This is a genomic window from Serratia sp. NA_13, assembly GCF_052691735.1.
The window spans coordinates 1-113,187 of the sequence record NZ_JBQZFV010000016.1; the positions used below are offsets into that span (position 1 = coordinate 1).

Annotated in this window: 107 protein-coding genes, 2 tRNA genes, 3 pseudogenes and 2 CRISPR repeat arrays; of the genes and pseudogenes, 49 read left to right on the top strand and 63 right to left on the bottom strand. The window is 54.5% G+C overall.

Annotated elements, in window-relative coordinates:
- Positions 1–74: 74 nt before the first annotated feature.
- From ACUTSU_RS18675 to ACUTSU_RS18685, 3 genes are read right to left on the bottom strand one after another with little or no spacing between them, the layout of a single operon-like run.
- On the bottom strand, positions 75–473 hold the full coding sequence (locus tag ACUTSU_RS18675; protein ID WP_445654561.1) for a RidA family protein: 399 nt from the start codon (positions 471–473) through the stop codon (positions 75–77).
- A gap of 17 nt (positions 474–490) precedes the next feature.
- On the bottom strand, positions 491–1,930 hold the full coding sequence (locus ACUTSU_RS18680) for an N-acyl-D-amino-acid deacylase family protein (RefSeq protein ID WP_445654562.1): 1,440 nt from the start codon (positions 1,928–1,930) through the stop codon (positions 491–493).
- A 38-nt stretch (positions 1,931–1,968) separates the two neighbouring features.
- A complete protein-coding gene (locus ACUTSU_RS18685) occupies positions 1,969–2,832 on the bottom strand; it encodes a MurR/RpiR family transcriptional regulator (protein WP_445654563.1) in 864 nt (287 codons plus the stop codon).
- Between the two features lie 192 nt (positions 2,833–3,024).
- Here ACUTSU_RS18685 and ACUTSU_RS18690 point away from each other — a divergent pair, with 192 nt between their 5' ends.
- From ACUTSU_RS18690 to ridA, 5 genes and pseudogenes are all read left to right on the top strand, one after another.
- Entirely contained in the window at positions 3,025–4,266 is a 1,242-nt protein-coding gene (locus ACUTSU_RS18690) for an amino acid deaminase (RefSeq protein WP_445654564.1), read from the top strand.
- Between the two features lie 158 nt (positions 4,267–4,424).
- Positions 4,425–4,574 (top strand): annotated as a pseudogene (locus ACUTSU_RS18695) (iron chelate uptake ABC transporter family permease subunit); the annotation flags it as partial.
- 303 nt (positions 4,575–4,877) lie between these two features.
- Complete coding sequence (gene pyrB / locus ACUTSU_RS18700) at positions 4,878–5,813, top strand: aspartate carbamoyltransferase (RefSeq protein WP_445651212.1); 936 nt, start codon at positions 4,878–4,880, stop codon at positions 5,811–5,813.
- Between the two features lie 12 nt (positions 5,814–5,825).
- Positions 5,826–6,290, top strand: coding sequence for an aspartate carbamoyltransferase regulatory subunit (gene pyrI / locus ACUTSU_RS18705; protein ID WP_445651211.1), 465 nt, complete (start codon positions 5,826–5,828; stop codon positions 6,288–6,290).
- A 276-nt stretch (positions 6,291–6,566) separates the two neighbouring features.
- Complete coding sequence (gene ridA / locus ACUTSU_RS18710; RefSeq protein ID WP_012004999.1) at positions 6,567–6,953, top strand: 2-iminobutanoate/2-iminopropanoate deaminase; 387 nt, start codon at positions 6,567–6,569, stop codon at positions 6,951–6,953.
- A gap of 48 nt (positions 6,954–7,001) precedes the next feature.
- Here ridA and ACUTSU_RS18715 read toward each other — a convergent pair whose 3' ends face one another.
- Positions 7,002–7,181 carry a hypothetical protein gene (locus ACUTSU_RS18715; protein ID WP_445654565.1) on the bottom strand — a complete coding sequence of 60 codons (180 nt, stop codon included), beginning with the start codon at positions 7,179–7,181 and terminating at the stop codon, positions 7,002–7,004.
- 213 nt (positions 7,182–7,394) lie between these two features.
- On the opposite strand from ACUTSU_RS18715, the pseudogene ACUTSU_RS18720 reads away from it, so the two are divergent.
- The 3 genes and pseudogenes from ACUTSU_RS18720 to ACUTSU_RS18730 all read left to right on the top strand — a co-directional run.
- Positions 7,395–7,562, top strand: a pseudogene (locus ACUTSU_RS18720) (peptidase); the annotation flags it as partial.
- Between the two features lie 334 nt (positions 7,563–7,896).
- Positions 7,897–8,427, top strand: a pseudogene (locus ACUTSU_RS18725) (hypothetical protein); the annotation flags it as partial.
- Positions 8,420–8,896, top strand: a complete 477-nt coding sequence (locus ACUTSU_RS18730) for a hypothetical protein (protein WP_445654566.1) — start codon at positions 8,420–8,422, stop codon at positions 8,894–8,896. The pseudogene ACUTSU_RS18725 and the gene ACUTSU_RS18730, both read left to right, overlap by 8 nt.
- A gap of 62 nt (positions 8,897–8,958) precedes the next feature.
- Here ACUTSU_RS18730 and mgtA read toward each other — a convergent pair whose 3' ends face one another.
- Positions 8,959–11,667 carry a magnesium-translocating P-type ATPase gene (gene mgtA, locus ACUTSU_RS18735; RefSeq protein ID WP_445654567.1) on the bottom strand — a complete coding sequence of 903 codons (2,709 nt, stop codon included), beginning with the start codon at positions 11,665–11,667 and terminating at the stop codon, positions 8,959–8,961.
- 421 nt (positions 11,668–12,088) lie between these two features.
- On the opposite strand from mgtA, the gene treR reads away from it, so the two are divergent.
- From treR to ACUTSU_RS18755, 4 genes are all read left to right on the top strand, one after another.
- Positions 12,089–13,036 (top strand): trehalose operon repressor TreR, encoded by a 948-nt coding sequence (gene treR / locus ACUTSU_RS18740; RefSeq protein WP_445651209.1) that lies wholly within the window; start codon positions 12,089–12,091, stop codon positions 13,034–13,036.
- Between the two features lie 297 nt (positions 13,037–13,333).
- Positions 13,334–14,473, top strand: coding sequence for a tail fiber domain-containing protein (locus ACUTSU_RS18745; protein ID WP_445654568.1), 1,140 nt, complete (start codon positions 13,334–13,336; stop codon positions 14,471–14,473).
- Positions 14,474–14,599: 126 nt separating this feature from the next.
- Positions 14,600–16,456, top strand: coding sequence for an S-type pyocin domain-containing protein (locus ACUTSU_RS18750; protein ID WP_445654569.1), 1,857 nt, complete (start codon positions 14,600–14,602; stop codon positions 16,454–16,456).
- Positions 16,456–16,728 (top strand): colicin immunity domain-containing protein, encoded by a 273-nt coding sequence (locus ACUTSU_RS18755; protein ID WP_445651207.1) that lies wholly within the window; start codon positions 16,456–16,458, stop codon positions 16,726–16,728. The genes ACUTSU_RS18750 and ACUTSU_RS18755 overlap by 1 nt, the downstream gene beginning before the upstream one ends.
- 154 nt (positions 16,729–16,882) lie before the next feature.
- Here the strand turns inward: ACUTSU_RS18755 and ACUTSU_RS18760 are convergent, their stop codons facing one another.
- Positions 16,883–17,269, bottom strand: coding sequence for an Exc2 family lipoprotein (locus ACUTSU_RS18760; RefSeq protein ID WP_445651206.1), 387 nt, complete (start codon positions 17,267–17,269; stop codon positions 16,883–16,885).
- Positions 17,270–17,616: 347 nt separating this feature from the next.
- Between ACUTSU_RS18760 and treB the strand changes: the two genes are divergently transcribed.
- Both treB and treC read left to right on the top strand, forming a co-directional pair.
- Positions 17,617–19,032 (top strand): PTS trehalose transporter subunit IIBC, encoded by a 1,416-nt coding sequence (gene treB, locus ACUTSU_RS18765; RefSeq protein ID WP_445651205.1) that lies wholly within the window; start codon positions 17,617–17,619, stop codon positions 19,030–19,032.
- Positions 19,033–19,077: 45 nt separating this feature from the next.
- Positions 19,078–20,742 (top strand): alpha,alpha-phosphotrehalase, encoded by a 1,665-nt coding sequence (treC, locus tag ACUTSU_RS18770; protein WP_445651204.1) that lies wholly within the window; start codon positions 19,078–19,080, stop codon positions 20,740–20,742.
- Positions 20,743–20,769: 27 nt separating this feature from the next.
- Here the strand turns inward: treC and ACUTSU_RS18775 are convergent, their stop codons facing one another.
- Positions 20,770–21,294, bottom strand: a complete 525-nt coding sequence (locus ACUTSU_RS18775; protein ID WP_445651203.1) for an NAD(P)H-dependent oxidoreductase — start codon at positions 21,292–21,294, stop codon at positions 20,770–20,772.
- Positions 21,295–21,398: 104 nt separating this feature from the next.
- Between ACUTSU_RS18775 and ACUTSU_RS18780 the strand changes: the two genes are divergently transcribed.
- The 3 genes from ACUTSU_RS18780 to nrdG all read left to right on the top strand — a co-directional run bounded on the left by ACUTSU_RS18780 (position 21,399) and on the right by nrdG (position 25,413).
- Positions 21,399–22,307, top strand: a complete 909-nt coding sequence (locus ACUTSU_RS18780; protein ID WP_445651202.1) for a LysR family transcriptional regulator — start codon at positions 21,399–21,401, stop codon at positions 22,305–22,307.
- A 272-nt stretch (positions 22,308–22,579) separates the two neighbouring features.
- Complete coding sequence (gene nrdD / locus ACUTSU_RS18785; protein WP_445651201.1) at positions 22,580–24,718, top strand: anaerobic ribonucleoside-triphosphate reductase; 2,139 nt, start codon at positions 22,580–22,582, stop codon at positions 24,716–24,718.
- Between the two features lie 230 nt (positions 24,719–24,948).
- Positions 24,949–25,413 (top strand): anaerobic ribonucleoside-triphosphate reductase-activating protein, encoded by a 465-nt coding sequence (nrdG, locus tag ACUTSU_RS18790; RefSeq protein WP_445651200.1) that lies wholly within the window; start codon positions 24,949–24,951, stop codon positions 25,411–25,413.
- 50 nt (positions 25,414–25,463) lie between these two features.
- Here the strand turns inward: nrdG and ACUTSU_RS18795 are convergent, their stop codons facing one another.
- The gene (locus tag ACUTSU_RS18795) at positions 25,464–26,522 is read right to left on the bottom strand and encodes a permease (protein WP_445654570.1); all 1,059 of its coding nucleotides are present in this window, start codon (positions 26,520–26,522) and stop codon (positions 25,464–25,466) included.
- Positions 26,523–26,748: 226 nt separating this feature from the next.
- Between ACUTSU_RS18795 and phnF the strand changes: the two genes are divergently transcribed.
- The 11 genes from phnF (at position 26,749) to phnP (ending at position 35,187) form a co-directional block, all read left to right on the top strand.
- Positions 26,749–27,474 (top strand): phosphonate metabolism transcriptional regulator PhnF, encoded by a 726-nt coding sequence (gene phnF / locus ACUTSU_RS18800; protein ID WP_445651466.1) that lies wholly within the window; start codon positions 26,749–26,751, stop codon positions 27,472–27,474.
- Positions 27,475–27,918 carry a phosphonate C-P lyase system protein PhnG gene (phnG, locus tag ACUTSU_RS18805; RefSeq protein WP_012004979.1) on the top strand — a complete coding sequence of 148 codons (444 nt, stop codon included), beginning with the start codon at positions 27,475–27,477 and terminating at the stop codon, positions 27,916–27,918.
- Between the two features lie 3 nt (positions 27,919–27,921).
- Positions 27,922–28,503, top strand: coding sequence for a phosphonate C-P lyase system protein PhnH (gene phnH / locus ACUTSU_RS18810; RefSeq protein ID WP_445651198.1), 582 nt, complete (start codon positions 27,922–27,924; stop codon positions 28,501–28,503).
- The gene (locus ACUTSU_RS18815) at positions 28,503–29,588 is read left to right on the top strand and encodes a carbon-phosphorus lyase complex subunit PhnI (RefSeq protein ID WP_445654571.1); all 1,086 of its coding nucleotides are present in this window, start codon (positions 28,503–28,505) and stop codon (positions 29,586–29,588) included. Before phnH ends, ACUTSU_RS18815 begins: the two co-directional genes overlap by 1 nt.
- Positions 29,581–30,441 carry an alpha-D-ribose 1-methylphosphonate 5-phosphate C-P-lyase PhnJ gene (locus ACUTSU_RS18820; RefSeq protein ID WP_174354078.1) on the top strand — a complete coding sequence of 287 codons (861 nt, stop codon included), beginning with the start codon at positions 29,581–29,583 and terminating at the stop codon, positions 30,439–30,441. Before ACUTSU_RS18815 ends, ACUTSU_RS18820 begins: the two co-directional genes overlap by 8 nt.
- On the top strand, positions 30,441–31,229 hold the full coding sequence (phnK, locus tag ACUTSU_RS18825) for a phosphonate C-P lyase system protein PhnK (protein WP_445651197.1): 789 nt from the start codon (positions 30,441–30,443) through the stop codon (positions 31,227–31,229). The genes ACUTSU_RS18820 and phnK overlap by 1 nt, the downstream gene beginning before the upstream one ends.
- A gap of 16 nt (positions 31,230–31,245) precedes the next feature.
- The gene (gene phnL / locus ACUTSU_RS18830) at positions 31,246–31,950 is read left to right on the top strand and encodes a phosphonate C-P lyase system protein PhnL (protein ID WP_445651196.1); all 705 of its coding nucleotides are present in this window, start codon (positions 31,246–31,248) and stop codon (positions 31,948–31,950) included.
- Positions 31,950–33,086 carry an alpha-D-ribose 1-methylphosphonate 5-triphosphate diphosphatase gene (gene phnM, locus ACUTSU_RS18835; protein ID WP_445651195.1) on the top strand — a complete coding sequence of 379 codons (1,137 nt, stop codon included), beginning with the start codon at positions 31,950–31,952 and terminating at the stop codon, positions 33,084–33,086. The genes phnL and phnM overlap by 1 nt, the downstream gene beginning before the upstream one ends.
- Positions 33,086–33,655 carry a ribose 1,5-bisphosphokinase gene (gene phnN / locus ACUTSU_RS18840; protein WP_445651194.1) on the top strand — a complete coding sequence of 190 codons (570 nt, stop codon included), beginning with the start codon at positions 33,086–33,088 and terminating at the stop codon, positions 33,653–33,655. The genes phnM and phnN overlap by 1 nt, the downstream gene beginning before the upstream one ends.
- Positions 33,652–34,254, top strand: coding sequence for a DapH/DapD/GlmU-related protein (locus ACUTSU_RS18845; RefSeq protein ID WP_445651193.1), 603 nt, complete (start codon positions 33,652–33,654; stop codon positions 34,252–34,254). Before phnN ends, ACUTSU_RS18845 begins: the two co-directional genes overlap by 4 nt.
- 150 nt (positions 34,255–34,404) lie before the next feature.
- On the top strand, positions 34,405–35,187 hold the full coding sequence (phnP, locus tag ACUTSU_RS18850; RefSeq protein ID WP_445654572.1) for a phosphonate metabolism protein PhnP: 783 nt from the start codon (positions 34,405–34,407) through the stop codon (positions 35,185–35,187).
- Here the strand turns inward: phnP and ACUTSU_RS18855 are convergent.
- The 10 genes from ACUTSU_RS18855 to ACUTSU_RS18900 all read right to left on the bottom strand — a co-directional run bounded on the left by ACUTSU_RS18855 (position 35,138) and on the right by ACUTSU_RS18900 (position 47,550).
- Positions 35,138–35,776: an NAD(P)H-binding protein gene (locus ACUTSU_RS18855; RefSeq protein WP_445651191.1), complete on the bottom strand. Its 639-nt coding sequence runs from the start codon at positions 35,774–35,776 to the stop codon at positions 35,138–35,140. The two genes, phnP and ACUTSU_RS18855, sit on opposite strands and share 50 nt — an antisense overlap.
- 248 nt (positions 35,777–36,024) lie before the next feature.
- Positions 36,025–36,459, bottom strand: coding sequence for a YhbP family protein (locus ACUTSU_RS18860; protein ID WP_445654573.1), 435 nt, complete (start codon positions 36,457–36,459; stop codon positions 36,025–36,027).
- 161 nt (positions 36,460–36,620) lie between these two features.
- Positions 36,621–38,207: direct repeats of the CRISPR family, unit length 28 nt; unit sequence TTTCTAAGCTGCCTGTACGGCAGTGAAC.
- A 129-nt stretch (positions 38,208–38,336) separates the two neighbouring features.
- The gene (cas6f, locus tag ACUTSU_RS18865) at positions 38,337–38,891 is read right to left on the bottom strand and encodes a type I-F CRISPR-associated endoribonuclease Cas6/Csy4 (protein ID WP_445651189.1); all 555 of its coding nucleotides are present in this window, start codon (positions 38,889–38,891) and stop codon (positions 38,337–38,339) included.
- Between the two features lie 10 nt (positions 38,892–38,901).
- Positions 38,902–39,903, bottom strand: coding sequence for a type I-F CRISPR-associated protein Csy3 (gene csy3, locus ACUTSU_RS18870; protein WP_445654574.1), 1,002 nt, complete (start codon positions 39,901–39,903; stop codon positions 38,902–38,904).
- A gap of 12 nt (positions 39,904–39,915) precedes the next feature.
- Positions 39,916–40,839 (bottom strand): type I-F CRISPR-associated protein Csy2, encoded by a 924-nt coding sequence (gene csy2 / locus ACUTSU_RS18875; protein ID WP_445654575.1) that lies wholly within the window; start codon positions 40,837–40,839, stop codon positions 39,916–39,918.
- The gene (gene csy1, locus ACUTSU_RS18880; RefSeq protein WP_445654576.1) at positions 40,827–42,191 is read right to left on the bottom strand and encodes a type I-F CRISPR-associated protein Csy1; all 1,365 of its coding nucleotides are present in this window, start codon (positions 42,189–42,191) and stop codon (positions 40,827–40,829) included. Before csy1 ends, csy2 begins: the two co-directional genes overlap by 13 nt.
- 29 nt (positions 42,192–42,220) lie before the next feature.
- Entirely contained in the window at positions 42,221–45,478 is a 3,258-nt protein-coding gene (cas3f, locus tag ACUTSU_RS18885; protein WP_445654577.1) for a type I-F CRISPR-associated helicase Cas3f, read from the bottom strand.
- Complete coding sequence (gene cas1f, locus ACUTSU_RS18890) at positions 45,475–46,455, bottom strand: type I-F CRISPR-associated endonuclease Cas1f (RefSeq protein ID WP_445654578.1); 981 nt, start codon at positions 46,453–46,455, stop codon at positions 45,475–45,477. Before cas1f ends, cas3f begins: the two co-directional genes overlap by 4 nt.
- 343 nt (positions 46,456–46,798) lie before the next feature.
- Positions 46,799–47,242 carry a helix-turn-helix domain-containing protein gene (locus ACUTSU_RS18895; RefSeq protein WP_445651183.1) on the bottom strand — a complete coding sequence of 148 codons (444 nt, stop codon included), beginning with the start codon at positions 47,240–47,242 and terminating at the stop codon, positions 46,799–46,801.
- Positions 47,239–47,550, bottom strand: coding sequence for a type II toxin-antitoxin system HigB family toxin (locus ACUTSU_RS18900; RefSeq protein WP_445654579.1), 312 nt, complete (start codon positions 47,548–47,550; stop codon positions 47,239–47,241). Before ACUTSU_RS18900 ends, ACUTSU_RS18895 begins: the two co-directional genes overlap by 4 nt.
- A 182-nt stretch (positions 47,551–47,732) precedes the next feature.
- A CRISPR array of direct repeats spans positions 47,733–48,780; the repeat unit is 28 nt; unit sequence TTTCTAAGCTGCCTGTACGGCAGTGAAC.
- Positions 48,781–49,167: 387 nt separating this feature from the next.
- On the opposite strand from ACUTSU_RS18900, the gene ACUTSU_RS18905 reads away from it, so the two are divergent.
- Positions 49,168–49,473, top strand: a complete 306-nt coding sequence (locus ACUTSU_RS18905; protein WP_445654580.1) for a GIY-YIG nuclease family protein — start codon at positions 49,168–49,170, stop codon at positions 49,471–49,473.
- Here ACUTSU_RS18905 and ACUTSU_RS18910 read toward each other — a convergent pair.
- Both ACUTSU_RS18910 and ubiT read right to left on the bottom strand, forming a co-directional pair.
- On the bottom strand, positions 49,460–49,963 hold the full coding sequence (locus ACUTSU_RS18910; RefSeq protein ID WP_445654581.1) for a GNAT family N-acetyltransferase: 504 nt from the start codon (positions 49,961–49,963) through the stop codon (positions 49,460–49,462). The genes ACUTSU_RS18905 and ACUTSU_RS18910 overlap by 14 nt on opposite strands.
- A complete protein-coding gene (ubiT, locus tag ACUTSU_RS18915) occupies positions 49,957–50,478 on the bottom strand; it encodes a ubiquinone anaerobic biosynthesis accessory factor UbiT (protein WP_135314875.1) in 522 nt (173 codons plus the stop codon). Before ubiT ends, ACUTSU_RS18910 begins: the two co-directional genes overlap by 7 nt.
- Before the next feature lie 222 nt (positions 50,479–50,700).
- Between ubiT and ubiU the strand changes: the two genes are divergently transcribed.
- On the top strand, positions 50,701–51,696 hold the full coding sequence (gene ubiU / locus ACUTSU_RS18920; RefSeq protein WP_445654582.1) for a ubiquinone anaerobic biosynthesis protein UbiU: 996 nt from the start codon (positions 50,701–50,703) through the stop codon (positions 51,694–51,696).
- 11 nt (positions 51,697–51,707) lie between these two features.
- Positions 51,708–52,586: a U32 family peptidase gene (locus ACUTSU_RS18925; RefSeq protein ID WP_426507397.1), complete on the top strand. Its 879-nt coding sequence runs from the start codon at positions 51,708–51,710 to the stop codon at positions 52,584–52,586.
- 68 nt (positions 52,587–52,654) lie between these two features.
- On the opposite strand, the gene ACUTSU_RS18930 is transcribed toward ACUTSU_RS18925, so the two are convergent.
- The 4 genes from ACUTSU_RS18930 to ACUTSU_RS18945 all read right to left on the bottom strand — a co-directional run bounded on the left by ACUTSU_RS18930 (position 52,655) and on the right by ACUTSU_RS18945 (position 57,139).
- Positions 52,655–53,794 carry a ribosomal protein uL16 3-hydroxylase gene (locus ACUTSU_RS18930; RefSeq protein WP_445654583.1) on the bottom strand — a complete coding sequence of 380 codons (1,140 nt, stop codon included), beginning with the start codon at positions 53,792–53,794 and terminating at the stop codon, positions 52,655–52,657.
- Positions 53,795–53,895: 101 nt separating this feature from the next.
- Positions 53,896–55,035, bottom strand: coding sequence for an ABC transporter permease (locus tag ACUTSU_RS18935; protein WP_445654584.1), 1,140 nt, complete (start codon positions 55,033–55,035; stop codon positions 53,896–53,898).
- The gene (locus ACUTSU_RS18940; RefSeq protein ID WP_445654585.1) at positions 55,032–56,186 is read right to left on the bottom strand and encodes an ABC transporter permease; all 1,155 of its coding nucleotides are present in this window, start codon (positions 56,184–56,186) and stop codon (positions 55,032–55,034) included. Before ACUTSU_RS18940 ends, ACUTSU_RS18935 begins: the two co-directional genes overlap by 4 nt.
- Positions 56,168–57,139 carry an HlyD family secretion protein gene (locus tag ACUTSU_RS18945; protein ID WP_445654586.1) on the bottom strand — a complete coding sequence of 324 codons (972 nt, stop codon included), beginning with the start codon at positions 57,137–57,139 and terminating at the stop codon, positions 56,168–56,170. The genes ACUTSU_RS18940 and ACUTSU_RS18945 overlap by 19 nt, the downstream gene beginning before the upstream one ends.
- A gap of 225 nt (positions 57,140–57,364) precedes the next feature.
- On the opposite strand from ACUTSU_RS18945, the gene ACUTSU_RS18950 reads away from it, so the two are divergent.
- Positions 57,365–58,378 (top strand): luciferase-like monooxygenase, encoded by a 1,014-nt coding sequence (locus tag ACUTSU_RS18950; RefSeq protein WP_445654587.1) that lies wholly within the window; start codon positions 57,365–57,367, stop codon positions 58,376–58,378.
- Between the two features lie 81 nt (positions 58,379–58,459).
- Here ACUTSU_RS18950 and yedF read toward each other — a convergent pair whose 3' ends face one another.
- The 19 genes from yedF to rlmE all read right to left on the bottom strand — a co-directional run bounded on the left by yedF (position 58,460) and on the right by rlmE (position 78,363).
- Positions 58,460–58,699 carry a sulfurtransferase-like selenium metabolism protein YedF gene (yedF, locus tag ACUTSU_RS18955; protein WP_012004955.1) on the bottom strand — a complete coding sequence of 80 codons (240 nt, stop codon included), beginning with the start codon at positions 58,697–58,699 and terminating at the stop codon, positions 58,460–58,462.
- Complete coding sequence (yedE, locus tag ACUTSU_RS18960) at positions 58,696–59,910, bottom strand: selenium metabolism membrane protein YedE/FdhT (RefSeq protein ID WP_445654588.1); 1,215 nt, start codon at positions 59,908–59,910, stop codon at positions 58,696–58,698. Before yedE ends, yedF begins: the two co-directional genes overlap by 4 nt.
- Positions 59,911–60,203: 293 nt before the next feature.
- Positions 60,204–62,159, bottom strand: coding sequence for a DEAD/DEAH family ATP-dependent RNA helicase (locus ACUTSU_RS18965; RefSeq protein ID WP_445654589.1), 1,956 nt, complete (start codon positions 62,157–62,159; stop codon positions 60,204–60,206).
- Positions 62,149–62,229 carry a protein YrbN gene (yrbN, locus tag ACUTSU_RS18970; protein WP_096335046.1) on the bottom strand — a complete coding sequence of 27 codons (81 nt, stop codon included), beginning with the start codon at positions 62,227–62,229 and terminating at the stop codon, positions 62,149–62,151. Before yrbN ends, ACUTSU_RS18965 begins: the two co-directional genes overlap by 11 nt.
- Before the next feature lie 240 nt (positions 62,230–62,469).
- On the bottom strand, positions 62,470–63,354 hold the full coding sequence (nlpI, locus tag ACUTSU_RS18975; RefSeq protein ID WP_445651172.1) for a lipoprotein NlpI: 885 nt from the start codon (positions 63,352–63,354) through the stop codon (positions 62,470–62,472).
- A 128-nt stretch (positions 63,355–63,482) separates the two neighbouring features.
- Complete coding sequence (pnp, locus tag ACUTSU_RS18980; RefSeq protein WP_445654590.1) at positions 63,483–65,600, bottom strand: polyribonucleotide nucleotidyltransferase; 2,118 nt, start codon at positions 65,598–65,600, stop codon at positions 63,483–63,485.
- Positions 65,601–65,855: 255 nt separating this feature from the next.
- Positions 65,856–66,125, bottom strand: coding sequence for a 30S ribosomal protein S15 (gene rpsO / locus ACUTSU_RS18985; protein ID WP_012004950.1), 270 nt, complete (start codon positions 66,123–66,125; stop codon positions 65,856–65,858).
- Positions 66,126–66,248: 123 nt separating this feature from the next.
- A complete protein-coding gene (gene truB / locus ACUTSU_RS18990) occupies positions 66,249–67,193 on the bottom strand; it encodes a tRNA pseudouridine(55) synthase TruB (RefSeq protein WP_445651171.1) in 945 nt (314 codons plus the stop codon).
- Positions 67,193–67,603, bottom strand: a complete 411-nt coding sequence (gene rbfA, locus ACUTSU_RS18995) for a 30S ribosome-binding factor RbfA (protein WP_085119479.1) — start codon at positions 67,601–67,603, stop codon at positions 67,193–67,195. Before rbfA ends, truB begins: the two co-directional genes overlap by 1 nt.
- A 70-nt stretch (positions 67,604–67,673) precedes the next feature.
- Positions 67,674–70,361: a translation initiation factor IF-2 gene (gene infB, locus ACUTSU_RS19000; RefSeq protein WP_261110114.1), complete on the bottom strand. Its 2,688-nt coding sequence runs from the start codon at positions 70,359–70,361 to the stop codon at positions 67,674–67,676.
- Positions 70,362–70,385: 24 nt separating this feature from the next.
- Entirely contained in the window at positions 70,386–71,894 is a 1,509-nt protein-coding gene (gene nusA, locus ACUTSU_RS19005) for a transcription termination factor NusA (RefSeq protein WP_112347918.1), read from the bottom strand.
- Positions 71,895–71,915: 21 nt separating this feature from the next.
- Positions 71,916–72,368: a ribosome maturation factor RimP gene (rimP, locus tag ACUTSU_RS19010; protein WP_012004945.1), complete on the bottom strand. Its 453-nt coding sequence runs from the start codon at positions 72,366–72,368 to the stop codon at positions 71,916–71,918.
- Between the two features lie 217 nt (positions 72,369–72,585).
- Positions 72,586–72,662, bottom strand: a tRNA-Met gene (locus ACUTSU_RS19015).
- A gap of 60 nt (positions 72,663–72,722) precedes the next feature.
- Positions 72,723–72,809 (bottom strand) — tRNA-Leu (locus ACUTSU_RS19020).
- 78 nt (positions 72,810–72,887) lie between these two features.
- Positions 72,888–73,223 carry a preprotein translocase subunit SecG gene (secG, locus tag ACUTSU_RS19025; RefSeq protein WP_012004944.1) on the bottom strand — a complete coding sequence of 112 codons (336 nt, stop codon included), beginning with the start codon at positions 73,221–73,223 and terminating at the stop codon, positions 72,888–72,890.
- Between the two features lie 251 nt (positions 73,224–73,474).
- A complete protein-coding gene (gene glmM, locus ACUTSU_RS19030; RefSeq protein WP_445651170.1) occupies positions 73,475–74,812 on the bottom strand; it encodes a phosphoglucosamine mutase in 1,338 nt (445 codons plus the stop codon).
- A gap of 7 nt (positions 74,813–74,819) precedes the next feature.
- Positions 74,820–75,653 carry a dihydropteroate synthase gene (gene folP / locus ACUTSU_RS19035; RefSeq protein WP_261092208.1) on the bottom strand — a complete coding sequence of 278 codons (834 nt, stop codon included), beginning with the start codon at positions 75,651–75,653 and terminating at the stop codon, positions 74,820–74,822.
- Positions 75,654–75,745: 92 nt separating this feature from the next.
- Positions 75,746–77,677 (bottom strand): ATP-dependent zinc metalloprotease FtsH, encoded by a 1,932-nt coding sequence (gene ftsH, locus ACUTSU_RS19040; protein ID WP_041415851.1) that lies wholly within the window; start codon positions 77,675–77,677, stop codon positions 75,746–75,748.
- A 56-nt stretch (positions 77,678–77,733) separates the two neighbouring features.
- The gene (rlmE, locus tag ACUTSU_RS19045) at positions 77,734–78,363 is read right to left on the bottom strand and encodes a 23S rRNA (uridine(2552)-2'-O)-methyltransferase RlmE (protein WP_012004940.1); all 630 of its coding nucleotides are present in this window, start codon (positions 78,361–78,363) and stop codon (positions 77,734–77,736) included.
- 144 nt (positions 78,364–78,507) lie between these two features.
- Between rlmE and yhbY the strand changes: the two genes are divergently transcribed.
- A complete protein-coding gene (gene yhbY / locus ACUTSU_RS19050; protein WP_004933536.1) occupies positions 78,508–78,801 on the top strand; it encodes a ribosome assembly RNA-binding protein YhbY in 294 nt (97 codons plus the stop codon).
- Positions 78,802–78,915: 114 nt separating this feature from the next.
- Here the strand turns inward: yhbY and greA are convergent, their stop codons facing one another.
- The gene (greA, locus tag ACUTSU_RS19055) at positions 78,916–79,392 is read right to left on the bottom strand and encodes a transcription elongation factor GreA (protein WP_012004939.1); all 477 of its coding nucleotides are present in this window, start codon (positions 79,390–79,392) and stop codon (positions 78,916–78,918) included.
- 256 nt (positions 79,393–79,648) lie between these two features.
- On the opposite strand from greA, the gene dacB reads away from it, so the two are divergent.
- The 3 genes from dacB to pmrB are packed head-to-tail and all read left to right on the top strand — an operon-like array spanning position 79,649 to position 82,811.
- Entirely contained in the window at positions 79,649–81,082 is a 1,434-nt protein-coding gene (gene dacB / locus ACUTSU_RS19060) for a serine-type D-Ala-D-Ala carboxypeptidase (RefSeq protein WP_445654591.1), read from the top strand.
- 8 nt (positions 81,083–81,090) lie between these two features.
- Positions 81,091–81,753, top strand: coding sequence for a two-component system response regulator PmrA (pmrA, locus tag ACUTSU_RS19065; protein WP_012004937.1), 663 nt, complete (start codon positions 81,091–81,093; stop codon positions 81,751–81,753).
- Positions 81,750–82,811: a two-component system sensor histidine kinase PmrB gene (gene pmrB / locus ACUTSU_RS19070; RefSeq protein ID WP_445651168.1), complete on the top strand. Its 1,062-nt coding sequence runs from the start codon at positions 81,750–81,752 to the stop codon at positions 82,809–82,811. The genes pmrA and pmrB overlap by 4 nt, the downstream gene beginning before the upstream one ends.
- A 41-nt stretch (positions 82,812–82,852) precedes the next feature.
- On the opposite strand, the gene cgtA is transcribed toward pmrB, so the two are convergent.
- The 4 genes from cgtA to rplU form a co-directional block, all read right to left on the bottom strand.
- Entirely contained in the window at positions 82,853–84,025 is a 1,173-nt protein-coding gene (gene cgtA, locus ACUTSU_RS19075; RefSeq protein WP_012004935.1) for an Obg family GTPase CgtA, read from the bottom strand.
- Positions 84,026–84,041: 16 nt separating this feature from the next.
- Positions 84,042–85,013 carry a DMT family transporter gene (locus ACUTSU_RS19080; protein WP_445651167.1) on the bottom strand — a complete coding sequence of 324 codons (972 nt, stop codon included), beginning with the start codon at positions 85,011–85,013 and terminating at the stop codon, positions 84,042–84,044.
- Positions 85,014–85,118: 105 nt separating this feature from the next.
- On the bottom strand, positions 85,119–85,376 hold the full coding sequence (gene rpmA, locus ACUTSU_RS19085) for a 50S ribosomal protein L27 (RefSeq protein ID WP_004933559.1): 258 nt from the start codon (positions 85,374–85,376) through the stop codon (positions 85,119–85,121).
- Between the two features lie 17 nt (positions 85,377–85,393).
- Positions 85,394–85,705: a 50S ribosomal protein L21 gene (rplU, locus tag ACUTSU_RS19090; protein WP_012004933.1), complete on the bottom strand. Its 312-nt coding sequence runs from the start codon at positions 85,703–85,705 to the stop codon at positions 85,394–85,396.
- 269 nt (positions 85,706–85,974) lie between these two features.
- Between rplU and ispB the strand changes: the two genes are divergently transcribed.
- A complete protein-coding gene (gene ispB, locus ACUTSU_RS19095; RefSeq protein ID WP_012004932.1) occupies positions 85,975–86,946 on the top strand; it encodes an octaprenyl diphosphate synthase in 972 nt (323 codons plus the stop codon).
- Positions 86,947–86,995: 49 nt separating this feature from the next.
- On the opposite strand, the gene ACUTSU_RS19100 is transcribed toward ispB, so the two are convergent.
- A complete protein-coding gene (locus ACUTSU_RS19100) occupies positions 86,996–87,346 on the bottom strand; it encodes a DNA-binding protein (protein ID WP_445654592.1) in 351 nt (116 codons plus the stop codon).
- Positions 87,347–87,527: 181 nt separating this feature from the next.
- Between ACUTSU_RS19100 and ACUTSU_RS19105 the strand changes: the two genes are divergently transcribed.
- On the top strand, positions 87,528–87,788 hold the full coding sequence (locus ACUTSU_RS19105; RefSeq protein WP_153858274.1) for a helix-turn-helix domain-containing protein: 261 nt from the start codon (positions 87,528–87,530) through the stop codon (positions 87,786–87,788).
- Between the two features lie 68 nt (positions 87,789–87,856).
- Here ACUTSU_RS19105 and mdh read toward each other — a convergent pair whose 3' ends face one another.
- Entirely contained in the window at positions 87,857–88,795 is a 939-nt protein-coding gene (gene mdh / locus ACUTSU_RS19110; RefSeq protein WP_174354051.1) for a malate dehydrogenase, read from the bottom strand.
- Positions 88,796–89,262: 467 nt separating this feature from the next.
- Here mdh and argR point away from each other — a divergent pair, with 467 nt between their 5' ends.
- The 3 genes from argR to yhcN (ACUTSU_RS19125) all read left to right on the top strand — a co-directional run bounded on the left by argR (position 89,263) and on the right by yhcN (ACUTSU_RS19125) (position 90,789).
- Positions 89,263–89,733 (top strand): transcriptional regulator ArgR, encoded by a 471-nt coding sequence (gene argR / locus ACUTSU_RS19115; protein ID WP_174354050.1) that lies wholly within the window; start codon positions 89,263–89,265, stop codon positions 89,731–89,733.
- A gap of 405 nt (positions 89,734–90,138) precedes the next feature.
- Complete coding sequence (gene yhcN / locus ACUTSU_RS19120) at positions 90,139–90,402, top strand: peroxide/acid stress response protein YhcN (RefSeq protein ID WP_012004928.1); 264 nt, start codon at positions 90,139–90,141, stop codon at positions 90,400–90,402.
- A 123-nt stretch (positions 90,403–90,525) separates the two neighbouring features.
- Complete coding sequence (gene yhcN / locus ACUTSU_RS19125) at positions 90,526–90,789, top strand: peroxide/acid stress response protein YhcN (RefSeq protein ID WP_174354049.1); 264 nt, start codon at positions 90,526–90,528, stop codon at positions 90,787–90,789.
- 191 nt (positions 90,790–90,980) lie between these two features.
- Here the strand turns inward: yhcN (ACUTSU_RS19125) and mpl are convergent, their stop codons facing one another.
- The gene (mpl, locus tag ACUTSU_RS19130; protein ID WP_445654593.1) at positions 90,981–92,360 is read right to left on the bottom strand and encodes a UDP-N-acetylmuramate:L-alanyl-gamma-D-glutamyl-meso-diaminopimelate ligase; all 1,380 of its coding nucleotides are present in this window, start codon (positions 92,358–92,360) and stop codon (positions 90,981–90,983) included.
- 168 nt (positions 92,361–92,528) lie between these two features.
- Here mpl and fbp point away from each other — a divergent pair, with 168 nt between their 5' ends.
- Positions 92,529–93,533, top strand: coding sequence for a class 1 fructose-bisphosphatase (fbp, locus tag ACUTSU_RS19135; RefSeq protein WP_445651163.1), 1,005 nt, complete (start codon positions 92,529–92,531; stop codon positions 93,531–93,533).
- A gap of 36 nt (positions 93,534–93,569) precedes the next feature.
- Here the strand turns inward: fbp and ACUTSU_RS19140 are convergent, their stop codons facing one another.
- The gene (locus ACUTSU_RS19140) at positions 93,570–95,123 is read right to left on the bottom strand and encodes a methyl-accepting chemotaxis protein (RefSeq protein WP_445651162.1); all 1,554 of its coding nucleotides are present in this window, start codon (positions 95,121–95,123) and stop codon (positions 93,570–93,572) included.
- A 256-nt stretch (positions 95,124–95,379) separates the two neighbouring features.
- Between ACUTSU_RS19140 and ppa the strand changes: the two genes are divergently transcribed.
- Positions 95,380–95,910: an inorganic diphosphatase gene (gene ppa, locus ACUTSU_RS19145; protein ID WP_153858279.1), complete on the top strand. Its 531-nt coding sequence runs from the start codon at positions 95,380–95,382 to the stop codon at positions 95,908–95,910.
- Positions 95,911–95,961: 51 nt separating this feature from the next.
- Here ppa and ACUTSU_RS19150 read toward each other — a convergent pair whose 3' ends face one another.
- The 3 genes from ACUTSU_RS19150 to tamA are packed head-to-tail and all read right to left on the bottom strand — an operon-like array spanning position 95,962 to position 101,863.
- A complete protein-coding gene (locus ACUTSU_RS19150) occupies positions 95,962–96,309 on the bottom strand; it encodes a gamma-glutamylcyclotransferase family protein (protein WP_061807503.1) in 348 nt (115 codons plus the stop codon).
- A 2-nt stretch (positions 96,310–96,311) separates the two neighbouring features.
- Positions 96,312–100,130 carry an autotransporter assembly complex protein TamB gene (gene tamB, locus ACUTSU_RS19155; RefSeq protein ID WP_445654594.1) on the bottom strand — a complete coding sequence of 1,273 codons (3,819 nt, stop codon included), beginning with the start codon at positions 100,128–100,130 and terminating at the stop codon, positions 96,312–96,314.
- Positions 100,127–101,863, bottom strand: coding sequence for an autotransporter assembly complex protein TamA (gene tamA, locus ACUTSU_RS19160; RefSeq protein WP_445651160.1), 1,737 nt, complete (start codon positions 101,861–101,863; stop codon positions 100,127–100,129). The genes tamB and tamA overlap by 4 nt, the downstream gene beginning before the upstream one ends.
- Positions 101,864–102,150: 287 nt before the next feature.
- Between tamA and msrA the strand changes: the two genes are divergently transcribed.
- Together msrA and ACUTSU_RS19170 are read left to right on the top strand one after the other, a co-directional pair.
- Positions 102,151–102,792 (top strand): peptide-methionine (S)-S-oxide reductase MsrA, encoded by a 642-nt coding sequence (gene msrA / locus ACUTSU_RS19165; protein WP_445654595.1) that lies wholly within the window; start codon positions 102,151–102,153, stop codon positions 102,790–102,792.
- Between the two features lie 176 nt (positions 102,793–102,968).
- Positions 102,969–104,300 carry a hemolysin family protein gene (locus tag ACUTSU_RS19170; protein ID WP_445651158.1) on the top strand — a complete coding sequence of 444 codons (1,332 nt, stop codon included), beginning with the start codon at positions 102,969–102,971 and terminating at the stop codon, positions 104,298–104,300.
- A gap of 270 nt (positions 104,301–104,570) precedes the next feature.
- On the opposite strand, the gene ACUTSU_RS19175 is transcribed toward ACUTSU_RS19170, so the two are convergent.
- Positions 104,571–104,777, bottom strand: coding sequence for a DUF1107 domain-containing protein (locus tag ACUTSU_RS19175; RefSeq protein WP_012004917.1), 207 nt, complete (start codon positions 104,775–104,777; stop codon positions 104,571–104,573).
- 326 nt (positions 104,778–105,103) lie between these two features.
- Between ACUTSU_RS19175 and ACUTSU_RS19180 the strand changes: the two genes are divergently transcribed.
- The gene (locus ACUTSU_RS19180) at positions 105,104–105,661 is read left to right on the top strand and encodes a YtfJ family protein (protein WP_261421457.1); all 558 of its coding nucleotides are present in this window, start codon (positions 105,104–105,106) and stop codon (positions 105,659–105,661) included.
- A gap of 1 nt (position 105,662) precedes the next feature.
- On the opposite strand, the gene cysQ is transcribed toward ACUTSU_RS19180, so the two are convergent.
- Positions 105,663–106,403 carry a 3'(2'),5'-bisphosphate nucleotidase CysQ gene (gene cysQ / locus ACUTSU_RS19185; protein WP_445652964.1) on the bottom strand — a complete coding sequence of 247 codons (741 nt, stop codon included), beginning with the start codon at positions 106,401–106,403 and terminating at the stop codon, positions 105,663–105,665.
- Between the two features lie 256 nt (positions 106,404–106,659).
- On the opposite strand from cysQ, the gene ACUTSU_RS19190 reads away from it, so the two are divergent.
- On the top strand, positions 106,660–108,612 hold the full coding sequence (locus ACUTSU_RS19190; protein WP_445654596.1) for a bifunctional 2',3'-cyclic-nucleotide 2'-phosphodiesterase/3'-nucleotidase: 1,953 nt from the start codon (positions 106,660–106,662) through the stop codon (positions 108,610–108,612).
- 209 nt (positions 108,613–108,821) lie between these two features.
- Here ACUTSU_RS19190 and fklB read toward each other — a convergent pair whose 3' ends face one another.
- The gene (gene fklB / locus ACUTSU_RS19195) at positions 108,822–109,442 is read right to left on the bottom strand and encodes an FKBP-type peptidyl-prolyl cis-trans isomerase (protein WP_012004913.1); all 621 of its coding nucleotides are present in this window, start codon (positions 109,440–109,442) and stop codon (positions 108,822–108,824) included.
- Between the two features lie 286 nt (positions 109,443–109,728).
- Here fklB and ACUTSU_RS19200 point away from each other — a divergent pair, with 286 nt between their 5' ends.
- On the top strand, positions 109,729–110,403 hold the full coding sequence (locus ACUTSU_RS19200) for an OapA family protein (protein ID WP_445654597.1): 675 nt from the start codon (positions 109,729–109,731) through the stop codon (positions 110,401–110,403).
- On the opposite strand, the gene ACUTSU_RS19205 is transcribed toward ACUTSU_RS19200, so the two are convergent.
- The 5 genes from ACUTSU_RS19205 to rpsF all read right to left on the bottom strand — a co-directional run bounded on the left by ACUTSU_RS19205 (position 110,400) and on the right by rpsF (position 112,315).
- Complete coding sequence (locus ACUTSU_RS19205) at positions 110,400–110,759, bottom strand: DUF488 domain-containing protein (protein ID WP_445654598.1); 360 nt, start codon at positions 110,757–110,759, stop codon at positions 110,400–110,402. The two genes, ACUTSU_RS19200 and ACUTSU_RS19205, sit on opposite strands and share 4 nt — an antisense overlap.
- Before the next feature lie 109 nt (positions 110,760–110,868).
- The gene (rplI, locus tag ACUTSU_RS19210; RefSeq protein WP_012004910.1) at positions 110,869–111,321 is read right to left on the bottom strand and encodes a 50S ribosomal protein L9; all 453 of its coding nucleotides are present in this window, start codon (positions 111,319–111,321) and stop codon (positions 110,869–110,871) included.
- A 39-nt stretch (positions 111,322–111,360) separates the two neighbouring features.
- Positions 111,361–111,588, bottom strand: coding sequence for a 30S ribosomal protein S18 (gene rpsR, locus ACUTSU_RS19215; RefSeq protein ID WP_002210155.1), 228 nt, complete (start codon positions 111,586–111,588; stop codon positions 111,361–111,363).
- Positions 111,589–111,592: 4 nt separating this feature from the next.
- Complete coding sequence (gene priB / locus ACUTSU_RS19220) at positions 111,593–111,910, bottom strand: primosomal replication protein N (protein ID WP_445654599.1); 318 nt, start codon at positions 111,908–111,910, stop codon at positions 111,593–111,595.
- 6 nt (positions 111,911–111,916) lie between these two features.
- Positions 111,917–112,315, bottom strand: coding sequence for a 30S ribosomal protein S6 (gene rpsF, locus ACUTSU_RS19225; protein WP_006317459.1), 399 nt, complete (start codon positions 112,313–112,315; stop codon positions 111,917–111,919).
- Positions 112,316–112,772: 457 nt separating this feature from the next.
- On the opposite strand from rpsF, the gene ACUTSU_RS19230 reads away from it, so the two are divergent.
- Positions 112,773–113,039 carry a DUF1471 domain-containing protein gene (locus tag ACUTSU_RS19230; protein ID WP_445654600.1) on the top strand — a complete coding sequence of 89 codons (267 nt, stop codon included), beginning with the start codon at positions 112,773–112,775 and terminating at the stop codon, positions 113,037–113,039.
- Positions 113,040–113,187 lie beyond the last annotated feature (148 nt).

A 113,187-nucleotide genomic window follows, 5' to 3' on the forward strand; every position in this document is an offset into this window, starting at 1 on the left:
GCGGCCAATGCCGCCTCTTCTTGCAATGCAACAAGCAATGAAACCATCACAAGTCATGACAGTTTCATTACCCACTAGCGGGCAATGCGTGCAGCGTTATAGCAGGTGAGATCCACTTCAACTTTGCAATCCACCACTAAATCGGCCACCGCGCAGATACGCGCCGGGGGATGCGCGGCAAAAAACTCACGGAACACTTTATTGAATGACTGGAAGTAACGGGCATCGGTCAGAATGACCTTAACGTGCACCACGTCCTCCAGGCCATATCCCGCTTCCTGCATAATATCCAGGCAGTTTTGGATCGCCAGGCGCGATTGCTCGATAATGCCGCCCTCCACCACTTCACCGTCTTTCATCGGTGTCTGGCCGGAGATATACAGCCAACCACCAGCTTCTACCGCTCTGGAAAAGGGCAGGTGTTGCCCCCCCGTGCCGGTGCCACCATCAATACCGTATCTTTTGATTGTCATACCTTGCTCCTGTCGATTTATTTGCCCTGGCGGCACAAAAACCGCCCGGCGCGCAGGCCGGTCACGGCCTGATGTTGATAACTTAGTACGCCGTTCACCCACACCGCGTCAATCCCGGCGGCCGGTTGTTGGGGCTGGCTGAACGTCGCGCTGTCTTTCACTTTCAACGCATCGAACAATACCAGATCGGCGTAGTACCCCATTTTGATCAGCCCACGCTGCGGCAGTTGATAGCGCGCTGCGGACATGCCACTCATTTTGTGTACCGCCACGGTCAGGGGGAACAGTCCTTCGTCACGGCTGTAATGACCCAGCACGCGCGGGAAGGCTCCCCACAGGCGCGGATGCGGCATCGGATCGTTCGGCAGGCCATCCGACCCCACCATAGTCAACGGATAACTCAACACCCGGCGTACATCCTGCTCGTCCATATTGTAATAAATCGCCCCCGCCGGCATCAGCCGCCTGCCGGCCTCATGCAGGCTCATTGACCAAGCCCCGGCGATGTCCCGCAAGGATTGCCCCGCCATCTCCGGGTACGTTTCAGACCAGGTGATGACGATATCGAACTCATCGGTGATCTGTTTTAAATCCAGTGTCGATGAACTGGCGGAATAAGGGTAACAGTCGCAGGACACGTCCTGCGTCTGGCGCACCTTGTCGAACAGCTTGAGCGTTTCCTGCGTGCGGCCCCAGTTTTTGGCCCCGGCGCATTTATGATGCGAAATCACTACCGGCACCCGGCCGTGGCGGCCAATGCGGAAGGCCTCATCCATCGCCTCGAGGATAGGTTCAAACTCCGAGCGCAAATGGGTGGTGTAAATTCCCTGCTCACCCGCCAGCTCTTCCGCCAGTGCCATCACCTCTTGCGTGGGGGCAGAGAACGCCGAGGCATAGGCCAGGCCGGTGCTCAACCCCAACGCACCCTGTTGCAATGCCATGCGTAACTGCTCACGCATGGCGCCGATTTCCTCGGCATTAGCCGGGCGAAACAGGTCGTCCATCTGGTTACTGCGCAGCGTTGTGTGCCCGATCAGCGTCGCCACATTCACCGCCGGTGTGACGGCCTCGACCTGCTGACGATAATCGGCAATCGTTGGGTAAACGAAATGCTCTTTTTCTCCCAGCAGGTTCATCGGGTCGGGCACGCTGGTTTTGATCACCGCCCCGGCGGCGCTGATGCCGCAGTTGCCGACAATCACCGTTGTCACCCCCTGGGATATCTTCGGCAGCATCTCGGGCATGCGGATCACGTTGGTGTCGTCGTGAGTATGTACGTCGATAAATCCTGGCGACAATACCCGTTCGCGCCCCTCTATCACCACCTCGGCGTCGGCCTCGATGACAGGCGCAATCGCCGCGATGCGGTCGTCTTTGACCGCAACATCCGCCCGATACTGTGGCCCGCCGCTGCCGTCGATCACCGTGACATTTTTAAACAGATACTGATACCGCATGAATCATCATCCTTCCGTTAGGGTCTGTGGGATCCGGCTCAGTCACCCAGCGGCTGCCGATCGGCCCCCCCGCGATGGCTGTCCAGCGCCAACTTGATGCGGCGTAGCCGATCCCTGGACTGGCGTTTATTCGCCATGGCCAGCGCCGTCGCCAGCACGTCCACCATCGCCAGCATGGCGTAGCGCGAGCTGCTGGGTTTGTAGATGTAATCATTTTCCTGCACCACCAACGCCAGCAGCACGTCAGCCTGCGCCGCCAGTGGCGTTCCGGCAGGGGCAATCGCCACCACTTTAGCCCCGTACTGGCGGGCGATGGCGGCACTTTCCACCACTTCCTGCGTGTAGCCGCCCAGTGACAGCGCCACGATCACATCCTGCCTGCTCACCGCCGCCGCCATCATGCGCACCAGCAAGCCATCACTCTGTGCCGTCACCGGTAACCCCAGACGAAACAGCCGGTGCTGTACTTCAGCGGCACAAATGGTCGAGCCGCCGCCCATGCCAATGGCCAGAATTTGCCGCGCGTCGCTGAGCCACTCCACCGCCTTGGCCAGCGCGGCGTCATCGAGGGTCCGCCGATTAATATTCAGGACATTGATAATGCTTTCATAAATCCCCTGAATTCCTTCAAGGTCCGGCTCTTCGTGAATGAAACGTTGCCCCACCGCCAACGACTGCGCCAGCTTGACCTTAAGGTCCCGCACGTCCCGGCAACCCAGCGTTTTGGCGAAGCGCGTGATCGAGGCTTGGCTAACGTTGGCCTGCCGGGCCAATTCGGCAATCGGCAGGGCGGTCACCGTCTCCGCATCATCCAGAATGAATTGTGCGATACGTTTTTCGGTGCTGCTCAGCTCAATAAAACGCTCCGTAATGCGCGAGATAATGTCGATTTCAACACCCATCGCCTGACCTCATAGTGGTTAAATTTTGTCATTTACAATGCAAGAAAACAGTGGAAGACTACACAAAAAACAGTTCTAAAAATGATACTTTGTACCCAACTCACAATAATTAATATTTAAAAATCATTTAAATCAATAATTTTAGTAACGATACTCATTTCAAAAAAGATAGAGCACCTAAAGGATAATGTTATGAAATACCAAACAGATTTCACCGTTACCCACAAGGCCGCCGTGATGCACAGCGCCCCGAGCGGTCCGGCTAACCTGCTCAATGAAGATGTCTGCCTGCCGGCCGCCGCCATCAAGCGCAGCAGCCTGGAAAACAATATTACCTGGATGCAAAACTATGCCGATGCGCGCGGCGTCTCTTTAGCCCCACACGGTAAAACCACCATGACGCCGTGGATCTTCCAGCGTCAGGTAGCGCAAGGGGCCTGGGCCATTGGCGTCGGCTCCGCCTGGCAGGCAAAAGTGGCCATGGAAGCCGGCGTACCCCGGGTATTGATGGCGAACCAACTGGTCGGTAAGGCCAATATGCAACTGATCGCCGAACTCAAGGCACAGCACCCCGCTAGCGGTTTCTTTTGCTGTATCGACAGCCTGAACAATGCGCAAACTCTCGCGGCCTTTTTCAGCCAGCGCGGGCAAACGCTGGATGTGTTGGTGGAGTTAGGGGTCCCCGGCGGGCGCTGCGGTTGCCGCAGCGTGGCGCAGGCGCAGCAGCTGGCACAGGAGATAGCCGCGCTGCCGGGTTTGCGTCTGCACGGTATCGAGCTGTATGAAGGCGTGATGCACGGCGACGACGCCCAGAGCAAAATCGAACAATTCCTGCGTGAAGCCGCTGGGCTGCTGCGCAGGCTACACCAGCAAGGTTTGTTGAACGTTGAGCAACCGATCCTGACCGGTGCCGGTTCCTCCTGGTATGACGTGGTTTGTAACGTCTGGAGTGAAGAGGCGCTGCCGGCAAACTGTCGCGTGGTGATCCGCCCCGGCTGCTACATCACCCACGATCAGGGAATTTACCAGGACGCGCAAAATGCGGTGTTGGCCCGTGACAGCTACGCCTGTGATTTGGCGGGGGAATTAACCTCGGCACTGGAACTGGTGGCGCTGGTGCAATCAGTGCCTGAGCCGGGCCGGGTTATCGTCAACTTCGGCAAACGAGATGCCGCCTTCGACGCCGGTCTGCCGCAACCGATAGCCCATTACCGCAACGGGGTTCGCCAGCAAAGCGACACGCAGCACCTGATAACCCATGGCATCATGGATCAGCACGCCATGTTAAGCTGCCCGGCGGAGTTCCCGGTGCAGGTCGGTGATATTCTGGTGTTCGCCACGTCTCACCCGTGTTTGACCTTTGATAAATGGAAAACACTGTTTTTGATTGACGATAATTACAACGTTATAGAAACCATTGAGACATTTTTCTGATAACGGAAAAGGAAGCCTGATGAATAACCTGCCCACCGACAGTCTTTTATCGGTGCAGAATCTTTCCCTGGCCGGCCCAGGGAAAGCCCTTATCGGCCATCAAACCCCGGCAGCGCTCCCGCTCTATTGCCTTGCGCTGGCGATCGCTGGATGGCCTGCTGGCGGGCGTATTGGGCGCCATACTGCTCTCTGCCAGCGATCTGCTCAGCCGAGTCATTACCGCGCCACAGGAACTGCCTATCGGCATTATTACTGCCGGTCTCGGTGGTATTTTCGTGCTGGCTATTTTGCTACGACGAACCCAGTGATCGTCAATTGATACGGTCTTTCTCTAAAGGCCACCAGCCAATCGATTGCGAAAGGGCACAAATCGGCGCTTTAGCGCTTGCAGTGATCAAACGCGCGAGTATAATGCGCGACAATTTGCCAGGAGAAAGCATGAAAAACGACGCTTGTTTTGTTAGCCATAACCGACAAAACCGACTGCCAAGCGGCAGCCAACTGCCGTTGTTTCTCCTGTTGCTAAACCGATCGTTTCAAGCCCCTCGTTGAGGGGCTTTTTTTTGCCTGAAAAGTCCCGCGCCGCGGGCACGAGTCGAGGAGAGTGAAAAATGGCCAACCCGCTGTATCACAAACATATCATCTCTATTAACGATCTCAGCCGCGAGGATCTGGAGCTGGTGCTGCGCACCGCCGCCAGCCTGAAAGCCAATCCACAACCCGAGCTGTTAAAGCACAAGGTGATCGCCAGCTGCTTCTTTGAAGCCTCCACCCGTACCCGCCTGTCGTTTGAAACCTCGATGCACCGTCTGGGCGCTTCGGTGGTGGGCTTCGCCGACGGCAGCAATACCTCGCTCGGCAAGAAAGGTGAAACCCTGGCCGACACCATCTCGGTGATTGGTACCTACGTCGATGCCATCGTGATGCGTCACCCGCAGGAAGGCGCGGCGCGGCTGGCGACCGAGTTCTCCGGCGGTATTCCGGTGCTCAACGCCGGCGACGGTGCCAACCAGCACCCGACCCAGACGCTGCTCGACCTGTTCACCATTCAGGAAACCCAGGGCCGCCTGAACAACATCAATATCGCCATGGTCGGCGACCTGAAATACGGTCGCACCGTACACTCGCTGGCGCAGGCGCTGGCCAAGTTTGAAGGTAACCGCTTCTTCTTCATCGCCCCGGACGCGCTGGCGATGCCAGCCTACATCCTGCAGATGCTGGAAGAGAAAGGCATTCAATACAGCCTGCACAGCAGCATTGAAGAAGTGGTGCCTATGCTTGATATTCTCTACATGACCCGGGTGCAGAAAGAGCGCCTGGATCCTTCCGAATACGCCAACGTGAAAGCGCAGTTCGTACTGCGCGCGGCAGATCTGGCCGGGGCACGTGACAACCTCAAGGTGCTGCACCCGCTGCCGCGCATTGATGAGATCACCACCGACGTGGATAAAACGCCGTACGCCTACTACTTCCAGCAGGCGGGCAACGGCATTTTCGCCCGTCAGGCGCTGTTGGCGCTGGTATTAAACGCAGATTTGGCTCTTTAAGGGGGAACCGTCATGACTCACGATAACAAACTGCAGGTTGAAGCGATCAGGTGCGGTACGGTGATTGACCATATTCCGGCGCAGATAGGTTTTAAGCTGCTGACGCTGTTCAAGCTGACCGCCACCGACCAGCGCATTACCATCGGCCTGAACCTGCCTTCAGGCGAGCTGGGCCGCAAAGACCTGATCAAAATCGAGAACACCTTCCTGACCGAACAACAGGCCAACCAGCTGGCGATGTACGCCCCCAAAGCCACGGTCAACCGAATCGACAATTACGAAGTGGTGCGCAAACTGCCCCTCAGCCTGCCGGGCCATATCGACGGCGTGCTGACCTGCCCGAACAGCAACTGCATCAGCCGTAGTGAGCCAGTGTCCTCCAGCTTTAGCGTGAAATCCCACAACGGCAACGTATATCTGAAGTGCCGCTACTGCGAGAAAGAGTTCGAACATCAGGTGGTGTTGCAGGCAGACTGAAATATGCCTATTGACCGGGAACGGCGCTGTTAATCTGCTCGACACTCCCTATAATGGAATGCCGTAGGGCCGAATTTGTTCGCCCCTACGGCGAGCACACGCAGCCGACCACGCTGCGTTTTGAAAGACAAATGGTATACCCTAAATAATTGGAGTTGCGTCAAGGCGGCAAGGGAACTCATCCCGATGAGCTTACTGTAGTAAGTGATTCGGGTGGGTGAGCGCTGCCAACACAGAGGCAGCTTCAAGTATGACGGGTATATATCAGGAGAAAAAATGTCACGTAACATTAGCACTGAACTCGCCCCGGCAGCCATTGGTCCTTACGTGCAGGGCGTTGATCTGGGCAGCATGATCATCACTTCCGGTCAGATCCCGGTCGATCCTAAAACCGGTGCCGTTGCCGACGACGTGGCCGCTCAGGCACGCCAGTCACTGGAAAACGTTAAAGCAATCGTTGAAGCTGCCGGCCTGAAAGTCGCCGACATCGTGAAAACCACGGTCTTCGTCAAAGACCTGAACGATTTCGCCACCGTTAACGCCGCTTACGAAAGCTTCTTCACTGAGCACAACGCGCCGTTCCCGGCCCGTTCTTGCGTCGAAGTGGCCCGTCTGCCAAAAGACGTGAAAATCGAAATCGAAGCCATCGCCGTTCGTCGTTAATTCCACGACCACACACGCGCCCAACGGTCAGCCATCGGCTGGCCGTTTTTATTTTTCCATGAACCGCACAAGCCGTTCAACGCTGATAGCCGGTATTGGTTTTGACGTGGCGCAGTGGGAAATTTGGGCGGCATTGACCGTAGCGCTACGTTGTCTTTGCCGGAGGAAGAGACCCGCTTGCAGCCTTTTGCCCTGCTCGACTTCTTCGCCCACCGCCAGATCACCCATGCTTTGTACCCACGGTGTTGGTGGCTGAAATTGTCAGTGCGCCACAGCCGGAAAACCTGGCGTTGCGTTACCTGTTTACCACAGGGGAAAAGCTCAACCCGGTCAGCCTCAGCGGGGTGAGCTACCCGTAGGTGGATTACTACAGCCCGACGGAAGCTACCATCTTCGCCACCTGGAATTTGGTCAGTTGTGCCACTCAACACGCCCCTGCCACTATCGGTCGGCCTGCCGCTCGACGTGATGATCTACCCGCGCGACAGTTTCAGCAGCGCACAACAATACCGCATCACCGAAGATCATCCGCATTTCAACGCCATCCGCAAAGGCTGGGGTGAAGGACTGGTCTGCATTTTTAAACAGTTACCGCCGCTGCAGCTGTAAGTTGTTTTCGGGCTCAGTATACTGAGCCCTAAATCCTCCCTTATTCGATCGCGCAGGCACGCAACAACGCCTCCAGCGGGTAGCCCGCCGCAATCACCACTTCGTCTCTCTCTGCCAGAGGAGCGAAATCCAGCATCAAACCTGTTTTTTGCACAGACTGGCATCCATAACGCGTAATGGATGCTACTTCGGCTACTTTTCTTAAAAGGATATCCCCGCCATGTAATGATCGGCTGACATGTTAAAATTCATCAGTTAATCAAACAGGAAAAAGGGTCAAGGATGAGTAAGCGTAACGACATCATTGATGGCCGGGAATATGGCAGTCCCTATGATTACCTATTCGCAGTCTATGGTTGATCCGTTTTACACCATAAAAATGGGTAAATTTATTACCTGGCGTATTAAAAGAGGCCGTTCGTATTTCGAACGCCAGAGCATTGCACTTGCGATGATGATGTCGTTGGCCCGAAAATTTGAAGGACTCCAAGCCTCATTCCCAATCAATATCGTTACAGACAGTGGATTCAGCGGAGAGGATTTGGTTTCGGATCTGCTGGGCTTTTATCGCGTTGTGTCCATTCAAAATCCCTTTGAAATGTTGCGGCCAGTCAGTAAGGCCCAAGCGCTAAAAAGATGGGATCACTACGGGAAGATCGGCTCCTGGAAAAACGATTCCTTTTCACCACTATTATTCCCCGCCCCTGAGAAGTTCCCCAACGCCAAGCCACGTAGAGGCATTCTGCCGAATTTTATGAAGACAGTCAGACCCTGGAGTGACTTCCATTCCGGAATCGTTGGTATCGCCAGCGCTGATGGCTCATACATTGATAAAGCGAAAGGGGGAACATTACCCTATGCGTAGATCACTTAAGCTACTCAGCGTCGTTGCTATCGTGAGTGCTGCTGCGCTCGCGTATATCTGGCCCTATATGCAGATGGAGTTTGCCGGCAGCGCGCACTATACCGAACAGAATAAACGGGAATATGATTTTTATACGCCCGAGATTCTGAGAAAAATTCCCCGTCTGACCCCCCGTTATGACTTCGATTTCGCCAACATCACGGGCCCTGCAACGCATGTGTATGCAGTGAAATTTTACGGTGCCGAGGATACCCATAAAATTGACGATTACCTGACATCAATCGGCTACGAACGCCAGGGCAACTGCAATATTGACAATGTATGCTGGCGCGGCACAGATCTCACGGAAACCGTGATGGTAAGAACCTTAAAGAGCGAAAAAGGTGTCATTGTGCAGGTTGTCTACAACTTCACATCGCAATTGGACGCTAACAAAATGACGGTGAATGGCAGCCGAAAAAGCGAATGAATGTGAGCCGACGGGGTGGATCACAGATGCCCTCTCCCATAGCGCAGAGAGGGCTTGAGAGATTACTGCCAGCCGTAACGGCGCACAAACCAGCCTTTCACACACTGGGTCAGCACCATATAACCGCACAGGATCAGCACCAACCATGGGAAGTAGCCGAGGGGTAACGCCTGCAACTGCAGGAAACTGGCCAGCGGCGAGAAGGTCAGGCCGATACCGGTGGCGATCACCAGCAGGGTCATGATGCACAGCGGCCACGAAGGGCGGCTCTGGATAAACGGAATTTTGCGCGTGCGGATCATATGCACAATCAGCGTTTGCGACAGTAGCCCTTCAACGAACCAGCCGGACTGGAACAGCGTCTGCATTTCCGGCGTATTGGCTTTAAACACCCACCACATCAGGCTAAAGGTCAGCACGTCGAAAATAGAACTGATCGGTCCAAAGAACACCATAAAACGCCCAATATCGCCGGAGTTCCAGCGCTGCGGCTGAGTTATCTGATCGTCATCGACGTTGTCGAACGGAATGGCGATCTGCGAAATGTCATACATCAGGTTCTGGATCAGCAGATGCAACGGCAACATCGGCAGGAACGGCAAAAAGGCGCTGGCGATCAGCACGCTGAAAACGTTACCGAAGTTGGAACTGGCAGTCATCTTGATGTACTTGAGCATGTTGGCGAAGGTGCGACGCCCCTCAATCACCCCTTGCTCCAGCACCATCAAGCTTTTTTCCAGCAGGATAATATCCGCGGCTTCCTTGGCTATATCCACCGCAGAATCCACTGAAATCCCGATATCCGCCGCACGCAGCGCCGGAGCATCGTTAATTCCGTCGCCCATAAAGCCGACCACATGGCCCTGCTGACGCAGCAGCTTGACGATACGTTCCTTATGCAGCGGCGTCAGCTTGGCGAACACCGTGGTACGCACCGCCGCCTGCGCCAGTTGCCGGTCGTCCATCTGTTCGATCTCACTGCCGCGCAGCACATTATCCGCTGCCAGCCCGACGTCTTTACATACCTTGGCCGCCACCAACTCGTTGTCGCCGGTGAGGATCTTCACCGTCACGCCGCTGTTTTTCAGCGCCGCCAGCGCCGGTTCTGTACTCTCTTTTGGCGGATCGAGGAAGGCCACATAACCTTCGAGGATCAGATCCGATTCGTCGGCCACACCGTATTCATAGACCCGCGCCGGCAGGATCTTGTTGGCCACCGCCACCACCCGCAGCCCCTGCTGGTTGAGATCGTCGGTAACGCGACAAATGCGTGCCAGCAACGTTTCGGTCAGCGGGATCACTTGATCTTCCTGCCGCACATGGCTGCAAATCGCCAGCATCTCTTCCAGCGCGCCCTTGCAGATCAACTCGTGATACTGCGCGTCTTTGGCCACCACCACCGACATCCGGCGGCGTTCAAAATCAAACGGGATCTCATCCACTTTTTGGTAATGCTGCAAGGCGTCCGGCTGTTGGCTCTGCTCCGCGCAGCTCAGCACCGCCACGTCGAGCAGGTTTTTCAACCCGGTCTGGTAGAAGCTGTTCAGCCAGGCGTAATGCAGCACCCGATCGCTGGCGACGCCGAACACGTCGGTATGACGCTCCAGCACGATTTTATCCTGGGTCAGGGTGCCGGTTTTGTCGGTACACAGAATGTCCATGGCGCCAAAGTTCTGGATCGCGTCCAGGCGTTTGACGATCACTTTCTGTTTCGACAGCTTCACCGCCCCTCTGGCCAGGGTAGAAGTGACAATCATCGGCAGCATTTCCGGGGTCAACCCTACCGCCACCGACAGCGCGAACAGCGCCGCTTCCCACCAGTCGCCCTTGGTGTAGCCGTTGATCAGCAGCACAATGGGCGTCATCACCATCATAAAACGGATCAACAACCAACTGACTTTACTGATCCCGCTTTGGAAGGCATTGGGTTGCTGATCCTGACCGATCACGCGCTGCGCCAGTTGGCCGAAATAAGTGTCGCCGCCGGTGCCAATCACCATCGCCAGCGCGGTGCCACTCACCACGTTGGTGCCCATAAAGCACAGGTTTTGGCATTCCAGCGGATCTTCCACCTGTTCGCGCAGCTCGGCGATTTTCTCCACCGGCAGGGACTCACCGGTCAGCGCCGCCTGGCTGATAAACAGATCTTTTGCCGACAGCACGCGCAGATCCGCCGGGATCATGTCGCCCGCCGCCAGCTTGATGATGTCGCCCGGCACCAGTTGTGAGATCGGCAGCTCCAGATGCCCGCTTTTACCGGTCAATGCGTCACTCCGGATCACCGTGGCGGTATTGCTGACCATCGCCTTCAGCGCATCCGCCGCCTTGTTGGATCGCGCTTCCTGAATGAAATTCAGCAGCGTGGAGATCACCACCATCAGCGCGATCACCAGTGCGCCGGTCAGATCCTCGGTGGCATAAGAAATCATGCCCAGAGCAGTCAACAGCAGGTTGAACGGATTGCGGTAGCAGTGCCACAGGTGCTGCCACCAGGCCTCTTGCTGCTGATCGTCAATTACGTTCTCACCGCAGCGTTCGCGTACCCGTTCCGCCTCATGGGCGGTTATGCCTTCCGGATGGCTTTGGAAACGCAGATAAAGCTCGGTGGTGTTCGCGGCTGCGCATTCCAGCCTTTGCTCTGCCAAACCGGCGGGCAACCCCTGCGCTTTGCCGCCAAGGCCGTCCAATAGGCTGTCACGGTGCACCAAACGGCGCGGTAAATTGCGGCTGAGCAGGCCCAGCAGCTGACGGGGGATGTTTTTCAGTTTCATTTTTTTGCACCTCGTCCCCCATTGCCTCACGGCAATGGGGGAACACGAGATCCTCCCCGGCCAGGCTTTCGGACACGCCAAAAAGCCTCTGCCGGGGCAGATCCTTACATTTTTAATAGCAGCAGGAGCGAACGACGGGCGCGCGCTACCGGTTACCGTTTATGACTTCACCGGTAAAACAGCAGCGCAAAGCGGGCAGGTTTTACCGGGAAGCCGAGTGGGTGTCTAACGGGGTCGGATCGGGATCCATATAGGTGATAACCTCCGGTAAATGAAAAGAACAAACGACAAGAGCGGCCGTTCCGCGCGATACGCAAATCCCTGCATAGCATCAAGATCCGTTGCGGAAAATAGGCTATGCTGACGGGCATTCAGCGTAGGCCGCCAGTTTACGCCTTTTAACCTCAATGAAAATTAAACCATGCAAAACCGGCTGACCATCAAGGACATCGCACGCCTGAGCGGCGTAGGTAAATCCACCGTATCACGCGTGTTGAACAACGAAGGCAGCGTGAGCCCACAGACCCGCGAACGGGTGGAAGCGGTGATCCGTCAGCAGGGGTTTACCCCATCCAAGTCGGCACGTGCCATGCGCGGCCAGAGCGACAAAGTGGTCGGCATTATCGTTTCCCGTCTCGACTCGCCGTCTGAAAACCAGGCAGTACGCACCATGTTGCCGCTGCTCTATCAGCACGGCTTCGATCCTATCGTGATGGAAAGCCAGTTTGAAACCCGCCTGGTGAAAGAGCATCTGCACGTTCTGCAACAGCGCAACGTTGACGGGGTGATCCTGTTCGGTTTCACCGATCTTACGGCAGCGATGCTCAGCCCATGGCAGGATAAAATGGTGGTGCTGGCGCGTGAATACGACGGTTTTTCCTCGGTTTGCTACGATGACGACGGCGCCGTGCGGCTGCTGATGGAACGCCTGCAACAACAGGGCCATCGGCATATCGGCTACCTGGGGGTGCAGTTGTCGGATGCCACCACCGGTATGCGCCGCCACCAGGCTTACCTCGACGCCTGTCAGCAACAGCAACTCATCCCAAGCGTGGCATTGGGCGAACTGAGCTATCAGAGTGGTTTCCAACTGGCCGCCTCGGTCATCGACCCGCAAACCACCGCGTTGGTGTGTGCCTCCGACACCATCGCCCTGGGTGCCATCAAATACCTGCAACAGCAACATATTGCCCCGCTACAGGTGTGCGGTATCGGTAATACCCCGCTGCTTAACTTCTTGTTCCCCGAAACTTTTTCGGTTGATCTGGGCTACGGCACGGCCGGGCTGCAGGCCGCCCAACAGCTGCTGGGGCAGCTCAGCGGCGAACAAGGCATCCGCCAGATTATCGTGCCAAGCCAACTCGCCTGAAGGCGGGTTGGTTGTTTAGCTCCCCATATCCTTCAGCCTGAAATCCCCTGTTGATGCTCACACCCAGTGAGCGTCACTTCATCGCTATTTTGTATCCGCCACCACACAACAACCGGTAATCGACCTTCCTCGCCCAGCCAAGTAAATTACTGTTTATGCATACAGTTGTTACTGTGTGTTTTAGCGGTTTTTCAGCACACGGAATGTGTACCTCCCCAGACCTGCCATTTAGGAGCAACGGAGGGCACCGGACGCTGTTAACCATCAGGAAACAGAATGTCGAAAAGGAAGATAATCATGACTGAAGAAAAGAAAAATGCTCAGGTGACTAACGGTGTTAATGACGATGTGACTGAGCTGAAATCACTGACCACCCTGCGTAAACGAGTCGTCAGTGACGGTGAAATTGTGACTAAAGCAGCAAACGGTTTCCGCCTGGCAAACGGCAATACCGGCGTGATGCTGCGTAACGACGGTAAGGATTTTTACGCCCTGACCACACCCAACGGCCAGGCACAGGACGGGCAGTGGAACACCCTGCGCCCCTTCTCTTTTAACCTGTCTACCGGCCGGGTATCCCTGCGTAACGGCGTGGATATCTCCGGCGGTGCCATGATCTCGCACAATGCCGGTGTTTCCACTGCGACCACCGGCCCTGCACCTCTGATCGCAGGGCAAGTCTACTATGCTGCCGACGTCAGTACCGGTTTCACTAGTGGCAATGTGACCACCACCATGTTGATGGGATCACGCGTTATCGCCGGTAAGGAGGATTATGGCTTGCTCTCTTACCGTGACTGGCAGGGGAACTGGAACGAATTACAGGTCAGAGCCAACAGCGAGCTTTCAGTCGGGCAATTAATCAAACGCAATGCCGATGGTTGGATTGTAGCTGCCGGAAACTTTGACACCAATAACAATGCTGACCGTATTACCAACGCAATGCGTATACAGGGGAAAGGTAGCCTGTTTGCCGATTTCTACCATTATGAGCGTATTGGCCAACATCACTTTGTAGGATTACATGTTGCCAATGGCGGTGCACAGGGTTGGTACGAGTTCCGCAATGATGGCCACGCCTACGCTAACGGTGCCTGGCACAGCAGCTCAGATGCCCGCATGAAAACGGACATCGAGAAAATAGAAGGTGCGCTGGATAAATTAGGAAAAATTGGCGGTTATACCTACCTGAAACAGGGCGTGCCGGAAGCCGGGGTAATAGCCCAGGAAGTGGAGGCAGTCTTACCTCAAACAGTGACCAAAACTGAATTAAAACTGAATGACGGCAGCGTTCTGAAAGACGCCCGCGGAATTAATATCAATGGCGTGGTCGCCCTTCTGGTCGAAGCGTTAAAGGAAGAACGTGAGGCCCGGCTTGCGCTGGAGTCTCGGTTGTCGGTGCTGGAAGAGGCTATTTCAACAATTCGTAATTCATGAGCAACAGTTGATGGGGCCCTAATCTGGCAAGCATTTATCTCCAGGTTTCAGTAACGCGAACGCCCTGTCATAGGCCTGTGCTCTATCCATAGATATGAACTGTATGTAAACACATGGAGGTTATTTATGCCTGAAGAAATACTTACTGTGACTGCCAATCCCCCGCCAGTTATCGACAGTGGAACTAACCCCGGAGCACCCTTACCCGTTTACGTTCCTTGGCCAGGAATGGGTGGAGTGCGGCCTGGCGGCGGGCGTCCAGCATATGATCCGAACAAGTTGGCTTTTTCCGGGTTATCCAGACTCAGGGAAAGTCAGATGAAAATAAATCAATTTCTGGAAAATGCCATAAATGCCTATCCACAGAATGCAGAGAAAATCAGGGATGAGGCTAATGCGTTATTGACGGATTTAAGAAATACCGGACTCGGTAATAATCCTGAAGTTAATGCAGCAGCTTATGCATTGCAGGAAGCAGTTAACACGTTGCAAATGAATATCGATTTGAAAAATAATCAAGAGCATACCGTCAACAGCAAAGTTCAGGAGACAGAGAACACCTTTCGAGACTTTATGAATAACAATAAGCTCTCGAATTTTATCGACAAGACTGTTGGCATGATTGATGTGGCTATATCAACAACGGGACCATGGCTAATCAAATTATGGAATGAAGCCGTCCCACCTAAAATTAACGCGGAGATTGAGGAAAAAAATAAACTCATCGCATACCTTAACCGGGTAAAAATCCTTACGGGAGATATGACGGCCAAGAAAAACACCTTAAACGCAATAAAAAACAAGGTTGAAACGGAAGCTAGGATTAAGGCCGAAGAAGCCCGCAAGGCCGAAGAAGCAAGGAAAATGCAGTTCGCCAAAGCTGGGGTTTTGGACGCCCCGACTTACACCCCCGAAAAGGCGCAAGCAGCCAATGCTGCGTTAGCGACCGCAGGCGCAATGGTACTCAATCGTGCGCCTGGGATGCTACAGCTATCAACTGCCGCCGAAGGCGTTCTGACCACGACCAGTGAGTTAGCCGGTTCGATAGCAGGGGCTGTGTGGCGAGGAGCCATTGCGTTAGCTGAGGCCGCAACCGTCAGCACTGCAGGGGCAACTGTTGGCGCTTTAGTTATGGGCTTCTGGCCCACAGAAGCAGGGAAAGGCAGCGACAAGCTTTACGGACGCGACATTGTCATGTTTGGTTTTCAGGCCAATCTAATTGCTGCCGGCAAAGTCAGCATTTCGCCGGAAATGCACTCTGTCGACTTACCGGTTCGTGGCTCTTTAGTTATGGAGAATGGTCAGCAACAGGTCAGGCTGGTTAAAACGGGTATGGGTGGCGTACCTACAAGCGTAACTGTTCTAAAGGCAGCACGTGATGAGAAAACCGGGTTGGATAGGATTACGCTTCCTGCGGTGGGAGGTGCACCATCGCAAACCATCCTGGTTAACCCAGCTCCGGCTGGCCCGACAGCGCCTCCCCATACAGGAAACAGTTCGCCTGCCCCCGTCACGCCAGTGCATACTGGCACGACAGTAAAACAGGCAGACAGTATAGTTACCACCAGTTTCCCGGCGGATGACCTTAAAGAGCTGCAGGACTTCATCTACTGGCAGCCGGATGCTACGGGCAGCGGCGTCGAGCCGATTTATGTGATGCTGAGCGATCCGCTTGATTCTGGCCGCTTTACCCGCAAGCAGTTGGACAAGAAATTTAAGCACGCCAGTGATTTTGGTATTGCCGATACAAAAAAAAATAGAGTAACGTTGACTCAATATCGTGATGCAGTTGAAGCACACTTAAAGGATAGAGACACTGTGGAAAAAGGAACTTATCGACGGGAAAAGGGATCTAAGGTGTTCTTTAATACTAAAACAAACAATGTCGTCGTTCTCGATAAGGATGGCGAGTTTGTTTCTGGATGGAATTTAATTCCTGGTTCACCACAATATAACGGATATATTAACACAGGAGTTTTATAATGAGTCTAAAGTTAATTGAGTTGGCCAAAAGGCTAGTATCATCGCAATTAACTGCTGATGATTTCGAGTCACAATTCTTTAAGTTATGGAGAGAAGAAGGGAAGGCAGGACTGTTAGCCAAAGATAGTAAAGATGTTGGTGAGTGTGCATCTGAGATTTTTATCCTTGCTGACTGCTATACTTCCAATCCAGAACGAAGAGAAAGTGAATTGGACTCTGATGGGTTAAAGAGAGAAGTAAAAGAGACCCTGGAAAAATTTCACCTAATTTAATCCATCGATCTTTCTTATAACTCTATCTTAACCAAAGCCCAACAAACTCTCACTTGTTGGGCTTTTTATTAATACCGTCGTATTACTCTATCTATTTACCTGTACCATCAATATTCCATGAAGAGATAAATGGATGATATATCAGCACTACCCCTCACGGCCGCCCTTCATAGCCATCCCAGTAGGTGGCCACGGCGGAATCCAGCAGGATCTGGCGTTGTTTCTGCGGGTTATCCACGGAATATTCCTGATTGATAAATTTCCCCTTCCGCCCCAAATCACTGAGGAATTCAGGACTGCGGAAATGGGCTTCCTGCTGCTCTGCCTGCTGGCGCGTCAATCCCTTGGCCCGATCGGCTTTCCCCATTTGATAAAACTGGTCAAAGAACGGAATAGAGGCTTTTATCGAGTCCGGAATTTGGGTTCGCATTTCTGGGGAAAAATCCTCTCGCGCCATTTGATAAATCGCATGCCGGGCATGGCGTTCCGGGCTGCTTTTTTGGCTGGTACAGGCACTCAGCAACAGCGCGGTGAAAACCATAAGGATCCGGGGCAATGTCAACGTCATCATTCTTCCTTGAAAAAGTACGTGGTAGCGACGCTCATATAACGTATTGGACTAACGAGTCGCGCTAATTTCAATCAACTTATTGATTGTTAAGGGTGACAGTATAGCCGCCAATCCGCTAGTTCAAGATAATATTTCCGGATGTTTCGGCCGTCTCGCAAAATTCCCTGCTGTATAAATGGTCATTTTTTTATCGTTTTGTGATCCTCGCCCCAAACCGGGAACGTTCCCATTCCATAAAAAAAGCGGAGTGACTAAGCTTTGATCATTACTCCAACAACACCTCTGCGGCAGTCCCATACCAAGAAAGGTATCTAATAATGAGCAAAGTAAAACAGCAGGATATCGATCGCCTGATTGTGTTGGTGGGCGGGCGCGAGAATATCGCTACCGTCAGCCACTGCATTACCAGGCTGCGTTTTGTTCTCAATGACCCAGCTCTGGCCAAACCGAATGAAATCGAAGAGCTGCCAATGGTCAAAGGCTGCTTCACCAACGCCGGGCAGTTCCAGGTGGTGATCGGCCCCGAGGTCGGGGATTACTACCAGGCCCTGATCGCCACCACCGGCGTTAATGAAGCCGATAAAGAGCAGGCCAAGGTCGCAGCACGCCAGAACATGACCTGGAGCGAACGCGCCATCTCGCACTTCGCCGAAATCTTCTTCCCCCTGCTGCCTGCTTTAATCAGCGGCGGTTTGATCCTCGGTTTCCGCAACGTCATTGGCGACATCCCGATGTCCGGCGGCCAAACGCTGGCGCAGATGCATCCGGCGTGGAAAACCATCTACGACTTCCTGTGGCTGCTCGGTGAAGCCATCTTCATGTTCTTGCCGGTCGCCATTTGCTGGTCAACGGTAAAAAAAATGGGCGGCACACCGGTACTCGGCATCGTGCTGGGCGTCACGCTGGTTTCACCACAGTTGATGAACTCCTATCAGCTCGGTCAGCAGATCCCGGAGGTGTGGAACTTCGGCTGGTTCACCATTCAGAAAGTCGGCTATCAGGCACAGGTGATCCCTTCCATGCTGGCCGGTATGGCGTTGGGCTGGATTGAGACCCGCTTGAAAAAGATCGTGCCCGATTACCTGTATCTGGTGGTGGTGCCGGTAGTTTCCCTGCTGCTGGCGGTGTTCCTGGCGCACGCGTTTATCGGGCCATTCGGCCGTATGATTGGCGATGGCGTAGCCTGGGCGGTGAAAGCCGTGATGACCGGCAGCTTCGCCCCTATTGGGGCCGCGTTGTTTGGTTTCCTGTATGCACCGCTGGTGATTACCGGCGTGCATCAGACCACGCTGGCCATAGATATGCAGATGATCCAAAGCATGGGCGGCACCCCGGTCTGGCCACTGATTGCGCTGTCCAACATTGCGCAGGCCTCGGCGGTGTTGGGCATCATTATTGTCAGCCGCAAGGCCAACGAGCGTGAAATCTCGGTGCCAGCGGCCATCTCCGCCTACCTCGGCGTCACCGAACCAGCGATGTACGGGATCAACCTGAAATACCGCTTCCCAATGCTGTGCGCAATGATCGGCTCCGCCTTTGCCGGGCTGATCTGCGGCCTGGACGGCGTGATGGCTAACGGTATCGGCGTCGGTGGTTTGCCGGGCATTCTGTCAATCAAACCACAGTTCTGGATGATTTACACGGTGGCGATCCTGGTGGCGGTGGTGATCCCGCTGGTACTGACCATCATGGTTTACAAACGCAAGGCCAGCCGCGGTGAGCTGCCGGTCTGATTGAAATGTAGGGGCCTGGTGCGCCGGGCCTGTTAAGGTATTTATATGAGCAATCCAATCCCCTGGTGGCAGAACGGCGTCATCTATCAAATCTATCCGAAGAGTTTTCAGGACAGCACCGGTAACGGCTACGGCGATCTGGCCGGTGTGACGCAGCGGCTGGACTATCTGCAGGAACTGGGCATCGACGCCATCTGGCTGACGCCGGTGTATGTCTCACCGCAGGTGGACAACGGGTATGACGTGGCAGACTACTGCGCCATCGACCCCGCCTACGGCACCATGGAGGATTTCGACCGCCTGATTGCCGCCGCCCACCAACGCAGCATCCGCATCGTGATGGACATGGTGTTCAACCACACTTCGACCGAGCACCCGTGGTTCAAAGCCTCGCAGGATCCTGACAGCCCGTTCCGCCAGTTTTATGTCTGGCGCGACGGCGAAGGCGACGTCCTGCCGAACAACTGGCGCTCCAAGTTTGGCGGCAACGCCTGGCAGTGGCACGCCGACAGCGGCCAGTATTATCTGCACCTGTTCGCCACCGAGCAGGCGGATCTCAACTGGGAGCACCCACCGGTACGCGCAGAGTTGAAGAAGGTTTGTCAGTTCTGGGCCGACAAAGGCGTCGACGGTCTGCGCCTCGACGTGATCAATCTGGTCTCCAAGCAGCAGGATTTCCCGTCCGACAGCCAGGGTGATGGCCGCCGTTTCTACACCGATGGCCCACGCATTCATGAATTTTTGCAGGAAATGAGCCGCGACGTGTTCCAGCCGCGTGGCCTGATGACCGTCGGTGAAATGTCCTCCACCACGTTGGAACATTGCCGGCAGTACGCGGCGCAAAGCGGCGAAGAGCTGTCGATGACCTTCAACTTCCACCACCTGAAGGTGGACTATGCCGATGGCGAAAAATGGACGCTGGCGGCGCCGGATTACGTCGAACTCAAACAGATTTTCCGCCACTGGCAACAGGGGATGCATAACCAGGCGTGGAACGCGCTGTTCTGGTGTAACCACGATCAGCCGCGCATCGTTTCACGCTTCGGTGATGAGGGTGAACTACGGGTGCCGGCCGCCAAGATGCTGGCGATGGCGCTGCATGGCATGCAGGGCACGCCTTATATTTATCAGGGCGAAGAGATCGGCATGACCAATCCGGGCTTTAACGCCATAGAACAGTATCGCGATGTGGAAAGTCTGAACATGTACGCCGAACTCAGTGCGCAGGGGAAAAGTGACGCCGAGCTGCTGGCGATCCTGGCCAGCAAATCACGCGATAACGGCCGCACGCCAATGCAGTGGAGCTGCGCGCCAAACGCCGGTTTCACCCAGGGCACGCCGTGGATCAGTTGTGCGGAAAACTACCCGCAGATCAACGCCGAAGCGGCGCTGGCCGATCTGGATTCGGTGTTTTACGCCTATCGCCAGTTAATCACCCTGCGCAAGCAGTATCCGCTGCTGACTCACGGTGACTATCAGGATCTGGCCCCTGCCCACCCGGCGCTGTGGTGCTACCAACGTCGTTGGAACGGTCAACGCCTGCTGGTGGCGGCCAACCTCAGTCGCGAGCCGCTGGCCTGGCAGGCAGAAGGCGTCGAGCCTTCTGTTTTGTGGCGGCCGCTGATGAGCAACTACGCCGATGCACCTGCCCAGCCGCAGGCCACCACCCTGCGACCGTTCGAAGCGGTGTGGTGGTTGCTGGAAGACTAATGCTGTCGGGGCGTGGCTTGCCGCGCCCTACAGTTTTTTCAGCAGTGCCGCCACGCCGGCAGCCTCTTGTGCCAGACGCTCCTCACTGATATCAAACACCCCCTGAACCAGATACGGCGACAGGTAATCCATGCCGGTCAGGTTGGCCATCGCATGGAATGGGCGCAGCAAATCTGCCACCGGATAGCGGTTATAACCTTCTGGCGTATAAGCCTGCTGATTGCCGCCGGTAGTGACCACCAGTTGCAGCGGTTTGCCCTGCAGTTTAGTGCCTTCGCTACCGTAGGCGAAACCGTGGGTTAATACCGCATCCTGCCATTCGCTGAGGATCGCCGGGGAACTGTACCAGTAGAACGGGAACAGCATCACTACCGCATCATGACCCTGTAGCAACTCCTGCTCACGCGCCACGTCGATTTGATAGTCCGGGTAAGCTCGCATCAGCTCATGAACAGTCACGTTTGGCAAAGGACGTAGCGCTTCTATCAACGCTTTGTTGATACGTGAATCATCGGGAAAACGGTGGGCGGTTAAGACTAAAATGCGCGACATAAGAGATCCTTGATTAAAATTTGATAACGCATTTTTCCATTTCCCACGCACCGGGTGTAGGCTGTTGGTTGTCACTTTAATTTCAACTGAAAGTATCAACCATCATGTCGCTTCCCTTTGATGTCCACCGTCTGCTGCCGGCATTTCTTGCCGCCGCCCAGGCGCAGAACTTTTCCGCCGCCGCACGCCAGCTGGGTGTCACGCCGGCGGCCATCAGCAAAAATATCCGCGTGCTGGAAGAAAAGCTGGCGCTGCGGTTGTTCCAGCGCAACACCCACAACGTGGTACTGACCGACGAAGGGAAGGCGCTGTTACAGCAAGTGGCCCCCTTATGGCAGGCACTGTCCGCCACGCTGGAAACCGCCGGCAGCCCGCAGCAAACCCCTTCCGGCACGGTACGCGTCAGCATGATCCCCGGTTTCGGCCGCCAGATGCTGATGCCGTTGATCCCGCAGTTCCTTGAGCGCTACCCGCAGATCGACCTGGATCTTTCGCTGGATGCACGAGTGGTCAATCTGGTGGGGGAAGGCTTTGATGTGGGGATTGGCAGCCGGGTCGACCCCGACAGCCGGTTGGTGGCGCGATCCTTGTACCCGATGCAGATGGTGCTGGCGGCCTCGCCCGGTTATCTGGCGCAACATGGCATGCCGCAGGATCCGCCAGATCTGTTGCAGCACAACTGCCTGTTGCACCGCAACCCGGCCACCGGTCGCAGTGTAAAATGGCCGTTGCAACAGCACGGCGAAGCCAAAACGCTGGAGCTGCAGGGCCGTCTGGTTGCCAGCCGCCCGGAGATGCTGCTGGATGCGGCTCTGGCCGGGCTGGGCATCGTCTGCCTGGCGCGCTGGTATACGGAGCCTCATTTTGCACAAGGCACCCTGCAGCCGGTGCTGGCGGATTGCTGGCCGCGGCCGACCCAGCTCTGGTTGTATTATGCCTCCGCCGATCTGCCGCCACGGGTGCGCGTCTGGGTTGAGTTCCTGCTCGAGCATTTCCGTCACCGCCCGGCCTGATTTTTCAGGCCAAAAATTCAGGCTTGTACAGCTAACGCCCGCTCTTTCCATTTCCTTGTTCTACGTCAAAAGAATCTCGCCAATATCTATATATAGTGTGTTGAGAAACACTAGAACCCATATATAGTATTTATCCACAAAATCATCCACACGTCGCCTCAGCCCTTGTGCGCTGCGGCATTGCCCTGTGGATAAGCCGAAATCATACCGATACCCAACGGCTTTTAGCCTGCCGGGCATCTGCGCTCCCTCGGGGAACAAGGAGTAACAACGTGAAACCAGTAGTGATTAAACGGGACGGTTGTCAGGTACCTTTTGACGAGGCACGTATTGGGCAAGCTATCGAGCGCGCCGCGCTGGCCGTCGGTATTGTCAATGCCGACTACTGCGCTACCGTCGCCCGCGTAGTCGCTCAACGGATGTCACAGCAGCAGCGCGTTGATATCCATGAAATTCAGCAGGCGGTAGAAAATCAGCTGATGGCCGGTGAATACAAGCAGCTGGCCCGCGCCTATATTGAATATCGACACGATCGCGACGTAGCGCGTGAACTGCGCGGTCGGCTGAACCAGGAGATCCGTGGCCTGGTGGAGCAAAGCAACATGGCGCTGCTGAACGAAAACGCCAACAAGGACAGCAAAGTGATCCCCACCCAGCGCGATCTGCTGGCCGGGATCGTCGCCAAGCATTATGCCAAGCAACACATCCTGCCGCGTGACGTAGTGCTGGCCCACGAGCGCGGCGAAATCCACTACCACGATCTCGATTACTCACCCTTCTTCCCGATGTTCAACTGCATGTTGATCGACCTGAAAGGCATGCTGACTAACGGCTTCAAGATGGGCAACGCCGAGATCGAACCTCCGAAGTCTATCTCTACCGCCACTGCGGTCACCGCCCAGATCATTGCGCAGGTTGCCAGCCATATTTATGGCGGCACCACCATTAACCGCATCGACGAGATCCTGGCACCGTTCGTCAGCGAAAGCTTCACCAAACATCGGCAGGTCGCCGAACAATGGCAGATCCCGGATGCGCAAGGCTACGCCATGGCACGCACCGAGAAAGAGTGTTACGACGCCTTCCAGTCGCTGGAATATGAAGTCAACACCCTGCACACCGCCAACGGGCAGACGCCGTTCGTGACCTTCGGTTTTGGCCTGGGCACCAGCTGGGAATCACGGATGATCCAGCGTTCAATCCTGCAAAATCGCATCGCAGGGCTGGGCAAGAACCGCAAGACGGCAGTATTCCCCAAACTGGTGTTCGCCATCCGCGACGGCCTTAATCACCAATACGGCGATCCGAACTACGACATCAAGCAGCTGGCACTGGAGTGCGCCAGCAAGCGCATGTACCCGGACATCCTCAATTACGATCAGGTGGTGAAAGTCACCGGCTCGTTCAAAACCCCGATGGGCTGCCGCAGCTTCCTCGGTACTTATGAAGAAGATGGCGAACTGGTGCACGACGGCCGCAACAATATCGGCGTGATCAGCCTGAACCTGCCGCGCATTGCGCTAGAAGCGGTCGGGGATGAAAGCCGCTTCTGGCAGTTGCTTGACCAACGTTTGCTGTTGGCGAAAAAGGCGCTGATGACGCGCATCGCCCGGCTGGAAGGCATCAAGGCCAGGGTCGCGCCAATCCTGTATATGGAAGGTGCCTGCGGTGTACGCCTGAAGGCGGACGACAATATCGCCGACATCTTTAAAAATGGCCGCGCGTCAATCTCGCTGGGTTATATCGGCCTGCATGAAACCATCAACGCACTGTTCGGTGACCAACGGCACGTCTACGACGACGAAGCACTGCGCGCCAAGGCGGTTGCCATTGTTGCCCGCCTGCGGGCCGCCACCGACAGTTGGAAAGAAGAGACCGGTTATGGCTTCGGCCTGTACAGCACGCCGAGCGAGAACCTGTGCGACCGCTTCTGCCGGTTGGATACCGCCGATTTCGGCGTGGTGCCGGGCGTCACCGACAAAGGCTATTACACCAACAGCTTCCATCTCGACGTGGAGAAAAAGGTTAATCCTTACGACAAGTTGGATTTTGAAGCGCCTTACCCCCCATTGGCCAACGGCGGTTTCATCTGTTACGGCGAATACCCGAACCTGCAGCACAACCTGAAAGCGCTGGAAGATGTGTGGGATTACAGCTACAGCCGCGTACCTTATTACGGTACCAATACGCCAATTGATGAGTGCTACGAGTGCGGCTTTACCGGTGAGTTTGCCTGTACCAGCAAGGGCTTTACCTGCCCGAAATGCGGCAATCACGAACCGTCCAAGGTCTCCGTCACTCGCCGGGTATGTGGTTACCTCGGCAGTCCGGACGCCAGGCCGTTCAACGCCGGTAAGCAGGAAGAAGTGAAACGTCGGGTGAAACACCTCGGCAACGGGCAGCTCGGCTGAAAAACGCCGTGCAGCCTATGCAGAAGCCTGTTCATCAGGCGTGATTGTCGCAACCAGTTTGCCTTCGGCCAGCGCGCACAAACCGGAGCGTACACGCAGTACGTGAGGATATTATTCGCGTTGCTCACCCTACGGGCCGCCCTCTATGAGGGCGTTCAAAATGCATGCATTTTGTGAACACTACCCGGAGGCAAAATGGCCAGTAAAATAGCCTGATGGGCAGGCCTCAGATGAATTATCACCAGTACTACCCTATCGATGTGGTCAACGGCCCCGGCACCCGCTGCACGCTGTTTGTTGCCGGTTGCGTACACCAGTGCCCCGGTTGCTACAACAAAAGCACCTGGCGGCTCAACTCCGGCCAGCCTTTTACCCAGGCGATGGAAGACCAGTTGATTGCCGATCTGAACGATACGCGCGTGCCGCGCCAGGGGCTGTCGCTCTCCGGCGGGGATCCGCTGCATCCGGCCAATATCACGGCGGTGCTGCAATTGGTGAAAAGGGTACATGCCGAGTGCCCCGGCAAGGATATCTGGCTATGGACCGGTTACCGACTGGCGGAGCTGGATGAACAGCAAATGCAGGTGGTGGATCGGATTAACGTGCTGATTGACGGCAAGTTTGTGCAGGATTTAAAAGACCCGGCGCTGATTTGGCGCGGCAGCGCCAATCAGGTGGTGCATAAGCTGCGTTGATCATCCCCTCACCCCGGCCTCTCCCCAAGAGAGGGAGATGCCACGTCCACCTACACCAGCCCCATCCCCACCACGCCGGTCAGTGCGCCGCACAGCGCCACCAGCGCGGCGGTCAGGCACAGAGCCTTGGCGGAAAAGGCTTTGTTCAGCATCAGCAATGAAGGCAGGCTGACCGCTGGCAGGGTCATCAGCAGCGCCAGCGCCGGGCCGGTGCCCATGCCCGCCAGCATCATGGTCTGCACAATCGGGATTTCCGCTGCGGTGGGGATCACGAACAGGCAACCGGCGATCGCCAGCCCAATAATCCACAGCAGGCTGTTGTCTATCGCGCCGTCAGCATGCGGGAACAGCCACACGCGTGCCGCGCCCAGCGCCAGTACCGCCAGAATGTAGATCGGAATGGTCGACCAAAACAGCGACCACAGCGCCTTTAGCCAGCGGCTAAAAAAGGGCTGCGCCTCGGTTTGCTCCAACGGTATCACCGGCATTTGCAGTGCGGCGGGTTGCGGGTCGTTGGCGGTCGCGCGCTGCACCAGCCAGGCAATGCCCAACACCATAATCACCCCAGCCACCAGCCGAATAGCGGCAAACTGCCAGCCAAGCACGAAGCCCATAAAAATCAGCGTCGCCGGGTTCAGCACCGGGTTACTTAGCCAGAATGCCATCGCCGCACCACTGGATACCGACTGACGGCGTAACCCGGCGGCAACTGGTGCCGCACAGCAGGTACACATCATGCCCGGCAGTGCGATCGCCGCGCCGAGCAAGGTGCCGGAGAAACGCGGGTGGCCCAGGGTGCGCACCAACCAGTCGCGTGGGATTAACACCTGCACCAGCGAGCCCAATACCACGCCGAGCACCGCCGCCTTCCACACCGCGGTGAAATAGACCAGTGCATAGTGCCAGGCTGCCAACCAGGGGCTGCTGTCGCCATTAGCCAGTATCGATTTGCCGATCGAGTGAGTATCCGCCGCCAGAAAAGCCTTGCCGTAATAGGGTTGCCATTTGACGTAGTAGAGGCCAACGGCCACCACCAGCAGAAACAGGATCGGTTTCCACAGCGGCCAGGGGCGGCTGCGGTGTTCGGTTGCGGTCAGAGGCTGTGGCATGGGGTTGGCTCGGTTCGGTGAACAATGACGTCAGCTTAGCGCGCCGCAGCCCCGAGCGCATCATCAGCCTGTCCCAAATAGTTCATCTGTTCGCCACTGACGCGTAACCAGATTGTCATTTAACCCCGGCAGAATAACGCCAACTTCACCAAAGGGTACAGACCATGCAACGCCAACCATCAGCATCCTGCAAATGGGTATTCTGCACGCCGAGGTTTTCATTATGATGGACTTATCTAGACATCCGACCAGATACCCCACCCGCTACCAACAAATCGCCGCGCAGCTTGAACAAGAGCTGCGTACCCAATACCGCTGCGGTGACTATCTGCCTTCCGAACAACAGCTGGCAGAGCGTTATCAGGTTAATCGCCATACCCTGCGCCGTGCGGTCGACCAATTGGTGGAGCGCGGCTGGCTGCAACGTCGACACGGCATCGGCATTCTGGTGCTGATGCGCCCCTATGACTATCCGCTGCATGCCAATACCCGCTTTAGCCAGAACCTGTGCGAGCAGGGAAGTCACCCCACCAGTGAGCGCTTACTCGCAGTATTACGCCCGTGTAATGGACATGTGGCCAGTGCACTGTCGCGTGAAGAAGGCGAAACGGTGATCCACCTGCGCACCCTGCGCCGGGTCAACGGCGTGCCGATGAGCCTGATCGACCATTATCTGCCCGATCTGGACTGGTGGCCGGCGCTGCAGCAGTTCCACAGCGGCTCATTGCATGAATTTATCGAACTCAACATCCACCAGCCGCTGACCCGCAAGCAGACGCGCATCAGCGCACGCCGCGCGCAGGCCAAAGAGAGTCGGTTGCTGGAAATAGCTACCCACGCGCCGCTGCTGTGCGTGCGCACCCTCAACGTCTGCAGCGGCAGTGACAGCGTGGCGGAATACTCCGTCAGCCTGGCGCGCGCCGACATGATTGAACTGACCATGGAGCACTGAATGCAAGCCTTACAGCCGAGACAACGCTGGATGTCGGTACTGGCGCACAGCCAGCCGGACCAGTTGCGCAGCCACTGGCAGGCGCTGAACCTCAGCCCGCGCTACCAAACCATTCGCGCGCCGGAGATTGGCCTGGCGCAGTTACAGGGCCGTATGGGCGCCACCGGCCGCCGCTTTGTGCTGGGCGACATGACCGTTACCCGCGCGGTGGTGCAGCTGGAAAACGGCGGTTACGGCTACAGCTATATTGCCGGACGTGACAAGGCCCATGCCGAACTCTGTGCGCTGGCGGATGCCCTGTTGCAGCTGCCGGAGCAGGCCGAATTGCTGCAACAGCAACTGATTGAGCCACTGGCGGCCTTGCAACATGAACAACGCCAGCTTCGCGCTCGGGCGGTAGCCTCCAGCCGGGTGGACTTCTTTACGCTGGTGCGAGGGGATTAACCAATGAGCCTACTGACAGGTTTTGCACAACCGATTGAACAATCGCAACAGGCTTTCCGCCTGATCCTTAAAGCATTAAGTGAACCGGGCCATATCGTCACACTGTCGACAAGCCCGGCCTGGGGCGCGCTGAACGCCGCCAGCACCGCCGCACTGTTGACCCTGGCAGACCAGGAAACGCCGATTCAACTGTCTCTGGCGTTAGAATGTGAGCAAGTGCTAACAAACATTCGCTTCCACAGCGGTGCGCCGCTGGCCAATAACAGCGAAGAAGTGTGCTTTGCCCTGTTCGATACGCAATTGCAGGCCGCTGATTTGCAGGCCTTACCGCACGGCAGCGAGATCTCCCCCGAGTTCAGCGCCACGGTAGTTGTCCAGCTCGACAGTCTGGAACAGGGCACTGCGCTGCGCCTGACCGGTCCCGGCATTGAACAGCAACGGGTTATCTCGCCGTCATTGCCGCAAGCCTTACTGGATTACCTGATTAACCGTCCACAGCGTTTCCCGCTGGGGCTGGATTTCCTGCTGACCTGCGGTGAGCGCCTGCTGGCGCTGCCACGGACCACCCATGTGGAGGTGTGCTGATGTACGTTGCCGTTAAAGGGGGCGAAAAAGCCATTGAGGCAGCCCATCAGTTACAGGAACAACTGAGGCGTGGCGACGACAGCGTACCGGCGCTCGGTACCCAGCAGATTGAACAGCAATTGGGGTTGGCGGTAGATCGGGTAATGACCGAAGGGGGTATTTACGATCCTCAGTTGGCGGCGCTGGCCATTAAGCAGGCGAGCGGCGATCTGGTCGAAGCCATTTTCCTGCTGCGCGCCTACCGCACCACTCTGCCAAGGTTGGCGGTCAGTGAGCCATTGGCGACCGAAAATATGCGGCTGGAACGCCGTATCTCGGCGGTTTACAAGGACTTGCCCGGTGGGCAGGTGCTGGGGCCGACCTACGATTACACCCACCGGCTGCTGGACTTTGCCCTGCTGGCCGAAGGCGAAGCGCCACGCGCGCCACAGGCCGACGAACCGCTGCCGGAAAACTGTGCCCATGTGTTCGACTTACTCAGTCAGCAGCAGCTGGCGCTGGCGGAACAGGATGACGGCAGCGCGCCGGATGACATCACCCGCAATCCGCCGGTTTACCCTTGTTCCCGTTCGGCACGCTTGCAACAGTTGGTGCGCGGTGACGAAGGTTTCCTGCTGGCACTGAGCTACTCCACCCAGCGTGGTTACGGCCGTACCCACCCGTTCGCCGGTGAGATACGTACTGGCTATGTTTCGGCGGAGATAGTGCCTGAAGATCTGGGTTTCGCGGTAGATATCGGCGAGATCCTGCTGACCGAGTGTGAAATGGTCAACGGCTTTATTGACCCGGTCGACCAACCACCGCATTTCACCCGCGGCTATGGCCTGGTGTTTGGTCGTGCCGAACGCAAGGCGATGGCGATGGCGCTGGTGGATCGCGCCCTGCAAAGCCCCGAGTACAACGAAGGCATCGCCAGCCCGGCGCAGGATGAAGAGTTCGTGCTGGCCCACGCCGATAATGTTGAAGCCGCCGGCTTTGTTTCCCACCTTAAATTGCCGCACTACGTCGATTTCCAGGCCGAGCTGGAATTGCTCAAACGCCTGCGGCAGGAATTCAGCGAACGTCAGGAGGCCCGCGATGAGTGAAGTATTAACCGGTTATAACCTGGGCTATCTAGACGAACAGACCAAACGCATGATCCGCCGCGCAATTTTGAAGGCGGTGGCAATCCCTGGCTATCAGGTGCCGTTCGGCGGGCGTGAGATGCCCATGCCCTACGGCTGGGGCACTGGCGGCATTCAGTTGACTGCCAGCGTGATTGGCCGCGCCGACGTGCTGAAGGTGATCGACCAGGGAGCCGATGACACCACCAATGCGGTTTCCATCCGTCGCTTCTTCCAGCGCGTTGCCGGCGTCGCCACCACCGAGCGCACGCCGGAAGCTACGCTGATCCAGACCCGGCACCGCATCCCGGAAACCGCGCTGCGTGAAGACCAGATCCTGATTTATCAGGTGCCGATCCCGGAGCCGCTGCGCTTTATCGAACCGCGCGAAACCGAGACCCGTAAAATGCACGCGCTGGAAGAATACGGCGTGATGCAGGTGAAACTGTATGAAGACATCGCGCGCTACGGCCATATCGCCACCACCTACGCCTATCCGGTGAAGGTCAATGACCGCTACGTGATGGATCCGTCGCCGATCCCGAAATTCGATAACCCGAAAATGCACATGATGCCGGCACTGCAGCTGTTTGGGGCCGGGCGCGAGAAGCGCATCTATGCCCTGCCGCCGTTCACTAAGGTGGAGAGCCTGGACTTCGACGATCATCCTTTCACCGTGCAGCAGTGGGACGAGCCTTGTGCCCTGTGTGGTTCACGCCACAGCTATCTCGATGAAGTGGTGCTCGACGATCAGGGCAACCGCATGTTCGTCTGTTCCGACACCGATTACTGCCAGCAACAGCTGGCGCAACCTTCGCAAGAGGCGCAGCACTGATGGCTTCCACCCCTCTGAGCACCACGCCGCTGCTGTCGGTGACTAACCTCACCCATCTGTACGCACCGGGCAAGGGCTTTAGCGATGTCTCTTTTGATATCTATCCCGGCGAAGTGCTGGGCATCGTTGGCGAATCCGGTTCCGGTAAAACTACCCTGCTGAAGTCGATTTCCGCCCGGCTGGTGCCGCAACAAGGGCAGATCCTTTACCGCCCGCAGGCCGGGCAACAGCACGACCTGTACGCGATGGCGGAAAGCGATCGCCGCCGCCTGCTGCGTACCGACTGGGGCGTGGTGCATCAGCATCCTCTCGACGGGCTACGCCCCAAGGTTTCTGCCGGTGGCAACATCGGTGAACGCCTGATGGCTATCGGCCAGCGTCACTACGGCGACATTCGCCGTCAGGCCGGCCAATGGCTGGAAGACGTCGAGATCCCGGTATCGCGCCTGGATGACCTGCCGACCACCTTCTCCGGTGGCATGCAACAGCGGTTGCAGATTGCCCGCAATCTGGTGACCCACCCAAAATTGGTGTTTATGGACGAGCCCACCGGCGGGCTGGACGTTTCGGTACAGGCACGTCTGCTCGATCTGCTGCGCACGCTGGTGGTGGAAATGCAGTTGGCGGCGGTGATCGTCACCCACGATCTTGGCGTGGCGCGCCTACTGGCGCACCGGCTGCTGGTGATGAAACAGGGCGAGGTGGTGGAAAGCGGCCTGACCGACCGGGTGCTGGACGATCCGCACCATCCTTATACCCAACTGCTGGTTTCTTCGGTGCTGTCGTAACGCAAGGTAATGACAAATGACTATTCAAATCCGGGTTGAACACCTCAGCAAAACCTTTGTGCTCCACCAGCAGCACGGCACGCAACTGCCGGTACTGCACGATGCCAATATGACGGTCAGCAGCGGCGAATGTGTGGTGCTGCACGGGCATTCCGGCAGCGGGAAATCCACGCTGCTGCGCTCACTGTATGCCAATTATCTGCCTGACAGCGGCCATATCTGGATTAATCACCAGGGTGAATGGCTGGATATGGTGCAGGCCGAAGCACGCCAGATCCTGGCGGTCCGCCGCCACACCCTCGGCTGGGTCAGCCAGTTTCTGCGGGTGATCCCGCGTATCAGCGCGCTGGACGTCGTGATGCAGCCGCTGCTGGAACAGGGCGTCAACCGCGCCGAATGCCGCGAACGCGCCGAGACGCTGCTCAACCAGCTCAACGTACCGCAACGCCTGTGGCAACTGGCCCCTTCCACCTTCTCCGGTGGTGAACAACAGCGGGTGAACATCGCGCGCGGCTTTATCGTCGATTACCCGATCCTGTTGCTGGACGAACCCACCGCCTCCCTCGACAGCCGTAACAGTGCGGCCGTGGTCGCGCTGATCGAACAGGCCAAACAACGTGGCGCGGCGATCGTCGGCATTTTCCATGATGAAGGCGTCCGTCAGCAGGTCGCCGACCGGTTATATGACATGCAGGTGCCACAGGCGCTGGAGATCCTCTGATGATCATCAATAACGTGAAACTGGTGCTGGAAGATCAAACGGTCGAAGGATCGCTGGAAATCAGCGACGGCATGATCCGCAGCTTTGCCGATACGCCCAGCCAGTTGCCGCAGGCATTGAACGGTGAAGGCGGCTGGCTGCTGCCGGGCTTGATTGAACTGCACACCGACAATCTGGACAAGTTTTTCACCCCGCGCCCGAACGTCGACTGGCCGGCGCATTCGGCCATGAGCAGCCATGATGCGCTGATGGTAGCCAACGGCATCACCACCGTGCTGGACGCGGTGGCCATTGGCGACGTTCGCGACGGCGGCCACCGGCTGGAAAACCTGCAAAAAATGATCGACGCGGTGATCCACAGCCAGCGCGCCGGGGTCAACCGCGCCGAACACCGGTTGCACCTGCGCTGCGAACTGCCCAACGAGAGCACCCTGTCGCTGTTCGAACAGTTGATGGACAAGCCTGGGGTGTCTTTGGTGTCGCTGATGGATCATTCGCCGGGCCAGCGCCAGTTCGCCTCGCGTGAAAAATACCGTGAGTATTATCAGGGCAAATATCACCTCAACGACCAGCAGATGAGCGAGTATGAAGAGCACCAGGTTGCGCTTTCTGCCCGCTGGGCTACGCCGAATCGCGAAGCCATTGCCGCCCATTGCCGGGCGCGTAAAATTTCGCTCGCCAGCCACGACGATGCTACCGCCGCCCACGTCAGCGAGTCCTGCGCGCTGGGTAGCGTGATTGCCGAGTTCCCCACTACCGAAGACGCCGCCCTGGCTTCGCACCAACAAGGATTGCAGGTGCTGATGGGCGCGCCGAACATCGTGCGTGGCGGCTCACATTCCGGCAACGTAGCAGCGCACCACCTGGCGGCGTTGGGCGTGCTGGATATCCTGTCCTCCGACTATTACCCGGCCAGCCTGTTGGATGCGGCGTTTCGCATTGCGGCCGACGAACGCAACGATTACAACCTGCCGCAGGCAGTGCAGATGATCACCCGCAACCCGGCCAGGGCGCTGAATTTGCAGGATCGCGGCACCATCGCCGAAGGCATGCGGGCAGATCTGGTGTTGGTACGACCGCACGGCGAGCACGTTTACGTGCACAACGTGTGGCGCCAGGGCAAGCAGGTATTCTGATGGCGCAGCTTATCTATCTGATGGGGCCGTCCGGCTCAGGCAAGGACAGTCTGTTGGCCGCACTGCGCGCCGACGTCGACAGCGCCCCACTGGTGGCGCACCGCTATATCACCCGGCCGGCAGACGCCGGCTGCGAGAACCATATTGCGCTTAGCGAACCGGAGTTCCTGCGCCGCCGCGCCAAAGGGTTGTTTGCCCTCGACTGGCAGGCGCATCAGCACCATTACGCCTTTGGCATCGAGGTCGATCTGTGGTTACTGCAGGGGATCGATGTGGTGGTCAACGGATCCCGTGCTCATCTGGCACAGGCACAGCAACGCTACGGTACACAGCTGCTGCCGGTGTGCCTGCAGGTCAGCAGCGATATTCTGCGCCAACGCCTGCAAAATCGCGGGCGTGAAAACGCCGATCAGATAGCACAGCGGCTGGCACGGGCGGCGGAATATCAGCAACAGCTGCCCGCCATTTGCTGCCGACTGGATAACGACGGAAACCTTGAAGACACTTTGGCAGCGCTGTTGGCGCTGCTGCCCGCTTCAGCCAAACAACCACAGGATGCCCTGCCATGAGTGATTTGGCACAGCCGAGAATCGGCGGCAACGTGACGCTTAACCGCAGCCGCCTCGGCCAGTATGTTCATCTGGCCGACGATGCGATCCTCGAAGAAGTCGAAATGGGCGACTATTCCTACACCGCCGGACATAACCAGATTTTTTACGCCACCATCGGCAAATTCGTGTCGATCGCCTCTTACGCACGCATTAATCCCGGCAACCACCCCACCTATCAGCGCATCGCCCAGCACCATTTCACCTATCGCGCTTCAGAGTACGATCTGGGGGAAGATGATGAAGCCTTCTTCGACTGGCGGCGCGAACACCACGTGAGCATCGGCCACGACGTGTGGATCGGCCATAACGCCATCGTGATGCCCGGCGTCAACATCGGCAACGGCGCAGTGATCGGCAGCGCGGCGGTGGTAACCAAGGATGTAGCCCCTTATGAGATTGTCGCCGGCGTGGCGGCCAAAAAGATCGGCATGCGTTTTGACGACGCACTGATCGAACGTATTGAACGCAGCCAGTGGTGGCACTGGGATCATCAGACATTACAGGAACGATTGGCGGATTTCCGCGATATCAACGCCTTTGCGGAGAAGTATCTTTAAGGCCCTTATTAATCTTACCCAATGAATTTCGCGTTGCAGCTAGGCGGCAAATGCGTGAATCCTCAGGAGCTTACTCAAGTAAGCGGCTGAGGTGCGCGTATGCAGCCAACAACGCTGCGGCGTGAAAGGCGAAGGGTAAAGGAGCAACTCATGCAATTGACGTTTCTCGGCACCGGCGGTGCCCAGCAGACTCCGGTGTTCGGCTGTGATTGTCTGGTCTGTCAGCGGGCGCGGCGCGAGCCGGCATTCCGGCGCAGGCCTTGCAGCGCAATGCTTAAATTTCAGGGGGAAACGACCTTGCTGGATGCGGGATTACCGTCGTTGGAACGGCGCTTTTCGGCGGGGGAAATTCAACGTTTTTTACTGACACATTACCACATGGATCACGTCCAGGGGTTATTTCCTTTGCGCTGGGGCTGCGGAAATTTTATTCCGGTGTATGGCCCGGCCGATGAACAGGGCTGTGACGACTTGTTCAAACACCCGGGTATTCTGGCGTTTCAGCCGCCGTTAAAACCCTTTGAAACGGTTGAACTGGGCGGGCTATGCATCACCCCGCTGCCGCTGCAACATTCGAAACTCACTCTGGGTTATCTGATCCAGGCCGCAGGGAAATCGCTGGCCTATCTGACCGATACCGTCGGTTTACCGCCGGATACCGAGGCTTTTCTGCGCGCAGTAACCCTGGATTTAATGGTTCTCGACTGCAGTTTGCCACCCCAGCCGCAAGCACCGCGTAATCACAACGATCTGACCCGCGCACGGGAAATCCAACAACGCTTGCAACCCGACCGCACACTGCTGACGCACATCAGTCATCATCTCGATCTGTGGCTGATGGACAACGAACTGCCGCCGGGTCTGGAGCTGGCGTTCGATAATCTCAGCGTGCACTGTGGTAACAATGCAGCCGATCGGACTCCAGCACCTTAACGCCGTTACCGGGGCTGAACGCCTGCTCCAACAGGGTCTGCGCCACATCTTTGGCGGCGACACCCCGCCATTTTCCGGGCAGCATCTTGAACAAGGGGGCGCTCAGGCGTTCCAGCAAACGTGGTGAAGCGCGTTCGCCCAGCAGCATCGATGGCCGCACCAGTGTCAGACGTGGCCAGTTCTGCTCACGCAGAGCCTGTTCCATTTCACCCTTGGTCCGGTTGTAAAGGAAGGTCGAGCGCGTGCTGGCCCCCAGCGCACTGACCACCAGACAGTGCTGCGCCCCCAGACGCCGACCGGTCAACGCACTTTCCACTACCAGGGTGTAATCGACGTAGTGAAAATTGGCGTCGCTGCCCGCCTCACGCCGCGTGGTCCCCAGACAACAGAACACCATATCGACCGGTTGCTCCTGCTTTGTCAGCAGCGCAAACAGGTCATCACCCACCGGGTTCTCCAACTTTTCATGCGCCGGCAGCGGCTTACGCGTCGGTGCCACGATCGCCGTGACCTGCGGATTGGCCTGCAGCATGCCCAACAGCTCGCGCCCCACCAACCCGGTAGCCCCTACCATGAATACCCGTGCCATATACCCTCCCGCCGAATGATCTCTATGAAAAGTATATACCCGTCATCTTTCAAGTTGCAGCGTTGTTACCTGCACTCAGTTATGTGGCCCGTCTATGGGCCACACCCCTAACGGGGCCGCTGCGAGCAGCGTTCAAATCTGCTCCCGGCAGATTTGTCACCCCAGTGACTTACTCGAGTAAGCGCCTGGGGATGAGCGAGCTGGCCGCCTAGCTGCAACTTGAAAGCTATAGGCTAGAGTTTATTACGTCAGGTCCGCGTCCAATGCAGTTTCTTGCCGAAGCCGAGGGTGTTATCGGTCATCTTCACTTCTTGCAGGCTCAGTTGCCAAACCGGCGCTTTCATCACTTTGGCTACCGGGAAACGCTTGCAGTAGCGTGCCCGTGCAAGTTGCTCTTCATCACCGCTCAGCATCACCGCTTCGGCGCGATACTGCACGCCGCGGATCAACGCGATGGTCTTAGGTTTTGGCGCTATGGTGCCGACCACCCGACTATTTTGCAGCATCAACTCGCCGTGGCGGGTATGGGTTTCGGTCATTAGCCACAGCGACATGCGTTCGGCATCAAAGACGTAAAAACAGTTGGCACACCACATGTCCATGCAGTTGCCAGCGCACAGTGTCAGCACATGTTGTTTGCTGAGGAAATGCGCAATTTGTTGCTGCTCTTCAGTCGTGTTCAATGTCGATTCTCCTTGCCTTTGCTCGCGTCATCTTACCTGCGTTGTTGAGGACGGTCACAAATAACGATAATGCCACCACCTCACCAGTATGATTAATCAATCAAATTGGACTGACCCCACGGCAGTGAACTTAGCGGCTTTTGTCCCTTGCCTTGTTCGATTTTCTAAGCTGCCTGTACGGCAGTGAACAGTGACAGCATCCGCCGCGTCCGCGTGAACGGTTTCTAAGCTGCCTGTACGGCAGTGAACCCCTTCTGATGCGCGGGAAGAAAGCCTTACAATTTCTAAGCTGCCTGTACGGCAGTGAACTGCTGTTAACGCTGCGGAAATTTCCAGTGTTTTTTCTAAGCTGCCTGTACGGCAGTGAACTGTTTTTGGCGTTCTCGGCTACGAAGCCCTTCTTTCTAAGCTGCCTGTACGGCAGTGAACGGTCACTGACAGACGCATTGAAAGTGATTTCATTTCTAAGCTGCCTGTACGGCAGTGAACCCGGTTTCCACGTCTATTATCGGAGTTGTCGATTTCTAAGCTGCCTGTACGGCAGTGAACTTGACGATCGGGCCGGATTCGGCTGCCGGCCGTTTCTAAGCTGCCTGTACGGCAGTGAACGTACGGGGTACGGCAGCGTGCGCGTGCCGCCTTTTCTAAGCTGCCTGTACGGCAGTGAACTGTAGCCACAAATTTTTTCGTTAACCCGTCCGTTTCTAAGCTGCCTGTACGGCAGTGAACTCAGGCAAGGAGACTGCCAAAGTATCGAAAGTTTCTAAGCTGCCTGTACGGCAGTGAACAACAAAGAAAAAGGGGCCGAAGCCCCTGTGTATTTCTAAGCTGCCTGTACGGCAGTGAACTTACTGGACGGTAAGGGCGTAGAAATTATGCGTTTCTAAGCTGCCTGTACGGCAGTGAACTTCCGAACCTTGAAGTAATACCCCGCGATGAATTTCTAAGCTGCCTGTACGGCAGTGAACCCGACCGGGGATATCACCCAGCGGGTGCGAGATTTCTAAGCTGCCTGTACGGCAGTGAACATCTTGTCAGCGTAACTTAACATGGCCTTCTTTTTCTAAGCTGCCTGTACGGCAGTGAACGGTGTCATACCCCAGATCAAGCCGCACCAGTTTTTCTAAGCTGCCTGTACGGCAGTGAACTAAAACGACAGTTACCAAGGCTTTTGAGGCTTTTTCTAAGCTGCCTGTACGGCAGTGAACATGAAATACGCGTATTATATTCACGGCATTGCTTTCTAAGCTGCCTGTACGGCAGTGAACCTTCACCGGTAAGCTGATACCGGGAACAGTCGTTTCTAAGCTGCCTGTACGGCAGTGAACACAGATTACCTCACACGCCTGGCCACCCTACATTTCTAAGCTGCCTGTACGGCAGTGAACCCGAGGCAAAACTATTTCCTGTAATGGGTACGTTTCTAAGCTGCCTGTACGGCAGTGAACCCTTTGATTTGGTTTTCTTCTTATGCCGCTTTTTTCTAAGCTGCCTGTACGGCAGTGAACGCAATTACCGGCACTGTAGCGGCGTGGGTGATTTTCTAAGCTGCCTGTACGGCAGTGAACCTGATTGGTGGTCCGGCTGGCGCGGCAATGTTTTTCTAAGCTGCCTGTACGGCAGTGAACGATTTCTTCCAGTAAAGGAGCCGCGCCTTTGTTTTCTAAGCTGCCTGTACGGCAGTGAACTAACAATAATAACTTTCATAGCGTCACATTCCTTTCTAAGCTGCCTGTACGGCAGTGAACTGTACATAAACCTCATTAACAAACTGATTATTAAAGAAAATAGTGGTTTCTTGATAGTTTTACCCTAATTTTTTGACGTGAGGCAGAGATAATGAAATCAATCAGTTATCTCTGCCTGAAAAAAGAGGGTCAGAACCACGGTATAGTGGCGGAGGGGCTTAAACCGTAAAAACTGAACCTTCCTTCCACCGGCGTTTCCCTCAGTTCTCCCTGCTTTACAAACAGACGAAAACTTTGCCCTGTCGAGAGGCTTTTCAACGCAATAAACGCAAGTGAAGAGCGTTGTTCATTAGCCCGCGGGATCTTTTCTTTGGCCTGTTCCTCTGTTAACCAACCTTTGCTGACCGCCCTTCTGCGTAGTCGTTCTACGCTACTCTTGACCTGAACTCTGCTGACCGTTCGATATTGAGCACCAGCCGGCACGGCCTGGATGGCACCGACGCCGGTATAGTCGCGTAATCCTTTCAGCCAGCCACTTTTCTGAAGCTCATTCAGCGCCTCATGACCACCGTGTAACCGCAACACCGCACCCGGCGTGCGTTGCATATCTGGAAAACTGACGCCGATTTTGCCCTGACCATCGGCAGCCAACGCCCGGTGAAGCTTGGCGAATAGAGCAGCCATTAACATAGGTTCGCTGAATTCAGGATCGGGTAATACGCAAATATCCTGATAATGATCCATGCCAGTCCCCTTATTCACCCTTCTCGCCAAACACGCCACCACGGATTAAAATCGCCATCACATAGTGCTGTTGCGCCACATCGGGGACCTTGCCTTTAGTGACCCAATTATCCAGTAAGGTGTAGAAATCCATTTTCTGTTTTGGCTGACGATAAGCTTGTCCACGACTGGTAACTGAACCATAAGGTTCCACTGCGATCGGCCCCAACCCCAACGTTTCAGCTTCGGGGTACCAGCTATCAATGGTGCGCAATGCATTACCAATTTTCTGTGAGTGCATGGCGGCAATACCCTCTACCTGATATAACACTTTGCTTTTCTTGCTGTTACTGTCCAAAACCAATTCTTGAGAAGGGAAAACTTCCTGCCCTTTACCCAGTCGGACTTCAGCATCAACGCTGAAGAATGAGAAACTTTCTCCAGACAAGCCCTGTTCAATTTCCTTGGCCAATTCAGCCAGTGCCTTATCCGGTTGGCTAAATTCACGTAAATTGTAATCGGTAGCGTTAAAATGCCAGGTTTTCTCTTTGCCCTTAACGGTAATAGCAATTTCGTCAACACCAACGCGGTTACGCCACAAAAAGCGCCCGTTCGCCAGATTTTCGGCATAGCGTCCTGCCAGTTCTTTAAACCCGTGTTCCTTGATATATCCCTGAATCACACTCGCTAATTCAGCCTGGTAATCCTGATCGTTACAGACCGATGGCCGAACCAAATTACCCAACACCCGCAGGGTAAAACTCACTTTCAAGGTATCGGCGTCAAACGGTAAAGCTGCGACATCCACCCGCTGCAAATTAGGCTTTTGGATTTCAGCATCCAATTTGGCGGGGTCGCTAGCGATAGCATTTTTTAAACGGTTAGAAATGGTGCCACGCACGGCTTTTTCCTGAATAACAATCGGTGTCCATTCAGATTGTTGCCAATTACCGGCGTACATAATGGCGTCAGAGTTTGCTAATTTACGCTCAAATGCCAATACAGAAGCGGTCTTTACAGTAGCCATATTCATTAATCCTTTAAATTATTCTTCATCGTTAAATTCGTAAGTTTCAATCGCGGCAGGTACGGCACTGCGACATAGGTAGTCATCGTCTTGATGGTGGTATTGCCATAACAACTGATTCAGATCGGTAATACGGTGCAGACTCCGCCACTCGCCAATACCGTAAACCGGCTCGGCAAAACGGAAGGATGTTGAAGGATCGCGCGTTTTTGCCACCTCACCCGGTGCGTAGAGCGAAGAGATCCCTCGATAGCCGGTTTGCATCGGGACCAAATAACCGGAAGCCGGTTTCGGCACATAATGCCATTGAGGCTCTTGTTCACTAACCGGTTGATATTTCACAGCGGCAAAATCCAGCCAGGCATCCAACAGCGTGGCCTGCGGATTGCACTCCCGCAGTCTTTGATAATGGTCGGCCAGCAGTTCGCTGCGATCAAGCAAGGCAAAACCAGGCAGCAAACGACGCATCAGCCTGCGCAAGTCCGCTGGCTTTTCAGGGGTGCCCATAACTTTGATCGCATTGATATCGGTAATCACACCACCGGCCAAACGCTGAGTTGGGCACAAATCGGCGAGGTGCGCTTCCAGAGCTCTGGCACCCTCATCACCATTATTGATGACGCCATGACACTCGATCAGCAAGGATACCGTCATATGCATCCGGCCTTCTTCATTGAACGCCGCCGTTTTAGCCTCTTTAGTCAAGGGATTACGTGTTAACGCAAAAGCATAATCACGCCCGGAGGAATGAGCGTGGAGCTGATACTGATGACAAATGACGCCACAGCCCGTCAGGGTCAAACCGTGGCTCTGCTGCAACTTACGGGATAACGCATGGGTATAGCCAAGGAAATGGGTGATTGCCGGGAAACCATAGGTCAGCCCGGCGATGGCATTGGCGTTCTCAACCCGAATATGGCGCAGTACGATTAAAGCTCCCATGCGAAGCCCCCCTTAAACTCTGCTTCAAATTCACGCAGGCGACGTTTAAACAAGGGGGCTGTCGACCATTCGCGCCGTTCAATTTCACTGAATTTCATCTCTTCGCTTTTTAGCTGGTGATTGAGCCAAACACCGAAATCCAGAGCGACCTCTTTTTTCCACCCACCGCCTTCGCGTTCAAAGCGAAAGCCTTCATCCTCATTAGTCCGCCAGGGATCGAGCCACAACTGTTGCGCGCGGGAAAGTTGGCACGCTTCACGCTGGCTCCAGCATTGCCAGTCTTCCCGGTTTTGAATACCAGCCACATAACTGAACAGAATATCAATAACCGCATCGACGTAAGCGCCACGCTGCTGACGGATCTCTGCATTATTCTCTGAAGACTTGTTCACATCGCGCAGATACTGTTTTAGCTGCCACACTGCATCCCTCGCCAACGCGGAGAACGTTTTACGTTCCTGAAAAATAGAGTTTTGGTTTAACGGCAGTTTGCTGACGGTTAACCATTCCGGCGCAGAACACGGCAGTAACCAGACACGACCGCCACGCACGCTGTTAAGGTAGGAAATATTCTGTGGCTTGGTCCCCCCCATATTTAACACCGCGGTTTTGGGGTAAATCACCCGCGGCACCGGATACCACTCAGTGGCCTTAAAGGCCTGGTAGCACTCTTTGGCTGTATCACTGAAACGCGCATCGCTGATGCGCTGGTGCATCGCCTGCGCCAACGACGAGGAGAATAACGGGCTCAGCAGGTGATACTCATCTGGCCCTACAGGGAAATAGAGCTGTTTAGCCAAGGTATGGGAGGAGAGGTTTTTATTCGCTAATACCTGTTTGAAACCCGCAACCCACAATTCCAGTTGCTGCGGGCTTTCGGCAAACGCCGCTAACGGGGTGCTATCGCCACGGCTCAAACACGCAATCAGCGATTCGCCTTCATATTCCAGTTGCAGTAGCTTCGCTACATCCAGCGCTGCGGCATTGCCGACGGCATCGATAGCCGGTTGGGATAAGCTCGCGCTCGAAAGCCGATCTGTAGCATGTGACTCGCTATCCGCAGCAAAAATACTGCTGCCTTTGGCGTCGCTGTGGGTAAATTTTAGTGCGTGAGTGACAAGGCTGATCTGCCCTGCACGGCTGGCGGCGTCGGTTAGCCAATGGCGTGGAGTATAATTTTTCTCTAATTCTTGCCGCTGTTCCAAAGCGCTTTGCCTGGCAACAGCGATCTCTTCAGCTTCAGTCAGCCCGGCAAGCTTTTTCGCAAGATCCTTTTCCAGCGCTTCCAGCTTGGGCTGTTTGCGGCTGGCGATATATTCGACGATCAACTCGCTAAATCCGTTGTTACTCATACGCCTCCTTATTACAACGTTATTCCGTCCTACTCAAGTGCGCCAAACACCCCTAGCAGCGAGTGGAAACGCCATTGATCGGCCTTCTCTTTCCTCAGATTGATTTCACCAAATTTCTGGCTAACCTCTGCCAGCTCCATATCCAGCCTCTCGGCCAGTTGTTGATAGAGACCGGAGTAGTCTGCGGCGAGCCAGGCACTTACGCCTTCAGCGAAGGTCACTTCAACCTGACGAATGTTATCGCTGGCTTTCCATTGGCCAGGAACGATATCCGGGAATTTAAAGCACGGCGAATCCCCTTCGTCCGCTATCCACAGGTAGTGTGGTTCCTCCTCGGTGGACTGGCGAAAGGGTGTCAAACGCTGTTGCTCACCGCACCAGGTTGCCTGTTGGCGCCACCAAAGCGCGGCATAGTATTTATCAAGCTGCTTTCGCCCCTGCAAAACCGTTCTCAGGCAGAAATGTTCCAGATCGACCAGATTATCGTGCGGCTTGAGTACCGATGCCTCCTGAACCCGAGGGATCGCACTAATCACTTTATATTGTTCAGGGCGTAATATTTCCGCCAAATCATGCTTTAGTAACTGGAGCTGATAGGTCGCCGATTCAAACCCCGGCCGACAATACGCCGGTTGGTTTCCTTTCAGTGCCTTAACGTTTTTTTGCAAAATATGCAGGTTCGGATACTCGCAAGGTTGCTGCCGGTGGCGTTGGATACGTCCTGCCAATTGGATCAACGAGCGCATTGAGCTCGGTTCGGCAATAGCCCAATCGTAATCATGATCGCGCCCGACCTCGGCAACAGAGGTAGCCAGCACCACAAACAGATGATGCTGCTGCGGATACTTCGCCAAAGCACGATCAATTTCCGCCATTTGCCAAAGTGCAGCTTCGGAATAACGCGTCAAGGTTTCATCCAACCGCTGTTCTATATACGAACGCATCGCCAACGGGTGCTGGCTGTGGTAGACGCAATAATGGATGCGGGTATTCTCGGGCGCCGCTGTATTTAATAATCGCTGTGCTACTGCTACTAGCGGATTGATGTTAGCCATACGGATCAAACCCAATGAGACAGTTTTACCCGTTGAATGCTTTTGATGATGGCGTGAATGCAATTGTTGCATCGACGCGAATAGCGTTTCCGTGACCCCATCCAATACCGCGCTTTCACGCAGGCTTGTCGGTTGAACGGCTACCAACTGCGCACGACGTAGTACCGGCACTCTTTGCAATTTTGCCACTCGCTTGCCGACAAAGGCTTCATGCGCCGCTATAAAACCTTTTGCCTCCTGAATATCATGCTGTACGGCATCATGCTCATCAAACCAGGCGCAGCAAATATTTAACGGCATACCGGGCAGGCCACATCCCTGTTGATAATCTGCTCGCCCAGATTTATAAGCATTGAACAGTGTCTGAACCAACCCAGGCGGTAAGGTTGCAGAAGAAAGCAAAACGCGGGAACCTAACATACCTGCCCAATTGACCACACGGCATAGCGCAGGGAGATCGGCAATATCAAAATCGTCTGGCTCATCCAGCACTAAATCAGCGGTCAACAAACGCAGCATCGGCGCTATTTGCTTGCCGCCGCGCACGCCTTCCGTCGCGCCGATCAGGTGATCAATGGTGGTCACCAATACCGGTGCACTCAGTAATTTATGCAATTTGTCGCTATCTTGCAGCCAACGGCTTAAACGCCCATCGTCCAGGCTGCCACCGTAACTGACATAATGATGCTCCGCGAACAACTCATCTGCCGAAGCGCTGCCAGTACCACGCCGCTCCAATTTATCATTATTGAGGTGATGTAATTGTCGTACCGCCGCAGAACCTACCAACACCGCCAGATCGTCATCTTCCAGAGTGAGTTTGGCCTTAAGCGCATCGCCAGTTTGTAGCGTTAAGGTCCGTAACCCTAATGCAACAGAAAAGCGGCACCCCGCCTTCTCATCGGCTAAACCATACATAATGCGCGCGTTGGCAAAGGTTTTTCCGCAACCGGTGGAAGCCATATTAACGCCAAAGAAACCCTGCTTAAACGAACGTTCACGCACCGCATACGTGAGATCGTAAGCTTTGTCCTGCCAACGAAACTTTTCGGTTTTACTGCGCTGTTTAAACCCTTTATGGCGCGTAATGGCCGGTAGCGTTGCTCTGAGATGCGACAGACTACGCCCCAGTAACAGTGCATTTTGCCCCACGCCGATATTGTGCTCGTCCAGTTGTTGCTTCAATTCACCGGTTTTGCGTTCAGTATTGGCATAGGCTTGATACCCGGTATCTTGCCAACCCGTCGTTGGTGGTAACGATGAGTAGTGATGGTCCGCCAGCATCAACACCAGACGTGCCATATGACTGGTGAAGCGTTGTTCCAATATGCCAAAATCCATCAATGAGGACTGCAGCAACGCTCGTTTAGCAAATTTATGCGCTTTTTCCCGCCAGATATTACTGCGCATCGGGGTGCCATGAGGGAAAAACCACACAGCATGGCGTTCATCGGGTGTCCAGCCTTCAATCTGGTGATTGGTCGAGTTCCACTCTGCGGTGAGTTGCTGCGTTAACCAACTGTCTATCGTCTTCAATGAGGGCGGCATCCCTTCAACGCGCGTTGGATAAGCCGGTAAACGGTGGTGGGAAACAATCAGCCAGGCAATCGTGGTTGCCAGCGGAGGTAGTGATATGAAAGGATTTATAAATTCATCGATAGCATCTTTTATCAGCCTTTCCAGCATCAACTTTTCATCACGCTCCTCGATCATTGCCAGGGCAGTAAGCCACTCTTGATCGCTTCGGTTACCTACCCAAGCACAAAATAGCCGTAATGATACCCACTCATGGCGATAGGGCTGGAAGCTTTTGCCAGCACCACGCAAACCATTCTGAAATAACTGGTTAGCCTTGCCGAAATCATGGAATAAACCCGCAATTGCGGCCAGTAAACTGATGCTCTCCAAATTGTGCCATTGGTTTTCACTGTGGCTTTTCAAAATATCACGTTCGGTCGTATTAGTGGGGACTGCGCCTTCGGGATTAAAACGACGTTGATTACCGACAATCCAGAGTAATTCTGTTTGATTAGCCCCTTTAATCCAGTGGCAAGCCACCGCCGTATTGCGCCGTGCGCTTTTTCGCAACAGTTTACGCAGGGTATTCAAACCTTCGAAGGTGATGGCGGTTTGCCAAGTGCGTTCGCCCTTGCGCTCAGCAAATTGATCTAATATCCGACGAGTTTCCGTTAAGGCACGTTTATTACACTGAGCAACCAAAAGTATATTCACCGCCCCACCTGACTTAACTGCTGGGCAGTCGTTTGCAGTGCCTCAATCATGACATCCAGAGCATCTGCCTTTTGAAAACCATTGATACAGCGCTGACGGAACTCTTGTTCCTCTTCCCCCTGCATCGCGGCAATAAACGCCTGCGGTAATACTAACGCGTCTTTGATCAGATCTGCGGTGTCAAATACCAAGCCACCGCGGCGCGTTTTGCCATGCAGCACTGCTAGCCCATGCGGCAACCCGATGACCCAGGTTGCCACAGCCGCCAATCCATAGGCCAGATAATTGCCATGGTCCAGAAAACGGTTTGCTATATCTACGCCTCCGCCACGCTTGGCACGGGTAAAATCACCGTATCCCACCGCTGTGGCAGCCAGTTTATACAATGCCTTGGTCATCACTGCTTCTTGCGTGAGTAAATCGGTACTATTACGGCAGGCTGTCAGATTATTTTCATATTTATCTAATAAGGCCAGCAAACGGCTTTCGTCTATGGCAAAACCGATTTGCCGCTCCATTCTGATGTTTAACCAGTGTCTTTTTATCTGCTCAATGCGTACACGTTGAAAAGCTATCGCCGCGGCTAAGCGCTGGTTATCGTCAAACCAGAAACTTACCCAATGTTGCAAATACTCTGTTGGTCGATATTCGCTTTGTGAACATAACCAGGAAACGGCAACTTCCACTTCATTGCCCGCATATAAAGGTGTGCCGGCACCGCCGCAGAAGCCAACCAATACCCCCGCCTTGGCAAATTCGCGCATTGCTGCTTGTGTGATTGAAGTCCCCGTCCCGAGCATGACAACAGAGGTATTGGCAATGGGGATATTCCAATAAAGGGACTGTTTCCCCTCATCGGTGACATACTCAACTCGCCCGCCATTGACTAGAACACGACAATATTGCAGGTAATAGATATTGGCTCTTTTGGAATGCAAGATTGTTTTTAAGTCGGACGGTGAGAATGAGTCATTCATGTCTTGAATTATCCATAATTTAAATGATTATAAATTGTTCAATAGAGCAAATACATCACCGACTAACTGAACAATTTACGTTCTTATCATACAAAAAATAGAAAAACCGTTACCAACCGACAAAATATCATTTTTGATGGGAATTATTCTGCCTGTAACCCTGGTTATTAGTTGGTTCAGCGCTGATTTTCAGGAGCGATATTCCGGCAACCTGCCCGGTAAGAAACAGGGACAGCGAAATACCGGACAGGACAAATGGGGACAGAAACGGCACCACAGGCGCCGTTTCTTGATTTCAGAGCCAGGCAGGTCACCGGGAACCTGCCCTGCCCTGCCCTGCCCATCAAATAAACAAATCAGCAGGGACGTTAAAACGTGTCGCCAGCATCTTAATATGTTGAACAGTCAACGCACGGCGACCGTTGAGAATGTTGCTGACATTACTTTTAGACCCCAGCTCATCTTCCAGATCGGCAGCTTTTAAACCATGCTGATCCATCAGTGTACGCAACGCAGCGACACCGGTAGGGATCTTTGCCAAGCGGCGGTTAAACGCCTCAAATTCCGGGGCACTGTTTTCATATTCTGCAATTTTGGCCGCAAGCGGTTCAAAAAGCGGGTTGCTCAACTCCCCGCGATCGACAAGATATTCAATCAGCTCAAGGGCTTTTTTATATTCAGCCTCGCTTTTATTACCCGTCATCAAAGGAATGCATTTCACCGCGTTGGCAAATGTCGCGATCATGCCTTCGGCACTGGCGGCGTCGATATGAGTTGCAACAGTCATTCTTTATGCTCCCTATAATACTTGGTTAACTTGTCGTATTCGGCATGAGTCGCAATGTTTTTAACAAAAACCTTTTGCTTTTCAAAGTCAATGAAGGCAATAAGCCGCAACGTGTTACCGGATACATCGATGATCCACCACTTTTTGCGGTACTTGAAGTTATCCAGTGAAGGGATCGCTCTTTTCATCTCATCCGGGCTGTTGAAGATCTTTTTTTCCAGAACCCTCATCAGATCCAGAAGCGCTAACGCGCTATTAGGGTATTTCCCGGCAGCCTCATTAAATGGCTGTCTGCTGATCACATGCACCGCGGATCCCTCGCCCCTGTTTTCATCTTGAAAACATTGTAGCCTCTGACGGAATTGTTTTCAAGTTGAAAACAGATGTTTGCCGAACGGGCACGATTTCCCTCTTTCCCCCACACCTTGCATAGCCGTTTGTTTGGTATCAATAACGCATGGAATATCCGTCCACTGACTGCACCCTAGAGTTTCTAAGCTGCCTGTACGGCAGTGAACTTTAGTGAGGCATTCGGATTTAACTTCTTCGATTTCTAAGCTGCCTGTACGGCAGTGAACAATAATCAACACCTGCCACCGGGATTTCTGGATTTCTAAGCTGCCTGTACGGCAGTGAACGCATCTGCCAAGAAGCCCCAACCACTGCCTGTTTTCTAAGCTGCCTGTACGGCAGTGAACATCAGGAGATGTGCCGCATTGTGGGAGATGTGTTTCTAAGCTGCCTGTACGGCAGTGAACTTGCCGGTGTTGTTAAAGATGCTCGCCGTGTCTTTCTAAGCTGCCTGTACGGCAGTGAACACCGGCAAGAAAAAGCGGCGTCTGACGGATAATTTCTAAGCTGCCTGTACGGCAGTGAACTCGCAGCTCCCGCCGTTCTTCCTTGGTCATGCTTTCTAAGCTGCCTGTACGGCAGTGAACTGGCGGCCAGTTAGACCCGGCTCATTCCCGTTTTTCTAAGCTGCCTGTACGGCAGTGAACTGTTGATGTTGTGTTCCTGCGGGATATCCTCATTTCTAAGCTGCCTGTACGGCAGTGAACAGCCACTTCTCAACTGAAACCGTTGAGATGCTTTTCTAAGCTGCCTGTACGGCAGTGAACTCTCGCAGTGATGGTAATAAAAATCCATTTATTTTCTAAGCTGCCTGTACGGCAGTGAACTGCGCCTGCTCTTGGGTCAGGCCCAATTCTTTTTTCTAAGCTGCCTGTACGGCAGTGAACAAGGTAATTAATTTGCCTATTCGCACCATTTATTTCTAAGCTGCCTGTACGGCAGTGAACAGGAACTGGTTTACGTGATCTTCGCTGCGATTTTTCTAAGCTGCCTGTACGGCAGTGAACTTGTTGAGGCCCAGTTTTGCGGCCTCGACACGTTTCTAAGCTGCCTGTACGGCAGTGAACCCGAGGCAACACTATTTCCTGTAATGGGTACGTTTCTAAGCTGCCTGTACGGCAGTGAACTGGTGGAGGAAAAAATGCGTTCTGCATATAGATTTCTAAGCTGCCTGTACGGCAGTGAACTGTTGAAGACTAACGCTAATAAGCTGATTATTGAAGAATAACATCGCTAATTCGTCAAAAAGGCTTTTTTTCCTTACTCAATTAAAAATATTTAAAATCAATAAATTAAGTCATGGCCTAAAAAAAGGGTTCAGCGATAAGGCCGGGTTGCCTATACCCTATAGCTTTCAAGTTGCGGCTAGGCGGCCAGCTCGCTCATCCCCAGGCGCTTACTCAAGTAAGTCACTGGGGTGACAAATCTGCCGGGAGCAGATTTGAACGCTGCTCGCAGCGGCCCCGTTAGGGGTGTGGCCCATGGACGGGCCACATAACTGAGCGCAGATAACAACGCTGCAACTTGAAAGATGACGGGTATATAGTAACGCTCAATTCTTTGCGGAAACTTATATGACAAACACCAGTGTCTGGCACCTGTATATGCTGCGCATGCCCAGCGGCATGCTGTATACCGGCATAACTACCGACGTAACGCGGCGGCTGGCGCAGCATCAGGCAGGCAAAGGAGCCAAGGCGCTGCGGGGGAAAGGTCAACTGGTGCTGGCGTTTCACTGTCAGGTGGGGGATCGCTCAAAAGCGCTGAGGCTGGAATATCGGGTCAAGCAACTGAGCAAAACGCAAAAAGAGAGGCTGGTGAATCACCCGCCTCTTTCGTTGGATTATTTACTGCCGGAGGTTGCGGTTAAAGCCGGTTAAACGGCGCGGAGTATTCCACCGCCCCGCCAACGTCGACCAATGCATCTTCCGCCAGTGGGTAAACCTGGAACGCGGCCTCGGTATCTGGCCAGCGGCATTGCAGACCATAGGCAGCGGCCGGTTTAAAGCCAAAGCGCCCGTAGTAAGCCGGTTCACCCAGCACCACTACCGCGGCATAGCTGAACTCGTTCAACGCATCCAGCCCTTCGTATATCAGCTTTTCGCCCAGCCCCTGACGACGCAGACTTTCGTCCACCGCCAGCGGTGCCAGACCGACCCATTGGCGATCCTCACCGGCCACGTCCACCGGGCTGAACGCGGCATAACCCACCACGCCGCCTTCGTCGTCGGTGGCGACAATGCCCAGCGTCAGCAGGCCGTCTTCGCGCAGTTGCTGCACCAGATCGGCTTCATCATCTCGCCCAAAGGCGCTACGCAGCAGGGCATCAATGCCCGCCGCATCTACCGGAATTTCTACACGAATTAACATGTTGCCGGCACACGGGAAGTTTGCACCGTGCCCTCCTGCAGCCCTGCCTCCACAAACTCGGCCAGTTGCAGCAGGCCAATGCGCAACGGTGCAGGCATGGCTTCCAGCTCGATGGCGTCCATCAGATTTTTTACATACAGGCCCAATTCGGTGTCCCCTTCAATCTGCAGCCGACGCTGAAAGAACAGCGTATCGGGATCTTGCTTACGCGCTGCGATCAGAATCAGATCGTTGGCGTCGCCGCTGAAGCTGACATCAGCTTCGGCGTGTTGGCTGACAACCAGTTTGTCGTTTTCTACCGTCATAAACCAGTGTAGCGCCAGATCGCGAACTTCGATCTTCAACCAGCGCGATTCGAGAAATTCCAGATCGCCATCCGCCAGCGCCTGACGAAATTGCCAGCCCAGTACCTGTTCCAGAAGCTGACGCTGCAAGGCAAACGGCGTGAATTTTAGCGGTACACGCAGCAACGACGGCCCCTGGCGCACAATGCGCGCTCTTAATTGTTCCAACACTGTCGTTCACTCCTTTCAACACAGATACGCTATTTTGCCACAGTGATACGCGGCTGCCGCGCTCTATATCAACAAATAGTGTATTTCACCGCCAGCTTTATCAATACGCCAGAAGCTGCCTCAAATCAAAACCTGTTAAGCAGACTTTCACTAAAATTGCCTCCCGATTAGCGTTTGCCGGTTGAAAGGCTCACCGGCAACCCTTGGAGTCAGGATAAATCTATGGAGCTGCTTTGTCCCGCCGGTAATCTGCCGGCCCTGAAGGCTGCGGTGGATAACGGTGCCGACGCCGTGTATATCGGCCTGAAAGATGATACCAACGCCCGCCACTTTGCCGGCCTCAACTTTACCGAGAAAAAGCTACAGGAAGCGGTCAAGTATGTGCATCGCCATAACCGCAAACTGCATATCGCCATCAACACCTTCGCCCACCCTGACGGCTATGTTCGCTGGCAGCGTGCGGTAGATATGGCGGCACAACTGGGGGCTGACGTGCTGATCCTGGCTGATTTGGCGATGCTGGAATATGCCGCTGAACGTTACCCGCAGTTGGAGCGCCACGTCTCGGTGCAGGCGTCCGCCACCAACGAAGAAGCGATCCGCTTCTACCAGCGCCATTTCGATGTCAGCCGGGTAGTGCTGCCGCGCGTGCTGTCGATGCACCAGGTCAAGCAGTTGGCTCGTACCAGCCCGGTGCCGCTGGAAGTCTTCGCCTTCGGCAGCCTGTGCATTATGGCCGAGGGGCGCTGCTACCTTTCCTCTTATCTGACCGGCGAGTCCCCCAACACCGTCGGGGCCTGCTCACCGGCACGCTACGTGCGCTGGCAGCAAACGGCGCAGGGCATGGAGTCACGCCTGAATGGCGTGCTGATCGACCGTTATCGCGACGATGAAAATGCCGGCTACCCCACGCTGTGCAAGGGCCGCTATCTGGTCGATGACGTGCGCTACCACGCGCTGGAAGAACCCACCAGCCTCAATACGCTGGAACTGCTGCCGGAACTGCTGGCTGCCAATATCGCCTCGGTGAAGATTGAAGGCCGCCAACGCAGCCCGGCCTACGTGAGTCAGGTGGCCCGTGTCTGGCGGCAGGCCATCGACCGCTGCCAGGCCGACCCGGCCGCCTATCAGGCCGACGCCGGCTGGATGGAAGCCCTGGGTGCGGTGTCCGAAGGCACTCAAACCACGCTCGGTGCTTATCACCGTAAATGGCAGTAGCAGGAGGAAATATGAAATACGCATTAGGCCCGGTGCAGTATTATTGGCCGAAAACCGAGGTCGAAGAGTTCTACCGCCAGGCGGTAAGCAGCAGCGCGGAGATTATTTACCTCGGTGAGAGCGTCTGCACCAAGCGGCGCGAAATGAAGGTCGGCGACTGGCTGGCGCTGGCGCAAGAGATTGCCCGCAGCGGCAAACAGGTGGCTCTCTCCACTCTGGCACTGCTGCAGGCACCGTCCGAACTGAACGAACTGAAGCGCTATGTGGAAAACGGGGAATTCCTGATTGAAGCCAACGATCTGGGTACCGTGAACATGGCGGCCGAGCGCAGCCTGCCGTTTGTTGCCGGTCATGCGCTGAACTGCTACAACGCCTACACCTTGCGCCTGCTGCATCGCCAGGGCATGACGCGCTGGTGCATGCCGGTCGAACTGTCTCGCGACTGGCTGGCCAAACTGCTGGAACAGTGCGACGAACTGGGTTTCCGCCAGCAGTTTGAGGTGGAAGTGTTGAGCTACGGTCACCTGCCGCTGGCCTATTCGGCGCGCTGCTTCACCGCACGTTCAGAAGACCGTGCCAAGGACGAATGCGAAACCTGCTGCATCAAATACCCACAGGGACGAGTGATGCGGTCACAGGAACAGCAGCAGGTGTTTGTGCTGAACGGCATTCAGACCATGAGCGGCTACTGCTACAACCTGGGCAACGAGTTGACCAGTATGCAGGGGCTGGTGGACATTGTGCGTCTTTCGCCACAGGGCACGGAGACGCTGGCGCTGGTCGAGCGCTTCCGCGCCAATGAGCAAGGCACACAGCCGTTAACGCTCACCGATCAGGCCGACTGCAACGGTTACTGGCGGCGGGTTGCCGGTCTGGAACTGGTGCCGTAATCAAACATCCTGCCACAGGCAGGCAACGGAATGTTTGCAGGCCGGGTAAGCGTAACGACACCCGGCAATTAAGCAGGCAGCGGCAACGACTCTTTGAAGAACCAGTAACCCTGATTCATCAGCTCCGTCAGCTCCGCCACAAACGCCGGGTTTTGCAGTGCCTCACCCAATTCCTGCCGGCCCAGCTCGGTATAACGACACAGCGCATCGGCTGCGCGTGCATCTACGGTGTCCAGACGCTCGCTGTTGATAAAGAAGCTGTCGCCGATGTGCAGCACACGCAAGCCGCTCAAACGAGTCAGAGTTTCCCCTTCCATCAGCGCACTCAGCACCTCTTGCGCTTCATACGGCGGCTCCGCCATGGCGATATCCAGCTCATGACGCGGCGTGGTGGCAAAGCGGCCAAACCACTGCTTAAAGTCTTCCGGCTTGCTGATCATTTCGATCATCATTGTGCGTAAGCGCTCAAGTTCATATTCCTCTACCCGTCCCGGATGTTCACGCAGGGTTAAATCAGGATCGCTGTAATGCGTGCCACCCAGATCTTTTTCCAGTGCGTAGTCGGCAAAGCTGCTGATCAGGTCGCGGTCGTTTGGCCCACGGAAACCCACGGAATAGTTAAGCGCAGTTTCGTGGGTGAAGCCGTCATGCGGGAAACCCGGTGGGATGTACAGGATGTCGCCCGGCTCCAGATCTTCATCAATGATCGGCTCGAACGGATCGACGTGCAGCAGCGCCGGATGCGGGCAGAACTGGCGCATCGGTAAGGCATCGCCTACGCGCCAGCGACGGCAGCCCATCCCCTGAATGATAAACACATCGTAGTTGTCGATGTGTGGCCCCACACCGCCGCCCGGCACCGAAAAGGAGATCATCAGGTCATCCAGACGCCAGTCCGGCAAAACGCGAAACGGGCGCACCAGCTCGGCTGAGGGTGCATGCCAATGGTTTACGGCCTGCGCCAGCAAGGACCAGTTTGTTTCGCCGAGGTCATCGAAATGTTCAAACGGACCGTGGCTGGCCTGCCATTGCCCCTCTGTCTGGCTGACCAAACGGCTGTCTACTTCCGGCTCCATCGCCAGCCCTGCCAGTTCGTCTGGCGTGATAGGGTCAACAAAGTTCGGGAAGGCATTTTTCAAAACCACAGGTTTTTTCTGCCAGTACTTCTCTAAAAATTCGGGCCAGTTCAGGTTCAGTTGGTAAGCCATATCATCACACCGGTAAGAAGATCCACGGGCGTGATTATGCGAGAGCGCGGGCCTGCACACCTTGTTAAGGGTCAAGGAAATATGGCTTCAGGCCCCCTGAATTAACTTGCCCGTTTGCGGAGCAGGTTACGCAGCGCCACGCTGTTACGCATGAAGCCCACCCCGACTCCCAGCAGGGTGTAAATAATCCCCAACACCAACAACATCACCACGTCACCCCAGACTTCATTGAGCGACAGGCCCATTTGGTTAACCCCGGCAATGGCCTTGGTGGCCCAGGTGGAGGGAATGCAGTAGGAAATCGCCCGCACCCAGGCCGGCATCGCCTGCAGCGGCCAGATGGTACCGGAGAGGTAGAATATCGGCGTGGTGATAAACGCCAGCGTCAGGTAAATCATCTCTACACTGCGCAAGCATTCGGTGACCAACTTGCCCAGCCCCAGTACCGCCAACAGGAACGGGAAGGTCAGCAACAAAATTTCTGCAATGCCCGCCGTCTGACGATAGCCCAACACCCACGGCCACAGTACAAACAGCACGATGGACAGGAATAGCCAGATCGGTAGCAGCGCCGTCAGCCCGCCCAAATGGGCCGCCAACGGTGGCTTGCCACCGGGGATGCTCTTCATGGCAATGCTGACGCGGACGCAGGCAATCAATAACGAGTGCTGTAACAACATCACCAGCAAGCCGGGGAAGATGATCGCCGCAAAGCTGATCCCCGGGTTGAACACGTCCAGCGTTTGCCCTTGTATTGGCGTCAGGATCACCTGCGCCTGACGTTCGCTGAAACCGCTGCGCAGCAGTAAGCCGTTGTTGTACTGGTTCAGCAGTTGCTGATAGGCCGCAACCACGTCCTGCTGGATCTGGCCGTTGGCCAGCCGGTTGGTGGCATCGCCATAGACCGGCACCACGATATTTTGGCCACTCAGGATCTTCTTCTCCAGATCCACCGGCATGATGATCACCGCGAACAGCTGGCGCCAGCCCAGATCTAGCTTCGCCTGCTCAAGACTGTCGTAAGTCACGATGGATATTTTAGAGGTAGCGTCCAGTTGGCGGATCAATTGGCGGCTGGCGGTGCTGTGGTCCTGATCAATCACGCCGACCGGCAGATCCCACACCGTCCGGTTGGCATAGACCATACTCATGACGCACAGCGACAGGATCAGCATCAACCACATCGGCCTCTCCAGCATGCCAAGCAGCACCCGAACGAAGGTTTGCCAGTAGATTTTCATCCTGCTCCCCCTTCCTTCAGCAGCCGCGCCAACAGCCGGTTACGCACCAGGAATGCCGTTACCAACGGGTAGACGGACAGTAACGCGCAAACGCTGAAGATGGCGCTGGCCGGAACCTGTCGCAGGAATACGTCAAACATCGCGTACAGCGCGTGGGTTAAGGGTTCGATATTGGAGATAATTCGCGCCGGCAACGGCATCGACAATTCCGGTACCGCCATACCCGAGAAGGTCAACGCAATACTGACCAGGATGGCGATCAGGCTGTAGGCGGTGATAATGCTGCTGGTAAAGGTAAACAACAGCAGACCGATGCTCTGCGCTGCCATCACGTAAAAGAAGGCTATCATCAACATAAACAGTGGATTGCCGCTGACGCGGGCGTCAAAAATACCCACCAGCGCGGCAATTTCAACCATCAACAGGCTGGTGAAACACAGGGTGTATGGTGCCAATTTACCCAGCAGTGCCAGACCGAATGGCCGGGCCTTCAACAGTGATTTGCTGCGTGCCAACACGTAAATCATGCACGTCACCACAAACAGCTGCAGCAAATGGATAGTCGCGGCAAACTGTTGGTAATAAATATAACTGCCGCTGGCGTTGAATAAACTGCCGTACGACAGCGTCACGTTCGCCAATAGCGGCAGCGTCTTGCCCATCTCGGCGGCGATAATGCTGCGGTAGCCGGCATTGATTTCGGCCATCAGCCCGCTGAAATCCTGAGTGGAATACAGCCCGGCCCCGTAGAACAACGCGTTGTAATACATCACCACGCTCGGCTGCTTACCCGCCAGCGCATTGGCTTCAAAGTCCGGCGGTACGTACAACAGCGCGTAATCCTGCGCGCTACGCAGACGATACAGCGATTCATTCAGCCCGCCGTCATACAACTCGACATGAGCATGAGAGCCGGCATCCAGTCGGCGCGTCAGCGACTTGGACAACGAGCTGTGATCGTTATCCACCACCGACACCGGCAGATCCAGCAAGGTCCCTTCCGAAAAGTTGCTGCTGACCAGGCCAAACAGCATCAGCGGGAAAATCCAGCTCAGCCAGTGTATTACCGGGCTGCGGAAGGCGACACGGCACTCGTTGTCAAACGCGTGACTGAAGCAGCGCCAGCCGGCCCTTACTCTTTCCATAGCCATAAGCTGCTCATCCCTGGGCGCAGGCCTTCCACCGGCTGTGACGGATACAGACGCACTTCAAAGGTTTTCAGATCGAAGTCACCGGTAGCACGAGTGGCGCGTTTGGTGGCGTAATCGCCCAGCGGCGCGATGTAACGCACCTCTGCCTCAATCATTTTGTCCTTCAGCGCCGGTACCCGCATCTGCACCTTATCGCCCTTACGCACATGAGCCAAAATGTCTTCGCGCAGGTTAAAGACAAAGTAGGCATCCGGAACGCGGATCAGCGTCAACAATGGGCTGCCGGCATTCAACAATTCCCCGACCTCCGCCGGGATCGGCCCCACTTCACCGGCCACCGGGGCTAAAACCCGCAGATCGTCGGTCTGGGCTTTCACTTCCAGCAGGTTCTCTTCCTCCGCCCGCAGCGCCGCGGCATATTGCTGCCGTAGTTCGATACGGTCGCCATTCGTGCCTTCGTCCAGGTTGGCCTTGGCCGCCTGTACCTGTTGGAATGCGGTGTCGCGCGCACGGCGCGAGCTGTCCAGCTCGGACTTCGAAATATAACCTTTGCCGGAAACGCTCAGGTTACGGTTATAGTCGTTCTGCGCGTTGCGGTATTGCGCCTCGGCCTGCGCCAGGTTGGCACGCAGATTACGGATGCTTTCTTCACGCGTGCCGTGCAGCGATTGGTCGAGCTGCGCTTTGGCCTCATCGCGCGACGCCTGGGCGGAACGTAGCTGGGCCATCAGTTCCGGGCTATCGAGCTGAATCATCACCTGTTCGGCTTTCACGTCGTCACCACGCTCAACCAGGCGTTCAACTACCCGTCCCTTGGCCTTGGAGGCCACGATCACCTCCGGCGCGTCCACTTCCCCCTGCAATAACAAATCCTGATTATGTGCCCGGAACAAGATCGCCATGGCGATCGCCACCACCATCAACAATAAGGTAAACAACGTCTTTTTCTTCATTCTCTCAGCTCCCTGAGCGATAAGCGGCAGGTGGATTCATCACGTCCATATTTCAATCGGCCCCAAAAAAAACCATTTTTCTCATAAGGATATGGCAAGCACATATATCCTCTTTTATAACCATAAATTGGATTATGCTTTTAACACTAAAAGCACATTTTGCTTTGTAGTTTGCAGAATCCTGCAATCGCCCTTTAAGCGATCAACTCTTTGATGGACGATATCATGACTGAAAAAACTGCGGTGCCGGTTTCGGTACTGGATTTATCCCCCATTCCGCAAGGGGCCAAACCCCGTGACGCTTTTCACGCCTCTTTAGATTTAGCACAACATGCCGAAAAATGGGGCTATCAACGCTATTGGCTGGCAGAACATCACAATATGACCGGCATTGGCAGCGCGGCAACCTCGGTGTTGCTGGGCTATCTGGCCGCCGGTACCCAGAGTATCCGTCTCGGCTCCGGTGGCGTGATGCTGCCTAACCATGCGCCGTTGGTGATTGCCGAACAGTTCGGCACGCTGGAGTCGCTGTACCCTGGGCGTATCGATCTGGGCCTGGGCCGCGCGCCCGGTACTGACCAACGCACCATGATGGCATTGCGTCGTCATCTATCCGGTGAAGTGGATAACTTCCCGCGCGACGTGCAGGAACTGCAACATTACTTCGGTGAAGTACAACCGGGCCAGTCGGTGCAGGCGGTACCCGGCCAGGGGTTACACGTGCCGATCTGGCTGCTGGGCTCCAGCCTGTACAGCGCACAATTGGCGGCCCAGCTTGGCCTGCCGTTTGCCTTCGCTTCCCACTTTGCCCCTGAGATGCTGTTCCAGGCATTTAACCTGTACCGCGACAACTTCAAGCCTTCCGAGCAATGCCAACGGCCGCACGCCATGGTGTGCGTCAACGTGGTGGCCGCCGACAGTGATGCCGATGCACACTTCCTGTTTACCTCGATGCAGCAGCAGTTTATCAATCTGCGCCGTGGTTCGCCGGGCCCGCTGCCGGCACCGGTGGACAATATCCACGCGCTGTGGACCGCCGGGGAACAATACGGGGTTGATCAGGCACTGCGCATGTCAATCATCGGCAATGAAACTACCGTGCGTAATGGGTTGCAGACGCTGCTGAACGAAACCAGTGCGGATGAAATCATGGTTAACGGCCAGATCTTTGACCATCAGGCACGCTTGCATTCGTTTGAAATTGTCGCCGGAGTAAAAGACACGCTGGCGAAAGGGTAAGTCAACGGCGGGCCGCAGGGCAATCATTTCCCTTCACGCCCGCCTTGCAAAAAGGGGCTGTACAATGCGGCCCCTGACAGGTTAGCGCTGAATCAAATAGCGGATGGTGGGACCATCCTGCTGGATATCCAGTACCTTGTAGCCATGGTTGCGCGCATCAAGCGGGATGTTGTTGATCGACTGCGGGCAATCGCTGATCACCTCGAGGATCTCCCCCGGCTTCAACTGTGGCATCGCTTCCAGCGTCGCCACCGCCGGGTAAGGGCAAGGCTCACCCAGCATATCCAACCGGTAATCCGGCACTATCGCCGTTTGCTTCATGACACACTCCTTAAATTAACCACCTGCGCGTCGGGCTTGGCGCGGAAAAAGCGTTTCTCCCACCACAGCATGGCACCAAACGCCAATGCCAGCAGCAGGTAGGTCACCAACAGGCCGCCGACCGGGCCGAAGGTTTCCAGCAGGTTGACCTTGTCGTAGTCAGTGGCCAGCGTCGGGGACAAATCATCCCAATAATAAGCCAGCAGCGTGGCACCAATGATATTGCCCAACCCTACCCACCAGTAATGCACCTGCCCCTCGACCGCGCGGTACATCCAGCCGGTTTCACAACCACCGGCCAACACTATGCCGAAACCAAACAATAGCCCACCAAGCACGGCATTAGGACCGGCCCACATGATCTTCGGTGCCACACCCAGTTGAACGTAGCTGAAAATGCCGATGGCGCTGGCAGCCATGCCGAGAATAATGGCCTTCGCCATATGGGTGCGCCCGCTGATCCACAGATCGCGAAACGCCGAGGTGAAACAAATTTGCGCCCGTTCAATCAGCAGACCAAAACCGATGCCAAACAACATGGCAATACCCAGCTTCGGCGCGTCAAACAGCGTCCATAGCGACCAGGCGATTGCCAGACAGAAAACCACCATGCCCAAACGGAAGCGGCGACGCGCCTGCTCCGGTTTTTGAGTCAGCGGCGCAGCCGCCTTCACCTTCTGTAATTTGATCGGAATGCGGAACATCGGCAACAGGGTAAATTTGGCACCAAAATAAGAGCCGGCGGCGGTCGCCAGGGCAAAGAACCAGGCGTGCAGCGAGAACTGCGGAATACCGGTAAAGAATGCCGCCAGATTACACCCCATCGCCAGACGCGCACCGAAACCGGCAATGATACCGCCCAGCAGCGCCTGCACAATGCGGATACGGCTCTGTGGCTGGCGCAGCTTGATGTTGTTAGCCCACAGCGCGGCGGCGATGCAGCCGGCAAACATGCCGATGATCATCCTGCCGTCGATGCGCTGCAGCGGTGTCCCCTCAAGCCCGATAACCTTGAAGTACCCCCACTGCTCAGGGTGCCCCCCGAACAGCTGCAATATATGACCGCCCCAGCGGGTGAATTCACCGGTCACCGCCCAGAAGGCCCCGGTCAAACCGAAATAGTAGGTTGAGAGGATCCCGGCGGCAATCACTGCGGGTAAAGGTGCCCAAAAGCGCACCAGATATTGAGACTTGAACTGCTGCCAACTCATGGCATCTCCCGTGCGTAGTATCCATAAGAAAAAACCTTATAAATGATACGCCATTTTCCTCCACTTAACGGTGAGTTTCAGGCATAAAAAAACCAGCCCGAAGGCTGGTCAGATTACTGACAAAGTTCTTTGCGGTTTAAAGTCCAGTTTTAAGGGCTAATAAAAACAAAGAATTATGTCTTCTGATTTATCCCAAACATCCGAAAACCACGTTTTTCGGGTGTTTGTCATCAAACTAACCAGCCCGAAGGCTGGTCTTTAGTCCAATTAACCGCGAACGGTCAAATTAGATGTTATGCATCACCGAAACGGCGACGTGGTGCAGCCGGAGCGGCGTCATCACGACGTGGTGCGCGTTGGCCGTCACGGTTGAAGTTACCGCCACGACGCTCGCCACCGTTGCCAGCAGGTGCAGCAGTACCGCCCTCACGACGATCACCGAAAGAACGACGACCTGGGTTTGCCCCTTCACGACGTTCGCCGTTGAATGGACGACCACCGCCACGACGTTCACCGTTACCGGCAGGACGCTCACGACGTTCATGCGGCTGTGCATCGCCCAGCAGTTGCATGTTCATCGGTTTGTTCAAGATGCGGGTACGGGTGAAGTGAGACAGGATCTCGCCCGGCATACCTTTTGGCAGCTCGATAGTAGAGTGCCCGGCAAACAGTTTGATGTTACCAATGTAACGGCTGCTGATGTCGCCTTCGTTAGCGATCGCGCCAACGATATGACGAACTTCAACGCCATCATCACGACCCACTTCAATGCGGTACAGCTGCATTTCGCCAACGTCACGACGTTCACGACGTGGACGCTCAGCGCCACCGTCACGGCTGTCTGGACGCGCGTCACGACGACGGTCGCTACCGCGATCGTCACGGTCGTTGAACTCACGACGCTGACGCGGCTTGAACACTGGGTCCGGTGGCAGGATCAGAGGACGTTCGCCCTGTGCCATTTTCAGCAGTGCTGCGGCCAGCGTTTCCATTTCCAGTTCTTCTTCGCCCGGCTGCAGTTTAGCCAGCAGGCCACGGTACATGTCCAGATCGCTGCTTTCCAGTTGTTGCTGTACTTTAGCGGCGAACTTGGCCAGACGACGCTCACCCAGCAGTTCTGCGTTTGGCAGTTCAACTTCTGGAATGGTCAGCTTCATGGTGCGTTCGATGTTGCGCAGCAGGCGGCGTTCGCGGTTTTCTACGAACAACAGTGCGCGACCGGCACGACCAGCACGACCGGTACGGCCGATACGGTGAACGTAAGACTCGGAATCCATAGGGATATCATAGTTTACCACCAGGCTGATACGCTCAACGTCCAGGCCACGAGCAGCAACGTCGGTCGCGATCAGGATATCCAGACGGCCACCTTTCAGACGCTCCAGGGTTTGCTCACGCAGAGCCTGGTTCATGTCACCGTTCAGAGCGGCGCTGTTGTAGCCACTGCGCTCCAGCGCTTCAGCCACTTCCAGGGTCGCATTTTTGGTACGAACGAAAATAATCGCCGCATCAAAGTCTTCAGCTTCCAGGAAACGCACCAGCGCTTCGTTTTTACGCATGCCCTGCACAGTCCAATAACTCTGGCTGATGTCCGGACGGGTAGTGATGCTGGACTGGATACGCACTTCCTGCGGCTCTTTCATAAAGCGGCGGGTAATGCGACGGATCGCTTCCGGCATGGTTGCAGAGAACAGCGCGGTCTGATGTTCAGCCGGGATCTCCGCCATGATGGTTTCTACGTCTTCGATAAAGCCCATGCGCAGCATTTCGTCGGCTTCATCCAGCACCAGGCCACTCAGGCTGGAGAGGTTCAGCGTGCCGCGTTTCAGGTGGTCCAGCAGACGGCCTGGAGTCCCTACTACGATTTGCGGGCCCTGACGCAGAGCGCGCAGCTGCACGTCATAACGCTGGCCGCCGTACAGGGCCACAACGTTAACGCCATGCATGTGTTTGGAGAAATCAGTCATTGCTTCAGCAACCTGAACCGCCAGTTCGCGGGTCGGTGCCAATACCAGGATCTGCGGTGCTTTCAGATCGGCTTTCAGGTTGTGCAACAGTGGCAGCGAGAATGCTGCAGTTTTACCGCTACCGGTCTGCGCCATGCCCAGCACATCACGGCCGTTCAACAGGTGAGGAATACACTCTGCCTGGATCGGTGACGGTTTTTCGTAGCCCAGATCGGTCAGGGCAGAAATGATTGGAGCAGACAGCCCCAGGTCAGCAAAAGAGGTTTCAAGCTCAGTAGTCATGTACACGTGCCTCATTAATAATGGCAGCCAGTCTACATAACTCGTCGAGAAAATTTTCAGTCATTTTCATTGAAAAGTGTGAACCGGCTCAAATTAGATTATAAAACGAACAAAAAAGCCCTCGCCCGTAAAGACGATAACTTTGGCTATAAACCAATGTATATCAGGCTGATTACCCTTCATCTTCCAAACCGCCGCTGTGTTGGCTGCTCTCCCTCACCCTCGTCACTTAGTGAACTAAGCTCCCAGGGATTCGTTCGATTGCCGCCTTGCCGCAATTTGAAATCTATTGGGTAGAGGTGTTCGTCAGCTATTGCTGGTCCGATTCCGATAGGTCGTCTTGTTCTTGGCCCAACAGCGCCAATTCCAACAATGCATAGCGGTGCTCAACGAAGTTATGAACGTTGTTAGCCACCGTCAGTTTGAACAGCGCCAAAGCGGTGTCCTTGTCCCCCAGACTTAGGTAATGCTTACCTAAATAGAAGTCAGTTTCACTGAGATGCTCAGCGAGCGAAGTGTTATCCGTTGCATCTGCCTTGAGCCTTTCCATCAGCGTTTTTTCACTGATGTTGCCCAGGTAGAATTCGACAATATTCCATCCCCATTGCCCTCGGTTCGCTTTGTCATAACGCTGCTGGAGCGCTACGTCAGCCTTCTTGGGATCGATTTCTCTTTCCACAAGATAAAGCCACAACGAACGGAAGGGATCGTTTGGGTCGTCTTGATAAAACGCCTGCAGATCATCCTGCGCCAACGGGAAGCGGCCGCCATAATAAAGAGCGATGCCCCGGTTTAAACGCGCGTAATTGTAAGTTGGATCAAGCTCTAGTACAGAATCAAACGCTTCATAGGCAGCATCAAAATTGCCTGCCTGCGTTAAGTAAATGCCCAGGTAGTTGAAAACTTCTGGCATATCAGGACGTATCGCCAGCGCTTGCGAGAAATCATTGCGCGCCAGTGCACGTAGCCCGAGGCTATCATACAGCACTCCACGCTCATATAAAAGCTGCGCACGCTCATCGTCCGTCAGTGCCCGGCTGGCAAGTATTTGTTCCATGCGCGCCAGGATCACTTCCTGCTGCAGTGTTGGCTGCAACGGGATAGCCAAAACTTCGTCTTTACGCCAATCATGGTTGCTGCATCCTGCCAGCATGAGTGCTGTCGCAACGTAAAACCAGCGCAAGAAAGGCTTCATTTCCCACTCCCGAAGACAAACATTGGATGAACATCCTTTCATCCGTTTGCAAATACGCAGACATCCTGCCCGCGTTATATGAACAGCCCCCAACCTCATGGCCGGGAGCTGTAAATCTATCTATACAGTTATTCTGCTTCAGGCGCAGGTGAACCTGCTTCTGGGGCAGTCGCTTCTTTGATGCTCAGACGCACACGGCCCTGACGGTCAACTTCCAGTACCTTAACCGGTACTTCCTGACCCATCTGCAGATAGTCGGTCACTTTCTCAACGCGCTTGTCAGCGATTTGAGAGATGTGCACCAGACCTTCTTTACCGCCGCCGATCGCCACGAATGCGCCGAAATCAACGATACGGGTAACTTTACCCTGGTAAATACGGCCCACTTCGATCTCGGCAGTGATCTCTTCGATGCGACGGATAGCGAATTTCGCTTTCTCACCGTCGGTAGCAGCGATTTTAACTGTACCATCATCTTCGATTTCAATGGTAGTGCCGGTCTCTTCTGTCAGCGCACGGATGACAGAACCGCCTTTACCGATCACGTCTTTGATCTTGTCCGGGTTGATTCGGATTGTGTGGATACGTGGTGCGAACTGAGATATATCGCCACGCGGGGTGCTGATAGCCTGTTCCATTACGCCCAGGATGTGCAGACGCGCGCCCTTGGCCTGGTTCAGTGCCACCTGCATGATTTCGCGGGTGATGCCTTCAATTTTAATGTCCATCTGCAGCGCGGTAATACCGTCACGGCTACCGGCTACTTTGAAGTCCATGTCGCCCAGGTGATCTTCGTCACCCAGAATGTCGGACAGAACAACAAAGTTGTCTTGTTCTTTCACCAGACCCATTGCGATACCGGCAACGGCGGCCTTGATTGGCACACCTGCATCCATCAGTGCCAGAGAGGCACCACAGACGGAAGCCATGGAAGAAGAACCGTTGGATTCGGTGATTTCAGAAACCACACGTACCGTGTACGGGAAATCTTCTGGCTTAGGCATCATAGCCAATACGCCACGTTTCGCCAGGCGACCGTGACCAATTTCACGACGTTTTGGCGAACCTACCATCCCGGTCTCACCAACGGAGTACGGAGGGAAGTTGTAGTGGAACAGGAAGCTGTCGGTCTTTTCGCCCATCAGCTCATCCAGGTTCTGCGCGTCACGGGCGGTGCCCAGCGTTGCGGTAACCAGTGCCTGAGTCTCACCACGGGTGAACAGCGCGGAGCCGTGGGTACGCGGCAGTACGCCGGTGCGTACGTCCAGACCACGGATCATGTCTTTTTCACGGCCGTCGATACGCGGCTCGCCACGCAGTACGCGGCTACGAACGACGTTTTTCTCAACGCTACCCAGGATGTCCTGAATTTCAGACACGTCCAGGGTTTCGTCCTGGGCCAGCAGGGTTTCAACAACGCTGCTCTTGATCGCATCAACCTGAGCGTAACGCTCTTGTTTTTCGGTGATGTGATAAGCGTCACCCAGGCGGCCTTCTGCCAGTTCTGCAACGCGCGCGTGCAGCGCTTCGTTGACTGAAGGTGCCTGCCAGTCCCACTTAGGCTTGCCGGCTTCGGCAACCAGGGAATTAATGTTTTCGATAACGATTTGCTGTTGCTCGTGGCCAAATACCACCGCACCCAGCATCTGATCTTCGCTCAGAACGTCAGCTTCGGATTCAACCATCAGTACTGCGCCAGCGGTACCGGCAACCACCAAGTCCAGGCTGCTTTCTTTCAGCTCATCGCTGGTTGGGTTCAACACGTATTGATTGTTGATGTAACCCACGCGCGCAGCACCGATTGGGCCATTGAACGGAATACCGGACAGGCTCAGGGCGGCAGAGGCACCGATCATCGCAACGATGTCCGGGTTAACCTGCGGGTTAAGGGAAACAACGGTCGCGATCACCTGAACTTCGTTCAGGAAGCTGTCCGGGAACAGTGGACGGATCGGACGGTCAATCAGACGGGAGGTCAGGGTTTCACCTTCGCTCGGACGGCCTTCACGACGGAAGAAGCTACCCGGGATACGACCAGCAGCGTAGGTACGCTCCTGATAGTTAACCGTCAGTGGGAAGAAGCTCTGGCCTGGTTTGGCTTTTTTCTGGCCAACTACGGTAACGAATACTGCGGTGTCATCCATGCTCACCATAACGGCAGCAGTGGCCTGACGAGCCATCATACCAGTCTCAATAGTGAGGGTATGCTGGCCATACTGGAATTTGCGAATGATCGGTGTCAGCAAAATTATATCCTTAGATTAGGCGCGCAATCGTATTGTCGACTCGACACGCCAGTGACTCGGTTTGCCTTCTCACTACATCCTCGCGACTAATGACAATCCTTATCTCAAGCCTGAGACAAAGCCTCTCATTAGCCGCGCGAACCTCTGTAACGGAAGAGCCTGTTTGGAAACATCAGTAATACATTAACCTGATTTGCTTATGCTTCCTAGAAGAAAGGGGCCAAAATAGGCCCCTTTCCACTGAAACTCGCTTGATTAGCGACGCAGACCCAGACGCTCGATCAGGCTGGTGTAACGTGCTACATCTTTACGCTTCAGGTAGTCCAGCAGCTTACGACGCTGAGAAACCATACGCAGCAGACCACGACGGCTGTGGTGATCTTTTTTGTGCTCTGAGAAGTGGCCTTGCAGATGGTTGATCTGCGCAGTCAACAGGGCAACCTGAACTTCGGAAGAACCGCTGTCGTTAGTACCACGACCGAAATCAGCTACGATTTTAGCTTTAGCTTCAACACTTAGAGACATTGTCTTACTCCAGATTATAGATAATAAATACAGGCGCCGATCTCTAATTCAGCAACCCAATGCATAAGCTGCGCCATTCTACCCTTAGCGCAGTGCGATCGCAAGGCAGTGCGTTTTCTACCCTTAGTCGAAATATTCAACTACCAGGCGGCGCGGCGCCACACGACCGTCATCGGCAATATCACCGACGCCGATAAATTTACGCTCTTCACCTTCAGTGATACGGACCATGCCCGAGGCAGGTGCACCAGCAACCTGAACCGGTTGCCCTTGCTTAACGTAACCGGCAACAACAGGCAGCAGATTCACTTCCGGGTAGTTCTCCACCGGACTGTCCATCGGCATCAACAACGGATCGAGTAGCTCGGCCGGGGCGATTCCCTGCCGATGGGCCTGCTCCAGCAATTCGTTCAACTGCTCCAGCGTGACCATGCGCTCGGTCGGGTAGGTCGCCACCTGCAGACGACGCAAATAGATCACGTGCGCACCACATCCCAGCAGCTCACCGAGGTCATCGGTGATGGTGCGGATGTAAGTGCCTTTTGAGCAGTGAATTTCCAGCTCCAGCTCATCCCCTTCCCAGCGAATAAACTGCAGTTCGTAAACGGTAATGCTACGCGCTTCACGCGGCACTTCGATACCCTGGCGAGCATACTCATAGAGTTTCTTGCCCTGGTATTTCAGCGCCGAGTACATCGAAGGCACCTGCTTAATATCGCCACGGAAACTGTCCAGCGCCGCATCGAGCTGCACCTGGGTGAAACTCACCGGCCGCTCCTGCACAATTTGGCCGTCAGCATCCGAGGTATCGGTACGCTGACCGAGCCGGGCAATCACGCGGTAGCGTTTGTCGGAGTCGAGCAGGAACTGTGAAAACTTGGTCGCCTCACCGAGGCAAATCGGCAGCATGCCAGTCGCCAGCGGGTCGAGCGCACCGGTGTGGCCCGCGCGATTGGCGTTATAGAGGCGCTTTACTTTTTGTAGGGCGTCGTTGGATGACAGGCCCTCCGGTTTGTCCAGCAACAGGACACCGTGGATATCACGGCCGCGGCGACGAGGGCGACTCATTAAGCCTCCTCGTCATCGCCTGATGCGGAACGGCGCTCGGCGTCATTCTTCACTACGTTGGTCACCAGGTTGGACATGCGCATGCCTTCAACCAGGGAGTTATCGTAAGCGAAGGTCAGCTCAGGTACTACGCGCAGGCGCATGGCTTTACCCAGCAGCGTGCGGATGTAGCCGGAAGCATCTTCCAGAGCTTTAATGCCTTTAGGCACCAGATCCGGATCGGCGTTTTCGGTCAATACGTTCAGGAAGGTGACGTAAACTTTGGCATAGGCCAAATCACGAGAAACTTCTACACCAGAAACGGTAGCCATGCCGACACGCGGATCTTTGACTTCACGCTGCAGAATGATAGCAATCTCTTTTTGCATCTCTTGTGCCACGCGCTGACCGCGGCTGAATTCTTTTGCCATTTTGGGGATTCTCCAGACAAATCGGGGGGCACAAGGCCCCCCAGAACAGACTTAAGCAGATGTGCTAGCGTTAAGCGATGGTGCGTTGGATCTCGATGATTTCGAATACTTCGATCATGTCGCCGACGCGCACGTCGTTGTAGTTCTTAACGCCGATACCACATTCCATGCCGTTACGGACTTCGTTAACGTCATCTTTGAAGCGGCGTAAGGATTCCAGCTCGCCTTCATAGATAACCACGTTGTCGCGCAGAACGCGGATTGGGTTGTGACGTTTGATGTTCCCTTCGGTAACCATACAACCTGCAATGGCACCGAATTTAGGTGATTTGAACACGTCACGTACGGCGGCCAGGCCGATAATCTGCTGCTTGTACTCAGGCGCCAACATACCGCTCATCGCCTGCTTCACTTCGTCGATCAGGTTATAGATCACGGAGTAGTAACGCAGATCCAGGCTTTCTGCTTCAATCACGCGGCGCGCAGAAGCGTCGGCACGGACGTTGAAGCCCAGGATGATAGCGTTGGAAGCCGCTGCCAGCGTGGCGTCGGTTTCGGTAATACCCCCTACGCCAGAGCCAACAATCTTCACTTTCACTTCGTCGGTAGAGAGTTTCAGCAATGAATCCATAATCGCTTCACAAGAACCCTGTACGTCGGATTTCAGTACGATGTTCAGCTCAGAAACTTCACCGTCGGTCATATTCGCAAACATGTTTTCCAGTTTGGATTTCTGCTGACGCGCCAGTTTAACTTCGCGGAACTTGCCTTGACGGTACAGCGCAACTTCACGCGCTTTCTTCTCGTCACGCACTACAGTCACTTCATCACCGGCAGCTGGAACGCTGGACAGGCCCAGGATCTCAACCGGAATAGAAGGACCTGCTGAGGTCACTTCGTGGCCTAGTTCATCACGCATCGCACGCACACGGCCGTATTCGAAGCCACACAGAACGATATCGCCTTTATTCAGCGTACCTTCCTGTACCAGCACGGTAGCAACCGGGCCACGACCTTTATCCAGGAAGGATTCGATAACTACGCCGCTGGCCATGCCGCTGCGTACCGCTTTCAGTTCGAGAACTTCAGAGCGCAGCAGGATAGCTTCCAGCAGTTCGTCGATACCGGTACCGGCTTTCGCAGATACGTGAACGAACTGTGCTTCGCCGCCCCACTCTTCCGGCATAACGCCGTACTGGGACAGTTCCTGTTTAACGCGGTCCGGATCGGCTTCCGGCTTGTCAATTTTGTTTACTGCAACCACCAAAGGTACCTTCGCTGCTTGCGCATGCTGGATAGCTTCGATGGTTTGCGGCATCACGCCGTCGTCGGCAGCAACGACCAGAACAACGATGTCTGTTGCCTGAGCACCACGAGCACGCATTGAAGTAAAGGCTGCGTGGCCTGGGGTATCCAGGAAGGTGATCATGCCGTTTTCGGTTTCTACGTGGTAAGCACCGATATGCTGGGTAATACCACCGGCCTCGCCTGCTGCCACCTTGGTGGAGCGGATGTAGTCCAGCAGAGAAGTTTTACCGTGGTCAACGTGGCCCATGATGGTCACAACTGGCGCACGTGGCTCAGCCGCAGCACCAGTATCACGGTCGCTCATCAGCGCTTCTTCCAGCTCGTTCTCACGACGCAGGATAACTTTGTGGCCCATCTCTTCGGCAACCAGCTGGGCGGTTTCCTGGTCGATGACCTGGTTGATGGTGGCCATTGCGCCCAGTTTCATCATCGCTTTGATGACCTGAGAGCCTTTAACCGCCATCTTGTTAGCCAGTTCGGCCACGGTGATGGTTTCGCCGATCACAACGTCACGGTTAACCACCTGAGCCGGCTTGTTGAAGCCCTGCTGCAGAGTACTTGGCTTACGCTTGCCTTTACCACCACGGGTCACGGCGCGCGCTTCTTCACGGTCTGCTTTAGACTCGGAAAGTTTGTTGCCTTTCTTCTGCTTGGTCGCTTTGCCGCCACGAGTGCGGGTGCGGCGTTCGCCTTCAACTTTGGCGTCGTTTTCGTCTTCGGCAGCACGGGCGTGCTGGGAAGTGGTGACATGATAATCGGCAGTTTCAACCGCTGCGCTAGCTTTCTCTGCAGCAGCCCATTCTTCGCCTTTTTCTTCGGCCATACGGCGCGCTTCTTCCGCTACGCGTTTGGCGTCTTCTTCAACCTTGCGTCGTACTTCCTCTTCCGCTTTACGTTTCAGTTCAGCGGCTTCGGCTTCACGGCGTGCTTTTTCTGCCTGAGCTGGCTTGGTCATTTCGTCGGTATGTTGATTCGTCACTTTTTCTTTTTCCGCTGAATTACGCTTAGCAATCTCCGCGGCCTCACGTTTGGCTTGCTCTTCGGCTGCGCGCTTTGCTTCTGCTTCGCGTTTTGCCAGCTCTTCTGCTGCGCGCTGTGCCTGCTCTTCCGCTTCACGCTGTGCCTGCTCTGCCGCTTCAGCCTGTTGGGCTTCTGGCGTATCGCGATTTACATAAGTGCGTTTCTTGCGGACCTCGATTTGCACCGATTTACTTTTACCGCCGGTGCTCGGAATATTCAAGGTGCTGCGCGTTTTGCGCTGCAACGTGAGCTTACCCGGTGCACTACCGTGTTCACGGTTCAGGTGCGCCAGTAAGGCTTCTTTCTCATGTTGGGTTACAGAGTCTGTCTCAGACTTGTTAATCCCTGCATCAGCAAACTGCTGTACCAGGCGATCAACTGGAGTCTGAATCTCTGCTGCCAGTGATTTTACGGTTACATCTGTCGTCATGCTGTTCCTTCCTGCTACAGTTTATTACGCGTTGTCGCCAAACCAACAGATATTACGTGCGGCCATAATCAGCTCGCCGGCTTGCTCATCGCTAAGCCCTTCAATATCAGCCAGATCGTCAACACCCTGCTCGGCAAGATCTTCCAGCGTACAAACCCCACGCGCGGCCAGTTTAAAGGCCATGCTGCGCTCAAGACCCGACAGGTTGAGCAAATCGTCAGCAGGTTTTTGGTCGCCCAGGCTTTCTTCTTGTGCCAGGGCCAGCGTGGTCAATGCAGCTTTGGCGCGATCGCGCAACGCTTCAACCATATCTTCATCCAGACCGTCGATTTCCAGCAACTCTTTGATTGGCACGTAAGCCAACTCTTCCAGAGTAGAGAAGCCTTCTTCAACCAGTACGGTGGCGAAATCTTCGTCAATATCAAGATGTTTGGTGAAGGTATCAATGGCGGCATGAGCTTCGGCCTGGTGCTTGGCCTGCAGATCGTCCGCCGTCATCACGTTCAGTTCCCAACGGTCATCGTCACGATGCTGTTTTAACAACTGGGATGCCAAACGCACGTTTTGGCCATTACGGCCGATCGCCTGTGCCAGATTGCTGGCTTCAACGGCGATATCCATAGTGCAATTATCTTCATCAACCACGATTGAGGCAACGTCTGCCGGCGCCATGGCGTTGATGACGAACTGCGCAGGGTTATCATCCCACAGGATGATGTCGATACGTTCACCGCCGAGCTCGCTCGAAACGGCCTGAACGCGCGCACCGCGCATACCTACGCAAGCGCCGACCGGGTCGATGCGTTTGTCGTTGGTTTTCACTGCAATTTTTGCACGGGAGCCAGGATCGCGGGCTGCCGCTTTAATTTCGATCACTTCTTCGCCGATTTCCGGTACTTCGATGCGGAACAGTTCTTTCAGCATCTCAGCGCTGGAGCGGCTGACGAACAGCTGCGCACCACGGGCTTCAGGACGAACAGCGTACAGGATACCGCGGATACGGTCGCCCGGACGGAAGTTTTCGCGTGGCAGCATGTCTTCACGGCCAATGACCGCTTCAGCGTTGCTACCCAGGTCCAGCGCAATGCTGTCACGGTTAACTTTCTTCACTACACCGGTGACGATTTCACCTTCGTGCTGGCGGAAGGCGTCAACCACCATCGCGCGCTCGGCTTCACGTACTTTCTGTACGATAACCTGTTTCGCGGTTTGAGTGGTGATACGGTCGAAGGTCACAGATTCAATCTGATCTTCGATGTAACCGCCCAGCTCAATACCTGGCTCTTCATACTGTGCAGCTTCCAGCGTGATTTCACGCGTTGGCTGAGTCACTTCATCTACAGCGACCCAACGGCGGAAGGTGTCGAAATCGCCAGTTTTGCGGTCAATGCTGACGCGAACTTCGATTTCCTGCTCGTATTTTTTCTTGGTGGCGGTGGCTAATGCGGTTTCCAGCGCTTCGAAAATCTTCTCACGCGGAAGGGATTTTTCATTGGAAACAGCTTCAACAACAGCCAGAATCTCTTTATTCATCCTAGTTGCCTCATCCAAACTTTAAAAGTGGGGTACCAGGTTCGCTTTCTGGATATTGCTCAGCGCGAACACTTCATCTTTCCCTTCCACAGCAACAGTGATCATCTCGCCATCGACAGACTTGATGATGCCCTGCCATTTGCGACGGTTCTGTACGGCCATGCGCAAGACCAGGCTGACTTCGTCACCGAGGAAACGAGTATAGTGCTCGGCGGTGAACATCGGGCGATCAAGGCCAGGAGAGGAGACTTCCAAGTTGTAAGCGACTGTGATTGGCTCTTCAACGTCCAATACAGCGCTGACCTGGTGGCTGACATCAGCACAATCGTCAACATTGATGCCGTTTTCACTATCAATATAGATACGGAGCGTCGATTGGCGCGCACGAATAAATTCGATGCCTACAAGTTCAAAGCCCAACGCTTCTACCGGTGCCGAAAGCATCTCTGTTAATTTTTGCTCTAATGTGGACAAGCCCACCCCCAAGACATAAAAAAAGGGCCTAATAGCCCAGTGATTCTGTTGCCAAATAACAAAAAACCCCGAAAATTCGGGGCTTTATGCAACTGGACCCTGTTTGCCGCTAAGCGGCTTCGGTGCAACTTTCTAGCAAGTGTCATTTTCAAATGTTGATCGAGAAAAGCGGATTTCAATCGAAAAGTGTATTTGAAAATAAACACTTAAAGGAAAGTGGTTGCGGGGGCCGGATTTGAACCGACGACCTTCGGGTTATGAGCCCGACGAGCTACCAGGCTGCTCCACCCCGCGTCCGAAAACGTGGCAAATATTACGCCGATAATCGCAAAATAGCAAGTTATCTCTGGGATTTGGTACCGAGGATGGGACTCGAACCCACAAGCCCGTTAGGGCACTACCACCTCAAGGTAGCGTGTCTACCAATTCCACCACCTCGGTACTGATTCTTACTGCTAACGGTTGTTATTTATATCGAGGTAACAACAACCGTTTTCAAACTCTGTTACTACTTGGCGCTTACTGTGGGATATCGCTGCTCGGCTTGGTTGGTGCTGCCGGCGCGGTAGTCTGCTCAGATTTCACTGGCTGACCCAGGTTTTCCCACTCGCTGCCCTTCTTGGTCTGGTTGGTGCTCAGATTGCCAAGGATCAGACTGATGACGAAGAACAACGTCGCCAGCACAGCCGTCATGCGGGTCATGAAGTTGCCGGAACCACTCGAACCGAACAATGTGCCAGATGCACCTGCTCCGAATGAGGCTCCCATATCAGCGCCTTTACCTTGCTGCAGCATAATCAGAGCTACCAGCCCGATTGAGATCAGCAGGAAAATTACCAGAAGAGCTTCGTACATAGTTGTACCTGTATCCTTGCGGCTTCACCGCGTGCCAAATGCTTCACACCCCATAGGCTTCTTTTCTAACAAGAAGTCGCAGGCGTTATATCAAACTGCCCACTGAAGCGGGTGTGAATACTAACCAAAGGTGCCAAACCACGCAAGGGCAATTTGCAGCCACCGGCGCGTTTGCGGAAAAAAACACCAATAAAATTCGCAGGCTGTGATTTTAGGGGGCAACTGCCGCCCCCGAACTCATCAATGGCCAATTAACCAGCGGATTTCACCGCATCGGCGATGCGATGTGCCAACGCAGTCACCTGCTGCTCATCTTCACCTTCCACCATCACGCGGATCAGCGGTTCGGTACCGGATTTGCGCAGCAGAACGCGGCCACGACCGGCCAATTCCACCTCAACCTGCTCGGTGATTTTGCGCACCTCTTCGGATTCCAGCGGGTTATGCTCGCCGGCAAAGCGCACGTTGACCAGAATTTGCGGCAACAATTTCATGCCACTGCACAGGTCGTGCAGACTCATACTGTTACGAACAATCGCAGTCAGCACCTGCAGGCCGGCAACGATGCCGTCACCCGTGGTGGTTTTGTCCAACAGGATCACGTGGCCGGAGTTTTCCGCACCAATACGCCACCCCAGTTCCTGTAGCTTCTCCAGCACGTAGCGGTCACCGACTTTCGCACGTGCAAATGGGATACCCAACTGCTTGAGTGCCAATTCCAGCCCCATGTTGCTCATCAGCGTGCCAACCGCGCCACCGCGCAACTGGCCCTGACGCAGTCCTTCACGAGCGATGATATAAAGGATTTGGTCGCCATCGACCTTGTTGCCAAGGTGATCAACCATCATCACGCGGTCGCCGTCACCGTCAAATGCCAGGCCGACATGGGCTTTTTCCTGCAGTACGCGCTCTTGTAATTGACGAACATCAGTCGCGCCGCACTTTTCATTGATATTCATGCCGTCCGGCTCAACACCGATGGCAATCACCGTGGCACCCAGTTCACGTAGTACGCTCGGTGCGATGTGGTAAGTGGCACCGTTGGCGCAATCGACTACGATCTTCAACCCTTTCAGGCTCAATTCGCTCGGGAAGGTGCCTTTGCAAAACTCAATGTAACGACCGGCAGCGTCGATAATACGGCTAGCTTTGCCTAGCTCGGCGGACTCCACACAGGTCAGTGGTTTTTCCATCTCGGCTTCGATCGCTTCTTCCACGTGATCCGGCAGCTTAGCGCCGTCGATCGAGAAGAACTTGATGCCATTGTCGTAAAATGGGTTATGTGATGCCGAAATCACAATACCGGCTTCAGCACGGAAGGTACGCGTCAGATACGCTACCGCCGGCGTCGGCATCGGGCCAGTAAACGAAGCTGACAGCCCCGCAGCGGCCAGCCCGGCTTCTAGCGCAGACTCCAGCATATAGCCGGAAATACGGGTATCTTTACCGATAATGATTTTACGAGAGCCGTGACGTGCCAGTACCTTACCCGCCGCCCAGCCCAGCTTCAGAACGAACTCAGGGGTAATAGGACTATCACCGACCTTGCCACGAATGCCGTCGGTACCAAAATATTTGCGTTCACTCATGTCTCTATCATCCCTTAGCTGAAAGTGTTGCCTCGACGACACGCATCGCCTCGACGGTTTCTTTAACGTCATGCACTCTGACGATCTGTGCGCCCTGCATGGCGGCGATCACCGCACAGGCCACGCTGCCGATGACCCGCTGATCGGGGGGCACGTTCAGCAGTTGTCCAATCATCGACTTACGCGACATCCCCACCAACAACGGCAGGCCGAAGTGATGAAACTCTGACAATCTGGCCAGAAGCTGATAATTGTGCGCTAAATTCTTACCGAAACCGAATCCTGGGTCGAGCAGCAATTTCTGATTTGTAATACCGGCGGCATTACAGCGCTCAATATGTCGCTGGAAAAAGGCGTTAACATCACCAATAAGGTCATCATAGTGCGGCGCCTGCTGCATGGTACGCGGTTCACCCTGCATATGCATCAGACACACCGGTAGCCCGCTTTCTGCGGCGGCAGCCAGCGCGCCCGGCTCCTGCAACGAGCGAACGTCATTGATCAAATGCGCTCCGGCCAGAGCCGACTCGCGGATCACCCCGGCTTTCGAAGTATCTACCGAGATAAAGACTTCAAAACGCCGGGCAATGGCTTCCACCACAGGCACTACGCGTGCGATCTCTTCGTCTTCGCTAACCTCTGCCGCTCCCGGTCTGGTCGACTCGCCACCCACATCAATCATGGTCGCACCGGCCGAAATCAGTGCATGGGCATGTAACAACGCCTGATTTAGAGTGTTGTGTTGGCCGCCGTCAGAAAAAGAATCCGGGGTTACGTTGAGGATCCCCATCACCCGCGGATGGGAAAGATCGAAAGTCGTGTCTCGCACGGTTAACTGCATTACTAATCCACCTTACTGTTGTCTGGTTCACTGCCCGCCGGACAATAAAAAACCCCGGCATGCCGGGGTTCGATGTTATTACACAGCCAAAGTTACTTGTCTAGCTGTTCAGACAGGGTATTGCCTGGGTTTGGCGTGCGTGGCTCATCTACCGGCGTAGGGGCTTTCGGTGTGCCGCCATTGTCGGAGTTGCTGCCTTTGCTCGCATCGTCCCAACCCGCTGGCGGACGCACGTCTTTGCGGTTCATCAGATCGTCGATCTGAGGCGCATCGATGGTTTCATACTTCATCAGTGCATCCTTCATCGAATGCAGGATGTCCATGTTTTCCATCAGCAACGCTCGCGCACGGATGTAGTTGCGTTCGATCAGGGATTTAACTTCCTGGTCGATGATGCGCGCAGTTTCGTCCGACATGTGTTTCGCCTTGGCCACGGAACGGCCCAGGAACACTTCGCCCTCTTCTTCCGCATACAGCAATGGCCCCAGCTTCTCTGAGAAGCCCCATTGGGTCACCATGTTGCGGGCAATCGAGGTCGCCACTTTAATGTCGTTCGACGCACCGGTAGAGACTTTCTCTGGCCCGTAAATGATCTCTTCTGCCAGACGACCACCGTACAGAGTAGAGATTTGGCTCTCCAGCTTCTGACGGCTGGCGCTGATTGCATCGCCTTCAGGCAGGAAGAAGGTGACCCCCAACGCGCGGCCACGAGGAATAATGGTTACCTTGTGTACCGGATCGTGCTCAGGAACCAGACGGCCGATAATGGCGTGGCCTGCTTCGTGATACGCGGTCGACTCTTTCTGCGCCTCGGTCATCACCATCGAGCGACGTTCCGCACCCATCATGATCTTGTCTTTGGCTTTTTCGAACTCAACCATCGACACCACGCGTTTGTTGCCACGGGCGGCAAACAGTGCCGCTTCGTTGACCAGGTTGGCCAGGTCAGCACCGGAGAAGCCCGGAGTACCACGAGCCAGTACTGAAGCATCAACATCCGGCGCCAAAGGCACGCGACGGGAGTGCACTTTCAGGATCTGCTCACGACCACGTACGTCTGGCAGACCAACAACAACCTGACGGTCGAAACGGCCTGGACGCAGCAAGGCCGGGTCAAGCACGTCCGGACGGTTGGTCGCAGCGATGACGATAATGCCTTCGTTGCCTTCAAAGCCGTCCATCTCAACCAGCATCTGGTTCAGCGTTTGCTCACGTTCATCGTGACCGCCACCCAGGCCGGCGCCACGCTGGCGACCGACGGCGTCGATTTCATCGATAAAGATGATGCACGGTGCCGCTTTCTTGGCCTGTTCGAACATGTCACGCACACGAGAAGCACCAACACCCACGAACATTTCCACGAAGTCGGAACCGGAAATGGTGAAGAACGGCACTTTAGCCTCGCCGGCGATAGCTTTCGCCAACAGCGTTTTACCGGTCCCTGGAGGGCCAACCATCAGCACACCTTTAGGGATCTTGCCGCCCAACTTCTGGAAACGGCTCGGCTCACGCAGGTATTCCACCAGTTCGCTTACTTCTTCTTTTGCTTCGTCACAACCAGCAACGTCGGCAAAAGTGGTTTTGATCTGGTCTTCCGTCAGCATGCGGGCCTTGCTCTTACCGAAGGACATCGCGCCCTTGCCGCCGCCGCCCTGCATTTGCCGCATAAAGAAGATCCAAACCCCGATCAGCAACAGCATTGGGAACCACGAAATAAAGATAGAAGCCAGCAAGCTCGGCTCTTCAGGCGGTTCACCAACAACTTTCACATTCTTGGTTAACAACGTATCCAGCAATTTCGGATCGTTGACAGGGATGTAGGTCGTGTATTTGTTACTGTCTTTCTTGGTAACGTTAATTTCACGTCCGTTGATTCGCGCTTCGCGAACCTGGTCCTGGGTCAGCTCGGACATGAAGGTAGAGTAATCCACCCTACGGCCATTCGACTCGCTGGGCCCAAAGCTCTGGAATACAGACATCAACACTACCGCGATGACTAACCAGAGAATTAGGTTTTTCGCCATGTCACTCAAGGGATTAACCTCATATTACAACTGTGTTAACAAACAGCGTTAGGGTACTACAGCTTGCGCCCTGTCGCTACAATGTACACTTCGCGCGAACGTGCGCGGGAAGCGTCTGGCTTACGAATCTTAACCTTCGTAAACAGGGAGCGAATTTCCCGTAGGTACTCGTCAAAACCATCTCCCTGGAACACCTTCACCAGGAAACTTCCGCCTGGTGCGAGGACATCACGACACATTCCTAGTGCTAATTCCACCAGGTACATCGATCTTGGAATATCGACGGCCGGGGTGCCACTCATATTCGGGGCCATGTCAGACATAACCACCTGAACCTTACTTTCACCTACTCGTTCCAACAGAGCCTTGAGCACCAGTTCATCACGAAAATCGCCCTGAAGGAAATCAACGCCAACGATAGGATCCATTGGCAAAATATCACAGGCGATGATGCGGCCGGAACCGCCGATCTGGGTCACGACATATTGCGACCAACCACCCGGTGCCGCACCTAAGTCCACTACGGTCATGCCGGGTTTAAACAGTTTGTCACTCTGCTGTATTTCATCAAGTTTAAACCAGGCGCGCGAACGCAGCCCTTTTTTCTGCGCCTGTTGAACATATTTATCGCTAAAGTGTTCTTGTAACCAGCGACTGGAGCTAGCAGAACGCTTTTTATTAGCCATCTCGTTTTCCAACTATCATAAAAAGAGTCTTAATGTCAGGTTCGCAGCTCACGTAGACTCACACCGGTGAAGACCGATTTGGTGATATACATGAGATGGCGGTAGAATGTACCGTTTTCAATCCCAACTTAAGCAAAAAAGACAATGAATCTGAATAATAAACAAAAACAGCACCTGAAAGGCCTGGCGCATCCGTTAAAACCGGTTGTCATGCTGGGTAATAACGGTCTCACCGAAGGGGTGCTGGCTGAAATTGAACAGGCTCTGGAGCATCATGAGCTGATCAAGGTAAAAATCGCTGCTGAAGATCGCGAAACCAAAACCCTGATCGCCGACGCTATCGTGCGTGAAACGGGTGCCTGCAACGTGCAAGTCATCGGCAGTACGCTTATTCTTTACCGCCCTTCTAAAGAGCGCAAGATCAGTCTACCGCGTTAATAAGCATTGGGTTAACGAAAAGGTGCCATGCACCTGATTCAGATAAAAGGCCGCGTGCGGCCTTTTTCCTTTCTTTACAAAACCCTGGCGATTTTCTGAACGAATGCAGAGCGATCAGAGATAATCAACCTTCAAGATCTCATAATCGACATCGCCACCCGGGGTTTTTATCACTACCACGTCATCAACTTCTTTACCGATCAAACCGCGCGCCATAGGCGAATTCACCGAAATCAGATTTTTCTTGAAATCGGCCTCGTCGTCGCCAACGATGCGGTAGGTCACTTCTTCTTCGCTATCGAGGTTCATCACCGATACGGTGGAGCCAAAAATCACGCGGCCATTGTTAGGCATCTTGGTGATATCGATCACCTGCGCGTTGGACAACTTGGCTTCAATTTCCTGGATACGCCCTTCGCAGAAACCCTGCTGCTCACGAGCGGCGTGGTACTCTGCATTTTCTTTCAAATCGCCGTGTTCACGGGCGTCAGCGATATCCGCAATGATTTTCGGACGGCGCACGCCTTTCAAATATTCGAGTTCTTCGCGCAGTTTTTCAGCGCCAAACAAGGTCATCGGAATCTGTTTCATAAGCTAAATACCTCTAAATCTTTCCTGTTCAAATAACCGTCATCCTGACGTGTTCGAATGAAAAAACGGTGGCTACATGCCCCCCGCATCCAGGCGACAAACAAAAGAAGCCTGACTCGGAACAGTTGCCCAAGTCAGGATCGATTTTGCATTTTGATACGCATTTTAGCCTAGAGTTCCTTGAGGGTCATCGTTTACTTTTTCCCTGAATGCACCGTAGTATGACGGCACGTTATCCAGCTGTTATCCCGAGATTATGCGTTTTTCACGAATTGTCAGTGCATTGGCTTGCGCATTTGTTCTAAATGCGAATGCGGCCCCGGTTGAAGATTACACACAATATTTGCCTGATGGGGCCAACCTTGCCCTGGTAGTTCAGAAGATCGGCGCAGACGCACCGACCATCGATTATCACTCTCAGCAAATGGCGTTGCCGGCCAGTACCCAGAAAGTGCTGACCGCGCTGGCTGCATTATTGCAGCTCGGCCCCGACTATCGCTTCACCACCACGCTGGAAAGCCAGGGTGATATCAGTGACGGCGTGCTGCGAGGCAACCTGATTGCCCGCTTCAGCGGCGATCCGACTTTTAAGCGCCAAAGCCTGCGCAACATGGTGGCGATCCTGAAAAAGCAGGGTGTACGCCAGATCACCGGCGATGTGCTGGTTGATACTTCAGTATTCGCCAGCCATGACAAAGCCCCCGGCTGGCCGTGGAACGACCTGACCCAGTGCTTCAGCGCACCACCGGCGGCGGCGATAGTCGATCGTAACTGCTTCTCAGTTTCGTTGTACAGCGCGCCAAATCCGGGCGATATGGCCTTTATCCGCGTGGCCTCGTATTACCCGGTCAATATGTTCAGCCAGGTGCGCACACTGGCCAAAGGCTCCGCAGATACCCAATATTGTGAGCTGGATGTGGTGCCGGGCGAGTTGAATCGCTTTACCCTGACCGGCTGTCTGACCCAACGCAGCGATCCGCTGCCGCTGGCCTTCGCCATTCAGGATGGTGCCAGCTATGCCGGGGCTATTTTGAAAGATGAGCTGAAGCAGGCCGGTATTCAGATCGACGGCCACCTGAAGCGTCAGACCCAACCAGGCCTGAAGGGAACGGTGATCGCACAGGCTCAATCAGCGCCGCTGCACGAGTTGCTGAAGATCATGCTGAAGAAATCGGACAACATGATCGCCGATACCGTATTCCGCACTATCGGCCATGAACGTTTTGGCGTGCCGGGCACCTGGCGTGCCGGTGCCGATGCCGTGCGTCAGGTACTTCGTCAGAAAGCCGGTGTCGATTTGGGCAACAGCATCGTGGTGGACGGCTCAGGCCTGTCACGCCATAACCTGCTGGCCCCGGCAACCATGATGCAGGCGTTGCAGTACATCGCGCAGCATGACAGTGAGCTGAACTTTATTTCAATGCTGCCGCTGTCTGGCTACGACGGTACCTTGCGGTACCGTGGTGGCCTACATGAAGCCGGTGTCGACGGGAAGGTTTCCGCTAAAACCGGGGCGCTGCAAGGCGTGTATAACCTGGCCGGGTTTATCACTACCGCCAGCGGTCAGCGTTTTGCATTCGTACAGTATCTGTCGGGTTATGCCGTACCGCCGGAAGATCAGAAACAGCGCCGTGCCCCACTGGTGCGTTTCGAAAGCCGTCTGTACCGGGATATTTACCAGAATAACTGAGGGTTACGATGAAACTGCTGATTGTTGAAGACGATGAGCTCCTGCAACAAGGCCTGGCCCTGGCATTAGCTGGGGAGGGCTATGCCTGCGACTGCGCCGCTACGGCGGCGGAGGCCAATGCTCTGCTCCTTACCAGTCAGTACAGCATGATTATCCTCGATCTGGGCCTGCCGGACATGGACGGCGCCAGCCTGCTTCGGCAATGGCGCCGTCAGCAAGTCGAGCTACCGGTGCTGATCCTGACCGCTCGCGATGCGCTTGAAGACCGTGTTGATGGGCTGGATGCCGGCGCCGACGATTACCTGGTGAAACCCTTCGCGTTAGTTGAACTGCAGGCGCGCGTACGCGCGCTGATCCGTCGCTATCAGGGCCATAGTGACAATCTCATGCAGTTGGATGATCTCCAACTCAACCTCTCCAGCCAGCAGGTGTATGTTCAACAACAGCCGGTGGAAGTTACCCCGAAAGAATTCGCCATCCTGTCACGTCTGATGATGCGCGCCGGACAAACGGTCAATCGTGAGCTGCTGCAACAGGATCTCTATACCTGGCAGGACGATTTGGGCTCCAACACGCTGGAAGTGCATATCCATAACCTGCGCCGCAAATTGGGTAAAGATCGCATCCGCACCGTTCGCGGTATCGGCTATCGCCTGGAGTCCTCATCATGATCAGCATGCGCCGCCGTCTGTTGTTGATGCTGGCGCTGATCCTTTTGGTCACCCAGCTTATCAGTGCCTTTTGGTTGTGGCATGAAAGCCAGGAGCAAATCAGTTTCCTGGTGGATGAAACGCTATCGGCCAAGGTCCGCACCGAGCGTGTCGATACGGAAATCGCCGAAGCGATAGCCTCACTGCTCGCCCCTTCATTGATCATGATGATCGTGACGCTGCTCGCCTCATTTTGGGCAATAAGCTGGATTATCCGCCCGCTCAATCAGCTGCAACAGCGGCTGGAGAAACGTTCCGCCGATAACCTGACTCCGCTCCCTCTTAACAGTGACAGCCTGGAAATGAAAGCGGTCACCACCGCACTCAATCAGCTTTTCTCACGCCTGGACAACACCATCCAGCAGGAGCGGCTGTTTACTGCCGACGCCGCCCATGAGCTACGCACGCCTCTGGCAGGGATCCGCCTGCATCTGGAATTAATGGAAAAACAGGGGGTTCCGCAAAGTGGGCCACTGATTAAGCGCATTGACCAACTGATGCACACCGTCGAACAATTGCTGATGCTTGCACGCGCCGGGCAAGATTTTGCCAGTGGACATTATCAACGCTTCGATTGGGTAAGCGACGTGATCCAACCGCTGCGGGATGAGCTCGAGGAGTTGGCCGCACAACGCGGGCAAAGTTTGCAATGGCACCTTCCTGCCGCTGCCCCGGTACATGGTGACCCGGTACTGTTACGCCTGCTGCTGCGTAACCTGGTTGAGAATGCCCATAGGTACAGCCCTGAGGGCAGTAGGATCCAGGTAGAACTTTCTGCGCAGGAACACGGTTACCGACTACAGGTGATCGATGAAGGTCCGGGCGTCAAAGAGAAAATAGCGGGTGAACTCACTCAGGCCTTCCGCCGTATGGATCAACGCTATGGCGGCAGTGGGTTGGGATTGAATATCGTAACTCGCATTGTGCAACTGCATCAGGGCCGTTTAACACTGGAAAACCGTCAGGATACCAGCGGACTCAAGGCGCAATGCTGGTTACCGGAAAACGTCCTGAAATAAAAAAAGGGCCCAGTGTTAACTGAGCCCCTATCTTCACAAGATTACTTCTGGTAAATGATTTCGACGCCTTCGTCGTCCTCTTCATCCCAGTCGTCATCCCAGTCGTCATCCGCTTCAGCTTCCACTTCAGCGATCTGTTCACGGTGATAATCATCCCACATGAACTCGACTTTCTCCGGCGCGCTTTCTTCAATGGCCATCGCTTTCGGTTGGGTGTTGATAAACTTCATCACGTCCCAGCACAGCGCGTTGACGCCTTCACGATTGACCGCGGAGATCATGTAGTACTTGCCTTCCCAACCCATGCCCTCTGCAATCGCCTTGGCACGTTCGGCAGCTTCTTCCTCACCAATCACATCAATCTTGTTGAAAACCAGCCAGCGTGGCTTCTGCGACAGATTCTCGCTGTACTGATTCAACTCGTTGATGATGACTTTGGCATTTTCTACCGGATCAGATTCATCGATCGGGGCAATATCCACCAGGTGCAACAGCACGCGGCAGCGCTCCAGATGCTTCAGGAAGCGAATCCCCAGGCCAGCGCCGTCGGAGGCACCTTCGATCAACCCCGGGATATCGGCAACCACGAAGCTTTGCTCGTGATCCATACGTACCACACCAAGGCTTGGCACCAGAGTGGTAAACGGATAGTCGGCAACTTTCGGCTTTGCAGCAGACACTGCACGGATAAAGGTCGACTTGCCGGCGTTCGGTAGGCCCAGCATACCTACATCTGCCAGCAGCAGCAGCTCCAGCAGGATGTCACGAGCCTCACCGGCGGTGCCCAGAGTTTTCTGGCGCGGAGCACGGTTAACGGATGATTTAAAACGGGTGTTGCCCAAACCGTGCCAACCGCCCTTCGCCACCATCAGACGCTGCTCGTGACGGGTCATGTCGCCGAGGATCTCGCCGGTGCCCTGATCCTGCACGCGAGTACCGACCGGAACCTTGATGGTAATATCTTTGCCACGCTTACCGGTACAGTCACGGCTCTGACCATTCTGGCCACGTTCAGCGCGGAAAGATTTCTCAAAGCGGTAGTCGATCAGCGTGTTGAGGTTTTCGTCCGCCAACAGATAGACGTCGCCGCCATCGCCGCCGTCACCCCCATCAGGCCCGCCGTTCGGGATATATTTTTCGCGACGGAAGCTGACGCAACCATTACCACCGTCACCTGCAACGACCAAGATCGCTGCTTCATCTACAAACTTCATTTACCGTCTCCGTAAATCATTCACCGGGTTGCTTCAAAGGAGCAACCAGGCGGGGTTCTGCCCGTCGCGGCCACCAACGGTGACCAATTGCGGAAAACATAGCGCCCGCTACCACCACGAAAGCACCGACATAGCCAACGACATTTAAGGTCGGGGTGGCGAATACCTGTGGCCAGGCCAGCGCCAATAAATCTGAAAACAGCAGGGTAAACAGCGGTGTCAGCGTAACTAACGCACTCACCTGTGCCGCCTGCCAGCGCGCCATTGCTTCAGCCAGCGCACCATAACCAATCAGCGTGTTGGCACCACAGAACAGCAAACAGGCTAATTGCCAGCCGCTGAGCTGAAAAATCCCCTCCGGCCTAGCCAAAGGAAATAACGCCACTGCACATAAAGTGTACAACATTACCAGAATTTGCGGCGAGGCTAATCGACGCAGCAACACTTTCTGCGCAACGCCATAAGTGACCCATACCATTGCCGCACACACCCCCAGCAACACCCCAAGAGTGTAATCTGTCAGGCGGGTGAAAATCTCAATCAGGCTGACGTTGAAAAACAACAGCAACCCGCAGATCAGCATCAGCGCGCCAATCACCTGAGTGATACGCATCCGCTCTTTTAAAATCAGCACGCTGGCAAACATCATGCCGACCGGCGATAATTGGCCGATCACCTGTGATGCTGTCGGGCTGAGATACTGCAGCGAAGAGCTGAAGAAAATAAAATTCCCCAGCAGGCCTGCGGTGGCGATGACCAGCATCAACAACCAGCGCGGTTGACGGAACAGGGTCACCGGCGGCAACTTGCCGCGCACGGCCAAAATCAGCCCCAACCCAAGTGCAGCCATGGTAAATCGATACCAAACGATGGTAAACGGATCCATCACTACCAGCACTTCTTTCATCGCAATCGGCAATGCACCCCAGCAAACTGCCGTAGTCACCGCCAGAGAAATGCCAATTCCGACCTGCTGTTTTGTTTCCATCTTACCTTTGCCAGCGCTGACGAGCCGATGCATGAGCAGCCCATAAATGTAAAAAGCCCCGCAACGAATTGCGGGGCTTACATCTATTTAGTAAGGCTCGAAAAATTATTCAGCTTCGATGCTGATAAATTTACGATTGCTCGGGCCTTTAACTTCGAATTTGACTTTACCGTCTTTCAAAGCAAACAGAGTGTGGTCTTTGCCGCAACCCACGTTGGTACCAGCGTGGAATTTAGTGCCGCGCTGACGAACGATGATGCTGCCTGCCAGTACTGCTTCGCCGCCAAAGCGTTTTACGCCCAGACGTTTAGCTTCTGAATCGCGACCGTTACGAGTCGAGCCGCCAGCCTTTTTGTGTGCCATTAATCTGCTCCCCTAACTTAAGCGCTGATGCCGGTGATTTTAACGTCAGTGAACCACTGACGGTGGCCCTGCTGCTTACGATGGTGCTTACGACGACGAAACTTAACGATCTTAATTTTCTCGCCACGACCGTGAGCAACGACTTCAGCTTTGATCTTACCGCCATCGACGTAAGGAACGCCGATTTTGATATCTTCGCCATTAGCGATCATCAGAATCTGGTCAAACTCAACTGCTTCACCAGTTGCGATGTCCAGCTTTTCCAAGCGAATGGTTTGACCTTCGCTTACTCGGTGTTGTTTACCACCACTTTGGAAAACCGCGTACATATAAAACTCCGCTTTCCGCGTGCCCAACTGTTTAGTACAGAGCGCGCTATAAATATTCACAATAGGGCGCGAATTCTACGCAATAATCCAGCGTATGACAAGAGCAGAATAAGACCAGAAGCAGAAAAAAGAAGAAAAAAAACACAGTTCCTTTCATGGCGTTTATCTGAGCCGTTTTTCAAGTACAATCAGGGGGACAGTTACCGCCATGTACCGATGTGAGCAGCGATCTCAACGCGGTGAAGAGAAACACAGCTGAAAAAAATACAATGAACCTAGAGCAAATTACCGAGTTAACCGCGCAAGATATGGCGGCCGTGAACGCAACAATTCTCGAACAGCTGAATTCCGATGTCACGCTCATCAATCAGCTTGGCTATTACATTATCAGTGGTGGCGGTAAACGCATCCGCCCGATGATCGCCGTTCTGGCGGCGCGGGCGCTGCATTATCAGGGTGATAAGCACATTACCGTTGCCGCGCTGATCGAATTCATTCACACCGCTACCCTGCTGCATGATGACGTGGTGGATGAATCAGATATGCGCCGTGGCAAGGCCACCGCCAATGCCGCCTTCGGCAATGCCGCCAGCGTCCTGGTCGGCGACTTCATCTATACGCGTGCTTTCCAGATGATGACCAGCCTGGAATCGCTACGCGTGCTGGCACTGATGTCTGAGGCGGTCAACGTGATTGCCGAAGGTGAAGTGTTGCAGTTAATGAACGTCAACGATCCGGACATTACCGAAGAAAGCTACATGCGGGTGATCTACAGCAAAACCGCACGCCTGTTTGAAGCGGCGGCGCAATCTTCGGCGATCCTGTCAGACGCAAGCGTTGCAGAAGAAAAAGCACTGCAGGATTACGGTCGCTATCTCGGCACCGCTTTCCAGTTGATCGACGATCTACTCGATTACAGCGCTGACGGCAGTACCCTGGGTAAAAATACCGGTGACGATCTCAATGAAGGGAAGCCGACATTACCGCTACTGCACGCCATGCATAACAGCGAAGGCGAGCAGAAAGCCATGATCCGCGGGGCGATTGAACAGGGTAACGGCCGTCATTTGCTGGAACCGGTGTTGCAAGCCATGCAGCAATGCGGCTCACTGGAATATACCCGCCAACGGGCTGAGGAAGAGGCTGACAAGGCCATTGCCGCGTTGCAGGTTCTGCCGGAATCGCCACATCGCTCCGCGCTGGAAGGATTAGCGCACCTTGCGGTTCAACGCGATTTTTAAGAAACTAAAAGCCTATTATTATTTCCACAGACCCGCACTGCGGGTCTGATCATTTCTGTGCTGAAATACGCGCCAGCAAGCTAGCGATCCCTTCTCGCGCCAGGAACGCCAATACCTTCTCACGTTCACTCTCTGTCAAGTGGTAGTAGTACTCAATCCACACGGCCAGCGGATCCTTGCGTTCAACCTGATATCTCGCAGGTTCTTCTTTTAATACCAGTAAATTACGCGTCCCCATAGGCAAGCTATCAATATGGTATTCCAGCGCTTTCCCCTGCACACCTTTACGCCGACGGCTGATCCAGCCTTCACGACGTGCCATCAAATTTATTCCCTGTGGTGAGGAGGGTAATCCTGCCACGCCTGTCAGTTCCTTGGCGGCAAACCACTCTTTTTTCATAGCCATGTTCTCTGGGAAAAGTCGGCAAATATCTTTTTTTGGAAATTTATTGGATATTTTTTTAGAAATTTGGTGGTATCCTAGTTTCCGTATAAGCGCTTCATGTTGTTCAAACGATTAATCTTGACCTGTTAGTTATACCACTAACAGAACTTTCGCTAATCAAAAAAGGAATGTAAACATGAACTCAAGGAACAAGGACTGGCATCCGGCGGATATCATTGCGGCACTACGTAAGAAGGGAACAACACTGGCGGCGGTTTCGCGCAAAGCAGGGCTTAGCTCGTCAACGCTAGCAAACGCGCTGTCGCGCCCCTGGCCAAAAGGGGAATGGTTAATTGCTGAAGCCCTTAACATTCATCCTGCGGAGATCTGGCCAAGCCGCTATTTCGACCCATATACCCATAACCTGCTGGATCGAAAAGCCCGCATCCGCACATAGCTACAGGCATAAAAAAACCGCCGGTACACTGTCCGGCGGCCTATGCATACTCATGCACTACTGAATGATCAGTTATTGATAAACTTTTCGCCCAGTTCGATATCTTTGTGCAGAACATCCAGCATATCTTCCAGCGCTTTCTGCTCGAATGCGCTCAAAGTACCGATATCTTTGCGTTCTTCAACGCCGTTCTTACCCAGCACCAGAGGCTGTGCGAAGAAGCGGGCATATTTGCCATCGCCTTCCACGTAAGCACACTCCACCACGCCTTTTTCGCCCTGCAGCGCACGAACCAGAGACAAACCGAAACGCGCCGCCGCCTGGCCCATTGACAGAGTTGCAGACCCGCCACCAGCTTTAGCTTCAACCACTTCGGTCCCCGCATTCTGAATGCGCTTGGTCAGATCAGCGACTTCCTGGTCAGTGAAGCTTACGCCCGGGATCTGTGACAACAGCGGCAAGATAGTCACGCCAGAGTGCCCACCGATAACCGGTACGTTCAACTCTTCCGGCTGCTTGCCTTTCAGCTCGGCCACGAAGGTGTTGGAACGGATAATGTCCAGCGAGGTCACACCGAACAGTTTGTTTTTATCATACACGCCGGCTTTCTTCAGCACTTCTGCTGCGATAGCCACGGTGGTGTTTACCGGGTTGGTAATAATGCCGATGCAGGCTTTCGGGCAGGTTGTTGCCACTTGCTGGATCAGATTACGCACAATGCCCGCGTTCACGTTGAACAAGTCTGAACGATCCATGCCTGGTTTACGTGCAACACCGGCAGAGATCAGTACCACGTCTGCACCGTGCAGAGCTGGAGTAGCGTCTTCGCCACTGAAGCCTTTGATTTTAACTGCGGTTGGGATGTGGCTTAAGTCGACGGCAACGCCTGGGGTAACGGGGGCAATGTCGTAGAGAGAGAGTTCAGAACCTGAAGGAAGCTGGGTTTTGAGTAGAAGGGCGAGGGCCTGGCCGATACCGCCAGCAGCACCGAGAACTGCAACTTTCATCCTATACTCCTTTATTATCTTAAATATATAAAGCGCCGTGAATATGTGGGTACGGACCTTAAATTATTACACCTTTAAAAACAATCCCTTAACAGTCCGTTTGAGAGCTGGTGCAATAAAGCGGCCGATATCGAGCGCATATCTTAGATTAAATCGCTTACTCATGAAGGGCATAGCGCACACTAATCAAAAATACTGCGAGGTTATTCACGAGCAAGTTAACCGGCGGTTACATTACACCCTTACATAACATCAGAACAACATCATTTTAATAACATTTTCTTTACCACCATGGACGGATCCTTCGGTCATGGAAAGGGCATATTCATGGGATACAGATTTTGTTAAAATGTCGCCCTTTCCCCATTGTCCGGCCATTATTATTTTTTCCGGACGTCCTTTTATTGCATAAAAATTCATTTATATGCATAATAATGACTTCTATTGTCAACATTCCACGGTGCAAAATGCGTAATCCCGCAAAGCAGGAAGATCTGATCAAAGCGTTTAAAGCGTTATTGAAAGAAGAAAAATTCAGTTCTCAAGGCGAGATCGTTTTGGCGCTGCAAGAAGAAGGCTTCGAAAACATCAACCAATCCAAAGTATCGCGCATGCTGACCAAGTTCGGCGCGGTGCGGACGCGTAATGCCAAAATGGAAATGGTGTATTGCCTTCCAGCCGAACTCGGCGTGCCTACCACTACCAGCCCACTGAAGAACCTGGTGCTGGATGTCGATCATAACGATGCCGTAGTGGTGATCCACACCAGCCCCGGCGCCGCACAGTTAATTGCCCGCCTGCTGGACTCGCTGGGTAAATCAGAAGGTATTCTCGGCACCATCGCCGGTGACGACACTATTTTCGTTACCCCGGCCAGCAGCTTTAGCGCTCGTCAGTTATACGAAGCCATCCTATCGCTGTTCGAACAAGAGTTATGATGCAGTGCGCTAACAAAATACGGCTAACGGTCGCGTTTTGTTAGCGCTTCTTTAACCCTATCCTTACCCTTCCCTCATTCCTTGCCACGTTTAAAACCAGAATCTCGTCGTGCTGCAGCACATTTCAATGACATTGGTCCGTAACCAGTAATAGCTACTGTTATCTTCCGCACTTTTGGTCAAAAGCACTTACCTTATTGAAATTACATAAATTTAACATCGAAAGATCGTTTTATAAGCGTTTTTTATTCCATCTGGTTATTAAAAATAAGGAACGCCATAATAAAGTTTCACAAGGAACTGTTAGCTAACTATTAATTTTTAGCGTTACTAGATGTATACTCATTTCCGTGACGTAAATCACAGTTCATTGGAACTGATAAAAGAATACGAAAAGGTGAGAACATGAAAATTAAAGCTACCATCGCAACCATGAGCGTTCTATCCATGCTTTCCTTCGGCGCATTTGCAGCACAATCTGTTGATGCAAATCAGGCTGCAAATATGCAGTCTGCAGGCACTATCACCGTCAGCGGCGTTGCCGGTGCACCTTCAGACATCCGTCAGGCACTGTCTGAAAAAGCCGATGCCAAAGGGGCAACCGCTTATCGTGTGATTGAAGCGCGCAACGAAGGCAACTTCCACGCTACCGCAGAAATTTACAAATAAGTACAAGGCGTTACCCGGCAACGGGCAATAAAACTCTGGAACCCAATACCCCGATAACGGCCTTCAAGTATAAAAACGCTGAAAAAGCCCTTCCAGGCGGTTATCACAACAGGACTTAATATCATGAGCATGAAAACTACCCTCGCCGCACTTAGCCTGCTGTCAGTCGTTTCTTTCGGGGCTTCTGCCGCTACGTTAATCACTAATGACCAAGCGACCAATCTTCAGTCTGTCGGAACCATTACCGCCAGCGGCATTACCGGCGCGCCTTCCGACATTCGTCAGGCCCTGTCTGACAAGGCCGACAAACAAGGTGCTAAAGCCTACCGCGTGATCGAAGCCTACGAAAACGGCAACTGGCACGCGACCGCCGAAATCTATAAATAACAATTCAGAGGACATGCTTACCGAACTGATTACCCTCGTCACTGCCACTGCCGAGTTCTGTCGTAAGCATTGATTCTCTGAAGAATTCGTCGTCCTATCCGACGAACCCCGTTGCCCTCGCTCGCGAGGGCTTTTTTCTGGGCGTAAAAAAGGGCCGCTATCGGCCCTTGGATTGCTGACAAAGCAGGAAATCAATAGGTGGCTTTTGGCTCCGGTTTATTGACCAACGCCTCCAGCAGCCGATCGTGAATCCCCCCAAATCCGCCGTTACTCATCACCAGAATATGGTCGCCCGGCTGGGCCGTTTTCACAATCATGTCCACCAGCGTATCCAGATCGGCGCTCCAGTGAGCCGGCTGTACGCAGGCTTCCGCCACTTCCGCCACCTGCCAGGGGATATGGTGCGGCTGGAACAGGAAGACTTCATCGGCACGGCCCAGCGACGGGGCCAGATCGTTCTTGCTGATGCCCATTTTCATGGTGTTGGAGCGCGGTTCGAGCACCGCCAGAATGCGGGCAGTGCCGCCCACCTTGCTACGCAACGCGGCCAGGGTCGCCAGAATTGCCGTTGGATGATGGGCAAAGTCGTCATATATCGTGACGCCATTGGCTTCACCACGCAGCTCCAGACGACGGCGGGCATTAATAAAGTCGCCGAGCGCACGACAGGCATCCTCAGGCAACACACCAACATGACGCGTGGCGGCAATGGCCATCAAACCGTTATGCATGTTGTGTTCACCGACCAGCGACCACTTGACTTCGCCCACCTGCTCACCATTAAGGAATACCGCATAATGGCTGGCGTCCGGCGTCAGCTTCTGTGCACGCCATACGCCTTCTTCCCCAACCAGCTCCTGCTCACTCCAGCAGCCCATCGCCATCACCTGCTTCAGGTGGCTGTCGTTGTCAGGCAAAATAATTTTGCCCTTGCCTGGCACCAAACGCACCAGATGGTGGAACTGTTTCTGAATCGCTTTCAGATCGTCGAAGATGTCGGCGTGATCAAACTCCAGATTATTCAGGATCAGCGTACGCGGGCTGTAATGCACAAACTTGGAACGCTTGTCGAAGAACGCGCAGTCATATTCATCGGCTTCGATGACAAAGAACGGGCTGCCCCCCAGGCGGGCAGAAACGTCAAAGTTGCCCGGCACGCCACCGATAACAAAGCCCGGCTGGTAGCCGCAGGCTTCCAGGATCCAGGTTGCCATGCCGGCAGTGGTGGTCTTGCCGTGGGTCCCGGCAACAGCCAGTACCCAGCGATCGCGCAGCACATAATCATGCAGCCACTGTGGGCCGGAAACGTAAGGGATACCCAGCTCCAGTACTGCTTCAACACACGGGTTACCGCGCGTCATGGCGTTACCGATGATCACCAGATCCGGTGCGGGATCCAACTGAGCCGGATCGTAACCCTGGATCAGTTCGATCCCTTCTTTCTCCAACAGCGTGCTCATCGGCGGATAGACATTAGCGTCAGAGCCGGTCACCTCATGCCCTAGCGAACGAGCCAGCGCCGCCAGCCCGCCCATAAAGGTGCCACAGATCCCAAGAATGTGAATGCGCATAGTTTTCTCATAGAGTACGTCGAATGTTGGCACATTCTAACGCTCAGAATCGTCCAGAAGAAATGGATTTGCCTATGAATAGCGTTCATCTTTGGGCTACACTGCTCGCGAATACGTTGGCGGTTTGTTAACAAACCGCTACCCATCCGTAGATTCAGGGATTGTGTCATGAAAACGTTAGGCGAATTTATCGTCGAGAAACAGCACGACTTTTCTCACGCCACCGGCGAGCTGACAGCGTTACTTTCTGCAATTAAACTGGGCGCCAAAATCATCCACCGCGACATCAACAAAGCGGGTCTGGTTGATATCCTCGGTACCAGCGGCATTTCCAACGTACAGGGTGAAGTCCAGATGAAACTGGACCTGTATGCCAATGAAAAGCTGAAAGCGGCATTGAAAGCGCGCGGTGAAGTTGCGGGTATCGCTTCTGAAGAAGAAGATGAAATCGTGATATTCGACGGCGAGCGGGCTGAAAATGGTAAGTATGTGGTGTTGATGGATCCGTTGGACGGTTCGTCCAACATTGATGTCAACGTCTCGGTCGGTACGATTTTCTCTATCTATCGTCGCATCACCCCGGTCGGCACTCCCGTGACCGAAGAAGATTTCCTGCAACCAGGCAGCGCCCAGGTTGCAGCCGGCTACGTAGTTTATGGTTCCTCGACCATGCTGGTGTACACCACCGGTTATGGCGTGCATGCCTTTACCTACGATCCGTCTCTGGGTGTGTTCTGCCTTTCCCACGAGAAAGTCCGCTTCCCGGCTACCGGCAATATGTATTCCATCAACGAAGGTAACTACATCAAGTTCCCGCGCGGTGTGAAGAAATACATCAAATATTGTCAGGAACAGGACGAAGCCACTCAGCGCCCTTATACCTCCCGCTACATCGGTTCGCTGGTTGCCGACTTCCACCGCAACCTGCTCAAAGGCGGCATCTATATTTATCCAAGCACCGCCAGCCACCCGCAAGGCAAGCTGCGCCTGCTGTATGAATGCAACCCGATGGCGTTCCTGGCGGAACAGGCAGGCGGTAAAGCCAGCGACGGTAAAAACCGTATTCTGGACATTACCCCGGTGAAATTGCACCAGCGTGCACCGTTCTTCGTCGGCACCAAATCCATGGTGGAAGACGCCGAGCGCTTTATCGCCGAGAACCCGGACGAATAACAGGTTCCTTGTGGGGGGCGCCTGTCGCCCCCTGCATTATAGTTTGAACGCCGCCATACTCTGGGCCAGCAACTGGGCCTGATCCTCCAGCGAACGCGTTGCCGCCGCCGACTCCTCGACCAAGGCCGCATTTTGCTGCGCCACCTGATCCATCTGTGCCACCGCCAGATTGACCTGCTCAATGCCGCTGCTTTGCTCACGTGTAGCCGCAGAAATTTCCCGCATCAACGCCGTCACACGCCCTACCTCACCGGTAATACCACTCATGGTTTTCGCCGCGGACTCGGCCATCTGCTCACCTTCCTGCACCCGGTTCTGCGACGCTTCGATCAACCCTTTGATCTCCTTGGCTGACTGAGCGCTACGCTGAGCCAGGCTGCGAACCTCACCCGCTACCACAGCAAAGCCGCGTCCTTGTTCACCCGCGCGTGCCGCTTCTACTGCCGCATTCAGCGCCAGAATATTGGTCTGGAACGAAATACCGTCCATCACGCTGATAATATCGGCGATGCGGCGTGAGCTATCGGTAATGGCCTGCATCTTGTCCATCACCTGGCTAACCACCTCGCTACCCTGATTGGCAATATCAGAGACGCTGAGCGCCAGCTGATTAGCTTGCTCGCAATTCTCGGCGTTCATTTTCACCGTCGAGGTCAGCTGTTCCATGCTGGCGGCGGTTTCCTCCAGCGAAGCGGCCGACTCTTCGGTGCGCTGCGCCAGATGCAGGTTGCCGGCGGCCAACTCGCGTGAACCAGTGTCAATCTGGCTGCTGGCATCACGAACCTTGCTGACCGAACTGACCAACGCCTGCTGCATCCGCTGCATCGCACGGATCAGACGACCCATTTCGGTTTCCCCTTCGCCGGTGATGTCGTGCGTCAGGTCGCCCCCGGCGATATATTCCAACTGGGCGATAGATTCATCCAGTGGACGCAGAATGATCACTCGCAGCGCGAACCAGGCCAATACCGCCAGCAACACGCTGAGCAGGCCGGCGATCAGGATCAGGGTAATCTTGGTACTGGCGTTGCTTTCCGCTTCGTTCACCCGCTGCTGGCCGATATTCATGGCAAAGCTGTGGAAGTCGCTGAGGTCTTTTTCGAAGGCGATGCTCAATGCAGAGATTTTGGTTTCCTGGATGTCGTAATAGTCATCAACTTTGCCGGCCTTGATGGCATCGGCCATCGGCCTGACGCCCTGTTCCAGATAGGCGCGGTAACTGTTTTGCAGGCGAGTGGACAGTTCGCGGCCACGTTCGGTCACAGTGCCGACGCTGACAAAGCGCGCCATTTCCTGCTTCGACTGTGCGAGGTAATCATAAATGCGCCCCACAGTGGCGTCGGACACCTCGAGCTGGCCGATTTCACGCTGGCGCACCGCCAGTGAGGCCGCCGTTCTGGCGCGTAGCGTCAGGTTGGAGCTACTGGCCAGCGACCCAAGTTCTTGCCCTAAAATCTGGTTCAGGGTGTGTAACGATCGCGACCCTTCGTTAATGGCATTGATGCCGATGGTGCTGACCATAATCAACAGCAGCGTCATCAGGCTCAGCAAGGCAATCAGCCCGGCCTTGACCGTAATCTTTTTTAACATGAGTTCTTCTCGGCTTCAGAAATAGTGAGTTCTAACGTAGAGGAGGTAAAACGCAGAGCCAGACTTCGCCGACTCATTATTATTTGATGACGTTATCGGCAACCGCGGGGAAAACTTAACGTCGTTGGAGGATTAATCTGGAAATTCAGTGGATGACTGTCTGCCGGGACTTGGGTGATGAAAAGGGCAGGAAATCACAAAAGAGTCCGCTATAATAGCCGCCACTCCATTTCTGGTTTGATTAAAGGAAACCGACATGAGCTTGCTTAACGTCCCTGCTGGCAAAGACCTGCCAGAAGACATCTACGTAGTTATCGAAATCCCGGCCAATGCCGATCCAATCAAATATGAAATCGACAAGGACACTGGCGCGCTGTTTGTTGACCGTTTCATGTCCACCGCGATGTTCTATCCGTGCAACTACGGTTACATCAACCACACCCTGTCTCTGGACGGTGATCCGGTTGACGTGCTGGTACCAACGCCATACCCGCTGCAGCCTGGCTCAGTGATCCGCTGCCGTCCGGTGGGCGTCCTGAAGATGACCGACGAAGCCGGTGAAGATGCGAAACTGGTTGCCGTTCCGCACAGCAAACTGAGCAAAGAGTACGATCACATCAAAGATGTGAACGACCTGCCAGAACTGCTGAAAGCCCAGATCTCTCATTTCTTCGAGCACTACAAAGATCTGGAGAAAGGCAAATGGGTGAAAGTGGAAGGCTGGGCAGACGCTGCCGCTGCCAAAGCTGAAATCGTTGCCTCTTTCGAACGTGCAGCCAAGAAGTAATTCTTAGCCGCCGTCCGATAAAAAAACACCGCTCAGTGAGCGGTGTTTTTTTTACTTTTCGTCGAGACGCCTCAGCCAGTCACCGCTGTTGATCCGCGGATAACCGTCCACACTGTGTTTATACAGGTAGATCCACGCACTTCCATAAGGCGTCTGAATCAGCTCGCGCTTATAGTCCTTGGTGTTGCTTTTCAGTTCGTCCAGCTCAGCCAAAATCGATGAGTTGATGCGATACACCTCACAATGTACCGTGCCCTCTCCAGGGATCGCCGCCGGGTAATGACCCAGATTATAAATCTGATAGCCTTCGAGCTCATGCTCGCCTAACCATTGGGCGTTAGTCATCCAATGGCTGTTTCCCTGTTTGCGTCGTAAACTGCCGTAGACAATTATTCGCATCGCTAAAACTCAAACTGATAGAGCAAATCTAATGCCTGGTCGAGACCAGACACCGCTTCAAGATACAATTTAGGCATCAGGCGGTAACGCAACGTCAGTGTGGCCAATGAGTCGAAAATGCCCACCCCATATTTTACTTGTAAGCCAGGGAGAACATAACCGCTGACGACAACCTGGGAACTGTCGCCAACCCCCTGAGTATCCAGGGCCAAGTTGCTTACGCCAAATGCCTCGCCGATTTTACCCACAAGTTGACCACTTTGTGCAACCCCCATCCCAATTAACATTGAGGTCATTGCGTTGCCATCGGCACCGGAACTGCCCAATCCCTGGCCACGCAGCAGATAAGACAGCGCTTCCTGCTGAGATTTGGCCGGATCCGAGAACACTTCCAGCTTCGGTGCATCCGCCAACCCGGTGACGCGTACCCCAGCGGTAACATCATCTTCGGTCGAGTCCGGATTACGGATCGCCTCGAGATTCAGCAACGGCTGGTCCGGCGGACCCGAGAACATCAACTGGCCCTTGCGGACAATCAAATCCTGACCATAAGCATGGAAGCGACCGGAAGGGATGTCAATCTGACCGTTCAGGCCCAAGCCGTTCTTATCCTGCACCACTTTCAGATCGCCCTTCAACCGCGCTTTCAGGCCAAAGGCATCCAGCCGCACATCGTTGCCAACGTGGATCATCAGGTTGCTGTTGATCGGGATCCCTGCGGTTTTCGGCGTTATCGGTTTAAGTTGATCATCCAGCATCACTTCGTCGGAAGAGACACCGACCGCGCTTTCCGGCAGCTCTTGTACCGTAATACGCGCCCACGGAATGTCTACTGAACCATTGAGTGAGAACAGCTGCGGCGTGGCTTCAAACACCAGATCCGGTGAAACGTCGATGCGGATCATCGGCGGCACCGTCACCCGCAATTTATCGCCCTTGGCGGTAATGCGTGCACGCCAGGCATTGATATCACGCCAATCCGCATCACCGAACAGATTAAGCTGACCGTGGGTGGTGCTGACCAGTCCTTCCAGCGTTGAGGTCATACCGTCGAAGTTCATCACCAGACGACCGTTGGTCATGTCGAACGGCATCCAGTGACCGTCAATATCGACCTTGTCCAACGCCATGCGACCATAAACCAAAGGTTTCTGAGCACTACCGCCCAGACGCAGGTTGGCGTTCAACATACCCGCCGCTTTTTCTCCCTGCATCAGCGCCGGGTTAATCATCGCCAGTGAAATATTGGTAATGTTGACGTTACCGCTGATATTGCGGCGCACCTGCGGATCGGCAACCTGTACGTTACCGTCAAACTGACCATTATTGGTCAGCTTGATCAACCAGTCGGCCTGCGCACGGCCATTGGTTAGCCCGGCGTTAAGGTTTAGCTTGTCGAAGGCGATCGGTAGCGCATTGCCCTGTACCCGCTGTACCACCTTCACCCCATTGCCCACCAGTGAGACTTTCGCCTCCGGCAGCGCACCGCCAGGTTTCCAGCTAACGTCCGCCCGCCCGGTGAACACGCCGCTCAGCGCCGTTTCCGGCCCGAGGAAAGGCTTGATCATCGCCAGATCAAAGCGGTTCAACACCACGCTGGCCTGTCCGCTCTGCCCGGCTTCGATGGTTTTCGGTACGCAGAGCTCGGCATTCGGGTTCTGCCAGCAGTGCGGCCCGATACTGATTTTCTGTGCGGTATTCAGATAATCAAGTGCGATAGCGCGGGTTAACCGCCATTCGCCCACCGGAGTATCGAAGCGAGTATTACTCAGGTTGCCGCGCCAGCGTTGCTGCTCGCGATCGAAACTACCCTGCAGCGCCAACTGGCCAGAGACCGGTTTGCCGTCAATTTTCAGCTGCAGTTGGTGCTGTTTCTCACTGCCTTTGGCAGTAAGCTGAAGCAAGTTGATGTCCAACGCATCTTGCTTCAGCTGTTCGACACGTACTGCCAGTTGCCCCTGGATCTGGTCACTGGAACGCACGTCGCCGTCAATTTTCACCCGGTTGATGCGCAATGCCTGCCACTGCAGGCCAGAAGCGGTCAGATCAGCCAGCAACTGAGGCGCCTGCATGTTGCCACGTAGTTTAAGCAGGCCTTTCGCCGTACCGCCCAGTCCAGGTAAAGCGCCGTCCAGACGTGGCGCATCAATGTTCGCATCCAGATTCCAGCTCTTCTCGTCCAGTTGCCCTTTGACGTTCAGCTGGTTGCGTCCCAGGGTCAGATCGATACCCGGAATTTTCCATTGGCCGGCAGCGTTGCCACTAAGCGTACCGCGCGCGGTGACCTTGTTTTGCTTCACGTTACCGTCGAGCTGCAGCACCGGTACCTGTAATTGCCAACTGCCACCGTGCAAACTGCCGCGAGTGGTGATCTTGCCGGTAAGCGTAGCTGGCCACTCAGGCCACTGTTTGGCGGTATTGATGCCGCTCAGCGTCAGCTGTGAATTCCAACTGATGGCCTTGCTCCAGTCCACCAGCGCAGTCAGGTCGGTATTACCCTGCAAGGCCGCCAACCGCAGGCGATCCAGTTTGAACTGTTCAACATTTCCTTTGCCGTCCAGCGTCAGCACCGCCGGGGGCAAGTCCTTGCCTTTGATATTGGCGCGGGTCGATAACGCATAGTCGGTTGCCTTGCCATTGAAGCGCAGGCGGAAATCGTTAATCTGGTATTGCGACTCACCGCTCAGCGGCCATTTCAGCTGTTTGCTTTGCAGCGTCAATACCAGCGGTAAACCGGCTTCGGCTAACCGGGTTTGCAGATCAAGCTGCGCGCCGACCGGGCCGGACAGGTTGAGCGCTACCTTGAGTTCTTCACGCAGCCCGCCGCCAATGTTCAGCTTTACCTTTTCGCCTTTCAATGGATCGATGTTCAACGTGCTGTTGGCCACCATTTCCACCGGCCAACTGCCGGTCAGCGTAGCTTGCCCCTGAGCCGACAGTGTGCCCTGCGGAGATTTCACATCAAAGTTGTCCAGTTGTATATGCTGATCCAGAGTACTGGCCTGCAGCAGCAGGCTGGTAATCAACATGTCGGTATCACCGGTCAGTCGCAGCTGTTCACCGCTGATCTCCTTGACGGTGATATCCAGCGGCAGGCGAATATCCGGCAGATCCGGCAGCAGCGGCTTGGCAAACAGTTCTTTCAGGGTTTCGCCCAGCGGCTTCTCTTCCGGCTGAGGGGCCGGCTTCTCGGGCTGATTGGCTTTTTCCTCAACCTTTTTCGCCACCTCAACCACCGGTTGCACCGCCTCCGGCAGTGGGTTCTGCGGCGTTTTCGGCAGGGCTATCAGCAAGCCGCTGATTTTAGTTGGCAGCAGGGTCAGAGCACGTTCTTGCCACTGTGCGCCAGTACGGAACTCGCCAAGAGAAATGGCCGTATCGTCGACGCTGACCTTAACGTTGTTCAACGCCAGCAGGCGCAAAGTGATAGGGTACGGCGTGCTCAGGTTGGTCGTGGGCTCGCTGGTTTCTGCCACCGGTGCGGACGGCGTCATTTCTTTGGTTTTCACCACTACATCCACGTCCTGCGCGGTCAGGGCGTTAACGCACAGCGAGCTGTTTTTAAAACAGGCCAGATCGAGCGACAGATGGAACTGCCCGGCATTTACCGTCACGCCCGGCATCTGGTATTTCACGCCTTTCAGCGTCAGGTCACGCCAGCCGCCAGTGACGCTGGCAATATCCAGCCCCGGCACCCAGCGTGCCGCACTGTTGATAACCAAATGCAGACCACTGGTGGTCCCGAGCAGGTATGCCACGCCGCCGATCAGCAACAGCAGGACAATCAGGAAACCCAGGCAAATCTTTTTTATCAGGCTCATAGTTCAGGCCCCAAACCAATATAGAACTGCACCCCGTGGGTGTCTTTATCCCCAACCGGGGCGGCGATATCGAGCTTCACCGGGCCAACCGGTGACTGCCAGCGCACGCCGAAGCCGGCACCGGTCTTAAAGTCGCTCTGCTTGATATCGTTCACCGCTTCGCCTGAATCGACAAACACCGCGCCCCACCATTTACCGGTCACGTTATATTGATACTCCAGCGAGCCGGTCAGCATTTTGGAAGCGCCAGTCAGCTTACCGTCGTCGTCGCGGGGTGAAATGCCCTTGTACTTGTAGCCACGAATGCTGCGATCGCCACCGGCGAAAAATCGCAGGTCCGGCGGCACTCTTTCAAAGTCGTTGGTTTCAATCCAGCCCACCTGCCCACGCGCGACAAAACGGTGTTTGTCGGCCAGGGTGCGGATCCAAACGTTCTGCGCCTGCATCAGCGCAAAGTCCACGTCAGATCCCCAGGTGCTGTCGGACACATCAATAGAATAGCGCTGGCTGTCACCCCAGGTGGGCATCAGGCCACCGCGTGAACGGGTGCGGTTAACACTAACGCCGGGATACAGCAGCATGGTGGTGTTGGTAACGTTACCCTGAGTAAAGTGGTCAAGACGCCAAGTCAGGTTGAGTGCCCGCTGCCAGCCGCTGGAGAGATCCCAGTTGCGGGAAACCACCGCTTTTGAGGTGACGGACTTGGTATCGTTGAGATCAACGTTCTTGAAACCACCCTGCAGCAGGTAGTACTGCTCCAGTGGATTTTTCAATAACGGGATTTTATAGGTCAAATCGAGCTGCTGTTCCGGAGCCGAAATGCTGGCACTGGTTTCCAGACTGTGACCACGGTCGTTAAGCCACGGCTTTTTCCAGGTGCCTTTGATCCGGGGACCGACATCGGTGGAATAACCAACACCGGTTTCGATGGTGTTACGCGTGCGCGGCGTGACCAACGCATCTAACGGCAAAATCTTGTTCTCTTTGGCATCTTGGAAATCAGGGGACACCACCACCGAGTTAAACCAGTTAGTGGCGGATAAACGGCGGTTCAGTTCGGCCAGATCTTCCGAACTGTAATAATCCCCCTGATGAAAGGGCACCAGATTTTGCAGATAGTCTTCACGAATTTGCGAGCCGGTGAATTTCACCTGGCCAAAGCGATAACGCTGGCCACTGTTGAAATCAATGTCCCAATAGGCCTTGTGCAGATCTTCGGCCACGCCGAGCTGGCTTTTGGTCATATCGGCATCGAAATAGCCCTTACGTAGTGCCAGACCGGTCAGCGAACCTTTAAAACTGTCGTATTTGCCGTGATTGAGGATCTCGCCTATCGTCGGCTTGCCTTTTTTGACTAACGACAGATAGTCCTCATCGGTTTTTGCGCCGCCTTCCAGCACGATATTGGCACTGGCAATTCGCACCGGTTCGCCAGGGTTAACCTTGGCGTGCAGCACCGGGCGAGTCAGCCCTGGCCGGTCATCGAGCGTAAATTCGATGGTTGGCTGATAATAGCCGAGTGCTCGCAGCCCCTGGCGGACCGCTTCATCTACACGGGCACGAAAACGGCCATTCGTACTGACCTCTTCCGGCGTGATGGAGGACAAACGCACCCGGACGTTCTTTTCCAGTTCCCCACTAAGTCCTTCAACCTGCAGGCGCACATTCGCCGAATAAGCCGCAGGCGTGGCGAGCAGCGCACACACAAAGCACAGGGCACGGTATCGTGGCACGTGTTCTCCTTAATTTATTTTACTTTCCTGAAATAACACTCACTCTGGGGCCAGGGCCTACTCCGCGCTATCAGGACGGCGGCCCTTTTCAGCATTATTCCAGACGCTGCATGTTACGGTTTTACTGCCGCAGTAAACTGGCGCATTCTTATCTTTTGGCGCTCTAAATACTGCGTTAATCTGAGACATAATCTCAATATGTAGCTTATTGTGGGCAAAGTTGCGGTTAGATACAACTTAACTGCCGCCTCTTAGGCCAATTCTTACTGTGACAACAGGAGTCAACCGTGGTGCCATTCTTTGATAAAACACAAACCGTCGACCGGGCAAACGCATTGCCTGGCCGCACCACGCCCATGCCGGTTGCCACGCTTAACGTGGTCACCAATCACTCAATGACCCAGGTGCCGGACGGCATGGAGGTAGCGATCTTCGCCATGGGGTGTTTCTGGGGAGTGGAACGCTTGTTCTGGCAGCAGCAAGGGGTTTACAGCACCGCAGCAGGCTACAGCGGTGGCTATACGCCAAACCCGACTTATCGCGAAGTGTGCAGCGGCCAAACGGGCCACACTGAAGTGGTGCGAATAGTATTCGACCCGAAAATCATCAACTATAAACAGTTGCTGCAGGTGTTTTGGGAGAACCACGACCCGGCGCAAGGCATGCGCCAGGGCGGCGACGTCGGTACTCAGTACCGCTCGGCGATTTATACGCTGACGCCAGAGCAGCAGACCGAAGCGGAAAGCAGCCTGCAGCGTTTCCAACAGGCGATGGACCAGGCTGGCGATAAACGCACCATCACCACCGAAATCGCACCGGCACTGCCGTTCTACTATGCCGAGGACGACCACCAACAGTACCTGTACAAAAACCCCGAAGGATACTGTGGCCTGGGGGGCATAGGTGTTTGTTTACCCCCACAGGGCTAAGTCGCAGGTTGGCGGTAATTTTTAACCACTGGCGGCCCCGGTAGAGCTGCTGCTATACTGTGCGGGCCGCATCTGCGGCCTGATAACCTCCTTTCTGGTTGTTATCGCTACTTTTTTTACAATGTACTACCCTTCCTCAAGAGCGCCGTCATCCCGTCGGCACGTATGGATAGATTATGTTAAACAGTATTTTACTGATTCTTTTTCTGATCGCAGTGAGTGCGTTCTTCTCACTGTCGGAAATATCTCTGGCCGCGTCACGCAAGATTAAACTGAAAATGATGGCTGACGAAGGTAACGTCAATGCCGCCAAAGTCCTCAAACTGCAGGAAACCCCGGGGCTGTATTTTACCGTGGTACAGATTGGCCTGAACGCCGTAGCCATTCTCGGCGGTATCGTCGGCGATGCAGCCTTTTCTCCTACTTTCCAACCGTTGTTCGATCGCTTTCTGTCATCTGAACTGGCAGAGCAGGCCAGCTTCGTCTGTTCATTCGTGCTGGTAACCAGTCTGTTTATCCTGTTTGCAGATTTGACCCCGAAGCGCATCGGTATGATTGCACCAGAGACGTTTGCCGTCCGGATCATCAACCCGATGCGTTTCTCGATCATGATTTTCCGGCCGCTGGTGTGGTTCTTCAACGGCATGGCAAACCTGATCTTCCGCCTGTTCAAACTGCCGATGGTGCGCAAAGACGACATCACCTCCGACGATATCTATGCGGTGGTTGAAGCCGGTGCCCTGGCGGGCGTGCTGCGCAAACAGGAACATGAGCTGATCGAAAACGTATTTGAACTGGAGTCTCGCACCGTCCCTTCATCGATGACCTCGCGCGAAAGCGTGGTTTACTTTGACCTGCGTGAGACCGAAGAAAGCATTATCGAGAAGGTCTCAACCCATCCGCACTCCAAGTTCCTGGTGTGTGATGGCAATATCGATCAAGTCGTCGGCTACGTGGACTCCAAAGACCTGTTGAACCGCGTGCTGGGCAATCAGAGCCTAGTGCTGAGCAGCGGCGTGCAGATCCGCTCGGCGCTGATCGTGCCGGATACCCTGACGCTCTCTGAAGCGCTGGAAAGCTTTAAAACCGCCGGTGAAGACTTTGCGGTTATTCTTAATGAGTATGCCTTGGTCGTGGGGATCATCACACTCAATGACGTGATGACCACGCTGATGGGCGATCTGGTAGGCCAGGGCCAGGAAGAGCAGATCGTAGCGCGTGATGAAAGCTCATGGCTGATTGAAGGCGGTACGCCGATTGAAGATGTAATGCGCGTGCTGCACATTGATGAGTTCCCGCAGGCGGGCAACTACGAAACCATCGGCGGCTTTATGATGTATATGCTGCGCAAGATCCCGAAACGGACCGACTTCGTCAAATACGCCGGTTACAAGTTTGAAGTGGTGGATATCGACAGCTACAAGATTGACCAGCTGTTGGTAACCCGGTTGAGCGACAAACCGGCATCGGTACTGCCGAAGGCGCCGGAAGAAACCTCCGCGGCCTGATCTCAACCGGTAAAACATCAGCGGCCCCAAACGGGGCCGCAATTATTTTAGCTTTTGCAGGTGCTCTAACTATTACCCTATGAATTTCGAGTTGCGGCTAGGCGGCCAGCTCACTCATCCCCAGGCGCTTACTTTAGTAAGTCACTGGGGTGACAAATCTGTCGGGAACAGATTTGAACGCGCGATCAGCGGCCCTGAAAGGGCAAGGACCATGGATGGGCCTTGTAAGCAGGTAACAACGCTGCGGCTTGAAAGGCGACGGGTAATCTATCAACCCATCTCGGTCTGCAGTAACAACACCTGACGGTTAACCTCTGACATCACGCTGAAGTGACGCCGGTCGCGAATTTTCGGCAGCAGAATTTTCCCTTCATCGAATTCGAACGCGCCCACATCTTTGATATATAGCCGGCCACGAAACAGGGTCTTAACGTACTTCGCCACTTTCAACGGGTTATAACGCTGGAAGATTCTCATTCTATTACTTTCCTCCGTTTGGTCCATGCGCTCAGCGAGCCGCCAAGGTGGCAGCCTCTAAAGTAAGAACGCAACTTGATTGCCATGTAGTAGACCTAGTAAAGACCATAACGTTCATTTCCGCCTGGAGAACTTCACTGGATTTACACTTTTTGACAGAATTGTATATTATTATATATAACTTTTTCAGTATATCCCTTCAAAAACCGGGTATTAGCGGTCAGAAGGAAGAACTGAGATCCGGCTAACAGGACAGACCTCCGATCACCACCTATGCTTTAGGCTGTCGGGTGCTGTCGGCACCATTCCCCCTTCAAGGAGAAGGCATGAAAAAAAGTCACATGCTCATTGCATCCCTGCTGTTTGCACCCCTTTTTGCCTCGGCGCATAACTTCCAGCTCCAGCAACGCGTAGCGCCGATTGGCGTCAGCGACAAGGGTGAGTTGAACTACGCTAATGATAAGTTTAGCTATCAAAACTGGAATAGCGCGCAGCTCAGTGGAAAAGTGCGAGTCATCCAGCATATTGCCGGCCGCAGCTCTGCCAAAGACATGAACGACCCACTGATTGAAGCGATTAAGAAAGCCAAGCTACCGCACGATCGTTACCAAACGACGACAATAGTAAATACCGATGATGCCCTGCTCGGCACGGCGATGTTTGTCCGCAGCAGCATTGAAGACAGCAAGAAAGAGTTCCCCTGGTCGCAGTTTGTGGTCGACAGCAACGGCAACGTGCGCAAAGCCTGGGATTTGCAGCCGAAGGGGTCAGCCATTGTCGTGCTGGATAAGCAAGGCAGGATCCAGTTCGCCAAAGACGGCGCACTGACGCCAGAAGAGGTGCAGCAGGTCATGAGCCAACTGCACCAACTCCTGGCGAATTGATTTAGAACAGCGAAACCCGGAAGCCGGGGTTGAGGAAAGACTCACGCGGCGTATAGAGCAGCGGCCTGCCCTGCCAGTCGTGGATCTGCGCTCCGGCCGCCACCGCGACCGCGTGTCCGGCAGCGGTATCCCAGATATTGGTCGGCCCAAAACGTGGGTAAAGCTGCGCTTTACCTTCCGCCACCAGGCAGAACTTCAGCGAGGAACCGACGGATACGGTCTGATGCTCGCCTAACTGCTTCAGGTAATCTTTCAGTTCTTCATCACTGTGTGAACGGCTCACCACCACCAGGGGCGGATTGGCGTTACTGACGCCAATCGCCTGGCGTTGGCCCTTTTCTTCTTTCCAGGCTTTACCGCGTTCGGCCAGGTACAACACATCAATCGCCGGGGCGTAAACCACGCCCATCACCGCCTGCCCGTCTTCAATCAACGCGATATTTACCGTGAATTCGCCGTTACGATTGAGGAATTCCTTGGTGCCATCCAGCGGATCGACCAGCCAGTAACGCGTCCAGTTCTGTCGCACTGCCCAGCTCGGTGGATCTTCTTCTGACAGTAAAGGTATTTCCGGCGTTAATGCCGCCAGACCACGTTGGATAATATGGTGCGCCGCCAGATCGGCCGCCGTCACCGGGGAATCATCTTTTTTCTGTGCGACATCAAGCGGTTGTTTACCGTCATATACCGCCATGATCGCTGCGCCCGCCTCACGGGACAGTTGGCAAATTTGCTCTAACATCATTCACCTCAGATATGCAGTTCCATGGGTCATTTCCCCTTTCTCATTGCTAGCAGCCTAGTTTTTTTTGCATCGAATATCCATCACAACGATTTAACTCGCGGTAATTGCTCAAGTCTTTGCCGTCACAACTGTGACATTTACTGCCCCATCTCGGCTGATTTTCTGCCACACTTCACAGTTTGGTGAGACAACCAATGTTAATTACATGTCCCTCTGCAATAAAACTCGAAAAATGGAATGGAGAAAACTAAAAATGATGAAGCGTCCGCTGACGTTGTCTGCCCTCGCTATGCTGATGTGCGCCTCAGCACAAGCGGCAACGGTCGATCTACGCGTGCTGGAAACGACCGACCTACACAGCAACATGATGGATTTCGATTACTACAAGGATAAACCGACCGATAAATTCGGTCTGGTCCGTACCGCCAGCCTGATTGAGCAAGCCCGCCAGCAGGCAGCCAATACGGTGCTGGTGGACAACGGCGACATTATTCAGGGCAGCCCGCTCGGCGATTATATGGCGGCCAAAGGCCTGAAACCCGGCGATGTACACCCGGTGTATAAGGCGATGAATACCCTGAATTATGTGGTCGGCAATATCGGCAACCATGAATTCAACTACGGGCTCGATTACCTGAAAAACGCCATTGCCGGTGCCAAATTCCCGTATATCAACGCCAACGTGATCGACGCTAAAACGCAGAAACCTCTGTTCACTCCTTACATTATCGTCGATACGCCGGTAAAAGACCGTGATGGCAAAGAACATAGTTTGCGCATCGGTTATATCGGCTTTGTGCCGCCGCAAATCCTGGTGTGGGACAAAGCCAATCTGCAGGGCAAGGTCACTGTCAACGACATCACCGAAACCGCTAAACGTTACGTGCCGGAAATGCGCAAACAGGGCGCAGATCTGGTTGTGGTTATCCCGCACTCCGGCCTGTCCAGCGAGCCGTACAAAGCCATGGCGGAAAACTCGGTGTACTACCTCAGCCAGGTACCAGGTATCGACGCCATCATGTTCGGCCATGCTCACGCCGTGTTCCCGAGCAAGGGCTTTGCCAATATCAAAGGGGCTGACATCGCACAGGGTACGCTGAACGGCATCCCGGCCGTGATGCCGGGCCAGTGGGGGGATCATCTCGGTGTGGTCGATCTGCAATTGAATAACGACAGCGGCACCTGGAAAGTCACAGCGGCCAAAGCGCAAGCTCGGCCGATTTACGACAAAGAGAACAAAAAATCGCTGGCGGCGGAAGATGCCAACCTGCTGAGGGTACTGGCGGAAGATCACAAAGGCACGCGAGACTTCGTCAGCAAGCCTGTCGGTAAAGCCGACGGCAACATGTACAGCTATCTGGCGCTGGTGCAGGATGACCCGACGGTGCAGATTGTGAATAACGCGCAAAAGGCCTACGTCGAGCACTATATTCAGGGCGATCCGGACCTGGCGGACCTGCCGGTGCTGTCCGCAGCGGCGCCGTTCAAGGTGGGTGGACGCAAAAACGATCCGGCCAGTTTTGTTGAAGTGGAAAAAGGTCAGCTCACCTTCCGTAACGCTTCAGACCTTTACCTTTATCCCAACACACTGGTGGTGGTGAAAGCCAGCGGCAAAGATGTGAAGGAATGGCTGGAATGTTCCGCCGGGCAGTTCAACCAGATCGACGTCAACAGCAGCAAACCACAGGGCCTGATCAACTGGGACGGTTTCCGCACCTATAACTTCGATGTCATTGACGGGGTTAATTATCAGGTCGACGTCAGCCAACCGGCGCGTTACGACGGCGAATGCCAGTTAATTAACGACAAGGCGGAACGCATCAAAGAACTGACGTTCAAAGGCAAACCGATCGATCCGAAAGCCACCTTCCTGGTTGCCACCAATAATTACCGCGCGTACGGCGGCAAGTTTGCCGGTACCGGCGATCAACACATTGCCTTCGCCTCACCGGATGAGAACCGCTCGGTACTGGCGGCTTATATCAGCGCTGAAACCAAACAACGCGGCGCAGTGAAGCCACAGGTGGATAATAACTGGCGCTTGGCCACATTCAGCAGCCCGCAGCCGTTGGATATCCGCTTCGAAACCTCACCGAGTGACAAAGCCACTGCGTTTATCAAAGCGCATGCCCAGTACCCGATGAAAGCCGAAGGGACAGACAGCATCGGCTTTGCGGTTTATCAGATTGATTTGCAGAAGAAATAAACAATAAGGGCGCCGTTAAGGCGCCCTTTAGGTTGCTGACAAAGCAGGAAAAAGCGTGATTTTTCCTGCTTTGTGGTGAGCAGCCGAAAATCAATAAATTGATTTTCCTGATTTTTATTTATCGGCCTCTACTCGCTCTGGGCAGGAATGAGGTTTGTCATCAGTCTGAAGGGCGCCGTTAAGGCGCCCTTGAAAAACTCTGCAGTGACTTACAGAATTTCCAACAGTTCTACGTCAAACACCAGCGCGCTGAATGGCGGGATGGATGCGCCTGCACCACGCTCGCCGTAGGCCAGGTCGTGTGGGATGTACAGCTGCCATTTGGAGCCGACCGGCATCAGAGTCAGCGCTTCGATCCAGCCTGGGATCACGCCGCTGACCGGGAATTCTGCCGGCTGGCCGCGCTCTACGGAGCTGTCGAACACGTCGCCGTTAATCAGACGACCGGTGTAATGCACACGCACGCGATCCTGACGGGACGGGATTGGGCCATCGCCCTGCTCCAGCACGGAGAACTGCAGACCGGATTCGGTCAGCGTCACTTCGTCACGCTTGGCGTTGTCTTCCAGGAATTTCTGACCTTCAACGGCCATCGCCTGCTGACGATCGCGGCGTACAGCATCAGCACGTTCGTGAATTTCACGCAGCGCACGGTGAACCACGTCTACCGGAACCGCCGGGGCATTCCCTTCCAGCGCGTCACGCAAACCTGCCAGCAAAGCTTCCGGTTGTAAACCTTCCAGACCGGACTCTTGCAACTGCTGGCCGACCTGTAAACCAATCCCGTAACTCGCTTGAGCTTCAACGCTGTCAAAAGAAGGGGTTGTCATGGGGTTTTCCTTTAGTCTTTAAAAAGTCGAAAGCGCAGCATAACAGCGCCGTAAAGCCGGGTAAAATCTTGTGTGGAGAATGATGACTTTTGTCGTAGAAAAAGAAACAATAACCTCCTGTTAACGCCCGCTCCCGCGCCCCAGGCGAAAAGCCTGCCGCAACAGGCATGGGTTTGCTGCTGCCTTTCACTTCAATCAGTTAGCGGACTATACTGAAACAAGAGCATCGGGACGTCGGTACAGACTTTTGTACCCTGATATTTTACGCCGTTGAAGAGAGGTCACCATGGGCAGAATCTCGCCCAGGAGAAGGAAAACCACCCGTGTCTACCAGCCATTGCTGCGCACCTGGCTGAACTTCAGCCAGCGCCTGAAACCAGGCTCCGCGCCAGAGGCGGTAGAAGATCCGGATTCAGAAAAACCACCGGGAAACGGTAAGGGGCAAAATATCAAAGCATTGCTGCTGAAGATCTGGCACCTGCCGGACGGTTTCAATTGGATGGAGCCATTACCTTATTTTCACCGCCGCTGGACCCTGATTTTCGGCATCATCCTGCTGCTGGCGTTGCTATGGCCTTATTCTCCACAAAACAGTGGGCAACCTTTCCCGGTTACCCAGCAGGATAACAGCGTGCCATTGCGGGCCGATCTGCAAAATGATGCCCAGCAACAACACGCTGCCGAACCTGAACCGGCAGGCAACTGGCAACGCTTCCAGATCCAGCCGGGGCAGACGCTGGCGCAACTGTTCCGCGACAACAGCCTGCCGGTGAACGAAGTCTTCGCCATGGCGCAGGTGGAAGGTAATGACAAGCCGCTCAGTAACATGAAAGCCGGCCAGGAGGTGCGGATTGAACGTGATACTAACGGCGTGATCACTGCGCTCTCGGTCACCGCCGCTGATAATACGCAGGTGTTGTTCCGTCGTCAGGCCGACGGAAGCTATCGCCGCGAGCGTTAATCCGCTAACTGCGCCAGAAGAAAGTCGCGCAGCACGACGCCCTGGTTGTGCTGCGTGTCTTTACTGCCATAAAGCAGGGTCAGGGGCTGACCTTGCCGTAATAATGCCACCAACGGCTGCCAGTCATCATTTTCCGCCAGTTGCCATCGATAGCGGCTTTCAAACTCTTCCCACTGCTCAAGGTGCTGATGAAACCACTGCCGCAGTGCGTTATCCGGTGCCACCTGTTTTAGCCACTGCACGCCCTGCAGCCGTTCCTTGCTGATGCCTCGCGGCCACAGTCGATCAATCAGATAGCAGTTCACCGGCGCCGGGCCAGTAAAATCATATACACGCTGTAAGTTAATCTCTGCCATTTGCCGCTGCTCCTCACTCAAGGTGATAACAGGGTAACGCGATTTACCGAACACAGAAAAGCAAAACGCCAGCACGAGGCTGGCGTTTTAACTTGGTGAGCAGTAGCGATTAAGCTTCTGCTACCACAACTACATTCAGCTGTGCGAATACGTCGCTGTGTACCTGGAACTGAACTTCGTGTTCACCAGTGGTACGCAGAACGCCATTCGGCAGACGAACTTCGCTCTTGGCAACTTCAACGCCTGCCGCAGTAACTGCGTCAGCGATGTCGCGGGTGCCGATAGAGCCGAACAGTTTACCTTCGTCGCCTGATTTAGACGCGATGGTGACTGAACCCAGTTCGTTGATCTTGGTTGCGCGAGCTTCAGCAGCAGTCAGAATTTCAGCCAGTTTGGCTTCCAGTTCTGCACGGCGAACTTCGAAGAACTCTACGTTTTTCTTGGTAGCAGGAACAGCTTTGCCCTGTGGTACCAGGAAGTTACGGGCGTAGCCCGCTTTAACGTTAACTTGATCACCCAGGCTGCCCAGGTTTGCTACTTTATCAAGCAGAATAACTTGCATTACCTTATCCTCTTAAAGTCGTTAATAGACGGCGGCCGATTACTGATGACGATCAGTGTATGGCAGCAGGGACAGGTAGCGAGCGCGCTTGATGCAGCGAGCCAGCTGACGCTGGTATTTTGCACGAGTACCGGTAATACGGCTCGGGACAATTTTACCGCTTTCGGTAATGTAGTTTTTCAACGTTGCGATATCTTTGTAATCGATCTCAACAACGCCTTCCGCTGTGAAACGGCAGAACTTGCGACGACGGAAATAACGTGCCATTAGGCTAGTCTCCAGAATCTATCAATTCAATCTGCTCGGCATGCAACACCATTTTGCTCAGTCCATTGCGCCCTTGATGGCTGCTAATGAAACCGGAAACGGTGAGAGGCGTGCCGACCGTTATACTTTGAGTAACGACCTGATGGGTCTTGCCGCTGATAATCACCGGCATACGACACCAAGCTTGCCGGGTAAAACCGGCTTCCACTTGCACTGAACGGTGCTCAAGCACGAACTGGCAATGTGGAATACCTGACGGGCTCACTTTACGCGTCGGCGTCTTGCACACAGTGCCAGACAACGTCAGCCGATTAGCCGTCACGGTAAATTACTCTTCAGAATCCCCAGCATCAGCATCATCTGCGGTTTCGTTAGCGAAGTCTTCGCGGCGATCGCCACGACGTTCGTCTTTCGCTTTAACCATCGGAGATGCTTCAGTTACCGCGTGCTTAACGCGCATAACCATGCTACGGATAACGGCGTCGTTGAAGCGGAAGTTTGTTTCCAGCTCATCGATCGCTTCCTGCGGAGCTTCAACGTTCAGCAGAACGTAGTGGGCTTTGTGCAGTTTGTTGATCGGGTAAGCCAGTTGACGGCGGCCCCAGTCTTCCAGACGGTGAATCTGACCAGCAGCGTTAGTGATGGTAGCACTGTAACGCTCGATCATGCCCGGAACCTGTTCGCTTTGGTCAGGATGGACCATAAAAACGATTTCGTAATGACGCATCGAATTGCTCCTTACGGATTATTCAGCCTCCTGTCAGGGTCAACCGCGGCCCATGGAAGCAAGGAACGTGTATGTGTGTGCGGCTGAAAAAATGACGCGTAATCATACTTGCGCAGGCTGAAAAACTCAAGGGTCGAAGGGGGCTTATTATCGGTAATGCGAAGCGGATGCGTAAATAGCACGATTTGCTGTCAGTAAAACCTATGTACACAAATCCATCAGTTGAAAAAATCTCTCAATAAAATCATCACTGCCGCATGAATTTCGTTCATTTTTTTTGAAATAGGTCATCAAAATGGCGGCCTTTTTAATCCTGCCAGAAGGTCTAAAATTGTAGTTATCCGCCGCAGACAGCGCGACGAAAAAGATTTGAGGTTATTCAATACATATAAATAACTTTTTGCTGCACTGGCACCCGCTGTCAGGCCGTTGAAGCAAACAGTTAAGAGAGGCAATTATGAAACGCATTACCCTCGTTACCGCCATTGCTTTACTGTTTTCCGCCAACGTCATGGCCGCGACAGAAATCACCTCACACCAGGCAGATCAACGTCAGAGCGTTGGCTTCGTCACGCTGAACCAGAATGTGGTTTCTCCGGATGACGCCACCAGCCAGGTGAGCAAGATAGCCGAACAGCGCGGTGCTACCGCCTATCGGATCATTGCCCTGCATGAGCCTGAAAACAACAGCACCCTCCACGTCAGCGCCGAACTGTATCGCTAAATGAAAATGCAGTACCAGGGAAACAGCTCGCGCCTAAAACAGTAAATCAAACTGCGAAAGTCACTATCAGCCCCCTGCCTGCAGGGGGCTGAGGTTGCTGACAAAGCAGGAAAAAGCGTGGTTTTTCCTGCTTTGTGGTGAGCAGCCG

What these genes read in the sequence shown, in the direction of transcription:
- treB (WP_445651205.1), top strand. Translation starts at nt 17,617, where the DNA reads ATGAGCAAAGTAAAACAGCAGGATATCGATCGCCTGATTGTGTTGGTG.
- yhcN (WP_174354049.1), top strand. Translation starts at nt 90,526, where the DNA reads ATGAGCATGAAAACTACCCTCGCCGCACTTAGCCTGCTGTCAGTCGTT.
- ACUTSU_RS18855 (WP_445651191.1), bottom strand. Translation starts at nt 35,776, where the DNA reads ATGGCACGGGTATTCATGGTAGGGGCTACCGGGTTGGTGGGGCGCGAG.
- pmrA (WP_012004937.1), top strand. Translation starts at nt 81,091, where the DNA reads ATGAAACTGCTGATTGTTGAAGACGATGAGCTCCTGCAACAAGGCCTG.
- nusA (WP_112347918.1), bottom strand. Translation starts at nt 71,894, where the DNA reads ATGAATAAAGAGATTCTGGCTGTTGTTGAAGCTGTTTCCAATGAAAAA.
- cas1f (WP_445654578.1), bottom strand. Translation starts at nt 46,455, where the DNA reads ATGAATGACTCATTCTCACCGTCCGACTTAAAAACAATCTTGCATTCC.
- ACUTSU_RS19205 (WP_445654598.1), bottom strand. Translation starts at nt 110,759, where the DNA reads ATGGCAGAGATTAACTTACAGCGTGTATATGATTTTACTGGCCCGGCG.
- ACUTSU_RS19100 (WP_445654592.1), bottom strand. Translation starts at nt 87,346, where the DNA reads ATGAAAAAAGAGTGGTTTGCCGCCAAGGAACTGACAGGCGTGGCAGGA.
- nrdG (WP_445651200.1), top strand. Translation starts at nt 24,949, where the DNA reads ATGAATTATCACCAGTACTACCCTATCGATGTGGTCAACGGCCCCGGC.
- ubiU (WP_445654582.1), top strand. Translation starts at nt 50,701, where the DNA reads ATGGAGCTGCTTTGTCCCGCCGGTAATCTGCCGGCCCTGAAGGCTGCG.
- rplU (WP_012004933.1), bottom strand. Translation starts at nt 85,705, where the DNA reads ATGTACGCGGTTTTCCAAAGTGGTGGTAAACAACACCGAGTAAGCGAA.
- ACUTSU_RS18930 (WP_445654583.1), bottom strand. Translation starts at nt 53,794, where the DNA reads ATGGCTTACCAACTGAACCTGAACTGGCCCGAATTTTTAGAGAAGTAC.
- nlpI (WP_445651172.1), bottom strand. Translation starts at nt 63,354, where the DNA reads ATGAAGCCTTTCTTGCGCTGGTTTTACGTTGCGACAGCACTCATGCTG.
- yhcN (WP_012004928.1), top strand. Translation starts at nt 90,139, where the DNA reads ATGAAAATTAAAGCTACCATCGCAACCATGAGCGTTCTATCCATGCTT.
- mpl (WP_445654593.1), bottom strand. Translation starts at nt 92,360, where the DNA reads ATGCGCATTCACATTCTTGGGATCTGTGGCACCTTTATGGGCGGGCTG.
- phnM (WP_445651195.1), top strand. Translation starts at nt 31,950, where the DNA reads ATGATCATCAATAACGTGAAACTGGTGCTGGAAGATCAAACGGTCGAA.
- csy1 (WP_445654576.1), bottom strand. Translation starts at nt 42,191, where the DNA reads ATGAGTAACAACGGATTTAGCGAGTTGATCGTCGAATATATCGCCAGC.
- cas6f (WP_445651189.1), bottom strand. Translation starts at nt 38,891, where the DNA reads ATGGATCATTATCAGGATATTTGCGTATTACCCGATCCTGAATTCAGC.
- ACUTSU_RS18715 (WP_445654565.1), bottom strand. Translation starts at nt 7,181, where the DNA reads ATGGGTGATCTGGCGGTGGGCGAAGAAGTCGAGCAGGGCAAAAGGCTG.
- ACUTSU_RS18895 (WP_445651183.1), bottom strand. Translation starts at nt 47,242, where the DNA reads ATGACTGTTGCAACTCATATCGACGCCGCCAGTGCCGAAGGCATGATC.
- folP (WP_261092208.1), bottom strand. Translation starts at nt 75,653, where the DNA reads ATGCAGTTAACCGTGCGAGACACGACTTTCGATCTTTCCCATCCGCGG.
- phnF (WP_445651466.1), top strand. Translation starts at nt 26,749, where the DNA reads ATGGACTTATCTAGACATCCGACCAGATACCCCACCCGCTACCAACAA.
- csy3 (WP_445654574.1), bottom strand. Translation starts at nt 39,903, where the DNA reads ATGAATATGGCTACTGTAAAGACCGCTTCTGTATTGGCATTTGAGCGT.
- csy2 (WP_445654575.1), bottom strand. Translation starts at nt 40,839, where the DNA reads ATGGGAGCTTTAATCGTACTGCGCCATATTCGGGTTGAGAACGCCAAT.
- cgtA (WP_012004935.1), bottom strand. Translation starts at nt 84,025, where the DNA reads ATGAAGTTTGTAGATGAAGCAGCGATCTTGGTCGTTGCAGGTGACGGT.
- ACUTSU_RS18745 (WP_445654568.1), top strand. Translation starts at nt 13,334, where the DNA reads ATGACTGAAGAAAAGAAAAATGCTCAGGTGACTAACGGTGTTAATGAC.
- ACUTSU_RS18675 (WP_445654561.1), bottom strand. Translation starts at nt 473, where the DNA reads ATGACAATCAAAAGATACGGTATTGATGGTGGCACCGGCACGGGGGGG.
- ACUTSU_RS19140 (WP_445651162.1), bottom strand. Translation starts at nt 95,123, where the DNA reads ATGTTAAAAAAGATTACGGTCAAGGCCGGGCTGATTGCCTTGCTGAGC.
- phnL (WP_445651196.1), top strand. Translation starts at nt 31,246, where the DNA reads ATGACTATTCAAATCCGGGTTGAACACCTCAGCAAAACCTTTGTGCTC.
- ACUTSU_RS18905 (WP_445654580.1), top strand. Translation starts at nt 49,168, where the DNA reads ATGACAAACACCAGTGTCTGGCACCTGTATATGCTGCGCATGCCCAGC.
- fklB (WP_012004913.1), bottom strand. Translation starts at nt 109,442, where the DNA reads ATGACAACCCCTTCTTTTGACAGCGTTGAAGCTCAAGCGAGTTACGGG.
- ACUTSU_RS18815 (WP_445654571.1), top strand. Translation starts at nt 28,503, where the DNA reads ATGTACGTTGCCGTTAAAGGGGGCGAAAAAGCCATTGAGGCAGCCCAT.
- rlmE (WP_012004940.1), bottom strand. Translation starts at nt 78,363, where the DNA reads ATGGCTAATAAAAAGCGTTCTGCTAGCTCCAGTCGCTGGTTACAAGAA.
- ACUTSU_RS18940 (WP_445654585.1), bottom strand. Translation starts at nt 56,186, where the DNA reads ATGGCTATGGAAAGAGTAAGGGCCGGCTGGCGCTGCTTCAGTCACGCG.
- ACUTSU_RS18690 (WP_445654564.1), top strand. Translation starts at nt 3,025, where the DNA reads ATGAAATACCAAACAGATTTCACCGTTACCCACAAGGCCGCCGTGATG.
- ACUTSU_RS18680 (WP_445654562.1), bottom strand. Translation starts at nt 1,930, where the DNA reads ATGCGGTATCAGTATCTGTTTAAAAATGTCACGGTGATCGACGGCAGC.
- pyrI (WP_445651211.1), top strand. Translation starts at nt 5,826, where the DNA reads ATGACTCACGATAACAAACTGCAGGTTGAAGCGATCAGGTGCGGTACG.
- glmM (WP_445651170.1), bottom strand. Translation starts at nt 74,812, where the DNA reads ATGAGTGAACGCAAATATTTTGGTACCGACGGCATTCGTGGCAAGGTC.
- mgtA (WP_445654567.1), bottom strand. Translation starts at nt 11,667, where the DNA reads ATGAAACTGAAAAACATCCCCCGTCAGCTGCTGGGCCTGCTCAGCCGC.
- rpmA (WP_004933559.1), bottom strand. Translation starts at nt 85,376, where the DNA reads ATGGCACACAAAAAGGCTGGCGGCTCGACTCGTAACGGTCGCGATTCA.
- dacB (WP_445654591.1), top strand. Translation starts at nt 79,649, where the DNA reads ATGCGTTTTTCACGAATTGTCAGTGCATTGGCTTGCGCATTTGTTCTA.
- ACUTSU_RS19080 (WP_445651167.1), bottom strand. Translation starts at nt 85,013, where the DNA reads ATGGAAACAAAACAGCAGGTCGGAATTGGCATTTCTCTGGCGGTGACT.
- ACUTSU_RS18685 (WP_445654563.1), bottom strand. Translation starts at nt 2,832, where the DNA reads ATGGGTGTTGAAATCGACATTATCTCGCGCATTACGGAGCGTTTTATT.
- ACUTSU_RS18925 (WP_426507397.1), top strand. Translation starts at nt 51,708, where the DNA reads ATGAAATACGCATTAGGCCCGGTGCAGTATTATTGGCCGAAAACCGAG.
- yrbN (WP_096335046.1), bottom strand. Translation starts at nt 62,229, where the DNA reads ATGAAAATGACTGAAAATTTTCTCGACGAGTTATGTAGACTGGCTGCC.
- greA (WP_012004939.1), bottom strand. Translation starts at nt 79,392, where the DNA reads ATGAAACAGATTCCGATGACCTTGTTTGGCGCTGAAAAACTGCGCGAA.
- rpsO (WP_012004950.1), bottom strand. Translation starts at nt 66,125, where the DNA reads ATGTCTCTAAGTGTTGAAGCTAAAGCTAAAATCGTAGCTGATTTCGGT.
- ispB (WP_012004932.1), top strand. Translation starts at nt 85,975, where the DNA reads ATGAACCTAGAGCAAATTACCGAGTTAACCGCGCAAGATATGGCGGCC.
- ACUTSU_RS19190 (WP_445654596.1), top strand. Translation starts at nt 106,660, where the DNA reads ATGATGAAGCGTCCGCTGACGTTGTCTGCCCTCGCTATGCTGATGTGC.
- ACUTSU_RS18935 (WP_445654584.1), bottom strand. Translation starts at nt 55,035, where the DNA reads ATGAAAATCTACTGGCAAACCTTCGTTCGGGTGCTGCTTGGCATGCTG.
- secG (WP_012004944.1), bottom strand. Translation starts at nt 73,223, where the DNA reads ATGTACGAAGCTCTTCTGGTAATTTTCCTGCTGATCTCAATCGGGCTG.
- yhbY (WP_004933536.1), top strand. Translation starts at nt 78,508, where the DNA reads ATGAATCTGAATAATAAACAAAAACAGCACCTGAAAGGCCTGGCGCAT.
- argR (WP_174354050.1), top strand. Translation starts at nt 89,263, where the DNA reads ATGCGTAATCCCGCAAAGCAGGAAGATCTGATCAAAGCGTTTAAAGCG.
- cysQ (WP_445652964.1), bottom strand. Translation starts at nt 106,403, where the DNA reads ATGTTAGAGCAAATTTGCCAACTGTCCCGTGAGGCGGGCGCAGCGATC.
- treC (WP_445651204.1), top strand. Translation starts at nt 19,078, where the DNA reads ATGAGCAATCCAATCCCCTGGTGGCAGAACGGCGTCATCTATCAAATC.
- phnH (WP_445651198.1), top strand. Translation starts at nt 27,922, where the DNA reads ATGAGCCTACTGACAGGTTTTGCACAACCGATTGAACAATCGCAACAG.
- ACUTSU_RS18845 (WP_445651193.1), top strand. Translation starts at nt 33,652, where the DNA reads ATGAGTGATTTGGCACAGCCGAGAATCGGCGGCAACGTGACGCTTAAC.
- rbfA (WP_085119479.1), bottom strand. Translation starts at nt 67,603, where the DNA reads ATGGCAAAAGAATTCAGCCGCGGTCAGCGCGTGGCACAAGAGATGCAA.
- yedF (WP_012004955.1), bottom strand. Translation starts at nt 58,699, where the DNA reads ATGAAGCAAACGGCGATAGTGCCGGATTACCGGTTGGATATGCTGGGT.
- ACUTSU_RS18910 (WP_445654581.1), bottom strand. Translation starts at nt 49,963, where the DNA reads ATGTTAATTCGTGTAGAAATTCCGGTAGATGCGGCGGGCATTGATGCC.
- yedE (WP_445654588.1), bottom strand. Translation starts at nt 59,910, where the DNA reads ATGAGTTGGCAGCAGTTCAAGTCTCAATATCTGGTGCGCTTTTGGGCA.
- phnP (WP_445654572.1), top strand. Translation starts at nt 34,405, where the DNA reads ATGCAATTGACGTTTCTCGGCACCGGCGGTGCCCAGCAGACTCCGGTG.
- rpsR (WP_002210155.1), bottom strand. Translation starts at nt 111,588, where the DNA reads ATGGCACGTTATTTCCGTCGTCGCAAGTTCTGCCGTTTCACAGCGGAA.
- ACUTSU_RS18780 (WP_445651202.1), top strand. Translation starts at nt 21,399, where the DNA reads ATGTCGCTTCCCTTTGATGTCCACCGTCTGCTGCCGGCATTTCTTGCC.
- phnN (WP_445651194.1), top strand. Translation starts at nt 33,086, where the DNA reads ATGGCGCAGCTTATCTATCTGATGGGGCCGTCCGGCTCAGGCAAGGAC.
- ACUTSU_RS18755 (WP_445651207.1), top strand. Translation starts at nt 16,456, where the DNA reads ATGAGTCTAAAGTTAATTGAGTTGGCCAAAAGGCTAGTATCATCGCAA.
- truB (WP_445651171.1), bottom strand. Translation starts at nt 67,193, where the DNA reads ATGAGTCGCCCTCGTCGCCGCGGCCGTGATATCCACGGTGTCCTGTTG.
- infB (WP_261110114.1), bottom strand. Translation starts at nt 70,361, where the DNA reads ATGACGACAGATGTAACCGTAAAATCACTGGCAGCAGAGATTCAGACT.
- ACUTSU_RS18820 (WP_174354078.1), top strand. Translation starts at nt 29,581, where the DNA reads ATGAGTGAAGTATTAACCGGTTATAACCTGGGCTATCTAGACGAACAG.
- ACUTSU_RS19180 (WP_261421457.1), top strand. Translation starts at nt 105,104, where the DNA reads ATGAAAAAAAGTCACATGCTCATTGCATCCCTGCTGTTTGCACCCCTT.
- tamB (WP_445654594.1), bottom strand. Translation starts at nt 100,130, where the DNA reads ATGAGCCTGATAAAAAAGATTTGCCTGGGTTTCCTGATTGTCCTGCTG.
- ACUTSU_RS18775 (WP_445651203.1), bottom strand. Translation starts at nt 21,294, where the DNA reads ATGTCGCGCATTTTAGTCTTAACCGCCCACCGTTTTCCCGATGATTCA.
- ACUTSU_RS18730 (WP_445654566.1), top strand. Translation starts at nt 8,420, where the DNA reads ATGCGTAGATCACTTAAGCTACTCAGCGTCGTTGCTATCGTGAGTGCT.
- ACUTSU_RS18760 (WP_445651206.1), bottom strand. Translation starts at nt 17,269, where the DNA reads ATGGTTTTCACCGCGCTGTTGCTGAGTGCCTGTACCAGCCAAAAAAGC.
- ACUTSU_RS18965 (WP_445654589.1), bottom strand. Translation starts at nt 62,159, where the DNA reads ATGACTACTGAGCTTGAAACCTCTTTTGCTGACCTGGGGCTGTCTGCT.
- ACUTSU_RS18945 (WP_445654586.1), bottom strand. Translation starts at nt 57,139, where the DNA reads ATGAAGAAAAAGACGTTGTTTACCTTATTGTTGATGGTGGTGGCGATC.
- rplI (WP_012004910.1), bottom strand. Translation starts at nt 111,321, where the DNA reads ATGCAAGTTATTCTGCTTGATAAAGTAGCAAACCTGGGCAGCCTGGGT.
- ACUTSU_RS19105 (WP_153858274.1), top strand. Translation starts at nt 87,528, where the DNA reads ATGAACTCAAGGAACAAGGACTGGCATCCGGCGGATATCATTGCGGCA.
- ACUTSU_RS18950 (WP_445654587.1), top strand. Translation starts at nt 57,365, where the DNA reads ATGACTGAAAAAACTGCGGTGCCGGTTTCGGTACTGGATTTATCCCCC.
- fbp (WP_445651163.1), top strand. Translation starts at nt 92,529, where the DNA reads ATGAAAACGTTAGGCGAATTTATCGTCGAGAAACAGCACGACTTTTCT.
- ACUTSU_RS19230 (WP_445654600.1), top strand. Translation starts at nt 112,773, where the DNA reads ATGAAACGCATTACCCTCGTTACCGCCATTGCTTTACTGTTTTCCGCC.
- ACUTSU_RS19200 (WP_445654597.1), top strand. Translation starts at nt 109,729, where the DNA reads ATGGGCAGAATCTCGCCCAGGAGAAGGAAAACCACCCGTGTCTACCAG.
- ACUTSU_RS18795 (WP_445654570.1), bottom strand. Translation starts at nt 26,522, where the DNA reads ATGCCACAGCCTCTGACCGCAACCGAACACCGCAGCCGCCCCTGGCCG.
- ACUTSU_RS19150 (WP_061807503.1), bottom strand. Translation starts at nt 96,309, where the DNA reads ATGCGAATAATTGTCTACGGCAGTTTACGACGCAAACAGGGAAACAGC.
- ppa (WP_153858279.1), top strand. Translation starts at nt 95,380, where the DNA reads ATGAGCTTGCTTAACGTCCCTGCTGGCAAAGACCTGCCAGAAGACATC.
- ACUTSU_RS18750 (WP_445654569.1), top strand. Translation starts at nt 14,600, where the DNA reads ATGCCTGAAGAAATACTTACTGTGACTGCCAATCCCCCGCCAGTTATC.
- phnK (WP_445651197.1), top strand. Translation starts at nt 30,441, where the DNA reads ATGGCTTCCACCCCTCTGAGCACCACGCCGCTGCTGTCGGTGACTAAC.
- ACUTSU_RS19170 (WP_445651158.1), top strand. Translation starts at nt 102,969, where the DNA reads ATGTTAAACAGTATTTTACTGATTCTTTTTCTGATCGCAGTGAGTGCG.
- treR (WP_445651209.1), top strand. Translation starts at nt 12,089, where the DNA reads ATGCAAAACCGGCTGACCATCAAGGACATCGCACGCCTGAGCGGCGTA.
- phnG (WP_012004979.1), top strand. Translation starts at nt 27,475, where the DNA reads ATGCAAGCCTTACAGCCGAGACAACGCTGGATGTCGGTACTGGCGCAC.
- ridA (WP_012004999.1), top strand. Translation starts at nt 6,567, where the DNA reads ATGTCACGTAACATTAGCACTGAACTCGCCCCGGCAGCCATTGGTCCT.
- pyrB (WP_445651212.1), top strand. Translation starts at nt 4,878, where the DNA reads ATGGCCAACCCGCTGTATCACAAACATATCATCTCTATTAACGATCTC.
- mdh (WP_174354051.1), bottom strand. Translation starts at nt 88,795, where the DNA reads ATGAAAGTTGCAGTTCTCGGTGCTGCTGGCGGTATCGGCCAGGCCCTC.
- rpsF (WP_006317459.1), bottom strand. Translation starts at nt 112,315, where the DNA reads ATGCGTCATTACGAAATCGTTTTTATGGTCCATCCTGACCAAAGCGAA.
- ACUTSU_RS19175 (WP_012004917.1), bottom strand. Translation starts at nt 104,777, where the DNA reads ATGAGAATCTTCCAGCGTTATAACCCGTTGAAAGTGGCGAAGTACGTT.
- ftsH (WP_041415851.1), bottom strand. Translation starts at nt 77,677, where the DNA reads ATGGCGAAAAACCTAATTCTCTGGTTAGTCATCGCGGTAGTGTTGATG.
- pmrB (WP_445651168.1), top strand. Translation starts at nt 81,750, where the DNA reads ATGATCAGCATGCGCCGCCGTCTGTTGTTGATGCTGGCGCTGATCCTT.